This window comes from Corynebacterium sp. KPL1814 (assembly GCF_000478175.1).
GTDB lineage: Bacteria > Actinomycetota > Actinomycetes > Mycobacteriales > Mycobacteriaceae > Corynebacterium.
Map to the genome: position 1 here is coordinate 416,853 of NZ_KI515774.1, position 112,874 is coordinate 529,726.

The following is a 112,874-nucleotide window of genomic DNA, read 5'->3' on the forward strand; positions in this document are numbered from 1 at the left end:
GTACCCCTCCGGGAATCTCCGGCAATACCAACATGATTCAGTGCCACATTTTGGGAGAAACCATCAAGGACTAGCGCACTGAAAAAGCCGCCGCGCCCCCACACTCCAGTGAAGAGGGGACGCGGCGGATTTTTTATGTTGAGTTAAGCGCCCAGATACGCCAGCACCGCCGCATGGGCGGCCTGGGTAGAGGCCTTGACCGTGGGCTCGTAATCCGGCAGGAAGTTGGCCTGGTGGTTGACTGGGGGATCTGCCAACTCGGATTCCGGGGTGCACCCTACGTGCCAAAAGACGTACGGCACGCCCCATGCCTGCGGAAGGTAACAGAAGTCTTCAGAAGCGGTCGAGGGCGAGGCGGTAACGGATTCTTCCCCGAAGGTGGCCGTAAAGACCTCGTCGATGGGCGAATACGCGGCGGCGTCGTTATCGGTGACCTCGCCGTGCGCGTAGTACTCAAAGGTGGGGTCTTTTTCGCAGCCTGAGGCCATGCACTCGGCTTTCACCATGCGCTCGAGAGAGGCATAGACCTTTTCCGCCAAGGCTGGATCATAGAAGCGGGTATTGAGCACGAGCTCGGCGGAATCCGGGATGATGTTGTTTTTATCGCCGGAATGTAGCTCGCCTACGGAGATGACGAAGAACTCGTGCGGGGCTACCTCGCGGCCGACGATGGCCTGGAGCCGGGTGACGATCATCGCCGCGGTATAGGTCGGGTCGATGGAATTATGCGGCATGGAGGCGTGGGCGGACTTGCCAAAGATGCGAATGCGCAGGGAGTCGCAGCCCGCCATGATGGGGCCGGCCGTATGGCGAACGGTGCCGGCACGACCGGGCATGACGTGTTGGCCTAAGCAAATATCGGGGCGTGGCACGCGCTCGGTGAGGTTATCGGCGATCATGTATTTCGCACCCATGGATGATTCCTCCGCTGGCTGGAACAGGGCGAGGAAGGTGCCGGACCAGGTATCGCGGGAGGCATCGAGAAGCGCACAGGCACCGAGTAGGGCCGTGGTGTGCATATCGTGCCCGCAGGCGTGCATGTAGTCATTGGTCGAGGAATACTCCACGCCGGTGGCCTCCTTGACCGGCAGGGCATCGAAATCGGCGCGCATGAGCGCGGTGGGGCCATCGCCGTTGCGGAAAATGGCGACCATGCCATGCCCGCCAATGTTTTCTTCTACCTCGCAATCAAACTCCGCTAACTTGGCGCGGATGCGCGCCGCGGTGCGTTCCTCCTCGTGGGAAAGCTCGGGGTGGCGGTGCAGATCTTCGTAAAAATCCCGCTGCCACGCCAGGTCAGTATCCGCAGTGTGGACCACGGAAGCGATGTTTGTGGAATAAGACATAGTTTTCATCCCTTTGGTTAGGGTAGGGTCAGCTATATGCCGACTATTCAATTCGATGTATTGGTTCCAGATGAGCAAGCGGACCGCGTGGAGGAAATTTTTACCACTGCCACCGATAAGCTGGTAGCGGGCGGATCGCTTACCTCCGCCGAGGTTACTCGCCCAGCAGATCCCCGATTCCCTGAGGGGCTGGAGGAACAGCTGCAGCAAAATTACCGCGATGAACATGAAGAGCGCGATTTGGAAGGCGCACACGCACACCGCTATAACATCGCGGTGGAGGGGGCGACCGGATCCGTGAACCAGCTGGCTATGGTGTTGTCGCGTTTGCTCACGCCGCACGCCGTATTGCCCAAGGATCACGTGCTATTAGAAGATGAATTAGCGCATGAGCGCCCCGCCATCTTTCCGTGGACGGTCGAGATTCGCCCTTAGCCCAGCTGCTTGACGATGTCCCGGGCGGCCCTAGCCAGCTGCTCCGGCATTCCACCTTCTTGGTCTAGCTCCGCGGTGAAGTGCTCGGTGTCCCGGTTGATGGCCCCGGCAATGATGCCGACGGGGGTAGAGGTCTCCGCCGCCAAGTCCGCAACGGTGCCGGCGACCTTGCCGGTTAAGGATTGCTCATCAAAGGCGCCTTCGCCGGTGATGACGAGGTCCGCCTGAGAAATGGCTTCTGGGAGGCCGAGGGCCTTCGCCACATGGGCCCCGCCAGAAACGACGCGGGCGTGCTCATCGGTGCCCCACAGAGTACGCGAAAGCCAAGTAAGGCCGATGGGAATGCCGCCGGCGGCACCGGTAAATTCCGTTTCCGGATCCGTGCCGGTGACCTTGCACATTTGGAGAAGTGCCCCGGCAAGCAGGGCTACTTGTTCGCCTTCCGCGCCCTTTTGGGGTCCGTACATGGTGGCAGCCTGCATGGCCATAGCCCGGGTATCGGCCAAGAGCGTGAAATCAACCATGCCCGCTTTGATATTTAATTGCGCGGTATCGATGGAATCGAGCTGCACCAGCGGGGCACCGCCCTTGGGTAGGGCATAGCCGCGTTTGTCGTGGGCGGCGGCGCCAAGGGCTGCAAGGATGCCCATGCCGCCGTCGATGCTGGCCGTGCCGCCAAGGCCGAGCACGATGGAGGTGGCGCCGCGGGATTGGGCATCGGCAAGCAGCACGCCCGTGCCATAAGAATCCGCGTGGAGGGGATCGAGGGCGTCGCGGACCGCGGGCAGCCCGGTGGCGGCGGCGACGTCGATGAATGCCGTGTGCCCAGCAAGGAAATACTGCGCCTCGGTCAAGCGCCCCACCGCATCCGTCGTGGGCAGGGTAATGGTTTGAGTTTCTTGCCCGCCCGCCGCGGCGGCCTGGGCCAGCACCTGGGCGGTGCCTTCGCCGCCATCGGCCATGGGCAAGGTGGTGACGGTGGCGTTGGGGTAGTGCTGGCGGATCCCGTTGGCGATTCCGGCTGCGGCTTCCGTGGCGGAAGCGGTACCTTTAAAAGAGTCTGGCGCGACAACAATATGCATGCCCGCGATTATAAAGCCCGCGACCCGTGCGGCGGCTTTTTACTAGGAATCCGAACGTTCTACAGAAAATATTTACCTTTATCGTCGCAGGTAAAAGCGGATAAGCGGGGGAGTGAGAAATAATTGTACTTGCATTATCGGTAGATTGATAGGAAACTGGTTCCTGCTAGTCAAACTCCACGAGAATGGGATTTATACACTATGTCTGTTGATAGCCAGATTTCTGAGTACTACGACAAGCTACTCAAGCGTAACGCCGGCGAGCCGGAATTCCACCAGGCGGTGTCCGAGGTGCTGGATTCCCTCAAGATCGTCCTGGATAAGGACCCACACTACGCAGACTACGGTCTGGTTGAGCGCCTGTGCGAGCCGGAGCGCCAGCTCATCTTCCGCGTCCCATGGGTTGATGACAACGGCGAGGTGCAGGTCAACCGCGGCTTCCGTGTGCAGTTCAACTCCGCGCTCGGCCCGTACAAGGGTGGTCTGCGTTTCCACCCCTCGGTAAACCTGGGTATTATTAAGTTCTTGGGCTTTGAGCAGATCTTTAAGAACTCCCTGACCGGCCTGCCCATCGGTGGCGGCAAGGGTGGCTCCGACTTTGACCCGAAGGGCAAGTCTGAGCAGGAAGTTATGCGCTTCTGCCAGTCCTTCATGACCGAGCTGCACCGCCACATCGGCGAGTACCGCGATGTTCCTGCCGGCGATATTGGCGTCGGCGGCCGCGAAATCGGCTTCCTCTTCGGCCAGTTCCGCCGCCTGACCACCCAGCACGAGTCCGGCGTCCTGACCGGCAAGGGTCTGACCTGGGGCGGTTCCTTGGTGCGTACCGAGGCCACCGGTTTCGGTGCCGTCTACATCACCGAAGAAATGATGAAGACCCACGGCGAGTCCTTCGACGGCGCCAAGGTTATCGTGTCCGGCTCCGGTAACGTTGCCATCTACGCCGCCGCAAAGGCACAGGAACTCGGCGCTACCGTGGTTGCCATGTCTGACTCCTCCGGCTACATCACCACCCCGAACGGCGTGGATGTTGACCTGCTTCGCGATGTCAAGGAAGTGCGCCGCGAGCGCATCTCCACCTACGCCAAGGAAGCTGGCAACGGCGTGGAGTTCCACGAGGGTGGCAACATCTGGGATGTGCAGGCTGACGTTGCACTGCCGTGTGCAACCCAGAACGAGCTCGATGGCGAATCCGCTAAGAAGCTCGTCGAGGGCGGCGTTCGCTACGTTGCAGAGGGCGCTAACATGCCGTCTACCCCGGATGCAGTACACGTATTCCAGGACTCCAAGATCAACTTCGCCCCCGGCAAGGCTGCCAACGCCGGTGGTGTGGCAACCTCCGCACTGGAGATGCAGCAGAACGCTTCCCGCGACTCTTGGTCCTTCGAGTACACCGATGACCGCCTGCGTGGCATCATGAGCAACATCTTCAAGAACATCGACAACACGGCCAAGGAATACGACCGTGAAGGCGATTACGTGGCTGGCTCCAATATCGCCGGCTTCAAGAAGGTGGCTGACGCCATGCTGGCACAGGGCGTTATCTAAACTCCCATAAACCACGGCTCCCCATTTCTCCGTACTCGCGGAGAGGTGGGGAGTTTCTGCATTGCTGCGAGGATACGGCGGCCGTGTGCGCCAGTGCCGCGGGTATGTGGAGGGAAAATAGGTTAAACGAACACGGGAAGCGAATCGAACTCGGAGAGCTTTAGCCTTCCTTGCCCCGGCCTGAGAACCCAAGGCGCGCCCTCCACACAATGGAGGTCCTGCGTTGTAGAATTCCCAGCATGTACCGTGTCTTTGAATCCCTTGATGAATTAGTTCAGCATTTGGAGCAGGCTTCTGGCTTTCCCATGACCTCCAATTGCTTGGTCCCCCGCCATGAGATGCTGGCGCTTCTCGATGACCTACGCAACGCGCTACCTGTAGAAATCGACGATGCGCAGGACGTTTTAGACAAGCAAGACGAGATTATCCGCGGCGCCGAAGAGCGCGCGGATAACACCATTAATGAGGCGTCTGCGGAGGCCACCGACATGGTGAATCAGGCGCGCCAAGAGGCCGATACCACGGTCGCGCAGGCAGAAGAACATGCCCAGCGGCTGGTGGCCGATGCTGAGGCGCGCGCTCAAAACACCGTGGAGCAAGCCCGGGCAGATGCAGACCGCACCATTGCTCAGGCCAACGAGGAATATGAACGCTCGGTGGCGGAAGGCCGCCAGGAACAAGAGCGGTTGGTCTCCGAGTCTGAAGTCGTCCGCCGCGCCAATGAAGAAGCCAACCGGATCGTGGAAACCGCATACACCGAATCTAACCGGCTGCGCACGGAATGCGATGACTTTGTAGATAGCAAGCTCAGCGAATTTGAAAGCTCTCTTAGCGGACTGCTGCGCACCGTAAACTCCGATCGTTCCGCCCTGCGCGGTGGGGCTGGCGTGCGCTCTCGCGGCGGCGATTACTTGCCTTCCCCTAACGCTGGGTCCTCCCGCGGTGGTGCTACCGGTGGTACCGGTGCTGCACGTTATGGCGCAGACGACGGCTACGATCGCCGTTATACCGAGCGCTAAAGGCTCAAGTTACAAGGCACGACGCTTAAAAAGTCCTGCTGCACGGGATATTCGCGAAAATCGCGTCACCGTGTAGCAGGACTTATTGTGCCTGTCGGAGGCTAGACCGAGCTGCGCGAGTTGGAGTAGCGCGGGGCGGGGGATGATGAGGGGGCATCGGCAAGCGTGGCCTCAGCAGCATTCGTAGCAGGGTGAGGGCGCTGGCTCTGGACCGCCACGAAGGCGACGATTCCCGCGCTGACCAAGCCGGGGAAGAGGAAGGTGACCAAGGCCGTAGTGAAGTAGGACGAGAGCGAGGTCACCGAACCGTTCATAAAGTCTTGAGGGAAGAACATCGCGCTAAGACTAATGACCGCGCCGGTGGTAAGGAACATGGCGCCGACGCTAAGCAACGCGCAGGCAAGGGCTTCGCGCGAGAGCCACGTGATGGCGGCGGCGCTGGCAGAAAATACAAGGGCGCCGGTAAGCACCGTGAGGTCGAGGCCGGAGGGGATGACCAAAATCGCGCCGGCGATAAGCCCGGCGCACATGCTGAGGATGAGGGCGGAGGAAAGGCGCAGGCCCTTGTCGCCGTAGATGCCAGAGTGGTTAGCCTTGGGCAGGCGATGGAGGACTGCCCCAGAGATGACTAAGAAGGTGGCGGGAAGGCAGCACAACACTCCGAATCTAGGAGCGATAGCGCTCAAATCTCCTGAGGCCGCGGCCAAGTTGTAAGTCATGCCTTCAGGCTAAGGCCGCCGCGGCCTGCAGGAAAGGGAAAACCGGCAAGCCATAGCGCTTTATGCCCGAACCTTCAGTTTCTTGCCAGAAAATGCGGTCGTGCCAGCAACTACGCGGAGTTTGCGAGGCAGGGTAGACTACCAACTGTTATGACATCTCCATTGAAGTTCGAAGTGGGCGAATTATTAAACGCCCAAGGCGCTGACGCAATGCCGGAACAACGCACCCAGACGGGCCCTGCACCGGAAAGGATCGGCGTGGAAATGATCGCCATCCCCAAGGGCGAAGATCTCACCGTTGCCGCGACCCTGACCCCGTTGGGCTCAGGAGTGCTGGTTGATGCGGATATCTCCGGTGTCCTCACGGGCGAATGTGCGCGCTGCTTAAAAGAGCTCCACCCGCAGCTAGACCTGCACGTGACCCAGGTCTTCGCCGCCGATGAGTCCTTTGTCAGCGGCGACGAAGCCGAATCCGACGATGCCGGTTCGGGCGATGAAATCCCCGAAATCCAGGACGATGAACTGGATCTACTCCAGGCGGTTATCGATGAAGCAGGCCTGAATCTTCCCTTCGCCCCCGTCTGCGAAGACGGCTGCGATATCCAGACCCCCGAGGGCGTGACCACCGGAATCTCCGGGGAAGAAGAGGAAGAGGAAAAGATAGACCCGCGCTGGGCAGGTCTGGAGAAATTCCTATGAGCCGCAAGAAGAAGCTAACCGGGCAAGAGGCATGGGAGGCCACCTTTGCGGCGGTCGATCACACCCCGCTTTTGGAATCGCTCGGTGTTTCCCTTGAACCGGAAAACCTGCGCTTGGCGCTGACGCACCGTTCTTTTGCTAATGAAAACGGGCACCTGCCTAATAATGAGCGCCTCGAGTTCTTGGGCGATGCCGTCTTGGGTCTATCGGTGGCGGCGAAGCTATACGTGACGTATCCATCGCGCCCCGAATCCGATATCTCGAAGATGCGTGCGTCCATCGTCTCGCGCTATGGGCTTTCCGATATCGCGCGTGAAATCAACCTGGGCCCGCATATTCTGCTGGGCAAGGGCGAACAGTCCACCGGTGGGCGCGATAAGGATTCCATCCTTGCGGATACCACCGAGGCGATTTTCGGTGCCATTTATCGCGAGCACGGCTTTGAAACCGCCCGCGATGTGATCTTGCGCCTATTCGCGGAAAAGATCGATAATGCCTCCGTTAGTGGCCGCCACTTGGACTGGAAGACCACCTTGCAAGAGCTGTGCGCCGAGCTGAAGGCGCCCATGCCGGTCTATTCGGCTACCGCTACCGGCCCAGAACACGATCAAACCTTCAGCGCGGTTGCCACCGTCGCTGGGCTGACCGTGGGCCATGGGCAGGGCCATAATAAGAAATTAGCGGAGCAGCAGGCCGCGCAAGAGGCATGCCAAACCCTGCGCGAAACCCCGTTGCTGGTGCAAGGGACCGCCCATAAAGAAGTCTAACTAATGCCAGAATTGCCCGAAGTAGAATCGGTGCGCCGCGGGGTGGAAAGCTACGTCGTGGGCAAAGAGATTACGGCGGTAGACATTGCGCATCCGCGGGCGAACCGCGGCCAAGATGAACCGCTAGCGGGCCTTGTAGTGGGTAAGGAAATCGCAGCGGTCGCCCGTCGCGGCAAATTCATGTGGCTGGAATTCGTGGGGGAGGACCCGATGGATAGCCACCGCGACGTGCTTTTTATTCACTTAGGCATGTCGGGCCAACTGCGCATCGGCCCTACCGATTCGCCGCATCGCCGCATCACGGTAGGGCTCAGCGATGGCACCGAGCTGCACTTTGTGGATCAGCGCACCTTTGGATACTGGCTGTATGCGCCGTGGTCCACGATCTCGCATATCGGTTTGGACCCTCTGGAACCCGATTTTGATATCGCCAGCGCCGCGCGCCGCCTGCGGCAGAAGAAAACCGCGGTAAAGACGGCGCTATTGGATCAAACGTTGGTATCTGGCATTGGCAATATCTACGCCGATGAAGCGCTGTGGGCAGCGCGCATTTCACCGCGCAAGAAGGCTTCGGCACTGCGGCAGAAAGATGCCGTGGCGCTATTGGCCGCGGCACAGACCGTGATGTCTGCCGCCCTCAAAGCGGGGGGAACGAGCTTTGATTCTTTGTACGTCAACGTCAACGGTGAATCCGGCTATTTTGCGCGCTCGCTTGCGGCCTATGGCCGTGCTGGCCAGCCATGTTCCCGCTGCGGCTCGCTCATTGCGCGCTCCGTCATCGGGGGCCGCTCGAGCCATTATTGCCCCCACTGCCAATAGTGCTTTACCTGTGAGGTTCACGTTGTAGACCTTCAGGCAGTAAATTAATCCGCATGGAATTTCTCGAAAATGTCGTCACGACATTTAACGATGGCGTGTGGACATACATCCTGCCCTGGCTGCTCATTGGAGCGGGCCTTCTATTCGGTGCGCGCACCGCAGTGGTGCAGATCCGCAAGGTGCCCGATATGCTGCGCGCTGTGGTCGAGCGCCCCAAAACCGACGATGAGGATGAGGGCGCAGGAAGCGGGGGAATCTCCGCATTTAAGGCATTTACCATCTCTGCTGCCTCGCGCGTGGGCACCGGCAACGTGGCCGGCGTCGCGGTGGCCATTTCGCTGGGCGGTCCTGGTGCCGTCTTCTGGATGTGGATCATCGCCCTCCTCGGCGGCGCTACCGCCTTTGTGGAATCCACCTTGGCGCAGCTGTGGAAGGTCCGCAATGGCGATACGTACCGCGGCGGGCCGGCCTACTACATGAAGCGCGGGCTGGGCTGGGGCCCGCTCGGCGTTCTTTTCTCTATCGCCATCGTCTTTACCTTCGGCTTGGTCTATAACTCCTTCCAGACCAACGCCATCGCTGAGGCCGTGGCCTTTTCCTTCGGCCGCGAAGACGATGCCACCTTTGGCTCCATCATTGGCATCATCATCGCGATTGCCGCGGGCCTCATCATTTTTGGCGGCGTAAAGCGCATTGCCAATATCACCCAGGTGGTCGTTCCGTTTATGGCCCTGGCGTACCTGCTCATCGGCGGCTTCGTGGTCATTACGAACTTTGACAAGGTCCCGGGCATGCTGGGCGATATCATCGGCCACGCGCTCGGCTTTAAGGAAATCGCCGGCGCGAGCATCGGCGCCGCGATGATGAAGGGCATCCAGCGCGGCCTGTTTTCCAATGAGGCCGGCGAGGGTTCTGCCCCTAACGCGGCGGCTACCGCCACCGTCTCCCACCCGGTAAAGCAGGGCTTGGTGCAGACCTTGGGCGTGTACTTCGACACCATCGTGGTCTGTACCATTACCGCCTTCCTGATCCTGCTCGGCCCGGAAGTTGCCTACGGCGAAGAGGCCGAGGGCGTTTCCCTTACCCAGGCGGCCTTGTCCGCCGAGGTTGGCCACTGGGGCATTCACTTCGTCAGCTTCATCTTGTTCTTCCTGGCCTTTTCTTCCATCTTGGGCAATTACTACTTGGCAGAAGCCAACCTGGAATACCTCACCACCAATAAAACGGTGCTGAATATCTTCCGCCTTGTGGTGCTGTTCTTCGTCTGGTTCGGTGCCGTCGGCTCCTTGCCCTTGGTCTTCGCCCTGGCGGATACCGGTGCCGCGACGATGGTGATCCTGAATATCATCGCTATCGTCCCGCTATCCGGCGTGGCCATCCAATTGCTGAAGAACTTCAACGAGCAGCGCAGTAAGGGAGTCGATCCGGTCTTCCACCGCGATATGCTTCCGGATGTGCCCGGTGTGGAGTGCTGGGACGGCTCCGACCCCGTGACCCGCCGCAGCGATGCTGACCGCAGAATCTTGCGCGATCGCGGCGAGGCCGATCGCTATTAATATCGCTATTAATGAGGAAGGTGCAGTGACATGGAAAGAATGACCGCCTTTGTGCACGGCAACGTGCAAGGAGTGGGCTTTCGCTGGTGGACGCGCTCGCGCGCCTTGGAACTAGGCCTCGCTGGGCATGCAACCAACCTGGCAGATGGCCGCGTGCAGGTTGTTGCTGAGGGACCGCGCACCGAGTGCGAGAAGCTTTTGGAACTGTTGCAAGAGGAACCAAGCACCACCCGCCGTCCGGGTAGCGTCGATCTCGTGGTTGAGCAGTGGGCGGCTGCGAAGGGCGAAAGCGGCTTTGTGGAGCGCTAATAGCCAACCCAATGCTGGCTGCAACTCGTGTCTTAATGGCTTGCTACACTATCCAAAATGCACCTGAAATCGCTGACGCTCAAAGGCTTTAAGTCATTCGCGTCGGCGACGTCTCTCAAATTTGAGCCGGGCATCTGCGCCGTCGTCGGACCGAATGGTTCCGGTAAGTCCAACGTGGTTGATGCCCTTGCGTGGGTCATGGGAGAGGCTAGCGCAAAGACCCTGCGCGGCGGCAAGATGCAAGACGTCATCTTTGCTGGGGCTGGCGACCGCAAGCAATTGGGCCGGGCCGAGGTCACACTCACCATCGATAATGCCGATGGTGCCCTGCCCATCGAGTACTCCGAGGTCTCTGTGACCCGCCGCATGTTCCGCGACGGCGCGAGCGAATACGAAATCAACGGGGCAAAGGCCCGGTTGATGGATATCCAGGAACTGCTTTCTGATTCCGGCATCGGCCGAGAGATGCACATCATCGTGGGGCAGGGCAAGCTTTCTGAAATCCTGGAGTCGCGCCCCGAGGATCGCCGCTCCTATATCGAGGAAGCCGCAGGTGTCCTCAAACACCGCCGCCGCAAAGAAAAGGCCCAGCGCAAGCTTACGGGCATGCAGGCTAATTTGGACCGCCTGCAGGATTTGACCGATGAGCTGGGAAAACAGCTAAAACCCCTGGCACGGCAGGCGGAGGCCGCCCAGCGCGCGGCTACGGTGCAGGCGGATGTGCGCGATGCGCGCCTGCGCCTGGCCGGAGACCGCATCGTCGGCTTGCGGCAGAAGCTTTCTGCTGCCGAGCAGACCGCGACGGTCCTATCTACCCAGGTGGAAGAGACCACGGCGCAGCTCGAAGCGGCGACCGAGCACCAAATGGAGCTGGAAACCCAGCTAGAGGAAGTCAACCCGCAGGCAGAAGCCGCCCAAAAACTGTGGTTTGATCTCTCCACCCTGTCCGAGCGCATTGCGGCGACCCAGCGAATCGCAGAGGAGCGGGCGGATAACGCCGGGTCCCAGGTCGCCTATGCCGGCCAGGATCCGGATGATCTTGAGGCCAAGGCGACGCGCGCGGACGAGGAGCACGAGGAGCTCCTGGTAGCGGCAGAAGAAGCCGCGGAGCGGTTAGAAAGCATCCGGGAGGAAGTGGCGGAGCGTCGGCAAGCATTTGAGGCCGCCGAGCACGAACATATGGCGCAGGTGCGCGCCATTGCGGACCGCCGCGAGGGCGTGGTGCGCCTTTTTGCCGCCGAGGAAAAGGCCGCGGGGCAGGTGGCCAGCGCAGAAGAGGAGTTGGCGCGGCAGGAAGAGGCCGTGGCTTCGCTGCAGCGACGCACCCAGAATGCGCAGGCAGAAGCCGCTGAGGTAGCGCAGAAGCTGGATAATTATGCTGCGGAGCGCCAGCCTTTGGAGGAGGCGCATACGCGGGCCGCCAGCGAGTCGGGCGCTGCCGATAAGCGCTTGGATCAGCTCCGCGATGCCCAGCGCGAGCGCGAGCGCACTGTCTATACGCTGCGGTCCCGCATCGATACGCTGTCCCAGACCATCCCCGAGTCGGTCGAGGTGGGCGAAGAATTCCAGCCATTGGCCGCGTATATTTCCACCACCTATGAATCGGCGGTTGCGGCCGCGTTGGGCACCTTTGCGGAGGCGCAGGCGGGGCAGTTGACCGAAGGGTTGATTGCGGATTTGGAAAAGGGCCCGCGCTCGGCGCTGTTGGATGCGGCGGCGACCGCGCCTGCGAGCTCGTGGCGCGTCGATGCCGATTTGCCGCCGCAGACCTCCTGGCTGCTGGACCACATATCGGTCCAACCTGCGGTGTCGGCGGCGTTGCACAGGCTGCTTGCCGATGTCGTCCTCGTCCCCGATTTTGCCCACGGCCGGCGCCTCGTCTCCGAGGATCCGCGCCTGCGCGCCGTGACCGCTTCGGGCGTCGTCATTGGCGAAGGGTGGGTCGAGGTCGGTACCGGGTCCTCGTCTACCGTGGAAGTCACCGCCCGCATCGCGGAGGCCGAAGAGGAGCTAGAGCAGGCCAATCAAGCACTACACGAACTCTCCGGCACCCTGGAGGGAGCGAGGATTGCTGCCGAAGATGCCCGCGTGACGGCCGCGTCTGCGAAGGCGGCATTGCGGGAGCACGATACCGAGGTTGATGCCTGGAAGCGCGATCACCACCGCTTGGAAAAGCAGTACGAGGCCAATAAAGCGGAGCTGGAAAAGTCCGCGCAGCGCGCCACCGAGATTGAGGTGCGGCTGCAGAAGGCTAACCAGGAGCTTGCCGATGCCCGCGATAGGCTCGCCCGCGTCGACGCCGACGATCAACCAGACGAGCCCTCGTCTGCCGATAGGGATGCCGCCTCGGCTGCGCTCGAAGAAGTAAAATCCATGGAAATGGAAGCCCAAGTTGCCGCCCGCTCGGCGCAAGAGCGCGTGGGCCAAGTTGCCGGCAAGGCCGATAATCTGCGGCGCCAGGCCCAGCACGAACGCCAAGCGAAGGCCCGCCATGAACAAGCCATGGCCCGCCGCAAGGCCCAGGGCCAATTGGCCGCTACAGTGGCGCGACACGCACAGGACTTGGCCGCGCGGGCCAACCAACTCTTAACCCGCGCCACCTCTGAGCGCGATGAGTTTTTGCATGAGCGCAACTCCTTAAATTCCCAATTGCAGCAAGCCAAGCAGGCGGTATCGGTCGCACGCCAAAATAGCGACCGGCTAACCGCACGGGCGCATGAAGCAGAACTGGCGCGCTCGCAGGCGCAGGTGCGCCTGGATGAAGCGGAGAAAAAGATTGGCGAGCAGCTGGGCATCGCCATCGCTGACCTGCTGCGCGATTTCACCCCGGGCGAAGACTTTGACCGCAGCGCGGAAAAGTCGCGGCTGCAGCAGGCGGAAAAGGATCTGAACTCGCTGGGCAAGGTTAACCCCTTGGCCCTTGAGGAATATAAGGCGCTGGAAGAGCGATACAGCTACCTGTCTACGCAGCTAGACGATGTCATCCAAGCCCGCCAGGATCTCGCCGGGGTGATTTCGGACGTGGATAAGCAGATCCTGCAGCTGTTTACCGATGCCTGGCGGGACGTCGAAGCAGAGTTTCCCAAGGTATTCAACACCCTCTTCCCAGGTGGAGAGGGCCGGCTGATCCTCACCGAGCCAGAAGACATGCTCACCACCGGCATCGAGGTAGAAGCACGCCCGCCCGGTAAGAAGGTCAAGCGCCTGTCGCTGCTTTCCGGCGGCGAGAAATCCCTTACCGCACTGGCCATGCTCGTGGCTATCTTCCGCGCACGCCCCAGCCCGTTCTACGTCATGGATGAGGTCGAGGCAGCGCTTGATGATGTCAACCTGCGCCGGCTCATCGCCTTATTCGAGGAGTTGCGGAAGGATTCCCAGCTCATTGTCATCACGCACCAAAAGCCCACCATGGATGTGGCCAACGTCCTCTATGGTGTGACCATGCGCGGTGACGGCATCACCCGGGTCATCTCCCAACGCATGAATCCAGCCGGACTCGCGCCGGGAGCCGAGCAAGCAAGCCAGGATGCGATGCGGCTTGGAGTTGATGCGCCGCAATCAGGTGATGGGCTGCAATCAACGGAATAGAAGATTTCGCCTCCCTTATGTGCCGCAAGCCCGAAAGGCTGGCACTATAGAGGCATGAATTCTTTATGGTTATGGATCGGCATAGCAATCGTTGTCATTGTGCTGATTGTCGTCTTTATTGCAATCGGCAAAAAGCGCGGTGAATCCAAGAAGGTTTCATTCGAGAAACCCAAGGAAGAAGAGCCCAAGCAGCTAACCCAAGAGCAAAAGTCCGGCAATTACCAGGCCAAGTCCGGCTTCAACTTTGCTCCTGCGGGCTCGAAAGAACCCGAGAAGGTAGCGCAGGAAAAGCCGCAGCAAGCTAAGCAGGAGCAGCAGCCGGCACTTTCGGAGCAGTCGGAGCCGAGTGCTACCGATATCGCGAATGCCCAGCTCAATGGTGAAGAGCCGCCGGCAACCAAGCGACCTAAGCCGGCTAAGGATAAAGACGCTGCCCCCGAAAAGGCAGCCAAGCAGGAAGAAACGCAGCGCCAAGAACCTGCGGCCGGTGAGCAGCCAAAGAAGCCCGCAGAAACCGAGCAGCCTGCAGACGCCGATGGCGCCGGTGATGAGGCTAAGGTCGAGTCTGCTTCCACTCCGGAACCGGAGTCCAAGCCTGCGGCGGATAAGCCTGCGGCGGATAAGCCTGCCGCAGATAAAGCTGAAGGTAAGGGCGCTGCCGGCACGGCCGCCGCCGCTGCGGCCGCAGCTGGGGGAGTCGGTGCCGCTGGTGCTGCAGCCTCTGTTGACAACAAGACAGCTGCCGCAGATGATGCGGATAAGGAACCTGCAGATCAGGCAGAGGACCAATCTAATAAACCGGATTCCGCGCAAGCTTCCGCACCTACTTCTGGCCAGGCGGAAGAAGAGGATAAAGAGGCAAAGGGCGGTGAGAACTCCGCCCCAGCTGCCGCCGAGAAACCTGCAGCAGAAGGCGCAGACCACCGCGGCGAGCCGGACCATGAAGATAAAGATCCAGAAGACGTTGTATCCGTCGAGGCCGCCGAGGTAGAAGACGAATCACCGGTCTTTGACGCGGTAGTAGATGATAAAGACGCAGACCACATCGAAGAACGAGTCGATAACCACGAGGAAGCCGAAGAAGCTGCGGCTGCAGCCGATGCACAAACGGATGCTGCAGAAGCTGCCAAGGAACAAACCCCAGTACCGGATGGTAAACCTGCTGCGGCGGGCCAGCCCACCGAGGACATCGCTCCTGCAGGAGGCCGTCTCGGCCGACTGCGCGGCCGCCTCTCTCGTTCCCAGAACGCCATCGGCCAAGGACTGATGGGAATCCTTTCCGCCGGCGATCTGGATGAAGACGCCTGGGAGGAAATCGAAGATACGCTCATCATGGCGGACCTTGGCACCAAGTCCACGATGAAGGTCACCGATTCCCTGCGTGACAAGATCGCTGAGCGTGGCGTGTCGAGCGAAGAAGAAGCGCGTGCGATGCTGCGCGAATGCCTCATCGAGGCCTGCCACCCAGAAATGGATCGTTCCATTCGGGCGATGCCTAACGACGGCAAGCCGGCCATCGTCATGGTCGTGGGCGTCAACGGCACTGGTAAGACCACCACCACCGGTAAGCTCGCCCGCGTCCTCGTATCTATGGATCACAGCGTCTTGCTGGGTGCGGCAGATACCTTCCGTGCCGCAGCAGCCGATCAGCTAGAAACGTGGGGTCGCCGCGTGGGCGCCGAAACCGTGCGCGGCAAGGAAGGCGCAGACCCTGCCTCCGTGGCCTTTGATGCCGTGGCTACTGGTGTGGAACAGCAGGTCGATGTCGTCTTGGTTGATACGGCCGGCCGCCTGCATACCTCGACCGACCTGATGGATCAGCTGGGCAAGGTCAAGCGCGTTGTAGAAAAGAAGACCGAGGTTGATGAGGTTCTCTTGGTTCTCGATGCCACAGTGGGCCAAAACGGCCTGGCACAAGCACGGATTTTCCGCGAGGTCGTTGACATCTCCGGCGTCGTACTAACCAAGCTGGACGGCACGGCTAAGGGCGGCATCGTATTCCAGGTACAAGAGGAGTTGGGTGTTCCAGTCAAGCTTGTGGGCTTGGGCGAGGGCGCCGATGATCTTGCTCCATTCGAAGTCGAAGGATTTGTTGATGCCTTGCTAGGTGAGAAATAGGGACTCCTTCAACCGCCTTAGATAACTCCCCAGTACCCCGGCTGCTGAAAAAGCGAGATAGCCACGGGTGCTGGGGAGTTTTCGCTCGCCTATGTGCCGTGCACGTATGCCCCGCGAGCATGGGGAGCCGTGGCTTACTGTGATCTGGATTGGGCTGGTGAGCAATGGTAATCTGGTAGGGCTGTATTTAGTGATTCGGTGCGAAATTCGCACCAATCCAAGACAAGGTTCGTGAGGCAAGTATTTCGTGACGCTACTTTTTGCTGTCCTCCTTGCGGCATTGGCAGTGATCTTGGCACCGGTAACCGTAAAGGTCATGGACCGACAGGCGGGCTATCCATTAGCTGGCCTTTTTCTCATCGCAGCGGTGCTCATTGCTAAGGATTTTTCTGCCATTGCAGCGGGGGAGGAACTCAGTTTCCAAGCCACCTGGGTACGCGATTTTATTGCACCGGGGGTTGACGTAAGTTTCGCTCTGCGTGGAGATGCATTGAGCATCTTCTTCGCCATGTTGGCTCTTGTCATTGGCGCTGTCGTGTTGACCTACTCGGCAGCCTATCTCCCTAAAAACGAGGGAAATACGAGCTTTTATACACTGATGACGGCGTTCACGCTGTCCATCTTGTTGCTGGTTCTGGCCAATGACGTTGTAGTCCTATTCCTCGCCTGGGAGCTTGTCTCCTTGGCTTCTTTCATGCTCATTGCGCGCTCTGGCTCTGGGGGAGAGGCAGGTTCCCAGCGCACCCTCATCCTGACGTTTATCGGTGGCCTTACGCTATTGACGGCATTGGGCATTGCCGCAGTGACCACCGGCTCGACCACCATTTCTGAGATTCTCGCATCCTCGGTATGGGACGATCGTCCGGGCGTGACCGCAAGCGTTGCCGTGCTTATCGCGGCTTCTGCCTTTACCAAGTCCGCTCAATTTCCATTCCACTTCTGGCTGCCAGAAGCCATGGCTGCCGCTACGCCAGTCTCGGCGTTCCTACACGCCGCGGCCGTGGTCAAGGCGGGCATCTACTTGCTCATTCGCTTCTCCACGATCTTTTACGATGTCGCGGTGTGGAACTGGGTGCTCATCGTCGTCGGTATGGGTACGGCGGTTATGTCCGCAGTATTCGCGGTGCAAAAGACGGACCTGAAGAAGCTGACCGCTTATTCCACCGTGTCTCACCTGGGTTGGATTGTCGCCACCATCGGTGTCGGCACTCCCTTCGCCATTGGGGCGGCACTGGTACATACCTTGGCACACGCGCTCTTCAAGTCCTCGCTGTTCATGCTCATCGGTGTCATTGACCATGAAGCAGGTTCGCGCGATATCCGTCGCCTTGGCCCGTTGTGGAACAAGATGCCGTGGACGTTTGGCTCTGTAGTCATCGGCGCCGCATCCATGGCCGCGGTACCACCGCTGCTGGGCTTTGTGTCCAAGGAAGGCATGCTCACCGCCTTCGAGGACGCCCCGATCGGCGGCGCAGGCCAAGCGATCTTGCTCATCGTGGCAGGTATCGGTGCCTTCTTTACCTTCACCTACTCTGCAAAGATCGTCTTCGGCGCATTCTTCGATGGGCCACGGTCCATGGACGATGTCCACGAAGCCCCAGTTTCCCTGTGGCTTCCTGCGGCGCTGCCGGGCTTTATGTCCCTGCCGCTCGTCTTTGTCCTGGGTATTTTCGAAAAACCCCTGGAGCATGCCGTTGGTGCCGTGGGCATGGAAACGCATGCTCACCTTTCGCTATGGCATGGAATCAACGTGCCATTCATCATCTCGATCCTCGTGCTGGTAGCCGGAATTGCGGGCATCTTTGTCCGCAAGAAGATGTGGCCGGCCTTCGAAGAGCGCAACTTTATGCCGCGCAGCGGCAACGAGCTCCTGCAAAGCCTGCAAGATGGCTGCGCCAAGCTCGGCCAAGTACTGGGCAAGATGTCCGATTCCCACAATCCGTCCCGTCACATTCTCCCGATTGTCATCGTGGTTATCGTTCTCGCCGGTACTACCTTGTTCGGCGAGGGAGTCGACGGTGTACCGCTGCAACCGCGTGTCGATGGGCTCGACAACCCGTGGGACCTGCTGCCTTTGGGAATCGTTGCGTTGTCCGTATTCGGGCTGGTTCGCACCAAGAACCGCCTTACCGGCGCCGTTATGATTGGTATCGCGGGTACGGGTGTTACCTTGCAGATGTTCCTCTTGGGCGCACCGGACGTGGCACTCACCCAGTTCATGGTGGAGGCCTTGTCTGTGGTCGTCATGATGATGGTGCTGCGCTACCTGCCGGAGACCTTCCAACCGGTTACGGATAAGTCCCGCAAGGTGGGCTCCATCGTTATCGCCGTATTGGCCGGTATTGCGGCCTTCCTCGGTGTCTGGGGCCTGATGGGCCGTCACGAACGCTCGGATCTGGCGCTGTGGTACCTCGACAAGGCACCGGATATCACGGGCGGCGATAACGTCGTGGCCACCATCATCGTGGAATTCCGTGCACTCGATACCTTGGGCGAGCTGTCCGTGCTGGGCATGGCCGCCGTCGTTATCGCAGCCATTACCACCACGCTGCCGCGCTTCCCGTTCAGCTCGGGCACGCGCCCAGCGCCATTCGGCCAGTCGCAGCTGAACTCCGTGCCGCTGCGCAAGGGAATCAATATTGTCATTCCTTTGCTCATCATCATGTCCGTCATCGTGTTCTTCCGCGGGCACAATTCCTCCGGCGGTGGATTCCCCGCTGCGCTCATCATGGGTGCGGCCATCGGGCTGACCTACCTTTCCCGTGGCTCCGATGAAATTGTCTTCGGCCGCATGACCCCAGTGCACCTGACCGGCATTGGCATTATTACGGCACTGTTAGCAGGCTTTATTGGCTACTGGCACGACGGCTTTGGCAATGGTGGTTTCCTCACCGCCTTGCACGGTGAGGCCTTTGGCCAGCACTGGACGACGTCCCTCATCTTCGACCTCGGTATTTACCTGGCAGTGTTGGGTATGCTCACGATGGCCATCAATGCCTTGGGCGGTTACCTCAGGCCTGGTACCGAGCGGGACTACCTTCCATGGATCCATGATGATGACTCGGCCCTGCCGGCGACGCCGCGCATTGCCGTTGAGGATGCGGACGATCCGTATCCAGACCCAATCAACCCGTCGACGGATCCGCTCGCTTTGCTTAGCCCCAAAGAGGCAAAGACAAAGAGAAAGCAACGTCGCCGTTCTAACGCCAACCGAGGAGGGGAGAAGTAATGATTCTCGCGTTAACTATCGCCATCCTCATCGGTGGCGCCGTCTACCTCATTCAACAACGCGGCTTGGTCCGCATTGTATTGGGCATGATGGCATTCGGCCACGGTGCCAACCTGACCTTGTTGGCCACTGGCGTGTATTCCTACCGAGGGGAGTCCTTTCCTTCGGAAGTCCCCCACGACCAGATGGCCGATCCGCTACCGCAGGCTTTCGTTCTGACGGCCGTTGTTATTTCCATGGCAACCTCGACCATCCTGTTGACCATGGCGGCAATGGGCAAAAACGATGACACCGATGTGGTGGAACCCGTCGATGACAACACCATCGACCACGCATTTTCTACCCTGGGCCGCGATGCCCAGAACCGAGCGATCTTGGAAGAATCCGCGAATGAGCTCGATCGCATTGGCCGGGTAGACCACGACACTCCCGTGGCTGAGCGCGGGGTAAATAGGAAGAAGGAGGATGAAAAATAATGGCTGATGTTGTAGCCCAACTTCTTCCGCTTTTCCCGGCAATTCCGCTCATTGCCGCGGCTTTTGCCTTGCTGGCGCCGTGGCGCGCTGTCCGCGATGCGATCATGCTCATCATCCCCGGAGTCGGTGTCTTTGCTGGTCTGGGGCTGTTGATCTACACCATGAATAATGGGGTAGTGGCGCATACCGTGGGCCTCTACGTAGGCAATGTGGGTATTCCTTTTGCAGCGGATGCCTTTTCCGCACTGATGATCATCACCACGATGATCGTGGCCTTTGGCGCTAACTGGTTCGCCATTGTGGGAGGGGAGACGAAATCTCGTTACTATCCTTCGCTCACCCTGATTCTTATTACCGGTGTGTGCGGTGCGCTGCTGACCGCTGATCTCTTTAACTTCTTCGTGTTCATCGAGGTCATGCTGCTGCCGTCCTACGGCCTTATCACCATGTCCGGCACGTGGTCACGCCTGGCGGCTGGTCGCGCGTTCGTCCTCGTCAACCTTTTCGCCTCCACGCTGCTGGTGGTTGGTGTCGGTTATATCTATTCCGTCACCGGCTCGGTTAACTTGGCTGCATTGCAGGGAGCTGCCGCCGGCAATGGCCCAGTGACCGTCGCCGCGGGGATTATTCTCATCGCGATTACCGCCAAGGCCGGTGTCTTCCCAGTGCAGTCCTGGCTGCCGCGTACCTACCCAGGAACGTCGGCTGCGGTGATGGGCCTTTTCTCCGGCCTGCACACGAAGGTTGCTGTGTACATGCTCTACCGGCTGTACGTGCAGCTTTTCGATCTTGAGCAGCGGTGGAACGTGCTCATCATCGTCCTCATGCTGATCTCTATGATGATCGGTGCGTTTGGCGGTCTGACCGAAAAGACCATTCGCCGCGTGCTGGGTTACCAGATGCTCAACGGCATGCCGTTCATCCTGGTGATGTTGGCCTTTACGTCGGAAGATCCGAGCCGCGCGCTGGCCGCCGGTATCATGTACACGATTCACCACATGGTGACCGTTGGCTCGTTGATCCTGGCTTCCGGTGCCATCGAAGAGACCTACGGCACGGGTGACTTGACCAAGCTATCGGGCCTCGCGCGCCGCGATACCATCATCGCCTGGATTTTTGCCGCTGGTGCTTTCTCCGTTGTGGGCTTCCCGCCATTCTCCGGCATGTGGGGCAAGCTCATGATTGTCTTCGAGGTCGCCCGCAACGGCGGCGCTTGGGCCTGGATTGCTATTGCCGCCATCATCATCGCTTCCTTCGCCGCATTCTTGGCGATGTTGCGCGTCTGGCGCGAAGCCTTCTGGGGACACGATTTGCCCTCGGACAAGGTTCCAGATGAGCTCATCATCCGCAAGAAGCTGATGGCGCCTTCCGCAGCGCTCATCTTGGTCTCGCTGGGCATGTTCATTTTCTCCGGCGTGGTTATTGATGCGGTGGAAACCGCAGCCGAGCAACTGCTGGACACGACGGCTTATACTGACACCATCTTGGGCGATGATTCAGCCGCACTACCTAATATCGATGACATTCAGGAGGGCCGATAAATGCATGCCGTAGCTTATGCACTCTGGCTCATCAAGGAGATTTTCGTTGCTGGGTTCACCCTGGCGATGTCAGCATTTAAGCCCGATAACGAATACCACCCGGTGATCATCCGGTATCCACTGCGCGTTACCAGCGCCTGGGAGATTTTCTGGTTCACCTCTTCCATTACCGCAACCCCTGGCACGCTGTCGTTGGGACTGCGCGAACCACCGCGCAAGGGCTTGCCCCGCATCGTGCTAGTACAAGCGGTACAGGGTTCCGATCCTGCGGCGATTGTGGCTGACTTGGCCGATATGGAAGAGCACTTGGCACCGCGCGTGAAGAGCATCGACTATGGCGTTCCTGGGCAAGGGGATACGACGGAGCTCGATGAGGCTTTCTACGAATTCCCCTTGGATACCCTGGGTCGCTATATGCGCTCGCCGGACCTCGCGCGGGCGGAGGACACTCCGCTTTCGGAGAGCCAGGCGGACGTCGAAAAGCCCAAGCACCTCGCCCGGAAAATTCAACGCAGGAAGGAGACCGACCGATGATTGATTTTGCAACATTGTCCCCATTCGGTTGGGTTGTACTAGTGTGCGTGTTCATCATGGGCGGGGCCGCCTGGTGCGGGGTGCTATTAGCGCTGCGCACCCGCGATGAACTCACCCGCGCGGTGATGTCAGACATCGTCTTTTACGGCATGATCTGCATGTACCTCGGCTGGTCAATGATCAACAATGCCCCCTTGGCCTATGACATTGCCTTGATTGGCGCCATCGCGGCCGGTATTTTGCCGACCTTGTCTATGGCCCGCATTATTTCGAAAGGTCGGCGATAAGTCATGGCTGTTTACGAGATTATTGCTTCGGTTCTGCTCATTGTGGCGACCATCCTTGTGGTGGCAACGGTGGTTTCCTTGTGGCGCGCACCGGATGCCTTGACCCGTGCCAACCTGATGGGCCCGACCGTGGGGCTGGCGGTGCCGCTTATCATCCTCGCCAAGCTAGTGGTGGATTTTGGGCAGGATGGCTTTTCACTAGGCCTCCTTATCAAGGGCCTCATCGCGTGCTTTGGTGTCTGGATTATCGGCTCGGTGGGTTCGTTCTACCTGGGGCGTTCCATCTACGGTGTTGCGGTTACTGACGTTAAACACGCCAAACACAATAATGAGAAAATTCAGACCGTCTACGCTGATGAAGACGAAATCTAGGGTTATCCTTCCCTAGTGTGCAGCGCGGGTTCGTACTTTCTCCATGGAGGATGTACGGCCCGCGTTTCTTTTGGGCAGATGCGGTGCGTACAGCAGCGGATCCAGCCTTAATTTACCGGCTGCAACTGTAATTCGGGCACATTCGGAAGTTGTGCGGGGTTAGACTAGAACGCAGCATATCCGCGCCGCGCCTGGCCGCCGACTTATACTTTTCTTCAGGAGGATTAAATGAAACTAATTACCGCCATCGTTAAGCCGTTTACTCTGCCGGATATCCGGGAGGCATTAAAACAGCAGGATGTACACGGCCTTACAGTGACCGAAAGCCAGGGCTTTGGGCAACAGAGTGGGCACAGCGAGGTCTACCGCGGCGCCGAATACGCGACGGACTTTGTACCCAAGGTGAAACTAGAAGTTTTGACCGCTGATGACCAGGTGGAAGAGCTCATTGACGCCATCGTGGATGCCGCTTATACCGGCAAGATTGGCGATGGCAAGATTTGGATTACCCCGGTAGAAGACGTCATCCGTATCCGCACCGGGGAGCGCGGCGAGACCGCCCTTTAAGCAAAAATGGTGGCAGCATCCGCTCTTCGCAGCGAGGCTTATGACGCGGCGGTGCGCCTGCTTCAGGATTTAGATCTGCCGCCGCACACGGCGCTAGCTGCAACTGGCTCTTTAGCCAGGCAGGAGATGACTCCCTATTCCGATATTGATGTCATCTTGATCTTTCCGGAGGATTACGAGCCAGATCCCCGCTTGGTAGAGGACTTATGGTATCCGGTGTGGGATGCCAAGTATCGGCTGGATTTCGCCCTGCGTACCCCGCAGGAGTGCGCCGAAATAGCCTTGCAGGACACCTCGGCTGGCTTCGCACAATTGGATCTGACGTATATCGCCGGCGAGAAGCCGCTTGTCGATGACGCCCGTCAACGCCTCCTACACGCGTGGCGTCGACAGCTGCAGCGGGGGTTTGACCGCTTCGTCGATACCGCCATCGCACGGTGGAACCGTTCTGGCGCCGTTGCCACCATGACTAACCCGGACTTAAAAAACGGGCGCGGGGGATTGCGCGATATTCAGCTCCTGCGCGCTTTAGCCCTAGGAAATCTGTGCGATCTTCCTGCGCTGGAAGAAGAGCGGCGGTTGTTACTCGATGCACGGACCCTGCTGCACGTCAAGGCTCGCCGGCACCGCGATATTTTGGATCCGGACTTTGCCGCAGATGTCGCTGATGAATTGGGCTTCAGCAGCCGCTACGAGCTCACGGCGGCATTGGTTACTGCGGCTTCTGCTGTCGATGAAGCGGTAGAGCGTAGCTTGGCCACTGCCCGCGGCGTTTTGGGTAGCCGGGGCGCTGGTCCGGCGCAGGGGCGCGACCGTGTGCGCAGGCCCCTTGACGTGGATGTCGTGGCCGATGGCGCCGTGATCTCCCTAGCCCGCACACCCAATCGTGGGGATCCATGGCTGTTGACCCGAGTTGCGGCGGCCGCAGCGCGGACGGGTTATTCCGTTTCTGCGATGACATGGAGGGCGCTGCAGGAGTTACCGCCCCCGCCGGAGCGGTGGCCGAGGGCGGCCGTGGATGACTTTTTCGCCATTTTGTCTTCGCCATCTCATACCCCACGGGTGATTGCCGAGTTGGATCGCTATGGGCTGTGGGAGCGCTTGGTCCCCGAATGGGGTCATGTGCGCGGATTACTTCCTAGGGAACGCAGCCACATGCATTCCGTGGACTACCACTTGGTTGCCACCGTGACGCGCTGCGCCGAGGTGCGCACATCGGTGGCCCGCCCAGATCTCCTCCTCTTGGCTGCGTTGTATCACGATTTGGGAAAGGGCCATGACCGCCCGCACGAGCAAGTAGGAGCAGAGATGGTGGCGCGGCAGGCCGCGCGCATGCGGTTTAACCTTGCAGATATCTCCCGCGTGCAAACCGTGGTGGCAGAGCATACGAGCCTGGCGCGATTGGCGGCGACGATGGATCCGCGCTCGGATGCCGCGCGCGATGCCCTATTAAACGTCTGCCATTATGACCAATTGACCATTTCGCTGCTTGCGACCTTGTCCAAGGCGGATGCCTTATCGACGGGCCCTGGGGTGTGGTCCGCCCGCACCGCGCAGGCGCAGGGCCTTATCGTGGCCCGCGCTTTGGAAGCGAATAAGCCTCGCATAGTCACCCACCCTTTAGTTCGCGTTCCCCAGGACGATTACGGGGTAGGCCTGGCGGTCGATTGGCAAGAGGAAGTGGTCACAGTGCCGTGGTCTGGTGCCAATAAGGCAGAGTTTAAGCGCATTTTTGCGCTGATTTCCGCCTTGGGGTGGACCATCGTGCGGGCCAATTTCGTGCGCGGTGATGCTGGTGACTATCAGGCGGAATTTGTCATCCGTACCGTGCAAAAGACGCTCACAGAGGCCGCGGAACCGGATAGGTTTATCCAGTCCTATAATTCGCGTACGTACACAGAGCTTCCCGATATCGCAGGTGAGCCCACGACGGCAGCCTTTAACGTAGGCGGAATCTTAGAGATTCGCACCGTGGAGAGAATAGGTGCATTGGGTTATTTGGTGGAGTCATTGCCGGAGTTTATGTGGCTGCGCCATGAGATTTTGGGCGCCACGATGATTGTGCACGTTTTCTTTGGCGCTTCGGTTTCTCGCGCCCAGGTGGTGGGGAATGTGACCAGGGCCCTGGCTAGGGACTAAGATTGGATAATTGAACTTTAGATCGATCTAATTTAAGGGAGCGCATCCGTAGTGTTTGACTCACTATCAGACCGCCTACAGTCAGCCCTGGCGGGCCTGCGCGGCAAGGGCAAATTAACTGAGGCGGATATCAACGCCACGACTCGTGAGATTCGTTTGGCATTGCTGGAAGCTGACGTTTCTCTGACGGTGGTGCGCGGGTTTATCAAGCGCATCAAGGAACGCGCCCGCGGCGCGGAAGTATCCGAGGCACTCAACCCCGCCCAACAAGTTGTCAAGATCGTCAATGAGGAGCTCATTGAGATCCTAGGCGGCGAAACCCGCCGGTTGAACCTGGCTAAGAACCCACCGACCGTGATCATGCTGGCCGGCCTGCAGGGTGCTGGTAAAACCACCCTGGCGGGTAAATTGGCCAAGCACCTCACGAAGCAGGGGCACACCCCCATGCTTGTGGCCTGTGACTTGCAGCGCCCAGGAGCGGTGCAGCAGCTGCAGATCGTCGGCGAGCGCGCGGAAGTTCCGACCTTCGCTCCAGACCCAGGTACCTCCCTGGACTCCAATGACCACGAGATGGGCACCTCGCACGGGGACCCGGTGGACGTCGCCAAGCGCGGTATTGCTGAAGCAAAGCAAAAGCAGCACGATGTGGTCATTATCGATACCGCCGGCCGCCTGGGCATTGATGAAACCCTGATGACGCAGGCGCGCAATATTCGCGATGCCGTAAACCCGGATGAAGTCCTGTTCGTCATCGACTCCATGATTGGTCAAGACGCCGTGCAAACGGCGGAGGCCTTCCGCGATGGCGTGGACTTTACCGGCGTGGTTCTCACGAAGCTGGATGGCGACGCCCGCGGTGGTGCAGCGCTATCCATTCGTGAGGTGACCGGCAAGCCGATTTTGTATGCCTCTACTGGTGAGAAACTCGATGATTTCGATGTCTTCCACCCAGAGCGTATGTCTAGCCGCATCCTGGGCATGGGTGACCTGCTCTCCCTCATTGAGCAGGCAGAAGCCACCCTGGATCACCAGAAGGCCGAAGAAGCAGCCTCCAAGCTGGGCTCTGGCGAGCTCACGCTGAATGACTTCTTGGACCAGATGCTGATGATCCGCAAGATGGGTCCGATTGGCAACCTGCTGAAGATGATGCCTGGCGGCAAGCAGATGAATGAAATGGCCGCCATGGTGGATGAAAAGCAGCTGGATCGCATCCAGGCCATCATCCGCGGTATGACCCCAGAAGAGCGCGAGAGCCCGAAGATTTTGAACGCGTCACGCCGCAAGCGCATCGCCAATGGTTCCGGTGTGAGCGTTTCCGAGGTCAACCAGCTCATTGAGCGCTTCAATCAGGCCAAGAAGATGATGTCCAAGATGGCCGGCCAATTTGGCATGGGCGGTGGCGGACGTTCTGCCACCAAGAAAAAGCCAAAAGGCCGCAAGGGCAAAAACGGCAAGCGCAAGAAGGGTAAGGGTGGCGGCGGCAACCGCGGGCCCAAGATGCCAGGCGGAATGCCAGGAATGGGCGGCGGTATGCCGTCGATGGAAGAGCTACAGCAGCTGCAACAGCAGATGGGAGGCGGCGGTGCAGGCGGCCTCGGCGGTGGAAAGATCCCCGGCATGCCCAAGATGCCCAAAGGCATGGAGAATATCGACCTCGATAACCTCAACTTTGGCAAGGGCAAGAAGTAGCCGCGCAGAGACATAAATAAAAGGTGGCCCATTGCTTACAGGTAATGGGCCACCTTTGTGCGTGCCGTCGCGGGGAGCGTTTACACCGGATCGTTTTCCAAGGTATTGGGGTACGGCACTGGGGTGGCGCGCCGCGCGCCACCGGTGGTGGGGGCAGCTGGCGATTCCTCTAGTGCTGCCTCCGCCTCTTCAGGGGAGATTTCTGGCGCCTCTTGTTGGACCTTTTCGCCATTCAAGAAGGGCGTGAGGGCTTCTCGGATCATCGGCATCGCGGAATCCGCAAAGGCATTGGTGATGTGGTGCATATCGCGGTAGACCATGGTGTTTCCGATGATGACCGGGCAATCGCCATTAGCATCGCAGAACCACGGCGCGGTATCGAGGGACAGCATGTTTTCGTACTGCGATAGAACAACGGCACCTGGATCGTAAGGTTGGTAAACCTCCTCAAACCGCATGCCGCAGCCCACAGCGTCTTCAGTGGCAACGTAGCACTCATCGAATTCGCGCGGCTCCCCGTCCTCATCGAATCCCCACGGGTTATCGCGGAAACCCAGGAAGGGGATATCGCGCTTGGATAGTTCTTCCCAGAAGGCTTGGTAGCCGGCGGGGACCGCATCGGGCCCATGCCCGAATTCGTTTTGCGGGCGGGTGGTATTGGAGATAACCAACTCTGGCTGGGCTTCGGCGATGCGGTCCATGACCAGTTCACCCCACTCGGCGCATTCGGGGCTGACCGTGACGTCATCGCCAAGCTCGATGGGGCAACCTTGGCGCAAGAGGGGAACCAGCTTGAAACCCATCTCTCGGCCGAGGCGGTCGAGGGCAGAAGAATATTGTTCTGCGTGGGATCCTCCCACCAGATAGACTTCTTTTTCCGCGGTAGTATCGCCGAAAATGCAAGGGGTCTTGCCGTCCCTGCGCGTCTCAAAGAAGAAATCAGCGGGCTGAGTATCGGGCACGAAGCACCAGTTTGCAGCAACCGGCGGCTCAATGCCCCCGGCTACGATGGGATCTGGTTTGATTTCTACTCCGTCCGGCGGGGTGATGTCATTAATGAATGTCGTGGCTCCGGGATATTGCTGGGGATTGAGCATTTCCGCGTCAGCATTATTAATGGTGCGCAGCCACAGCGGCTGAATGAGAAGCAGCGCCGCGACGCAGCTGGCCACTACGACACCGCCGATGGCTCGACCGGCACCGGCACGGGTGGACAGACTAGAGACCGCCTTGTGGGCCGGAAGGTCCTCTGCCAAGGGTCGCTTGCGGTGCTGGCGCAGGGGGCGTTCGATGAAGCGATGCGTGATATCTGCAAGCAGCAGGGAGATGGCAATAATAATGATGCCCAGCCACCACGACGGGGTCTGCTGACCCAAGTACGAGGTGGACAGAATAAGCAGCGGCCAGTGCCAAAGGTACAGCGGATAGGCGACATCGCCTAGCCAGCGCGCCTTCTTAGAGGCCATGGCCTTGGAGATCTTGCCGCCACCGCCCAAAATGATGAGCACGGCACCGCCCAAAGGCAAAAGCGAGAGCGGTCCTGGGTAGGCGGTGGTCTCTGCGATGATGGCGCCGGTAAAGACCAGCATGAAAAGGCCAAGGCCGGTAAACAGGTCATAAAAACGTGCAGGGATTTTCCATGCGGAACCGTAGATGGCTAGAACCGCACCGAGGGTCAACTCCCAGGCACGCGACCACGTGGAGTAGTAGTTTTCTGGCGTTCCGTGCAGCCCATGGCGCGAGGCATAGGCAAAGGACACGATGGTCACCACGATGAGAATGGGGCCGGCGATTTGGTTGACCGTGGGGAAGCGGCTGGTCCGCAGCGAAGATTGCTGCGGACGCCATTTCATAATCGCGGCCAGGATGAGGGCAAAGGCAATGCCCATCAGGTAGAACTGGCCCTGCACGGACATTGACCACATATGCTGCAGCGGGGAAGTATCGGCGGCGGCCGCAGTGTAGTCAGCGTTTTGGCGCGCCAGTTCCCAGTTCTGGTAGTACAGCATGGTTGCCGTAATTTGCTGGGTAAATTCAGTGCGCATGAGCTGCGGCGTGCAAAGGCGCACCAATATATACGTCACACCGATGACTAGGACGAGGCTTGGTACCAAGCGGCGCAACGTGCGCCAGATTGGCCACCATGGGTTCAAGGAGGCGTTGGGCTTGCCGGCATAGCGCAGCTGTGAGCCTAGGAAGAAATAACCGGAAAGCAGTAAGAAGACATCCACGCCGCCAGATACGCGACCGACAAAGACGTGGTAGATAACTACGAGGCCAATTGCGATACCGCGCAGACCATCGAGGTCATAGCGGTATCGAAAGTTGCGTGGAGAATCATTTGTCATAAAACGTCATTTCGTGCGCTTGTTCACGGGAAACAAACGCGGCGTATTTCAAAGCCTTCTGGGGCAAAGGTTTACATTCGGCTAATAAGGGTACTCTTTAAAGGTCTCGAAGGCATAACGGGGCAAGGTAAAACGCGGGAGACGCGGAGATTTTAAAATACTGCCTGCACACGCTAAAATGGTTCGGGTTATCGCAGTAGTGCGAACTGCTGATGATAATGAGACGTTTCATTCTGCGTAACACCGTTCCCGTCTACGGTCGGCCGGTACGTCACGCGCAGATAAAATCCAAGGGTTGAACCGGCGTGCTAAACAGCGCGTGTCTGAACTGCCCAGTGACTAGAAAAGGAGCCATCATGGCTGTCAAAATTAAACTGCAGCGCGTAGGTAAGATCCGCGCCGCTGAATACCGCGTAGTTATCGCTGATGCTCGTACCCGCCGCAGCGGCAAGGTCATCGAGAACATTGGCATCTACCACCCGAAGGAAGAGCCTTCCCTCATCAAGATCGACTCCGAGCGCGCACAGCACTGGCTGTCCGTTGGCGCACAGCCTACCGAGCCTGTCTTGGCACTACTGAAGGTCACCGGTGACTGGCAGAAGCACAAGGGCCTGCCGGGCGCAGAAGGCACCTTGAAGGTTGCCGAAGAGAAGAAGTCCAAGCTGGACATCTTCAACGAGGCATTGTCTGAGGCTAATAACGGCCCAACCATCGAGGCCATCACCGAGAAGAAGAAGGCCAAGGAAGAAGCTAAGAAGAAGAAGGAAGCTGAAGAGGCTGCTGCAGCTGAGGCTGCCGCTGCTGCTGCCGGCGAGGCAGACGCTGATGCAGAAGATGCTGAGGAGTCCGCAGAGTAATCTGCTCGTTCTCTAGCGCCCTTCACTAATTAGGGCCGCTGTGCATAAACTTCATCCCCCACCCGATATCGTTGCATTTATGCGCGATAACGAGTGGGGGATTTTGCGCGCTCGGCCAGCGCGCGTCCATCACCAAGGCTAGTGGCTAGCGCTATTCACTGCGTGGCCGCAATTCGGGGTAATTGGCGTATACATCGCCCGGATCTTTAAAATCCATCCCTCGCAAGCTGCCTGCGACGACGGGTTTGAACAGCTTATAGATTTCCTCACGCGGCAGTTTTGACAGGGGCCCGTCAATGGCAAGCACGGTAAACCCGTGGACGGCGGACCACGACAGCAAGCTATTGTGTAGGAAATATTCTTTATCAGGCGTTTGGCCTAGGGCCTGGGCATGGCGGACCAAGAGATCGAAGTAGCGCTGAATCAGATTCAGGTGTTCGCTTTTTGGATCATCGGGAGTCGAGGGGTCCACGCCGAGCATAAAGCGCAGTGCCTTCCATTCCAGCATACAACGGAAGAAATTCGTTTCATCTAGGGCAAAATCGAGGTAGGCATACCCGATCTGCACGAGGTGGACGGGGAAGGCGAGGTCGCCAACTTCATCGGTGGTGCGGTGAAGGCGGCGCACGAGCTCATCGGTAGCTAGCTCGGCTACCTTATCGTGCAGTTCCTCCTGATCCTTAAAGTGCCGGTAGGCCGAGGTAGGGGACACTCCTGCCGCGCGGGTGATGGCGCGGATGGTAATAGCCTCTGGGCCTTTTTCCTTGCCTAATTGCACGGCGATCCGTAGCAGCTCGTCGTGGAGGTTTCCGTGGTGATAGGGCTTGTTATGAGACTGCGTTGTATCCAAAATCTGTCTTAACGGTGTGTGTATTCCAATTAGCCTGTAAGCATCGTTAAAAGCATTAGTGCAGGTTGCCTGTCCGGCTGCTCTGTGGGTGAGTCCGAGTTCACATCCGGTAGGGGTGCGGCAACGCTATGCACTATATAGGCCGGTAAGTGCACAATGTTACCTGGGGCTAGTGTGACCGTCTTCTCCCCGCAGGTGAAATTTACTTCTCCGCGTATCGCCTGCACGGTTATCGGGTGGGCGGCTTTGTGATCCGGCAAGGTTTGACCGGGGGAGAAACTGAAAAGGATGAGGTTTGCGCGCTCTCCGTTCAAGACTCGCTTGACCCCAGGGCGCTCGCGTTCAGGATCGGTGGGAGGTGCCAAAGCCACCAGATCCAGGTCGATCAAAGGTGAGTGCGGTGCCTCCTGATGTGCACTGCGTGGATCGGAAGACGGGTGGGGAGAGTCGTTCATGCTTCAAGCGTAATGCCTAAGAGCGAGGTTGTGGGGAGTGTGGCAGGAAATAAGAGCAACTGGGTGTATGCGGTAAACTCTGCGCCATGGAATTGATGATTGGGCGCGTCATTAAGTCGCATGGGATCAAGGGAGAAGTGGTGGTAGAGCCCACCACCGATGAGCCCGAGGTGCGCTTTGCGGTGGGAGAAAAACTGCAGGGAAGGCAGGGCCGCAAGGAACACGAATTGACCATCTCTGCGGTGCGCAGCCACAAGGGCAGGCTTTTGGTGACGTGCAAGGAAATTGCCGATCGCACCCAGGCGGAAAGCCTGCGTGGCACACAATTTTTCGCTGCCCCATTAGAGGATGATGGCGAGGGCTTTTATGACCACGAGCTTGAAGGCCTGCGCGTAATCCACGATGGAGAAGATATCGGCGCTGTGGCTTCCGTCGTACACGGTCCTAGCCAAGACCTCCTGGAGGTTGAGTTGTCTTCGGGCAGCACCGCCCTGGTGCCCTTTGTTCATGCCATCGTCCCCGAAGTGGACTTGGAAGCCGGCTCGTGCACCATCCAACCCCCAGAAGGGCTGTTGGATCTATGAGGCTCGATGTGGTGACCATCTTTCCGGAATACCTGCAGCCGTTGCGCCATGCCCTTTTAGGCAAGGCCATCGAGCAGGGCCGCCTCGAGGTGGGCGTGCACGATCTGCGTCAGTGGGCCACGGATGCGCATAAATCGGTCGATGACTCGCCTTTTGGCGGCGGCCCAGGCATGGTCATGAAACCCGAGGTATGGGGGCCTGCGCTTGACGATGTCGCACTCGGGACCACCGCCCCCACCCTTGATTCCTCCCTGCCGCACCTCAACCGCCCTCGCCATGATGAATTAGAGGGTGTCGAAGCTCGGGCGTATGGCGCCGATGCGGCGCACGATGATCGAGGGAGCGACAGTGAAGATGGCGATCTCCCGCTGCTTCTCGTTCCCACCCCGGCTGGGGCGCCGTTTACCCAAGCGGATGCGCGGGCATGGTCCACCGAGGAACATATTGTTTTTGCCTGTGGGCGTTACGAGGGCATCGACCAGCGCGTGGTGGAAGATGCGAAGAAGCGCTACCGCGTTCGGGAAGTATCCATCGGGGACTATGTGCTCATTGGCGGGGAGGTTGCCGTATTGGTGATTGCAGAAGCCGTAGTCCGCCTCATCCCCGGGGTATTGGGCAATAAGCGCTCGCATGAAGAGGATTCCTTTTCTGATGGCCTATTGGAGGGGCCGAGCTATACCAAACCGCGCGAGTGGCGCGGGCTTGCGGTGCCGGAGGTATTGACCTCTGGAAATCATGGGCTGGTAGACCGGTGGCGCCGAGAACAAGCATTGGAGCGAACGTGGCAGCGCCGCCCAGAGTTATTGGACCAAGTGGAATTGAGCAAGGCGGATAGGGCTTTTTTAGCGCAATTGCGCGAGCGTGAATCTGAAGGCAAGGCACAGTAGTGCAGGTGAGTGTGGATCTTTCTGTGCTGATGCCCCGGGAAGAATGGGAAGAAAGCCAGGCAGGCATGCCAGAGAAATTGCGCGATGCAGGTTTTATGCCGGTAAATATTTTTGCCACAGTGGTTGCTCCGTCGCCGCCGGCAGATAGCCCGTTGGCCCAGGAATATGAACTCAGCAATGGAACCGCAGCGGATGGGACGCCGTTGTGGCGGGTTATCGTCAATGGCGATACTGCCGCGCCCCTGCCTTCCGTCGCACCCATGGTGGCTGAGTGCCTGCCACCCACAGCGTCGTGGTTGGGGAGTACAGAAATTGGGCATACCGAATTTGCGTGGTCGGTTGAGCCGGTATGGCGCGCAGATACCAGTGAAGAAAATTAAGGAAAATTTCCTGAAATACTTGTATTAGTGCTGGGTAGTGCTACTGTAAGGGCAGCACACACTCGCAGTTTTACTTGCTCTCCAAGGATTTCTCGCATGACTTCTCCCAATGGAAATGATTTTGGCGGATATAACCAACAGCCACAATATGGCCAGTACCCTGGGTATTCTCAGCCTGATCAGAGCCGCGGCGGGAATGGCGCCATGATTGCGGCGATCATTTTGGGAGTTGTGGCACTCCTTGCTATTGCCGCTGCGACCGTCTTTTTCGTGACCGGAAATAAGGATAATTCCAGCACTACCGCGCAGGAAACCCAATTCCAGCAAAAGGCTGATTCCTCAAAGGCTGATGACAAGGACGACGAGAAGTCGTCAGATAGTGAAGCTACCGTGACCAAGACCGAGCAGGCACCCGCGCCTGCCCCGGCACAGGCACCCGAAAGTAGTGGCAATGGGCACTCGTGGGGCGACTACACGAGTTATTACGCTACGGGCCCAACGTCAGCACCTTTTGCTAAAAACGTCTACAACGCTTTCATGAATAATTGGGTGGCCGGTGGCGGAACGGATGCCACCTTGAGCGTCTATTCACCGCAGACCGGCGGTACCTATACGATGTATTGCTCCGGTAATTCCTCGCGGGTGAGCTGCTCCGGTGGCGATAGAGCCCGGGTAGTCATCCACTAAATTGGGGCGTGTTTCATTCCTCTTCTTCCTGCTTTCAGCGTGCGGGAAGAAGAGGATTTTTATGTGTCCCGCACTGGCCGTCTGGGGCGGCGGAAAACGCATGCGGTAAATTGGGTGGGTCCCATACCAAGCTTTGAAATGGAAGTGTGAGGAACCTACGTGAATATTGCGGCTACCATCGCGGCGGAGATTGGCGCTCAAGAAACCCAGGTTTCGACGGCGCTAAGGCTTCTGGCGGAGGGAAATACGGTGCCTTTCATTGCGCGCTATCGCAAGGAGGCCACGGGTGGTTTGGATGACGCGCAACTGCGCACTATCGAAGAGCGGGCCACCTACCTGCGCGAGCTGGAAGAGCGTAAAGAGACGATCCTTGCCGCCATTGAAGAGCAGGGCAAGCTTAGCGATGACCTGCGTAGCCAGATCCTCGCCTGCGATACCAAGGCGCGGCTTGAGGATTTGTATCTGCCGTATAAGAAGCGGCGCAAGACAAAGGCGGATATCGCGCGGGAAGCCGGCTTGGAGGAGCTGACCGACACATTGATTGCGCAGCCGAAAGCCCAGCCGGAGGAACTGGCGCTAGGTTATCTCACGGAAGGTTTCGCGGATACCAAGAAGGCACTGGAGGGTGCGCGCTCCATTCTCATCGATCGGTTCGCGCTCGATGCGGACTTGGTCGGTGGCGTGCGCGAGCGCATGTTTAACCAGGGTGCCATGCAAGCGCAGGTGGTGGAAGGAAAGGAAGCCGAGGGCGCGAAGTTCAAGGATTACTTCGACTTCAACGAGCCTTTTTCTTCGCTTCCTTCCCACCGCATTTTGGCGCTCCTGCGCGGGGAGAACGAGGGAGTGCTGCAGTTGCACCTCGATGCGGGTGACGATGCCGACTACGAGGACCTGATTGCGGATCGGTTCGAGCTAGATCGCAGCTCCGCGTGGCTGGATAATGCCGTGCACTGGGGATGGCGCACCAAGTTGTATGTTTCCTCCAGCCTGGATGTGCGCATGCGCCTGAAAGAGGTAGCAGAAGAAGGCGCGCTTAAGGTCTTTGCCACGAACCTGCGCGATGTGCTGCTTGCCGCACCAGCGGGCCAGCGCGCCACCATCGGCCTCGATCCGGGCTACCGCAACGGCACCAAATGCGCCGTGGTGGATAAAACAGGCAAGGTACTCGATACCACCATCGTCTATCCTCACCAGCCGCAAAACCAGTGGTCGCAGGCGGTACAGACCCTGTCCACGCTGTGCGCGCGGCACTCGGTTGACCTCATGGCCATCGGCAATGGCACTGCCTCCAGGGAAACAGAAAAGCTCGCGCACGAGATTGCTGACTTGCTCAAACAAGCTGGCGGCCAGCGGCCGACGCCCGTCGTGGTCTCCGAATCCGGTGCATCGGTCTACTCTGCTTCGCAACTGGCGGCGGAGGAATTTCCCGATATGGACGTCTCGCTGCGCGGCGCGGTCTCCATTGCCCGACGCCTGCAGGATCCGCTGGCAGAGCTGGTGAAAATCGATCCTAAGGCCATCGGTGTGGGCCAGTATCAGCACGATGTGAACCAGACGTCGCTGGCGCGCACGCTGGATGGCGTGGTGGAAAGCGCCGTCAATGGCGTCGGCGTTGATCTCAATACGGCCTCGGCGCCGCTGTTGGAGCGCGTGGCGGGTGTTAATCCCACCATTGCCGCCAATATCGTGGCCTACCGCAATGACAACGGTTCTTTTGCTACCCGCAAGGAGCTGAAGAAGGTGCCGCGCTTGGGGCCGAAGGCCTTTGAACAGTCTGCGGGCTTCCTGCGCATTAATGGGGGAGCGGACCCGCTCGATGCGTCCGCAGTTCACCCGGAGGCCTATCCCATCGTGACGCGGATAGCGGAGCAGACGGGGCTGGGCATCGGCGAGCTCATTGGCAATACCCGGGTACTGGACAAGCTGGATCCCGCCGATTTTGCCGACGAGACCTTCGGTATTCCTACCGTGAGCGATATTATCGCCGAATTGGATAAACCCGGCCGCGATCCGCGCCCTGAGTTTAAGACCGCCACCTTTAAAGAAGGCGTACATAAGGTCTCTGACCTTAACCCCGGCATGGTTTTGGAGGGAACGGTCACCAACGTGGCGGCCTTTGGTGCGTTTGTCGATGTCGGCGTGCATCAAGACGGCCTTGTCCATGTCTCTGCCATGAGCCATCAGTTTGTTTCTGATCCCCATGAAGTCGTGCGCTCTGGCCAGGTGGTCAAGGTTAAGGTGATGGAGGTTGACGTCGATCGCCAGCGCATCGGCCTGTCGCTGCGGCTGGATGATGAACCAGGCCAGCCTGCGCCGAAGCGTCGCGGCGGCGATTCGCCGCGCGGATCCGGCAAGCGCGGCGGTCAAAAGCCCTCGCGCGCAGCAGGGAAGAAGGGGGGCCGCAACTCCGATCGTGGAGGCTCCCGCGGGCGCCCGGCAGCCAAGGGGACCATGGCCGATGCCCTGAAGAAGGCCGGCTTCTAACTTCTCGGTGCAGCGGCCTACCAGCACCGCAAGGTGGGCAGTTGCTTGAGGCGACGGTGGGGAAATTTCCCCGCCAACCGCGCACGCGCCGAAAAATATGACCGCCACGTCGCAGTCGATGCGGACTCCCGCGCCTATTAATGGTAAGTTTGGCAAAACTAAGTAAATGGCGTCCTTCTTCTCCTATTTCAGCGAGGCACTCCTGAGCAGATGGGCAAGGGGAGACGCTGAACTACTGCCATAAGGAGACAACTATGAGTCGTGCGGCCGATAGCGGTCAAGGCGCTGGGGACACTGCAGAGATGCCTTCGATAAGCGGCGAGGAACACAAGGGCCGGGGAGTGCTGGGCTGGCACCGCCTTCTGGATTGGCGCCCGCGCAGCGCTTTGTCGCGGGTGCTTATCGTATTCTTCCTCGTTGCGCCCATCATCGTGGCCGGAACCATGATGTGGGCCATGTGGGATCCGTCCAAGTACATGCGCAATATTGACCTCGCAGTGGTCAATGAAGACGCGGGCGTGGATAAGCAGGGCAAGCACACCAACTATGGCGACCAAGTGGTCGAGGGCCTGCTGGATACCGATTACCTCAACTTTTCTGAGGTCAAAAAGAACGAAGGCGATGAGGGCCTGGTCAAGGGCAAATACTTGATGGTGGTGACGATTCCGAAGAACTTTTCCGAGCAGGCCGTGACCATCATCAGCGATAAGCCCGAAAAGCCGGATATTAACTTCGCTACCAATGACTACTATGGCACCAATGGCTCAGTGATTTCCTCCAGCCTCATTCCGCAGGTACAGACGAGTGTTGAAAACGCCATTTCCAAAAAGTACGCTGACCAGGTCATCGAGGGGCTTACTAAGTTGAGCGACGGCCTGAACAATGCCGCGGACGGCGCGGGACGCCTCGATGAGGGCGTCGGCAAGCTGCAAGAGGGCGGCGGGCGCGCGATTGACGGAATCAATAAGCTCGACAATGGTGCGGGAACGCTTAATAACGGCACGGCCGAGCTCCTCAACGGAACGACGCGGCTCAATGATGGCGTCGGCCAGTTGAATGATGGTGCAGGCCGGCTGAGCGATGGCGCCGCGCGCCTCGATGACGGCGCCTCTCAGCTTGCCGATGGCTCCGACAAGCTCCTTGCCGGCACCGGCCGCCTCGCCGATGGTGCGGGCCAAATCGATGCCGGTGTCAATCAGCTCACGGGCATGCTCATCCCCGTGCTGAAACAAGCCCAAGCCGTGGTGCCCGGTCTTAACCAGCTGGTAGACGTTCTGCGCGGGCTTGGCATGAACCAACAAGCAGACCAGCTTTATTCCCTCGTATCCAAGCTCGATCCCGCATCCAGTGAAAATATGGTGGGGCAACTGGAAAAACTGTCCGCAGGTACCGGCCAGCTGCACTACAACCTGTCCGATCCGCAATCGGAATATCTGGGTGGCCTTACCACGCTGAACGGCGGGGCACACCGCCTGTCCGATGGCATTAAGGAATTGCGCGGTGGAGTCGGAACGCTAAGCAGCGGTACCGCACAGCTGCAGGACGGTGCGACCCGCCTGCAGGATGGCGCATCTCGCCTCCACGATGGCACGGGCTCGCTTAAGGAGGGCACTGGCCGGCTGGCAGAAGGCGGAGCTGAGTTGACGGGCGGCATGGATCGCCTCAAGGAAGGTTCCGGCGAACTATCCACAAAACTTGCCGATGGCGCCGCCAAAGCCCCCACCGTTTCCCGTCCAGAGGATTCGGCGCAAAATATGGCGGTGCCCATCAATTTCACCGCATCTAATGTCCACCCCGTGCAAACGGTGGTCAACCCAGCGGATCCGACCGAGAAGAATATTACCGGCGGTGCCTCCATGCTCTTCGTGCTTGTATTCGGCTTCCTCGTGATGCTGCTGCTGGCGATGACGCTGCCGTACTACATGGCGCGTAGGGGAGCACGGGTAACTAGCCCTGCCCGCAGCGTATTCGGCGCTTTTGCCGCGCTAACCGGGCTGAACTTCCTCGTGCTGGCGTTTATGGCCTTGATGTCTTCTACCCTGGGATGGCAGCCGGCAAGCTGGTCCATGATCGCCCTCGTACTCGCTGCGATATCCGCCGTAGGTGCTGCGACCTACCAGTTCTTCCTAGTTACTTTTGGGCGCAAGATTGGTTCGGTCTTTGCCGCCGGCGCCTTCGCCCTGGGCGTGATGGTCTTTGGCGGGGTATGGCCAGTCGTGGCGATTCCGCGCGCGCTGAGCCTGCTGCACCCCTTCCACCCGATGTCTTATGCCAAGGATGCGTTTACCCGCGCCACCGATGGCATTCATGATGGAACGTTCTGGAGTGGGATTATCATCCTCTTTAGCATCACGGTGATTGCCGTGGGGGCCTCGTACCTTGTTTTCCGCGCGCGGCACCTGGGCACGGCGAAGATCCTCGATGAGCACCATTCCCGTTTCCGCTCGCCCATGCCCGCCTAGGGTGCCCCCCGGCCCGTTCGCCCCAGGTAGGGTAGTAAATCTGCGAAGCGGAGGAATTTGGAATTGGCCGGTTCCTATGGAAAAATAGTCCATTGTTCTATGTAACGGGCACGAACCGGTCAGGCTATGCGCCGCTAGGGTCCTCTGTCCCAAACTGAAAAGGAATATTGGTATGACCAACATTATCGACAAGGTCGATGCAGCACAGCTGCGCGACGACATCCCGTCCTTCCGCCCCGGCGATACCCTCGACGTCAACGTCAAGGTTATTGAGGGTAACAACGAGCGTGCACAGCTCTTCAAGGGCATCTGCATCCGCCGCCAGGGCTCCGGTATTCGCGAGACCTTCACCGTGCGTAAGGTTTCCTTCGGTATCGGTGTAGAGCGTACTTTCCCGGTTCACTCCCCGAACCTCGAGTCCATTAAGGTCTCCCGCCGCGGCCGCGTCCGTCGTGCGAAGCTGTACTACCTGCGCGATCTGCGCGGCAAGAAGGCTCGCATCAAGGAGCGTCGCTAGTTCTAGCGCCGCCCTGGGCGCCGCCTATCTCCCTTCCTTTCCTGCATGCACAGTGCCGGAAAGGGAGGGAGATTTTTATTGTGCACCCCTCGAATCATTTCGATTTCCTGTGAATCGCCCCGCAGGCACGGGAGCCAATCCGGATCGCGGGCACGCAGTTGCTAGGATCTGACGGGTGAACAACGAAAGCATCTCGCAGGGCAAAGAAGCGGCCACGGAGAAGGCATCCACGGAGAAAAAACAAATGCCGTGGTGGCTGGAGACTCTCGTGGTCGTCCTTTCCGTGCTGGTGGTCGTGGGGCTATTCCAAAACTTCATTGGCCGCCAATACGTGATTCCCTCAGGATCCATGGAGCCGACGCTGCACGGTTGTGAGGGATGCACCAATGACCGCATCTTTACAGAAAAAGTCTCCTACTACGGCGATAAGGGCCCAGAGCCAGGAGACGTCGTGGTCTTTAAAGGCACGGACGACTGGAACTCGAGTTACGTGTCACCGCGCTCATCCAATTCCGTCATTCATGGCATCCAGGATGTGTTGAGCTTTATTTCCCTGGCGCCGCCAGATGAAAATACCCTGGTCAAGCGCGTTATCGCTACCGGTGGACAGACAGTGTCGTGCCAAGAGGGTGATCCCGCGGTCATGGTGGATGGCAAGCCCATCAATCAAGACTACGTACAGGACCCGCCGACTTACCCGGTGGATGAGTCGACCGGATCGGAAGCCTGCGGCGGCCCGTACTTCGGCCCGGTAAAGGTGCCCGAAGACAATATCTGGGTCATGGGGGATAACCGCACCGCGTCTGCCGATTCGCGCTACCACATGAGCGATAATTTCCACGGCACGATTCCCGTAGATAATGTGCGCGGAAAGGTGCAGTTCGTATTCTGGCCGTTCAACCGCATTGGTGGGGTCGATGACCCAGACATCCAAAGCTAAGCCGCAACAACAGCGCCTGCGCACCCGCGATTTCCTCGCGCCGGTCATAGGCGGCTTCGTGCTCTTGGTCCTATTGCAGGCCTTCGTCGGCCGGATGTATGTCATTCCCTCCGCATCGATGGAACCCACACTGCATGGCTGTACTGGCTGCGATAATGACCGCATCGCGGTGCAGAAGATGAGCTATTACTTCCACGACCCAGACCCGGGCGATGTCGTGGTATTTGAAGGACCAGAATCCTGGAATACCGAATTTGAAGTCCAGCGCTCCGAAAACGTGCTGGTGCGCGGTGCCCAAAATGCCCTTGCATCCGTGGGGCTTTTGCCCAATGGGGAAAATATCTTGGTCAAGCGCGTTATCGCCACCGAGGGCCAGACGGTCAAGTGCGAAGAGGGCGATTCCGCGGTGATGGTGGACGGTGAACCAATAGATCAGAGCTTCACGTTGGATCCTCCCGAGATTCCGGTGGATCCCGGCTCTGGCTCGCAGGCTTGTGGCGGCGAGTACTTTGGCCCCGTGACCGTCCCGGAAGGCAATATGTGGGTCATGGGGGATAACCGCACCAATTCTCTTGATTCCCGCGCGCACATCGGCGACCACCTGCAAGGCACCGTGCCGGTAGACAATGTGCGCGGCAAGGTAGAAGCCGTGGTCCTGCCCGTATCGCGCTTTGGTGGTATCGACGATCCGGATATCCAGGATGCGGCAGCTTAAGCAGCAGCGCACCTTTGAGGTAGCGCTGGCCCGGGCGGGGCTCGGCCCCGTCGCTGGGGTGGATGAAGCCGGCCGCGGTGCGTGCTGCGGCCCCATCACCATCGCCGCCTGCATCCTGCCCGAGCGCATCGTGGGTGAATTGGATACCTTAACCGATTCCAAAAAGCTCACGCCCCGCCAACGTGAGAAGCTCTTTCCCATCATTAAAGACAAGGCTGTGGACTGGTCTGTGGTGCATATTGAGGCAGGGGACATCGACAAGCGCGGCATCCAGCACGCGAATACCTCAGGCATGCGCAGGGCGGTAGCGCGCCTGGACAAGCGCCCGGGCTATGTGCTTTCCGATGCCCTCTTTATCCCCGGCCTTACTCAACCTCACCTGCCCATCATCGGCGGGGATGCGGCGGCGCGCTGTATCGCGGCGGCAAGCGTGTTGGCCAAGGTAAGCCGGGATCACCTCATGCGGGATCTGGATGAGCGCTTTCCGGGCTATGGATTGGTTGGGCATAAGGGCTATGGCACTAAGGCGCACGAGGCCGCGATTGCCGCTTTGGGGGCGAGCCCGGAACACCGCATGAGCTACAGCAATGTGCAGCGCGCCCATGCCCAATTCACTGCGCGTGCCTAGCGAAATTTGTGGTTTCTGCGCGCTAAGCTAGGGCGAGCTATCCCATCTTTTGGAGGTCCAAGTGAGTGCAGAGGAACTCGAAAACTACGAGGCAGAGGTAGAGCTGTCCCTTTACCGCGAATATCGCGATGTTGTCAGCCAGTTTTCTTATGTCGTAGAAACCGAGCGCCGTTTCTACCTGGCCAATGCCGTAGAACTGATTCCCCATACCGCCGGGCCCGATGTGTACTACGAGGTGCGCATGTCCGATGCCTGGGTATGGGATATGTATCGTTCCGCGCGCTTTGTGCGCTACGTCCGCGTCATTACCTACAAGGACGTCAATATCGAGGAACTGGATAAGCCGGATTTCATCATGCCGGACTAGGGCACTGGGCGCCTGTCAACTCGGCGCCCACTTCATCCCGCCGCAGCTGTGGATAACTCTTCGTCATGCCGAAGTTATTCACATCCGCGGCGGTTTTCTGGTTTTCGGGCTTGTAGCCGGCCCGCATCCTGCGGTGTTCTGTGCGTGCAGCACAAACAGCACGAAAGAAAAGGAGGCCGCACATGCAATTTGCATCCGATAAACACCTCGCTACGAAGCGCCCCCGGCACAGGCAAGAACTAGGCAAGCGGGGAGAATCATTCGCCGCGCGCTACCTCCGCGAGCGTGGATCCGATATTATCGCCGCCAACGTTTCCTACCGAGTGGGAGAAATCGACCTTATCGCCCGCGAGCCCGATGGCACGATCGTCTTCGTGGAGGTGAAAACCCGCTCTACCGCGAGCTTTGGCACAGCCGAGGCCGTGACTCCACACAAGCTTTCCCGCATGCGCAGGGCCGCCGTCCAGTGGCTAGACGGCAAGCCACTGGCCACCGTGCGCTTCGATGTCATTGCTCTCGTCGTCAAAGGCGAGGGTTTTGAACTAGAGCACTTTACGGGGGTCGACGATGGCCCTCGGTAAATGCTTAGCAGTCTCCCTGCACGGCGTGCTCGCCCGCGTCATCAATGTCGAAGCCAACGTAGGGCACGGCCTGCCCGGAATCCATGTGGTGGGGCATGCGGATACCGCGATATCTGAATCCCGCGACCGCATCAAGACCGCCGCCGCGAACTCCCGCCTGCCATGGCCGAAAACCAAGGTGATTGTCTCTATGTCGCCGGCCTCGCTCCCAAAATCAGGCTCCCACTTTGATCTGCCCATGGCCCTTGCGATTCTTGCCGCCCACGTAGAACAGCACGGCGCTGACTACGCGCGCTCCGTGCAATCACCCAGTCAGGTTCTCGAAGAAACCCTGGTGCTTGGGGAACTAGGCCTGGACGGCACGGTTAGGGCAGTACCCGGCATCATCCCAGCGCTTCTTGCCGCCCGCGAGGAGGGCATTTCTACGCTGGTCATTCCGCCAGGCAATGCGGCCGAGGCCACCCTCGTTCCCGATATGAATGTGCTGGTTGCAGCCACGCTCTTTGATGCCTTTGCCTGGGCGCTAGGAGAGCGTGACCTGCCTCGCGCGGCCGAGTGTCGCTCTGATCAACCCGCACCGACGCCCGCACAGGAACGCCTCGACTATTGCGATATAGCCGGACAACACCATGCCAAGTGGGCTGCGGAAGTCGCCGCCGCCGGTGGGCACCACCTGTTGATGATTGGCCCACCAGGTTCGGGAAAATCCATGATCGCCTCGCGCCTGCCCAGCATTCTTCCGGCGCTAAGCCTGGACCAAATGGTAGAAACCACCGCGGTCCACTCGCTCACGGGGACCCCCGGTGAAGTGGTCTCCCACGCGCCCTTCATCGCCCCGCACTCCTCGGTTACCCGCGCAGCGCTCCTTGGTGGTGGAAGCGGTCATCCTCGCCCAGGGGCGGTAAGCCTGGCCCATAATGGGGTGCTCTTCCTCGATGAAGTCAGCGAGGTAAGCGCCCCGGTCCTCGACGGAATGCGCGCGCCTTTGGAAGAAGGCCATGTCCGCCTGGCACGCGCGCAGCAGGAGATTGACTACCCGGCGCGATTCCAACTGATTATGGCCGCCAACCCCTGTCGGTGCGCCGCCGAAGATCCCTCTAAATGCACCTGCAATCCGCATGACCGGCTTAATTATCTATCGAATCTGTCGGGGCCGTTGCGCGACCGCTTGGACATGGTGGTCACCCTCTCCGGACAGTCAGCCACCATCAATGCGGAGGGCGAAGAGTCATCTGCCGCCATTGCCGAGCGGGTCGCTGCGGCTCGCGACCGTGCCCGGGCGCGGTGGGCAGCCGACGGCATTCCGGCACGCGTTAACGGTGCCGTGCCCTCGTCCTATTTGCGCCGGCACCGCCCGGCTTCCGAGTCCGCGATGATCATGTTGTCTGCCTACCTTGCCGAGGGCGAGATTTCACAGCGCGGCATCGACCGCGTCCTGCGCGTGTCGTGGACCTTGGCAGATTTGCACGGCAGCTCCACACCCGATCTCGCGGAAGTGGGCCAAGCCCTCGACCTTCGTTCGAGCCAAACGGTAGGGAGGATTTCGGCATGAGCGATCTTGATTTATCGACGCCGCTTGCCACATGGGTATATCTCAATCGCGTGGTAGAGGGCCCGTCTGCCTCCTTGCAGGCCTTGCTGGAACATCGTTCGGCAGAAGAGATTGCCCACGGGATTTATCACCGAGCCGATTGGATCGGGCCTCTTTTAGCACGCACCGCCTCGCGGTTTGATTGGGTGCGGCAAAAAGAAGATCTCGCTGCGGCAGAGCGCGTTGGGGCGCGCTTGATTACGGCCGATAGCCCGGAGTGGCCAGCAGAGGCGTTTTCTTCTGCCTTTGGCTTTTACCAGAATGGCGCGGACGCGCCGGCCACGTTCGATGAGCAAGCGGTGCCTCCGCATAGCTTGTGGGTACGCGGCTCAGCGCTGAAACCCGAGGTAGGGCAGGCCGTTGGAATCGTGGGCACGCGCGCCATTTCGCGCTACGGGTGGCAAGCAACCCAAAGCGTGGTCTCGGGCCTAGTGAATCATGAATGGACTATCGTCTCCGGCGGCGCCTTGGGCGTAGATACCGTGGCGCATGAGACCGCCTTGCACAACGCGGGTCGCACTATTGCTGTCGCCGCATGCGGGATCGATAAGAATTATCCGGCCCGCAACGGCGGACTCTTTGACCAGATAGCCGATAATGGCTGCATCGTTTCCGAATTCGCCCCCGAGACAGCACCCAAGCGGCATCGCTTCCTCATTCGCAACCGCCTTGTTGCGGCGCTGAGCCAAGGAATCGTGGTCATGGAAGCGGCATATCGCTCGGGCGCGCTTAATACCCTCAACTGGGCAGAAGCCTTGGGGCGCGTTGCCATGGCGGTGCCGGGACCAATTACGACGAGCGGTTCGCTCGGGTGCCACCAGCGCATCCAGGACGGGCGGGCCCAGTTGGTCGCCAGCGCCGACGAAGTTCGCGCCCTGGTCAGCCGCGCCGGGACGGTCGATCCGGAGGCGCAATACGAGATGAATTTTGCGGCGTCCTTAACGCAGCGATTATCGCGGAATGAGCTGCGGGTCTTTGACGCGACCCCGCCGCCGGGCAGCCCTGCGGCCACCGCTGAAGAAATTGCACGGGACGCGGGATTCCGCCTGCCCCTTACTATCCACTTATTGCTTGCCCTAGAGAAAATGTGCGTAATCGTGAGGGAAGGAAATAACTGGGTTCGCTTAGAGATGGGCTGAAAAGCAAGTAAACTCGTGGGGTATGAGTGATAAACGGAAGACCGCAGTAACCCATGGCCCGGTCAGGCAAATGGACGAGGCAATCGAGGACTTTGCGGACTTCCAACTCCATGTCAAAGGCCGTGCGGAGGCCACGGTGCGTGGCTACCGCGCGGACTTAAAAAACCTGGCCCAAGACATCGATACATTTGCGGATTTTAACCTCAATAACCTGCGCCAGTGGCTAGGAAACGCGGTCGCAGAAGGAAAGGCGCGCGCAACGCTGGCGCGCAGGACTGCCTCAGTTAAAGCCTTTTCTACCTGGGCGGAAAGGGAAGGCTACCTCACCCGCGATGTTGCGGCACGATTGGTAACACCGAAGGTGGGCCAGCATCTCCCGACGGTGATGGCACCGCAGCAGGCGGGAGAGCTTGTGGGCAATGCGGTTTCTGTCGATGAAGCGCATTTTCAGCGCGATAGCGCCATTTTGGAGTTGCTCTATGCCACCGGAATGCGCGTGGCGGAATTGGTCCGCCTCGATATAGAAGACGTGGACTTAAAGCGGTCCACCGCACGTGTAACCGGTAAGGGAAATAAGCAAAGGGTCGTGCCCTTCGGCGCTGCCGCAACCGATGCCCTGCAGCAGTGGTTAGACGGCGGGCGCAAAGAAATGGCGCGAGGAGATACCCGCGCCATCTTTGTAGGCAGCAGGGGAGCGCGCATTGACCAGCGCCAGGTGCGGCGCATCGTGGACAAAGCTGCCACGATTACCGGCACAAGCGGCCTAACACCTCACGGGGTGCGCCACCTTGCGGCTACACACCTCTTAGAAGGCGGCGCGGATTTGCGCGTGGTCCAAGAGTTACTGGGTCACTCGTCTTTGAGTACCACACAGATTTATACGCATGTTTCCGCAAAGCGGCTAAAGCAGGTCTATTCCCAGGCCCACCCGCGGGCCTGAGTGATTCTTATAAAGGCTTGAGCCGGATGACCGGCATATCCAGCAGGCTTAAGGGGTCGATGTAGCTGTCTTTGGCAATCCGCGCGCCCCAATGCAGCCCTGGTGTGCCGTCTACTGGGTGGCCGAGTTTGCCTATGGTTTGGCCCTCGTGCACCGCTTGGCCTTGGGTAACGCTCGCGTGCACGGGTTGATACGTGGTGCGAATGCCATCGGCATGGTCAATCGACACCACCGGAGTTCCTGCAACGGTGCCGACAAAAGCCACGGTGCCGGATTCGGCGGCGACGACTGGGCTGCCAATTCTTAGGGCCATATCGACGCCTCGGTGGCCCGTGCTCCACTTATGCTCGGGCTTATCAAACCCGCGCAGCACTCGCACCGGGCGCGGTTTACCCGAGGCGGGATCGACGTATGCGGCAGCGGGCGCCGCGCACAGTAGAACCAGCGCACCAGTGAGGATGGTGGCGAGGGTGGGGATAAGGGGGCATCGGCAAGCGGCGGTGTTTCGTGGTCGTGGCAATAGGTGCATGGGGCACAGTGTGGAGCGCTGCGGTCAATAATGCCCGGCGAAGGGTGGACCGGCTGTGGATAAACTAGCAGCGGTGGGGCGGAAGAAACTCGAGTGACAATCGAGGTGAAACGCCCAGAGAAACTTGTGGAAAAGTGCTCGTTCGGTTTGGAAATTCCAGCTGGCTGGGATTATTGTCTTCTATAGCAGTGTGTCCGCTGGGTGGTAATCATCACGGAGGCATTGACTACGCGCGACGAAGTTGTTGCATCCTGCGTCAAGGGTGTGGCGGTCCGGTAGCTGACGTGGTCCTTGGAAACAAGGTGTTAGCAGGGCCTTCGTTGCTAGGGTGCGGAATAAAACACCGCACATTTGGAAAACCGAAAGACAATTAAAAGAAAGCGAGCGAATCATGGCAGTTGTAACCATGCGCGAGCTCCTCGACGCTGGTGTGCACTTTGGCCACCAGACCCGTCGCTGGAACCCGAAGATGCGTCGTTTCATCTTCACCGACCGTAACGGCATCTACATCATCGACCTGCAGCAGACGCTGACCTACATCGATGAGGCATACGAATTCGTTAAGGAAACCGTCGCTCACGGTGGCACCATCCTTTTCGTTGGCACCAAGAAGCAGGCGCAGGAAGCAGTTGCTGAAGAGGCAACCCGCGTCGGCATGCCTTATGTCAACCACCGTTGGTTGGGCGGCATGCTCACCAACTTCCAGACCGTGTCCAAGCGTCTGAAGCGCATGAAGGAGCTTCAGGCTATGGATGAGCGCGAGGACGGCTACAAGGGCCGTACCAAGAAGGAAGTTCTGATGCTCAACCGCGAGCGCGCCAAGCTTGAGCGCGTTCTGGGCGGCATCTCCGAGATGGCCAAGACCCCATCCGCACTGTGGATTGTTGACACCAACAAGGAGCACATCGCGGTTAAGGAAGCTCACAAGCTGAACATCCCGGTTGTTGCCATCTTGGACACCAACTGCGACCCGGATGACGTTGACTTCCCGATTCCGGGCAACGATGACGCAATCCGTTCCACCAAGCTGCTGTCCGGCATCGTGGCTTCTGCCGTCGAAGAGGGCAAGAAGGCTCGCGAGGAGCGCCAGCTTGCAGCCGCTAAGGAAGCTGCCGGCGATTCCGCAGAGAAGGAACAGCGCGATGCTGAGGCTGCTGCAGCCGCATCCGATCCTGCTTCTGCAGAAAAGGCTGAGGAAGCACCCGCAGACAAGCCTGCACAGTAGGCCTGCCTCTTGTGAGGATTCTTTCTTAACTGCACTTAATTGAATACCCCACGCACATCTTGGTGTGGGGCAGCTAGGGAATAATTCCTGTACAAGGCTGTTTACCTAACCCCTACCACCGTGTGCTACGGCGGTGGGGGTTACTTTTATCTATGCTGGAGGCGGCTAAAACTAGCCTCCGTACAATCGCATTGATGAAGGAAACTGGGGTAGATACCCCCACCCAAAGACGGCGCGAGACCGCTTCTTCGGCTACGCTGTCTCAACGAACACTGACTGATTTTCAAGGAGGATCGCCCTAACTATGGCGAACTACACTGCTGCAGACGTGAAGGCACTGCGCGAAGCAACTGGCTCCGGCATGCTCGATTGCAAGAAGGCCCTAGAAGAAAACGGCGGCGACTACGACAAGGCCGTTGAATTCCTGCGCATCAAGGGCGCGAAGAACGTGTCCAAGCGCGCTGACCGCGAGGCTACCGAGGGCCTCGTTGCCGTATCCGGCAACACCATGGTTGAGATCAACTGCGAGACCGACTTCGTGGCAAAGAACGAGGGCTTCCAGTCCTTCGCCAAGAAGATTGTCGAAGCTGCAGCCGCAGCCAAGGCTAACTCCCCGGAAGAACTCAACAACGTAGAGATCGACGGCCAGAAGGTCTCCGAGTTCGTTGACCAGGAGTCCGCAAAGACCGGTGAGAAGCTGCAGGCACGCCGTGCAGTCACCGTCGATGGCGACAACGTTGCTGTCTACCTGCACCAGCGCTCCGCTGACCTGCCTCCTGCAGTCGGTGTCTTGGTTTCCTACGAAGGCAACAAGGAAGGCGCACACGCTGCCGCTCTGCAGATTGCAGCTATGAACGCTGAGTACCTGAAGCGCGAAGACGTTCCTGCAGAGATCGTCGAGAAGGAGCGCTCCATCGCTGAGGCCACCACTCGCGAGGAGGGCAAGCCTGAGGCTGCGCTTCCAAAGATCGTGGAAGGCCGCCTGAACGGCTTCTACAAGTCCGTTGTTCTGCTGGAGCAGGCTTCCTTGTCCGATAACAAAAAGACCGTTAAGCAGGTCGCAGAAGAGGCCGGCACCACCATCACCGGCTTCGTCCGCTACGAGGTTGGCGCTTAAGCCTCAACCGCTTTTTAGCCTTTAAAGCCCACGGGAGGTACACCCTCTCGGTGGGCTTTTCTGCTGTCTAGGGGCGATGGGGAAGGGGTGGCTACTGGCCTGCGGTGCGGTGTGGGGAAGCGGGGGCAGTGTAGGTAAGATAGAAAAGAAATAAATCAGCCCCCGCAAAAGGAGACGATGAAGGCGTGACTTCTGCAGACGAGAAGCGAACCGGATACAAACGAGTAATGCTGAAACTCGGCGGCGAAATGTTTGGCGGCGGCAAGGTTGGCATCGACCCGGACGTTGTCGATAACGTTGCTCGCCAAATCGCTGAAGTGGCCGAGCAGGGCATCGAAATCGCCGTGGTGATCGGCGGCGGCAACTTCTTCCGCGGTGCAGAGCTTTCACAGCGCGGCATGGACCGCGCCCGCTCTGACTACATGGGAATGCTGGGCACGGTCATGAACTCGTTGGCCCTGCAGGACTTCCTGAAGCAAAAGGGCGTTGATTGCCGCGTGCAAACGTCTATCAACATGGCGCAAATCGCCGAGCCGTACCTGCCACTGCGCGCTGACCGCCACCTGGAGAAGGGCCGCGTCGTTATCTTCGGTGCCGGCATGGGCATGCCGTACTTCTCCACGGATACTACGGCCGCGCAGCGCGCACTAGAAATTGGCGCCGATGTCCTCTTCTTGGCCAAGGGCGTTGATGGCGTGTACTCCGACGACCCACGCACGAACCCCGATGCGGAGCTCTACACCCAAATCACTCCGCGCGAGGTCATTGAAAAGGGCCTCAAGGTCGCCGATGCAACCGCCTTCAGCCTGTGCATGGACAATGACATGCCGATCTTGGTCTTCAACCTCTTGGAAGAGGGGAATATCGCCCGCGCGGCCAGCGGTCAGGTTATCGGCACGCTGGTGCAGTCCTAATTCTAAAACGGCACAGAACCTGCTACCTTTTATACAGCTACCCCTCAACGTTGAAGGATGATTCAGCCTCATGATCGATGACATTCAGCTCGAAGCAGAAGAGCACATGACCGCTTCCGTCGAGCACACCCGCGAGCAGCTGGTGACCATTCGTACCGGACGCGCGAACCCGGCGATGTTCAACGGGCTCATCGCGGAGTACTACGGTGCGCCGACCCCGATTACTCAGATGGCTACTATCTCTGTTCCAGAACCGCGCATGTTGCTCATCAAGCCATACGAGCAGTCCATGATCCAAGAGATTGAAAACTCCATCCGCAACTCGGACCTGGGCGTTAACCCCACCAACGATGGCCACGTACTGCGTGTGACCGTTCCGCAGTTGACCGAGGAGCGCCGTAAGGAAATGGTCAAGCTGGCCAAGAGCAAGGGCGAAGACGGCAAGATTGCCATCCGTAATATCCGCCGCAAGGCCATGGAGCAGCTGAAGAAGCTCCAAAAGGATGGCGAAGAGGGCGAGGATGAGGTCCTTGCCGCAGAAAAGGAAATGGAAAAGATTACCGCTGGTTACGTCGATCAGGTTGACAAGCTAGTGGAAAACAAGGAATCCGAATTGATGGAGGTCTAGGCCTTTTCCGCTGCCGCCGCGCCCACATCGGCCGGCGGCGCTTTTCTATACGTAGTATTTTTGTATAGGAAATAGATAAGCCCCGCGACGCGCATACAACGCCAAGTGAAAGGAGCCGGTCACGGTGAGTGACGCCTTGAACCGCCGATTGCCGCAGCCGAAAAATGGTCCCGGCCGTGACTTGCCGGCGGCTATTGGAGTAGGCGTGGGACTTGGCGCCCTCGTCGTCCTCGCCGTCTGGGCTGGCCCCTTGGCCTGGTATGCGGTGGTAGCCGTCGCGGTCGGCGGGGCAATGTGGGAAGTCCTTACCCGCTTGCGGGAGAACTCGTACTATATCCCGCGCACCCTGTTAATCATTTTGGGCCAAGCCATGGTGTGGATTTCTTGGCCGCTCGGCGCGCCCGGCCTCGTGGCCGTCTACGTCACCGCCGTGCTCATTTTGATGTTCGGCAGACTTTTTCATAACGGGCGGCATCGCCCACCCATCAATTACCTGCGGGACATGTCCGTCGGTATCTTCGTGCTGACGTGGATTCCACTGTTTGCGACCTTTGCAGCGATGCTGTCGCTGATTTCTTCCCCGGTGGCCAGCGGCGCCGCTTCCATCATGGTCTTTATGTTGTGCGTGGTCGCCTCCGATACGGGCGGCTATGTCGTCGGCGTCATGTTTGGTTCCCACCCCATGGCACCGGCCGTGAGCCCGAAGAAATCCTGGGAGGGATTTTGCGGCTCCATCGCCTTCGGCATCATCGTTGGGGCGCTTTCCGTCCACTTCCTCTTGCACCACTCGGCGTGGGTAGGTGCCTTGATGGGCCTTGGCCTTGTTATTTGCGCCTCGCTGGGTGACTTGGTGGAATCGCAATTTAAACGAGAGCTGGGCATTAAAGACATGTCCCACATTCTCCCTGGACACGGCGGCCTTATGGACCGCCTTGATGGCATGCTTCCCTCTGCCATGGTTACTTGGGTGGCCATGAGTTTTATGGCAAACATTGCGGTCTAATCCGAGCTGGGGCCACCGCGTGTCAGAGGGTGCTGAATATAAAACCGCCGCTTCCCGCTGCGTCACCGAAATAACATTTCGGGGGGCAGGGAGGAGAGCGGCGGTAGGGCTATTTAGCCTTGGGCCTGCTTGCGCAATTGGCGGCGCAATTCGAGCATGCGCCACACACCCACAAGCGCCATGATGAGAGCGCCGCCAATGGTAAACATCAGGTAGGCAATGCCTGCTGGGAACTGACCCGACCAGCCGAGGAAGTTCATAGGAACTTCTTGCTGGTTTTGCAGAATGAAGATGATCAACACGATCAGCAAGAGGAAGCCTACGATGAGAGCTGCCCAGGTGCTAGCGGCGAACGAGCCTTGGGCTTTTTGTGGTGCGGCAGCGGGTTCGGTGGTGCCGGCGCCGGTGGAGACTTCCTTGCTTCCAGATTCGGCCAGAGCAGCTTGATCTTCTGCCGCGGTGGCCTCATCATCGGAGGTGGAAAAGTCATCTTCGGGGTATTTCGGATTGGTCATATATCCATTATTTCTGTAAACCCTTCCAAAATTCCACTTGGCTATAAATTGAGGCGTTCCCAATTGGAAAAGTACCGGTAAACCGTGGAAAGATGGGCATCATTATGGCTCAACCAGTAAAACTTAACTTCTCCGCGCCGCGGCGCGGTCTGCCACCCAAGCACTTTGCGGATCTCTCTGAAAGCGAGCGCATCGATAAGCTCGCAGACATCGGCCTACCTAAATTCCGTGCTAAGCAAATTGCCAAGCACTACTACGAGCATCTTACTGACGACGTCGAAGAGATGACGGATATCCCCGCCGGCAAGCGCGAGGAGGTGAAGGAGGCATTCTTCCCTGAGCTCATGAAGCCTATTCGTACGACTTCTACTGATGATGGGGAGACCACTAAGTCCCTGTGGCGCTTGCACGACGGCACCCTATTGGAGTCCGTCCTGATGCGGTACCCCGGCCGTGCTACCTTGTGCATTTCTTCCCAGGCTGGCTGCGGAATGGCCTGCCCGTTCTGTGCTACCGGCCAGGGCGGACTAGACCGCAACCTTTCTACAGGCGAAATCGTCGAACAGTTCCGCCACGCAGCCGCAGCAATGGCGGCCGAAGGCGGACGCTTGTCCAATGTGGTCTTCATGGGCATGGGAGAGCCGCTGGCAAACTACAAGCGCGTGGTCCAGGCGGTGCGCCAGATTACCGGCCAGGATGGAACGGGCTTTGGGCTTTCGCAGCGCAATGTGACCGTATCCACCGTGGGTTTGGCACCTGCCATCCGCAAGCTCGCGGACGAAGACCTTGCCTGCACGCTTGCGGTGTCGCTGCACACGCCGGATGATGAGCTGCGCGATAGCTTGGTTCCGGTAAATAACCGCTGGTCCGTTGATGAGGTCCTCGATGCCGCACGGTACTACGCCGATAAATCCGCCCGCCGCGTGTCAATCGAATACGCCCTTATTCGGGATAAGAATGACCAGGATTTCCGCGCCGATATGCTAGGCCGCAAGTTGCACCAGAAGCTCGGCTCCAAGGTGCACGTTAACGTGATCCCTCTTAACCCGACCCCTGGCTCGGAGTGGGACGCAGCTCCTAAGACGCGGCTTGACGAATTCGTGCGCCGCGTCCAAGCACAAGGAGTGCCGTGCACTGTGCGCGATACTAAGGGCGATGAAATCGCGGCAGCCTGTGGCCAACTTGCCGCCGATGAACGAGAAGACATGTCGGCCTAAGAGCCCGCTGTCACAGCCACCTAGGCATTTTTGGATAAGTGCTTAGGTGGTTTTCTCGTTGTATTCTGCGTTTACACGTGCGGTGCAGTCAAACGCAGTACGGCTACGTACCCGGTAAAACCACAAAACCGCCGAGCTCCTCGCATTAAGGCGGCCCGGCGGTTTTCCGTAGCTAGGATTACAGCGCGTGCTTGCCGGAGCTTACCTCGGCAGCGTCGGACGCGGAGTCAACACGCAGGTGGGCTACGCGGGAAGGCTCGATATTCAACGCGCGCAGCTGGGAGTCGGTCAACTCGGTGTAGGCACCGGATACGGTCTTCTGGTCATAAGTCCAGTCCCGTTCTTGGTGGTCGGCCGGCTTATTATTAGAGGTGATGGTGCGCACCTGGTTGAGCTTCGGCTCGAAGGTGAAGATGAGCAGGCCCACAACCAAAAGGACGGTCAGGGCGACGAGCCAGACGGTCTCCACGTGGCCCTTGTGGTTACCAAAGTTGAAACCAATCATGAAAATCACGGAGATCCAACCCGCGATTTGCACACCAGAGCGGCTGATGCGGGACCAACCGAAGCCTGCGGATGGAACATCTTCGGTAGAAACACCGTCATAAACCTGCGGTACCGGCTTGTGGGAAGACACTTGCTCTCCTTCGCTATCGCGTGTGTCCTTTTATCGAGGGCACACCAATGCCATTTGACTGCCTACTATTTTAAAACATCGTGGCTGCAAAGGCGATTAAACACCCCCGCCTTCTTGCCCGGATCCACCCCATAGCCGGGCGGCGTAAATGACCGCTAGGGTAGAGGGGTGACTACTCAGCGAATACTTATTCTCGGCTCCACCGGCTCTATTGGCACGCAAGCATTAGAAGTGATTGCAGATAACCCCGATAAGTTTGAGGTCGTGGGCATTGCTGCGGGCGGTTCTAACCCGCAGCAGATCATTGAGCAGGCCCGCGCCTTCAACCTTTCGTTTGACCACATTGCGGTGGCACAGACTGCGGCGGCTGCGGAGGTTTCTGCTGATTTAGGCGGCACAGTACTTTCCGGCGCCGGTGCAGCCGAAGAGCTGGTGCGCTCGGTTCCCGCCGATACCGTGCTCAATGCCTTAGTGGGCTCCCTCGGGCTCAAGGCCACGCTGGCTACGCTGGAAATCGGCGAGTACCTTGCGCTAGCGAATAAGGAGTCCTTGGTTGCCGGCGGCACGCTGGTCACGAAATCCGCGCGGCCAGGCCAGATCATCCCCGTGGATTCGGAGCACTCTGCGATGGCGCAATGCCTGCGCGCGGGCGAAGAGGGCGAGCTAGCCAAGCTCGTTCTCACGGCCTCGGGCGGCCCCTTCCGCGGTCAGACGCGTGAGCAGATGTGGGACGTTACCCCGCAGCAAGCCGCGCAGCACCCTACATGGTCCATGGGACAGATGAATACGCTGAATTCAGCCACCTTGATCAATAAGGGGCTCGAGCTCATTGAGGCCAAGCTGCTTTTTGATATCGAGCCAGAGCGCATCGATGTCACGGTTCACCCGCAGTCGGTCATTCACTCGATGGCCACTTTTAAAGATGGCTGCACTATCGCCCAGGCCTCTCCGCCATCGATGAAGCTGCCCATCTCCCTGGCGCTGAATTGGCCCCAGCGTGTGCCGGGGGCGCAGCCGGCGCTCGATTTTTCACAAGCGCATACGTGGCATTTTGAGCCGCTTGATGATGTCTCTTTTCCCGCCGTATCCCTCGCCCGCGAGGCTGCGGCGCAGGGAACTGGAGTGATTTATAACGCTGCCAATGAAGAGGCCGCGGCGGCCTTTTTGGCTGGGCGTATCCACTTCCCAGAGATTGTTGATGTTGTAGGCGAGATCCTCGGGGAGTCTTCCCAGTTTGCTGGTGTAGTCTCTACCCTCGATGAAATCCTCGCCGTAGAGGGTGAGGCTCGCAGGCGCGCGAATGCGCGCATTGACCGTTTAGCTGACTAGAAAGCTTTCTTTAATGGCAAATTTGCTGGGCATAGTGTTTTTCGCCCTTGGCATCGGGCTGACCGTGGCACTCCATGAGGCAGGGCATATGTTTACTGCCCGCGCCTTTGGCATGCGGGTGCGGCGGTATTTCATTGGCTTTGGCCCGCGCGTTTTCTCATTCCGCAAGGGGCATACCGAATACGGCCTGGCCGCGTTCCCGGTGGGTGGATTTTGCGATATCGCCGGGATGACCGCGCAGGATGAATTCCTTACGGAGGAAGAAAAGCCCTATGCAATGTATAAAAAGCCATGGTGGCAACGCATCATCGTTCTTGCAGGCGGTATTGGGGTTAACCTCATCCTCGGCTTTGTCATCTTGTATTTCGTGGCGATGACGGCGGGGTTGCCCAACCCCGATGCCGATGTGCGCCCGCGGGTGGGGGAGGTAACCTGCACCGCTGACCAAAAAGAAAACCAGGAGCTGGAATCGTGCACTGGGAACGGGCCCGCTGGTAAGGCCGGTGTCCAGGAAGGCGATATCATTCTCGCGCTCGATGGCGAGCACCTTGATTCCTTTACGCAATTGCGCGATGAGGTCATGCAGCGCCCCGGCGAGACCGTGACGCTTACCGTAGAGCGAGACGGTGAGGAAAAAGACTTCTCCATCGAATTGGAAACGGTCAAGCGCCTGAATCAACAGGGCGACTTGGTCGACGCCGGTTCGATCGGGCTGAGCAATGAGGTCCTCGACATCGTCGAGAAGTATTCAGCAACGCAGGCGGTTCCCGCAACATGGCATTTCACCACCTATTCGCTCGAGGCCACGGTGGAGGGAATCAAACAATTCCCCGCTAAAGTACCGGGCGTGGTGGCCTCCATCTTTGGCCACGAGCGGGATGTCAACGGGCCGATGTCTGTCGTCGGTGCATCGCGGGTTGGTGGCGAACTCGTGGAGCGTTCCCTGTGGGCATCGTTCTTCATGATGCTGGCGACGCTAAACTTCTTCCTTGCCCTGTTTAATCTCATTCCGCTGCCGCCCTTTGACGGCGGCCATATCGCGGTCATCTTGTATGAGAAGATCCGCGATGGCATTCGGAAACTGATGGGCAAGCAGCCGCTGGGTCCGGCCGATTACACCAGGCTTATGCCCATCACCTATGTCATGGCGGCCTTACTTATGGCGCTGGGGGTAGTGATAATCATCGCGGATGTGGTCAATCCGATCAGGCTATTTGGCTAGGTTCGTTAGCCCCTGTGCCCGCCGCGCGGCGTGAGTAGAGCGCCCAACGCTTAGCGCACGTGTGCAGCGCGAGCGCGCACTTTAGCGCTTAACCATCTAGTGCTAGAGTGGGGACGTTCAACACTTATTGTGCAATAACATTTAGCAACGAGCCACGAGCTAGAAATAAGGAGCATTCATGTCTAGTCCTATTGGTCTAGGAATTCCTGACGGGCCTCCGCCAGTATTGCACCCGCGCCGGAAAACGCGGCAATTGCACGTAGGCCCAGTGGGCGTTGGTTCTGACTACCCAATTTCGGTGCAGTCGATGACTAATACCAAGACCCATGACATCAACGGCACCCTGCAGCAAATCGCACAGCTTACTGCCTCCGGCTGCGATATCGTGCGCGTGGCCTGCCCAAAGCCGGTGGATGCGGAGGCGCTGCCGGCCATCGCCAAGAAATCCCCGATCCCGGTCATCGCGGATATCCACTTCCAGCCCAAGTACATCTTCCAGGCTATCGATGCTGGCTGCGCGGCAATTCGCGTCAACCCCGGCAACATTCGTGAATTTGATGGCCGCGTTAAGGAAGTGGCGAAGGCCGCTGGCGATGCGGGAATCCCCATCCGCATCGGCGTCAATGGCGGTTCGCTGGATAAGCGCCTGTTGGAAAAGTACGGCAAAGCCACCCCAGAGGCGCTCGTGGAGTCCGCTATCTGGGAGGCGGGCCTGTTCGAGGAGCACGGCTTTGGCGATATCGCCATCTCCGTTAAGCACTCTGACCCAGTCCTGATGGTGGAGGCCTACCGCCAGCTGGCTGCGCAGACCGATTACCCACTGCACTTGGGTGTGACGGAAGCGGGCCCGAAGTTCATGGGCACCATTAAGTCCTCCGTCGCTTTCGGCGCCCTTTTGGCAGAAGGCATCGGCGATACGATTCGCGTCTCGCTGTCCGCCCCGCCGGAAGAAGAGGTCAAGGTGGGCGATCAAATTCTGCAGTCCTTCAACTTGCGCCCGCGCAAGCTGGAAATCGTGTCTTGCCCGTCGTGTGGCCGCGCACAGGTGGACGTGTACAAGCTGGCGGAAGAAGTTACCGCCGGCCTCGAGGGCATGGAATTTCCCATCCGCGTTGCTGTCATGGGTTGCGTTGTCAACGGACCCGGTGAGGCCCGTGACGCAGACCTGGGCGTGGCGTCCGGTAACGGAAAGGGCCAGATCTTCGTCAAGGGCGAAGTGGTGCGCACAGTGCCGGAAGACAAGATCGTCGAAACCCTCATTGAAGAGGCAATGCGCATTGCAGATGAGCAAGGTCTCGAAGCCGTGGACGGCGCCAAGGCCGATGTCCGCGTGACGCAGTAAGAAGCGGAATCCTTCCACGCGCTAATTTTTATGGACTGCCCTGCACTTCGGTGTGGGGCAGTCCTTTTTGCTGCGTGCGCTGCTAATGTGCCAAAGCATGAAGAAGTTATTCGCACTGGTTGCTACGGTCTCGCTTGCTGCAACTGGTGTGGTTGCTTGCACCCCTAAGCCCGTATCTGCAGAGCCGGTGGCAGAAGAGTTCATTGAAGGCATGGAGAGCCGAAATAACGAGGGCCTAGAGGAGCTGACAGATTCCCCCGATGATGCCACGCAGGCCCTCGATGCTACGTACTCGGGCTTGCAGGCAGAGGGTCTCGATATTGAGCTCGAGGGGGTAAAGCAGGACGAAACCGTGGCTACGGCGGATTATAAGGTCACCTGGGATCTGCCCAAGGATCGCAGTTTGAGCTATACCACGCAGATGACCTTGACCAAGGCCGAAGATGAGTGGACGGTGCGGTGGAAGCCCAGCATTATTCACCCGGACTTGGGCGCGCACCAGCACTTGGAGCTGCGCGCATTGGAAGCCACGCGTGCCAGCGTCGTCTCCTCCAATGGGGTGGAGCTGATGAGTCCCGGGCTGAATTACCGCGTCGTCGTGGATACTAGCTCGCTTTCCGATGTCCGCCCCACGGCCTCCAAACTCAGCAGCGCCCTGGCTGCGGCTCACCGCGAGGACGATTCGATTGCGGAAATTGACGCCAAGGAGCTCGCCGAAAAGCTAGAAAAGGCAGATTCTTCCTATTCGGTGGGGCTTTATACAGAAGAGCAAGAGCCTGTTATCCGCGCCAAAATGGAAGGGATGGACGGTATCCGCATTAATGAGGAACCCGCTCTGGTGACCCGGGATCGAGGCCTCGCGCCCGATCTCTTATCTCGCGTGCGCTCGGCCGTTAATGACGAGCTCGACGGCGAGACAGGTTGGTCCATCGCCGTCGTCAATGAAAATGGTGCGGCGCTTTCCGATGTCGAAAAGCATGCGCCCGAGGCCGCCCCCTCGATCAAGGTCGGCTTGGATTATGACGTCCAACGCGCGGCACAAGAGGCGGTGGATCAGCGTTCGGACGCCCAAGCCATGCTGGTGGCAATCCGGCCTTCCAATGGCGATATTCTGGCGGTGGCGCAGACCGAGAAGGCGGACGAAGACGGCGATGTCGCCCTGCAAGGCCAATACCCGCCGGGCTCGGTTTTCAAGATCCTTACCGCCGCTGCGGGTGTGGACAAGCAAGACTTGACCACGGATACCATCGTTCCGTGCCCCGGTACGATGAATATCTATGGCCGCGTGGTGACCAACTACAACGCGTTTTCGCTTGGCAATGTGCCGTTAAGCCAGGCCTTCGCTCAATCGTGCAACACCACCTTCGCCGATATTTCTACCAAGCTGACCCCCGGTGAGTTGAAGGAAACCGGCAAGAAGTTTGGCTTCGGGGTGGATTATGAAATCCCCGGGCTGACCACCACGACCGGCTCGATTCCGGAGGGCAAGGAAGTACTGGAGCGTACCGAGGCAGGTTATGGGCAGGGCTACGACCTCGCTAGCCCATTCGGCATGGCTATGGTTTCTGCCTCTGTGGCAGCGGGGAAGACGCCAACGCCGAAGCTTATTGAGGGCCGCGAGACCAAGGCATCGGACAAGCCGGCGCAGATCTCCGAGGACGTGTTGAATAACGTGCGCGGCATGATGCGACAGGTGGTTACCAGCGGTACCGCCCGCGGAATGCAAGCAGGCGGAACCATCTACGGTAAGACTGGTGAGGCCGAGATCAATGAAGGCTCGCACGCGTGGTTTACGGGCTACCGGGAAGAAGACGATATCGCCTTCGCCACGCTCGTCGTGTTGGGCGGCGGCTCTGAATCTTCGGTAGCCATTACGGATAATTTCCTGCAGAAGTTGGATGATTACCGCTCGCGCCCCAATGATGGCCCAGCCCCCATGGTCGAGTAAGTCGCGGCCTTGGGCGCGGTACCCGGATACTGCGCTACGCGGTATGAGGACTACCATGGGCAATTATGAGTACTCGTGGAAAATTGAAGCCAGGTAAACCAACCCCCATCCGGCCCGTGCCAGATGACATCGAACGCCCGGAATACGTATGGAAAGATGAGGTACAAGAGGCCATTGGTGAGCCTTTTGTACAGTCTCCCGAAGTGATTGAGAAGATGCGGGAGGCCTGCAAGATCGCGGCCAACGCGCTGAAGGAAGCCGGCAAGGCCGTAAAGCCTGGCGTAACGACGGACGAGGTCGACCGCGTGGCGCACGAGTATATGTGTGACCACGGTGCGTACCCGTCCACCTTGGGATACCGGGGCTTTACCAAGGGCACCTGTGTATCACTCAATGAAATCGTCTGCCACGGCATTCCGGATACCACCGTGATTGAAGAAGGTGACATCGTCAATATCGATGTCACCGCTTATAAGAACGGCGTGCACGGCGATAATAACGCCACCTTCTTGGCCGGTGACGTATCAGAGGAGCACCGCCTCTTAGTAGAGCGCACCAAAGAGGCCACGATGCGCGGCATTAAGGCCGCAAAGCCTGGCCGCGAGATCAACGTTATCGGCCGCGTTATCGAGTCTTATGCAAAGCGCTTTGGCTACAACGTGGTGCGCGATTTCACCGGTCACGGCGTAGGACCCACCTTCCACAACGGGCTGGTGGTCTTGCACCACGATTCCACCACGTACCGCGATATCTTGGAACCGGGCATGACCTTGACGGTAGAGCCGATGATTAACCTGGGTTCGCTGGATTACGATATTTGGGACGATGACTGGACCGTGCAGAACCGGGACGGTAAGTTCACCGCCCAGTTTGAGCACACCTTGGTCATCACTGATGATGGCAATGAAATCCTGACCATCCCAGATGAGGATTAATCGCTAGGGCCTTTCTTAAAAGGCTCTAGGCACGGCGAAAGCCGCCTCCCTAACCACTCGCGTGAATGAATACTCCGCGTGGTCGGGGAGGCGGTTTTAGCTATGGGGCTAAGGAAGCCTTAGTCCCATTCGAGGCCCAAGATGGCGTTTTCTACAACCTCGGGAAGGGCTGGGTGGATCCAGTACTGCTTGCGGGCAAAGTCGCGCAGGTCGATCTTATAGGTCAGCACGGTAATCAGCTGCTGGATCAGGGTGGAAGACTGCGGGCCCATCAAGTGGGCGCCGAGGAGCTGGCCCGTCTTGCGATCCGCAATCAGCTTGCAAATACCCGTGGTATCTTCCATGGCCCAGCCGTAGGCCACGTCGCCGAAGTTTTGAATCTTCACGGTGACATCGAAGCCCTGCTCCCGGGCTTCTTCTTCCTTCAAGCCCACCGTGGCGATCTGCGGGTGGGTGAAGATGGCAGCAGGAACGTTGTCGTGCGGAAGCTCCTGCAGATCCTCTGGGTGGAGCAGGTTGTGCTGGATGGTGCGGGCTTCGGCGTTGGCGACGTGCTTGAGCATGTAGGGCGAAGAGACATCGCCAAGCGCCCAGACGCCTTCTGCATCCGTGAGGCCATGAGCATCGGTGGAAATGCGGCCATTGTCTAGCAGCTTGATGCCGGCCTTGTCCACATCCATGAGATCGCCATTCGGCTTGCGGCCGGTGGCAACCAGGATTGCGTCTGCCTCGAGGGTCTCGCCATTGTCGAGCTCGAGCTTCACGCCCTGGTCGGTTTCTTCCAGCTTGGTGCCGTTAGCAATCCGCACATCAAAACGCTCGCGGGCAATGTCGTTAAAGCGCGAGGAGAGATCGGAATCGAGGTGGCGGAGCAACGTCTCGCTGCGGTTGACCACGGTGACCTTGGTACCGAGGCCATCGAAGACGTGGGCAAATTCCATGGCGATATAGCCGCCGCCCACGATGATCAGGCTTTCTGGTTGGCGGTCCATCCGCATGATGTCTTCGTTGGTGTAGTACTTCACGCCGGAATTGGCGTAGACCTCAGGGATTACCGGGCGGGAGCCAGTAGCGACGACGATCTGATCGGCGCTGACGACGTGATCGCCGGTCTGGATGGTCTTAGGGCCAACGAAGCGAGCGTGCTCGTCGTAGACGGTGATATTTGGGGTCTTGTCGCCGCGGCGGTAGTCCTCACCGCTTTGGGCGATCTGGTCGATGCGGTTGTGGAAGACGCGCTCCACAATGGAGCTCCACTCCACGTTGTTGACTTGGGCATCAATGCCAAGACGCTCGCCTTCGCGAGCGGCGAGGGCGACATCGGCGGCGTAGACGTACATCTTGGTGGGGATGCAGCCGACGTTCAAGCAGGTGCCACCGAAACGGCCCTTTTCGATGATGGCAATCTTCTTATCGTGAAAGTCGCGGTTAGCAATGGAGTTGCCGGAACCGGTGCCGATGATGATGAGGTCGTAGTGTTCCTCTGCGGCAGGAGTATTTGCTGTATCAATTGTGGTCATATCTGTACCTTAATCTATGTGTCCAATTCGGATATTTATGCTGGTGTAGGGGCATCCACGATGGTGGGAAGCCAGGCATCGCACGCTGCGAAGGCCTCTTCTAAGGGTTGGGGGAGGGACAAAAAGACATCGTGGCGCGCGCCTTCGATGGAATGCAGCGTGTAGTGGGCATTGAGCTCTTTCGCCCACCGCCGGGTCTGGGCGACATCGATGATGCAATCGGCGTGATTAACCGCATCGCAGTACGGAGTTCCCAATAGGGAGCGGGTAGATTGCAGCGTCAATACGGGGACCCCAGCATTAATGCGGCCGCTGTGTATGGCATCGAAACCGTGGAATACGGCGGCTAGCCATCCGATATATTTCTTATGCCCGGCTAGGGGCTTCATGCTGAGGTCGTAGTCCCATTCGCCGTAGAAGTCCCTGTGCACCGATTCGCCATAGGCAGTGAGGTTGCCCCCAGGTAAGGCGGTCTTGGGTGCGATTTTGGCGGCGGAATATATGACAGGCTTCAGCGCGGAGACCGCCCAACCGGGAACGCCCATCATGTCGAGCCAAGGGCTATTGAGGATTAGTCCTTTCAGGCGGGAGAAGCGCTCCGCATCATGGCGGCGTAAAAAATCCATCCACAGCGGCGCAATCAGGCCTCCGGTGGAGTGGGCCATAACGATTACCTTGTCGTTTGCAATGGCATCGAGGGCCGCGGAAAGATCCGCGTAATATAAGGCCAAATCCGAAACGTAGTGCCAAGACTGGCCTGGCCGATGCGAGCGGCCGCATTTGCGCAGGTCAACCGCGTAAAAGTCATAGCCTTGCGCCGCAAAGTGTTCTGCAACGTGTGAGTGAAAGAAGTGGTCAGTCATCCCGTGCAGCCACACCAAGGCCGGGCGGGAAGGCGATGAAGAATCGGCAGAGCCCGCCGCCGCGGAGCCTTCAGCCGAGCCTGGCATATAGCGGACGAGGGTGGTGACAACTTCCCCCTCGCCATCGGGATCGGGACCAAGGTCGAGGGTGGCTGATTGAAAATCGGGGCCGAGCATATCGGGCCCCCATGACGGAGTTGCTGTAGCCATGACACGAGTCTAGTCAACTCTAGGGGCTCGCTACGGGAGCTGCGTGACCTGCCATTATTTCCGCACAATGTGAAGTGTATTACACGACGTCCTATATTGTGGTGACCAGGGTGGGGGAGAAAAACCAATCGAGAAAAGAAAAGCGTAAGGTAAGGCGTTAATGCGTGACACATCGGCAGGTTGTCTGTGCAAAACAGTCGCGGTGTGGGGCGCAAAGCGCTTAAAATATATGGTGCAGAATGCGCCGATGTATATAAATTTTCAATCCGAAGAGGTTATAACACAGTGTCCTCAGCAAAGAAGACAGCACAAGTTGTAGATGAGGTTGATGTCGCACTGGTCGGTGCCGGCATCATGAGCGCCACCTTGGGCGCTATGCTCCGCGAGCTGGAGCCGAGCTGGACCCAGATGATCTTTGAGCGCCTTGATGGCCCCGCCCTGGAATCCTCCTCCCCATGGAATAACGCCGGTACCGGTCACTCCGCTCTGTGCGAGCTCAACTACACGCCAGAGAAGAACGGCCGCATCGATATCTCTAAGGCGATTGCAACTAACGAGAAGTTCCAGAAGTCGCGCCAGTTCTGGTCCCACCAGCTCAACAATGGCATCCTGACTGAACCCAGCGAGTTCATCAACCCAGTCCCGCACGTGTCCTTCGCGCAAGGTGAAATCCAGGCGGACTACTTGAAGCGCCGCTACGAGGTGCTGAGTGAAAAGCACATGTTCCCCGGCATGCAGTTCTCTGATGATGAATCCACCTTTGCGGAGAAGCTGCCGCTCATGGCAGAGGGCCGCGACTTTTCCAATAAGGTCGCTATCTCTTGGACCGAAGTTGGCACCGACGTGAACTTCGGCGCCCTGGCCAAGCAGTTCCTGACCGCGGCGCGCGCATCTGGCACGGAGATCCGTTACGGCCACGAGGTCTTCGATATCGACCGCGACGGAAATGACTGGAAGGTTTATTCCAAGAATAAGCACACCGGCGATATCACCGTGGTGAAGGCGAAGTTCGTCTTCGTCGGTGCCGGCGGCTACGCCCTGGACTTGCTCCGCAAGGCAAAGGTGAAGGAAGTCGCAGGCTACGCCGGATTCCCCATTTCCGGTCTGTGGTTGCGTGCCAAGAACCCGGAGCTCATTGAGCAGCATCAAGCCAAGGTTTACGGTAAGGCTGCGGTGGGTGCTCCTCCGATGTCCGTGCCGCACTTGGATACTCGCGTTATCGACGGCGAGAAGGGCCTGCTCTTTGGCCCGTACGGCGGCTGGAGCCCGAAGTTCTTGAAGAAGGGTTCCTACCTGGATCTCTTCAAGTCCATCCGCCCGGATAACATCACCTCCTACCTGGGCGTTGCCGTGCAGGAATTCGGCCTGACAAAGTACCTCATTGATGAGGTGCGCAAGGACTTCTCTGACCGCGTTGATTCCCTCCGCGAATACGTTCCGAATGCGAAGGAAAGCGACTGGGAGACCGTGATTGCCGGCCAGCGCGTACAGGTCATCAAGCCTGCAGGTGCACCGCGTTTCGGTTCCCTCGAGTTTGGTACCGCATTGGTCAATAACCAGGAAGGCAATATTGCCGGTCTGCTCGGTGCCTCTCCGGGTGCTTCCATTGCCCCAGCCGTCATGCTGGAGCTGCTGGAGCGTTGCTTTGGCGAGCGCATGATTGACTGGAGCGATAAGATTCGCGAGATGGTCCCGTCCTATGGCATGAAGCTAGCCAATGATGAGGACTTCTACAACGAGATGTGGGAATACACCCAGAAGACGCTGAAGCTGGAGCGCTAAAACGCCTTCGGCTTGAGGCTAAGTCCTCGGCCGTGCCCTCCACGCAGAACGTATTGCGCGGAGGGCTTTGTGCTGCGCACCCCCTGAATTCGGGGTACCAGAAAATTAGGTACCGCAGTAGGTGAGAAAACCTGCAAGCCCATTCGGGTCGGGCTGTTCGTAGGGCGGATGCGGCTCCCACGGGTGGGTCACGGCGTAAAGGAGCTCAGTAAAGGGCTTAATATCGCCAGCCTCGGCGGCGCGCAGCGCGGCTTCGACGGCCATGTTGCGGGAAATAACCCGGGGCATGGCAGCATCCACGGCATCCGGGGCGGGGTGAGTGGCTAGGTAGCTATCCAGGAAGTCCGTACCTGTGAAGAGCTCTTGGGCAGGAAGGGTGTGGCCGCGGGCGGCATCGGCAAGCGCACGGTGCGCCAACGTGATATCCGGGCGAGATAGCTGCATCGCCGTAAGGTAGGCTGAGGCGACCTCGGTGGTGGTATCGAGGGCCGCGGCTATATCGCTGCGGCGTTGGGTGGCGAATTTCGCCTGGAACCCATTGATGGCCTCTTGCGCGAAGTCGACCCCGGCATTGATATCGGCATCGAAAAGCGGCACCAGCGATTCCGCGAGCCGGGCAAGGTTCCAGCCCAGGATGGCTGGTTGATTGCCAAAGGCATAGCGTCCCTGCTGGTCAATGCTGGAAAATACCGTATCGGGAGAGTAGGACTCCATAAAGGCACAAGGGCCATAATCAATGGTTTCGCCGGAGATGGTGGTGTTATCCGTATTCATCACCCCGTGGATAAAACCCAAGCGCATCCACGAAGACACGGTGGCTATCTGGCGGTCCATCACCCCCCTGGAAGAATTTCCGGTAATCTGCCCCAGGATAGTGGCGCGCGATGGCGTAGTCCGCGAGATCCCGGAGGTGGCCGGACTGAGCAGCATAGTGAAAAGTACCGACCCGGATATGGCTGGCCGCCACGCGGACCAGGACACCCGCCGGCTGCACATGGCCGCGCTGGATGGGCCGGCCGGTAGAAATCACGGCGAGGGAACGCGTGGTGGGCACGCCGAGAGCATGCATGGCCTCAGAAATCAGGTATTCGCGCAGCATGGACGAGAGGGTGCCGCGGCCATCAGCACCCAGGCGGGAATAGGGGGTTAGCCCCGTGCCCTTGGCGTGGAGATCCCACAGTGTGCCGTCTTTTTCCACCTCGCCCAAGAGCATGGCCCGGCCATCGCCCATCTGCGGGTTGAAGGAGCCGAATTGGAAACCGGAATAAGCCATGGCATGCCCGCCGCCGCGGCCCAAGAGGAAATCCAGGCCGTCTGCAGAGCGCAGCCAGTCCGTATCGAGGCCCAGCTGTCGGGCCAGCTCCTCATTGAGGACTACGAGCTTAGGATCCGGTTGTTGCTCGCCCTGCGTTGCCGCCACTAAGTCCGGCAGGTGCTTTGCATAGTCGTGGTGTAGGTTCATTTTAGACCTCCAATTGTCCTTGCACGCGGATGTGGATGCGGCCGCCAACCCAGATATCGGCGCCGTCATCGTGGATAAAGACCTCACCGTCTCTTCCCAGCTGGCTGCCCTGGCGGGCGGTGTAGCGGGTAGGGACCAACCCGCGCGAGCGCATGAATTGTGCGGCACCGCCGTTGAAGGAACCGGTGACCGGATCCTCGAATTCTGCGGTAAACGCGCGCACTTCATAAGCAGCGGAATCAGTACCCGCGCCGCTATTACACGTGCCCACCACGCCCACCTTGGGGCGGGTTGCGGCGGGCTGAACCGCGCGCACGGCCGCCGCATCGCGCAGCTGTATAAGCCGCCAACCGGGCCCATTATCCACCCAAGCGGAATCGATGACATCTGCTTCTGCGATATTCAATCCCGCGCAAGCCTCTGCAAGTTCGGCACTGCTCAGCGGCCCGCTCGCACGCAGGGGAGGTGTGGCAAAAGAATAAATTACTGCGCTTTCGCGCACGGAGACCATTCCCACCCCGCATTCCTGCACTATGGTGCCCTCCTTCTGCGGTTCATTGCCGAGCGCCCGCCAGACGGCGGCGCTACCCAAGGTGGGGTGGCCGGCGAAATCAAATTCTTCGTGCGGGGTAAAAATGCGCACGCGATAGTCCGCCGCGGGATCGGTGGGCTCGAGCAAGAACGTAGTTTCAGAAAAATTGGTCCAGTGCGCGATGGCTTGCATCTGCTGCGTCGAGAGCCCATCGGCATGGGCCACGACGGCGAGCGGGTTACCGGAAAACGCCGAGGTGGCAAAGACATCGACTTCAAAGAACTGGAGCTGCATGCCCGCCAGTCTAGTCAGCCCGGGGGATGACGCCGGCTGGTTAGTTTCTGCGCTAGCCTTGCCCTTATGTCTAAGCTTTGGCCGGATCGTGTGCGCGACTGGATTGGCCCGCCGTGGCGAATCATCATTCCCGTGTTCTTTGGCGTACTTTTGCCCAATGCCGCGAACTTTTTACACACCGATTCGCCCTTCCAGGCCATCGTCGCGGTCTTGTACACCGTCGGCATCCCGCTGGCGCTGTGGCTGCATCCCAAGCTGCAAGAAAAGTCCATTTTCTTCGTTGCCGGCACCATGACGCTGTGCATTTTCACGCCCTTGGCCTCCCTGGCAAACTTTCACGCCCCGATTTTTGCCTACACGGCATTTCTCATCGGCACGCACTCGCGCAAGCGCTTGCGCTATATCTGGCTTGCCTGGATTGCCCTCGGCTCCTTGGCCGGAACGACCGCAAGCCTATTTGGGGAAAAGTTCTTCGCGGGTAGCGACATCGGCCTGGGCGATGCGACCATGAGCCCGCTGCTTGCCTATGCCGGCACGGTCCTGCTCGGCTGGCCGGTCTTGGGCTTTTTCTACCTGCTCGGCACCAATAATCGGAAGCGCCGGGAGGGCCAACAGCTGCTCATCGAGCGCGCGGAGATGGCCGGTGCCGTCGAGCGCAACCGCATCGCCCGCGAGATGCATGACATCGTCGCCCACAACCTCGCTGGCGTCATTGCGCTTGCCGATGGCGCCCGGTTCGCCGCCGCCAAAGATCCCACCGTAGCAACGGAGGCGCTCGATACCATCGCCTCTTCTTCCCGCGAATCCTTAAAACAGATGCGCAGCCTGCTATCCGTCTTGCGCGAAGAAGACGCGCGCGGGGAAACCAAGGCCCCAGGCACCTCAGACATTGCCGGACTGTTCTCGGAAGCCCGGCGCGCGGGCTTTGATATCACCGTCTACGGCATGGAAAAGCTACCTACCGATAGCGATGAGCTCTATCAATTCACCATCTACCGCATCGTGCAGGAGATGCTGACGAATATGCTCAAATACTCCAGCCAAAATAGGGGAACCCTGCGCTTTCGCAGCGATAAGTCGGCGCTTACTATCGAAGGGCACAACCCCATGGCACAGCCTGACGAGGACCACAGCCCAGGCTATGGGCTCATCGGGATGAAAGAGCGCGTAAAGGCCTATGGTGGCAGTGTGTCCACCAAGACCGAGGATGGAACGTTTGCAATCACCGTGGAGGTACCGCATGTCTAATCCGGGGCAGGAACCTGAGCCCATTCGCATTGCGCTTGTCGATGACCAACCGCTCCTGCGCGCCGGGTTCGCCATGCTGATCGGCTCGCAGGAGGATATGAGCGTGGTCTGGCAGGCCTCCGATGGCGATGAGGTACTGGGCCTTGCGCGGCAAGAGCCCGTCGATATCATCCTCATGGACGTGCAGATGGCGCGGGTCAACGGCATTGCGGCCACGGAGGAAGTTCTCCCGGAATGTCCCGATACCAAGGTCATCATGCTGACCACCTTTGATGACCAAAACTTTGTCCACGGTGCAATCTCTGCCGGGGCTTCTGGATTCTTGCTCAAAGACGTCGAACCCGAGGAGCTGCTCTCAGCCATTCGCACCGTGCACTCAGGCGAGGCCGTGCTCTCACCGCGCATTACCGCTCAGGTGCTCCAACAAGTCCGCAGCGAGGATAGCGGGGAGGAGCACCCGGCTTCGCATACCGCCGCGGACGCACAGTCCGGCTCTGATCCCGCAACGACCCCGCCTTCAGCGGAGCTTACCCCGCGCGAAATGGATATTTTAAGGCTTATGGCATTGGGGTATTCCAATACCGAAATATCCGAAGAGGAATTTGTCTCCATGGCAACGGTTAAGACCCACGTGCGCCACGTGCTGACCAAGACCGAGTCCCGCGACCGTGTCCAGGCCGTGCTGTATGCCTATACCCATGGGGTGGTCACCGTGGAAGAACTGCTCTCTCATCCCCAGGGATGAACCGCTAAATCCGCCTCGAGGATGGTTACTTCGCGCCGGGAAAGCGCCAAGATAAAACCATGCTCACAGTTACACAGCTTTCCAAGAAGTACGGTTCCTTTACAGCAGTAGACAACCTCTCCTTCGAGGTTCCCGATGGCCAAGTCACCGGGTTCCTAGGGCCCAATGGCTCCGGCAAGTCCACCACGATGCGCATGTGCGTGGGGCTAGAAAATCCCACCTCCGGCACCGCCACATTCGATGGCACCCCGTTCCGCGAACTACCCGATCCCGCCTCCACGGTGGGCACCTTGCTTGATGCCAACTGGTTCCACCCCGGCCGCAGCGCCCGCGCGCACTTGGGCTATATGGCGGCACTGCAGGGCGTATCGATGGACCACGTCGATGACACCCTGGAGCGAGTTGGGCTCGGGAAGGTCGCGAAAAAGCGCATCGGGGGTTATTCGCTTGGCATGAAGCAGCGCCTCGGACTTGCCTGCGCCATGATGGGCCAGCCTAAGCACTTGCTTCTCGATGAACCCGTTAACGGCCTTGACCCTGAGGGCGTGCACTGGATGCGCGACCGCATCCGCGAATTCGCCGCTGGGGGATGCTCCGTGCTTGTTTCTTCCCACCTGTTGTCAGAAATGCAGCTGACGGCAGACCGCCTAGTGGTCATCGGCAAGGGCAAGCTCGTTGGCGAAGGAACAGTAGAAGAATTCGTCAATGCCTCCGGTGCCACCACCGTGGAGGTCGTGGTGGATCAGCCAGAAGAATTGGCCCGCTTGCTGCACGATTCGCAGGCGGAAACTTCCTTTGATGGGGAAGTGCTGCGCATTACCGGCTTGGACCGCGACGAGGTCGGCCAATTGTGCTTTGACCACCGCATCCGCATCAGCAGCCTTGAAGTCAAGCACCCCTCCTTGGAAGACGCCTTCCTCGGCGCTACCGCAGACCACCTGGATTACCGCTCCGCATAACTCGCTTAAGAAAGGCAGATGACGAGCCATGAATACCATCGTTTCCGAATCCCGCAAGATATTTTCCCTGCGCTCTACTTGGGTCTACCTCGCAATCATCACCGTTGGGCTGACAGCGGCCAACGTGCTGATGGGAGCTATCCGCAATGACGACAGCGCCCTTCAATCTTCCGACGTGGCCATTGGTGCCATCTTTGCCGTCGTCATCATGATCTTTTCCTCGGCCACGTTGGTCGGCGGCGATCTACAAAAAGGCACCGTAGCCTGGAGCTACCTATCCACCAATCGGCGCTTGCAGGTGCTCTCGAGCCAAATACTCGTGATCACCGTAGCTAACGTGGCGGCCGCAGCCTTGGCCGGCATCCTTGGAATGCTGCTCAACAGCGCGCTCGGCGGGTCTTATGACTTCTCCAGCTTCGTGCACTACCCAGATAACGCAGTATTCCTCTTCACCTTTGTGGAATACATCGTCTACACCCTGCTGGCCACAGGCCTAGCATATATCCTGCGCAGCGGTACTTTTGCGGCGATGCTGCTCATTATCGAATACTTCGTCATCGAAAGCGTGCTGACCTCGATGGACATGGGCTGGGCCAAATTCATCCTGCAGATTTTGCCCGATGCCAACCTGCGCACCTTCTTCCAAGGCCAAGACACTTTCGGGCTCATGGCCCCGCAGTGGGTATCCGGTGTCATCGTCCTGGCCATGGTGGTAGCTGTCCTCGGCGGGGCCGCAGCCGTCCAGCGCCGTCGCGCCGTGGTCTAAGCTCCTAGCAGGCACTCACACCCTACGGGGATACGATGAGTGTAAGCTCCTGCGAGCCGTGCGGTGGTTCCTCCACCGTCATGCCAGCAGCGCGCGCGATCGCGGCGACATCGGCGGCGCTGAAGGCATCGGCAGGCGAAAGCGCCAGTTCCCGGGCCAATAGGCCCTTATAGTGCTTATTAAAGTGGCTGACCACCTTGCGCGAGCCATCCGGCTGCACGCTTTCTACCCGCACCGTCACGGCCGAAGGCAGCCTACCCAGCTGCTGGTAGGTGCCCGAGCGCAGATCCACAACCAGCTCATCGATGTTTTCTAACGCCTGCGTTACCTGCTTGCCCCAATAAGACTTCATCGTGCGACCGCCCAGCTTGGAACCGCCCGATAAGCGGTAATGCGGGATAGGGTCGCCCGCGCGCAGGAGCCCGAAGAGGGCATCGCCAATAGCAAGGCGCCGCCAAGAAGGAAGGGTGGATGCCGAAAGGGCATCAAACAGCACCCCTGTATAACGCTGCACCGCCGGCATGGTGGGGGTGGTATAAAGCTGGCTATTCGATTCGGCCTCACCGCGCAGCTTCTCCGAGAGCTTAAGCACGACCATTGCCTCATCTATAGGAAGAGACTGCAGCTCAGCGGCGATTTCGCGCCGCGTATCGCTTAGCTCTGGAAAAGATAGGTTGGCAAAATCAAGCGGCTTTCCTGTGCCGCCATGAGCCTTGGTTTCTGAAGGAGGGAGGACAATGAGCATATAGATAGGGTAGCGATGTATATTTTGACCATGATTACCCGCCTTTCTGAACTATTTCTCCGCACCCTTCGTGAGGACCCAGCCGATGCCGAGGTCCCTAGCCACAAGCTGTTGGTGCGTGCCGGCTACGTGCGCCGCGTCGCGCCGGGCATTTATACCTGGTTGCCGTTGGGGCTGCGTACCCTGCGCAAGATTGAAGACGTAGTACGCCAAGAAATGGACGCCATTGGCGGGCAAGAGATGCTTTTCCCGGCGCTATTGCCGCGCGAGCCCTATGAAAAGACCAACCGATGGGTGGAATATGGTCCCAATCTATTCCGGCTGCAGGACCGCAAGAATGCGGACCTGCTGCTTGGGCCCACGCACGAGGAAATGTTTGCCAATGCCGTAAAAGACATGTACTCCTCATACAAGGATTTCCCGGTCACCTTGTATCAAATTCAGACGAAGTATCGCGATGAGGAACGCCCCCGCGCCGGGGTGCTGCGCGGGCGCGAGTTCGTGATGAAGGACTCCTACTCCTTCGATATGAACGATGAGGGCCTCGATTCCTCCTACGCCCGCCACCGCAAGGCGTATCAAAATGTTTTTGACCGCTTGGAAATCGATTACGCCATTTGTAAGGCCACTTCTGGGGCGATGGGCGGCTCCGCCTCCGAGGAGTTCTTGGCGCTATCTGAGGCGGGCGAAGACCTCTTTGTCCGCTCCACCGAGGGCGATTATGCGGCCAATGTAGAGGCAGTCGTGACCCAAGCGCCCCCAGAAAAGGACATTGCGGGTCAGCCCGCAGCAAAGGAATATCGGACCCCGGATGCCGCCACCATTGAAGCGCTTGTGCACTGGGCTAAGGCCGAGGACATTGCGGTTGATGGCCATGAGGTTCGGGCTGCGGATATCCTCAAGTGCGTCATGGTGGAGGTAACCTACCCGGCGTTAGAGGATTCTGAAGAGAAGAAGGAACTGGCGGCCGTGCTGATCCCGGGCGACCGCGAACTGGATACCAAGCGCCTTGAAGCGGCCTTGGAACCGGCAGAGTTCACCCTGGCAAGCGATAAGATTTATGCGCAATACGATTTCTTGGAGCAGGGCTTTGTGGGCCCGCGCGCGCTGAATTCCAATGGGGTGAAGGTCTTTGCCGATCCCCGCGTGGTCAAAGGTTCTTCCTGGATCACGGGCGCGGATGCGCAAAACTGCTACGTCGTGGGTTGCGTGGCCGGCCGCGATTTCCACGTCGATGAGTTTGTGGAAGCGGCCGAGGTCAAAGAGGGTGATCCCGCACCAGATAACCAGGGCACCTTGGCTTTGCAGCGTGGCATCGAGTTGGGCCACATCTTCCAGCTGGGCCGGAAGTACACCGAGGCCTTCGACGTGCAAATTCTCGATGAAAACGGCAAGCGGGCCATCCCTACGATGGGCTCTTACGGCATCGGCATCTCCCGTATGCTTGCCGTGCTGGCAGAGCAACGCCACGATGAGAAGGGCCTGAATTGGCCGGTTGCAGTGGCGCCGTACCAGGTGCACGTGGCGGTGGCGAATAAGGACGCAGCGGCCATGGAGGCCGGCGATAAGTTGGTAGAAGAGCTGTCCCAGGCGGGCCTTGAGGTGCTTTTCGATGACCGCCCGAAGGTTTCCCCAGGCGTGAAGTTCAAGGATGCAGAGCTGCTCGGCATGCCGTTTGTGGCCATCGTGGGACGCGCCTTCAAAGACGGCATCATCGAGCTGCGCATCCGCGGGCAGGAAACCCTGGAAGTTCCGGCGGATGACATCGTGGATAAACTCCTCGAGTTGGTGCGGGCCTAGCTTAAAGCACCGCCTCAAGGCCCCGTGCCAATAAGTAGTGGCAGGGTAGCGTGGGGAGGCATGAGACTAAATAAAAAGGTGCTTCCCACGGCTCTTATCACCATGGGAGCCCTGCATTTCCTGCGCGCGAAAACCTTCGAATCCATCGTGCCACCGCAGCTGCCGGGCTCGCCGCGGTTGTATAACTTTGCCTCCGGCGCCTGGGAAATAGCTACGGGCTTTTTGCTCACCGATCGCGCCACCCGCGAATCCGGTGGCGCGTCAGCCGCGGCGCTATTTCTTGCCGTGTGGCCGGCGAATATGTACCACGCCTGGATCGAACGCGATGTGGGATGGCCGAAAAAGCTTTATCACATCATCCGTCTACCACTGCAGATTCCGTTGATTCGCTACGCATGGAAGATTGCGCAGGGTAGGGCATAAAACCCAAAAAGAACCGACCCCCAATTTTCCACGGTAAATACCATGAAGAAACGCGGGGAGTCGGTTGCTTGCGTGATGCTGCGTTAGCGTCGGCATCACGAGACCGCCACTGTGGGCGGAAGCGTATTAGCCAGCCACGGGGCCGCCGCAATTAGGCCATGCGCCAGCTCCCTGGTTTGCAAGAACGTTTTCAGCGATTTCAATCTGCTGTTGCTTGGTGGCTTGGTCAGCGGTAGCCGCGTACTGGGTGCCGCCGCTACCAGCCCAGGTTTGCTGCGAGAACTGCAGCCCGCCGTGGTAGCCATTGCCGGTGTTGATGTGCCAGTCACCGCCGGACTCGCACGCGGCGACTTGGTCCCACGCGTTTTCTGGGGCGGCGTTGGCGGCTGGTGCGGCAATGCCGGCGATGCCCAACGTAGCTGCGGCCATAGTGAGCAAGGTCTTCTTAGTACGCATTGAGAAAGCACTCCTTCTCATTGTGTTGTAGGGCTTGTGGAATCTCCAGCAAGCACGTAGTCCACCAAATTACGTATGGTTTGGAGGCATTAGCAATGAAAAGCGGCCTATAAATCGCTGATTTTTCGCTGACTGCCGGACAGTGAATATTCAGGTAGGCGCGGCGGGGCAAAACCGGGAGCTATGCGGCCTGGGCTTCGGCGGCGATGCCGATTAACCAGTTCAGCCACTCCTGGTTTGGGCTTTCTTGTTGTGCGGCGGCCACCGCGGCCGCGTGCCACTTGTCTGCGTCTTGTTCAACCAACGTATCGAGGAAGGCTGCAGCGGAGTCCGCATCGCTGGGAAGCGTGGTTGCGCCGGAGGAATAGGCAGGCTCTGGCTGGGGAACCTTGCCGTTATGGCCAAGTGCTTCTTGCAGTTGGTCGATGCGGCGGTGATGGACTCTTAAGAGCTTATCGATGCGCTCTTCGGCAGCAGGAGCGCTATAAGCCCGCGCGAAATCCAGGCCAAAGACCAGCTCGTATTCCCACTGCAACAAATCAGCGGCGCTTTCGCGCTGGGGTTGGGAGAGTGTGGGGATATCGGGGGCATCGCCAGGCAGCCAGGCATTGAGCGTAATGGCCTGTTGGGTAACTATCGGCCGCGACTCAGAACTGACCTCATCGGCGGCTTCCGTGGTGGCAGAGGCGGCTTCTTCTAGCACCTGGGAAGAATCTGTGGCCGGTGGTGCCTGCGTGGGCCGTTCCACCTCACAGCTGTGTGGGACGTTACCTTGGTCATCGGTGCCGCAGAGGCGCGCAATCTCCTTATACAGTGCATCAGCCTGGGAGCTGCGCATATCCGCGGCCGCATCATCAACCCCTTGAAGGGCGAGGCCATCGCTCGCGGCAGCCACGGCTAGGCGCTCGAGCGCGTCTTCTGGGCGCGGGCCAAAATAGTCGACGACGGAGTCGACTGCGGAACAGCCCGCGAGGGCGGGCAGGGCGGCAGTCGAGGCTACACAGGTTAAAGCAATACGTCGGCGGTTCACCCAAAAGACTGTACCTTGAAGGACGTAGGCTAGTGGGCATGGCTTTCCCAGATGCACAACAATTAACTGATTTGCTCCAACCTCGCTTAGAAGCCCGCGGGCTGGACGTGGAGGATATTAAAACCACCAAGGCGGGAAAGAAATCACAGGTCATCATCCGTATCGATGGCGATATGCGTCCCAGCTCGGATGTATTGGAGGAAGTCTCCGACGATATTTCAGCCTTCTTTGATGAAAAAGAGGCGGCGGGTGAGCTGAATTTCGGTGCCGGATATACCTTGGAGGTCTCTACCCCCGGTGTGGATTTGCCGCTCACCGCACCGCGCCACTGGCGCCGCAATAAGGGGCGGAAGGTGACGTTTAACCGCGGCGACGACAAGAGCCACACCGCGCGTATCGGCGCGCTTAATGCGGCCGAAGATGCCGTTGTCCTTATTACTTCCCAGAAAAACGAGGTGCATACAGAAGTGGAGCGATTGGAAAACATTGCCCACGCAGTGGTAGAAATTGAGTTTGCACAGCCATCACAAAGTGAGCTAGACGCCGTGCACCAGCCATTTGCAGAAGCCGAGAGCTAACCGGCGATCGAGAGGATAGACAAGTGAATATTGATCTTGAGGCACTTCGCACCATCGAATCCGAACGGCAGGTCCCCGTCAATGACCTGTTGGAGTCGATTGCAAGTGCCTTGTTGTATTCCTACCTGGATTACCGCGAATCCACCGCGGAGGGCAAGGCCGAAGGCGCCAAGTCCCGGGTAGACATCGATACCACCACCGGTGCCGTCAGCGTCATCGTTACCGAGCGAGACCCCGAAACCGGGGAAGTTACCAGTGAGTACGATGACACCCCGGATAACTTTGGCCGCGTGGGCGCACGCGCCGTGCGCGAAGCCATCTTGCGCAAGCTGCGCGAGGCTGAAGCCGAGCGCACTTTTGATTCCTATTCGGAGCTTAGCGGGCGCGTTGTCAGTGGCATCGTCCAGCGCGATGCGCGTGCCAATGCCCGCGGCATCGTTGTAGTCCAGCTCGGTTCCGAACTGGAATCGCAAGACGGAATCTTGCTTCCCGCAGAACAAATCCCCGGGGAAAAGCTGCAGCACGGTGACCGCATCAAGGCCTATGTGGTGGGGGTCAATCGCAATGGCGCCAATGTGCAGATCAATTTGTCAAGGACCCACCCAGAGCTGGTGCGCGGGCTTTTTGAACTGGAAGTTCCGGAAGTTGCGGATGGCAGCGTGGAAATGATCGCCATCGCCCGCGAAGCCGGGCACCGCTCGAAGGTCGCCGTTATTGGTCACGCTAAGGGCTTGAACGCCAAGGGCGCGTGCATCGGCCCGCGCGGGCAGCGCGTGAATAACATCATGCGCCAGCTCGGTGGGGAAAAGATCGACATCATTGATTACAGCGAGGATCCCACCGTGTATGTGGGCAATGCATTGGCGCCCTCCAAGGTGATTAAGGTGACCGTGCTCGATAGCGAAGAGCAAGTGGCGCGAGTCATCGTCCCTGACTACCAGCTGTCCCTTGCCATTGGTAAGGAAGGCCAGAACGCGCGCCTAGCCGCCCGTTTGACTGGGTGGAAGATCGATATTCATTCAGACGCGGACGCGAATTAAGGAAATGCGGATAAATAGCGTAGGCTAGTAAACGGCCCAGATGCAGAAAGGGACATGCAGACGCAGCGAAAGTTAAGGAGTTCGATGTCGCAGACTCAACGGCTTCGTACTTGCATCGCTACGCGTCGCCGCATGCCCGATACGGAGCTGCTGCGAGTGGTCATTGATGCCAATGACCCTCAAGGCAGCCGTGCGGTGGCGGATCCATTCCGGCGGCTTCCAGGCCGTGGCGCATGGATTAGCCCCACGCTTTCTGCACTCGAGCTAGCTGAGCGCAAACATGCTTTTAAGCGCGCGCTCCGCACGTCCGCATCCGTGGACACAGGTCAGGTACGTAGGTACTTGGAAGCACAGTGCGAAAATGTACAGGGCGAAAAAGTACCGTGTGCGGAACAAGCTGCACAAGATTCGTACACACCAGAGTTAAAAAGGAAGACCGAACACTGATGAGCGCACAACGATGAAGCATCAGCGATGAAAGTCCAGAACGTTTAACTAGGAGTCAGGCCAGTTTTTCGCGGCCTTGGCTCCTAGGCGATACCAAGAGGAGACAAGTGCCCGGAAAGCTACGTGTTCACGAGTTGGCAAAACAGCTCGGAGTAACCAGCAAGGAACTGCTCGCCACCCTGAAGGAACAAGGTGAGTTCGTGAAGACCGCATCCTCGACCATCGAACCACCGGTGGTCAAAAAGATGCGTGCTCACTATGAAGCACAGTCCGGTGGCGATGCCACCGAAGCTAAGGCTGAGAAGACTGCCAAGCCCGCTAAGCCCGGACAAGGCAGCGCCAAGAAGCAGGCATCGCCTGCGCCAAAGCCAGGCGCTGGCGCACAGGGTGGGGCGAAATCCAAATCCGCTGCGCCTAAGCCCGGCGCACCGAAGCCATCCGACGCTGCACCGAAGCCAGGCGCAGGGGCCGCTAAGGCTGCCCCCAAGCCTGGCCAGGCAGCACCAAAGCCGGGCGCTGCCGCTGGAAAGCCGGCACCGAAGCCTGGCCAGGGTGCACCGAAGCCAGGTCAGAACGCAGGCCAAGGCGATGCCAAGAAGTCGGGCGAGCGTCCGAACCCAGGCAACGCCATGCCGCGTCCGATGCCTAAGCCCGGCGGATCCCGCCGTGTGGCCAATAACCCATTTTCCACGGGTGGCGGCGACAACCGCCCAGGCCCACGCCCGGGTGGCTCCAAGGGCCAGCGCGGCGGCAACCGTCCCGGCGATAACCGCGGTGGAAAGCGCGGCGGCCGCAATGAGGGCGGCGCTAACCGTCAGGGCCAGGATCAGAACCAAGGCCAGGGTGGCGGCGGTGGACGTCGTCCGTCGCCAGCCATGATGCCTTCGCATCCGAACCCTGCCTCGATGCCGTCCAAGGCACCGAGCGGTGGCGGACGCGGCGGCCGCGGTCGCGGCGGCCGCGGCGGACCTGGTGGTCCAGGTGGCCCAGGCGGCGGTCGTCCCGGCGGTTTCCGCGGTGGACGCGGTGGGCGTCGTGGCGGTACCGCTGGTGCATTCGGCCGTCCAGGTGGCGCACCACGCAAGGGCAAGAAGTCGAAGCGGCAAAAGCGCCATGAGTTTGAAGAGCAGCAGAAGCACGTTGTAGGCGGCGTCCGCTTGCCAGATGGCAAGGGACAGACCGTCCGTCTGCGCCGCGGCGCTTCGCTGTCTGACTTCGCGGAGAAGATCGGTGCCGATCCAGCAGCATTGGTGCAGGCACTGTTCAACCTTGGTGAAATGGTCACCGCAACCGCATCCGTATCGGAAGATACGCTGCAGCTGCTCGGTGACGAGATCAACTACAAGGTAGAAGTCGTCTCCCCAGAAGACGAGGATCGCGAGCTGCTCGAGTCCTTCGACCTGCAATTCGGTGAGGACGAAGGTGGCGAAGAGGCCCTCGAACACCGCCCTCCAGTCGTCTCCGTCATGGGCCACGTTGACCACGGTAAGACCCGCCTGTTGGATACCATCCGTAAGACCAATGAGGCAGCCGGCGAGGCCGGCGGTATTACCCAGGGAATCGGTGCTTACCAGACCACGGTTGACGTGGATGGCGAGCGCACCATTACCTTCCTGGATACCCCTGGTCACGAGGCCTTTACCGCCATGCGTGCCCGCGGTGCGAAGTCCACCGACTTGGCCATCTTGGTTGTCGCCGCCGATGACGGCGTCATGCCACAGACGGTTGAGGCCATCAACCACGCCAAGGCTGCCGATATCCCGGTTGTCGTGGCCGTGAACAAGGTGGATAAGCCGGAGGCCCAGCCGGAAAAGATCCGTGGCCAGCTCACGGAGTATGGCTTGGTGCCTGAAGAGTACGGCGGCGACACGATGTTCGTGGATATCTCTGCTAAGCAGGGCCAGAACATCGACCAGCTGCTGGAGTCTGTCATCCTGACTGCCGATGCCGCCCTCGAGCTCACGGCTAACCCAGAGATGGATGCCCAGGGCGTGGCCATCGAGGCCCACTTGGACCGCGGTCGCGGCCCGGTGGCTACGGTCATCGTCCAGCGCGGTACGCTGCACGTCGGCGATTCCATCGTGGTAGGCGATGCGCATGGTCGCGTGCGCCGCATGCTCGATGAGTTTGGCGAGGACGTTAAGGAAGCCGGTCCTTCCCGCCCGGTACAGGTACAAGGCCTGTCCGGCGTCCCAGGTGCTGGCGATAACCTGCTCGTGGTCGATGATGACCGCGTGGCCCGCCAGATTGCCAACCAGCGCGATGCTCGTAAGCGTTCTGCTTTGCAGGCAAAGCAGCGCAAGCGCGTATCCCTGGAGGATCTGGACAAGGTATTGCAGGAGACTTCGACCCTCAACCTCATCCTCAAGGGCGACAACGCCGGCTCCGTCGAGGCGCTGGAAGATGCCCTGCTGGATATCAAGACCGAGGACGAAGTCGAGCTCAACATCATCGACCGCGGTGTTGGTGCCGTAACGGAGACCAATATTTCCTTGGCCGCCGCTTCCGATGCCGTCATCATTGCCTTCAACGTTCGCGCGGAAGGCAAGGCTACGGAGATCGCCACCCAAGAGGGCGTGGATATCCGTTACTACACGGTTATCTACAAGGCCATCGAGGAAGTCGAGGCCGCTCTCAAGGGTATGCTCAAGCCGATTTACGAGGAACGCGACACCGGTGCGGCCGAAATCCGCGCCCTGTTCAAGTCCTCCTCGGTGGGTACCATCGCAGGCTGTATGGTCACCGATGGCAAGGTTGTCCGCAACGGCAAGGTTCGCTTGCTTCGCGATAACAACGTCATTACTACCGATGCCAAGATTGAGTCCCTGCGTCACGAGAAGGACGACGCGACCGAGATCAAGGCCGGCTATGAGTGCGGTATGGTGCTGTCCTACCCGGATATCCAGATAGGCGATATCATCCAGGCTTATGAAGAAGTCGAGGTACCGCGCGACTAGTCGCTGCTAGTTTCGGCCCGCTGTGCGTGCCCACCTTGAGGGCCTTTCTCCACGGAGTTTGGCCATTAGGTGCGGCAGGTATCGCGGGCCGTTTCGTGTTTTCGCGTGCGGGATTTTCAAGCGGTTTCCATTGGGTGCGGTGAGTTACTAAACTGGTAGTTTCTGATACCGCGACACGGTAATTTAGGAATAAATTTTTCCCCTGTAGCTTGGAGGTTCTCATGGTCGATCACGCACGTGCGGCGCGGCTAGCAAAACGAATTCAGGAAATCGTGGCTAGCGCGATTGAGCTGCAGATTAAGGATCGCCGCCTGGAGATGGTCACCGTGACCGATGCCCGCGTCACCGGTGATTTGCACGACGCTACCGTCTTTTACACGGTGCGCGGCCACGATATCGAGGCAGAACCCGATTATGACCAGGCTGAGGAAGCACTCAAGCGCGCGAAGGGGCAGTTGCGCAAGATCGTTGGCGATCAGCTCTCCGTGCGCTTTACCCCAACCCTGACGTTTGAGCTCGATACCGTCCCAGAGGCCTCCGCGCACATGGAAGAGCTTTTGGCGCGCGCTCGGGCCCGCGATGAAGAGCTAGCGAAGCTGAAGGAAAATGCCCAGCCCGCGGGTGAGGCCAACCCATATAAGACCTCCGATGAAGACGAGGCTTAAGTGACCCGCAAGGAATATCAGGACGCAGTCGATGCCATCTCCGGCGCGCAAAGCATCTGTATTATCACCCACTTGCGCCCGGATGCCGATGCCATTGGTTCGGCCACGGCACTGCTCTTAGCCATGCAACAAAGCGGGAAGGATGCCTGCGCGGTCATCGGCCAGGATAAGGACTTTGCGCCTAACCTTTACTCCATTCCAGGAGCGGATCAGGTCAAGGTTACCCGAGAGCTACCGCAGGGCTATGACGTTTATGTCACCGTGGATTGCGGGTCGATCGACCGCACCGGCCTATTTTCCGCAGACATCGCCGAGCTGGCGGCGGCAGGGCGCGTGTTGTGCATCGATCACCACTCATCCAATCCTGGGTTTGGCTCCGTGAACTTGGTTGATTCAGAGTGCGAGTCCACCACGGTGGCCATCTTGACCATCCTGGACATGCTGTCGGTGCAGATAGAAAACACCATCGCGCATTGCCTGTACGCCGGCCTTTTGACCGATACGGGTAGTTTCCGGTGGGGCAGGCCCGCCATACACGATGTGGCCACCCGTTTGATGCACTATGGCCTGGACACCAAGCAGATCGCCACGGATTTACTCGATGCCACGACCCCTGATGATCTGCAGATGGTCGGCCGCGTGCTCGCGGGACTGCGCATTGAACATGCCGGTGAGCTGGGCATAGGTATCCTGATCGCGGGCCTGGCCGATATCGAAGGTCATTCGGACTCGGCAGTGGAATCCCTGGTGGATTTCGTGCGCGCCCTTGAGGGCACGCAGTTGGGCGTGGTCTTTAAGGAGCAGTCGCCCGGGATTTGGGCGGTATCGCTGCGTTCGACGGCGATCAACTGCGCAGCCCTAGCGGCTACTTTTGGCGGCGGCGGGCATGTTCCGGCTGCCGGGTACATGACACAGGGAAGCGAAGAAGCCATCGTTGCGGAGCTGGTGAGTGCCATCGATGAGCACTAGGCAGTCAACCCCCACGACAGTAAGCGCACGCGAGGTCTTTGGCCTCGCGTTTCCTGCGCTTGGCGTCCTGGCCGCGATGCCGCTCTACCTCCTGCTCGATACCGCAGTGGTGGGGCGCTTGGGTGCCCAGGAACTGGCTTCGCTCGCCGCGGCAACCACGATCCATACCGTGGTGACCACGCAGCTGACCTTCTTGTCCTACGGCACTACGGCCCGCTCGTCCCGCCTGTTTGGCGCTGGAAAGCGCGCCGAGGCTGTAGCGGAAGGCGTGCAAGCTACCTATGTGGCTTTAGGCGTCGGCGGGCTTTTGGCCATTATTATGTGGATCTTCGGCGGCGTATTTGCCCAGTGGCTTACCGGAGATCCCACTACGGCGGCCGGCACCGCGCTGTGGCTGCGGATTGCCGCGCTGGCCATTCCCGTAACACTGGTGGAAATGGCCGGAAATGGCTGGATGCGCGGCGTACAAAATACCAAGAAGCCGCTCTATTTCACCCTCGCCGGAATGATTCCCGGCGCCATTGCTGTACCCGCATTCGTGTACTGGTGGGGCCTTGCCGGTTCTGCCATCGCCACCGTAATGGGAATGAGCATTATCGCGAGCCTCTTCGTGCGCGAGCTGTATAAACAGCACGAAGGCTCGTGGGCATTTCGTTGGCACATCGTGCGCGAACAGCTCATCTTGGGCCGCGATCTGATCTTGCGCTCCGCCAGCTTCCAGGTGGCCTTTCTTACCGCCACGGCCGTGGTGTCCCGCGTGGGCACTGCGGCCTTGGGTGGCCACCAAATCATGATGCAGCTGTGGAATTTCATGTCGCTGATTTTGGACTCCCTGGCTATTGCCGCCCAAGCCTTGACCGGCGCAGCTTTGGGCGCTGGTTCGGCGCGCCACGCGCGCAGCGTGGGAAGCAAGGTAGTGATGTATTCCACCATCTTTTCCGCCTTCCTCGCCTTGGTTTTCGCCGCCGGGGCCGGGGTCATCCCGCGCGTGTTTACCTCCTCGCAGGAGGTCATTGATGCCATGAGCCAACCGTGGTGGATCCTCGTTGGCATGGTCATCGCCGGCGGCGTGGTCTTTGCCCTCGACGGTGTTTTGCTGGGAGCAGGGGACGCGGCATTCCTGCGCAGCCTGACTATCGCCTCGGTTCTTCTGGGATTTTTGCCCGGCGTGCTCCTCGCTCATGCCATGGGCACGGGCCTTACCGGTGTGTGGTGCGGCTTGGCCGCGTTCATTTCCTTCCGCCTGATTGGCGTGGTCTACCGCTTCTATTCTATGAAATGGGCTGTAATAGCAGAGTAGTACCTGCGCTACAGTGGCTGTAGCGAGTAATAACAGCACTTTAGAAGATGAATGAGGAAGGCGGGTGGGAGCGGCAATGCCAACGTTATGGGCAGTAGCAGACCTGCACGGCGCGATCAGTGACAACTTTGCGCGCATTGCAGAGCTAGCCCCACCAGATCCCGCAGATTGGCTCATTGTGGCAGGCGATGTTGCAGAGCGCAGCGAGCTTATCGTGCGCATCTTGCGGGACTTGGCCGCGCGCTATGACACCGTTATTTGGGCGCCGGGCAATCACGAGTTATTTTCCCGTTCCCAAGACCAGTACAAGGGGCGCGAAAAATACGATCACCTGGTTGCCGCCTGCCGGGAGATCGGCGTTATCACCCCGGAGGACCCTTACCCGGTCTTTAACGGAATAACGATCGTGCCACTTTTTACCCTGTATGACTACAGCTTCCGCCCACCGGGGACCTCGGTGGAAGAAGCGGTGCAGCAGGCGCGCGCCAAAAAGCTTGTCATGACCGATGAGGTAGCTATCGCCCCTTTTGTAGACGTGCGCGCGTGGTGTTGGGACCGCTTGGCGTATTCCATTAAGCGTTTATCCCGAGTGCAGGGCCCAACCATCTTGATCAACCACTGGCCATTGGTGCAAGAGCCCACGATGGTGCTGCGCTTCCCGGAAATCGCCCTGTGGAGCGGCTCGCGCCATACGCGTTCGTGGCCGCGACGATACAAGGCAGAGGCAGTCATTTACGGCCACCTGCACATGCCCTCAAAGATGAATGTGGATGGGGTAGACCATATCGAAGTCTCCCTAGGTTACCCGCGCGAATGGCGTAACCAGCCGCACCGTATTGCCTGGCCATACCCAGTTACCTCAACCTTTGGGGAGGTGAATTAATGCTTTATCCCGACCTATTCCCAGAAACTACCCGTTATTGCTATGTGCGTACGGATGCCCGCGAGTCCGACCTGCTCAACTATGAGCATCTTGACCCTAAAGAACAGTCCATAGTCTCGCACGCGGTTGATATCCGGAAATCCGAATTTGGCGATGCCCGCTGGTGTGCGCACCAGGCCCTGCGCGAGCTGGGCTTTACAGGCTCGAACCCGATCCTGCGCGGGGAGCGGGGCATGCCGCTGTGGCCCGAAGGATTCATTGGATCTATGACGCATACGGAGGGCCTGCGCGCAGCGGTGGTGGCCTCCACCACGGATTTTCGCTCCATTGGCCTTGATGCGGAGCCGGCGCAGCGCCTGCCCGATCACGTCTTGACCATGATCGCTCGGGCCGGGGAAATGCCGCAGCTGCCGCGCCTAGAAAAGGCGGGGGTGCACTGCCCAGACCGCCTGCTGTTTTGCGCCAAGGAGGCGACCTATAAGGCGTGGTTTCCCATGACACATCGGTGGCTCGATTTCGATCAAGCAGAGATCGATATCCGCGAGGATGGCACCTTCATTTCCTATATCCTAGCCCGCCCCACGCCAGTGCCGTTTATCACCGGGAAGTGGATTCTAGAGGGCGGTTATGTCGTGGTTTCTACGCTGGTTCCGGCCCTTGATTTTTCAGCCTGAACAGAAACCCGCTCAGATCTCCTCGAGCAATGCCCTCAGCCACCGACTTAGAGGGTGGACGGCCGCGCCACAAAGACCGTGGCCAGCCTTTTGCCCTTCTCCTTAATGAGCGCGATGGCCTGGCCATTGGGGGCTACCGCCGCATGAACCCCGGACAGCCCGCGCGGCTCTAACCATTTGCCCATCGCTAAAGCGGCGGCCTCGTCCTCGGTGACGGGCAGGACGGGGAAACTGCGCTTGAGCGCCTCATCGAGGCTCAAGGATAGGCTGGGGTTTTCGGCAAGATCGTCGAGCATGTGGGCATCGGCAAGCGCAAAGGGCCCCACCGTAGTGCGGCGCAGGGCGGTTAAATGCCCGCCGACGCCCAGGGCCTCGCCCATATCGCGCGCCAAGGAGCGGATATAGGTGCCGGAGGAACACTCCACGGATACATCGAGGTCAATAAAATCGCCCTCGGCGCGCAGGTCATGAATATCAAAGCTGTGGACGGTGACCGGGCGGGTCGGGATATCTACCTCTTTGCCCTCCCGCACCAATTCATGCGCCCTTTTGCCTTTGATCTTGATGGCGGACACCGCGGCGGGCTTTTGCATAATCTCGCCGGTCAATGCGGCAACTTCGGCCTCGATGGCGGAACGGTGCAGTGCGGCCGCAGGCTTGCCCCAGCGAAATTCGCCCTCGGCATCATCGGTGGTGGTAGAAGCGCCGAGGCGGATGGTAGCTGAATAAGACTTGGTGGAGGCGACCATGTGCGCGAGGAATTTGGTGCCGCGTTCGATGCCGAGGACCAGCACCCCTGTCGCCATGGGATCCAGGGTGCCGGCATGGCCGACCTTTTTAGTGTGAAAATACCTGCGTAGGCGGTTAACAACATCGTGAGAGGTCATGCCGGCAGGCTTATCAACGATGACAAGTCCGGAATGTGCGAGCGCATCAGTCATAGGGTACAAGTCTATGCTCTACGATGGATTTCGTGGATATTTGTTACGGAATCGATGACATCCCCGCGGATGTGGGGCCGACCTCGGTAACCATTGGCGTCTTCGATGGCTTGCACCGCGGCCACCAACAGCTCGTTTCTGCCTGCGTGGAGCATGCGCGGGCGAATAATCAGGTCCCCGTCATGGTGACCTTTGACCCGCACCCGGTCTCGGTTTTCTTGCCGGAGCGCGCCCCGGTGTCCGTGGTGAGCTTCGAGCGCAGGCTGGAGCTCGCGGAAGAAATGGGCATCGAGATGGTGCTTGTCATTGACTTCACCAAGGAGCTTGAGGGCGTGGAACCGCGGCCCTATGTGCGCGACCTCTTGGTGGGAAAACTCCATGCGCAGCACGTGGTGGTGGGGGAGAACTTTACCTTCGGCGCTGGTGCCAGCGGCACCGCGGAAGCCATGCGGCAGCTGGGCGAGGAGTTTGGATTCAGCGTCGATATCATCCCGCTGCTGGATGAAGACGGCGTTCAGATTTGTTCCACCTATATTCGCCAGAGCCTGTCCCGGGGCGCAATAGAATCGGCGAATTGGGCGCTTGGCCGGCACTTTACGGTGACCGGTCCCGTGGTGCGCGGCGCGGGGCGCGGCGGCAAGGAGCTGGGCTTTCCCACGGCCAACCAGTATTTCCCAGATACCGTAGCCATTCCCGCGGATGGGGTGTATGCGGGATGGTTCATTGTCCATTCCGAATCGCCCCTCGACGGGGACATGCAGCCCGAAGTGGCCTATGCCGCTGCGATTTCCGTGGGCACGAATCCCACCTTTGGTGATGAAGAGCGCTCCGTGGAGTCTTTCGTCTTGGACCGCGATGCCGATCTTTATGGCTATGAGGCAACCGTGAAATTCGTGGGCCACCTGCGCGATATGGTGAAGTTCCATTCCGTCGATGAGCTTTTGGAAGCCATGGCCCAAGACGTCGCTGCCGCCCGCACGGTGCTGGCTGCCGATGCCTGCGCGCAAGGCTGCAATAGCGAAGACTATTTCTTAAAGGAGAAGTAAATGAAGGCGATCCTCGATCTTGATACCGGCATTGATGATGCCCTGGCCCTGGCCTATGCCTTGGCCCACCCCGATCTTGAGCTCATCGGAGTGACGTGCACCTATGGCAATGTCACCGTTCCGCTGGCGGTGCGCAATACCCTGGCCCTGCTGGAATTGCTAGATAGGCCCGATATCCCGGTCTTTGCCGGCCCCAGCCCGGACGGTTTCCAGCCCAGCGAGATTTCCTCGTTCATTCACGGCCAGAATGGCGTGGGCGAGGTCGCGCTTACCTCGTCCGATAAGACCGAGGACGCCCAGTCGGCCACGGAGTTCTTCTTGCAGGCCGTGCGCGATTACGGCGATGACCTGGTCATTATCCCCACCGGTCCGTCGACGACCATCGCCCAGGCCATGCTTGCCGATGCCACCTTTGCCACCAACGCCCACATCGTCATGATGGGCGGGGCGCTGACCGTTCCCGGCAACGTATCCGCGTGGGCTGAGGCCAATATTTCCCAGGACCCGGATGCTACGGATTACCTCTTCCGCCACAGCAGCGATGTCACCATGGTGGGCCTTGATGTCACCCTGCGCACCCTCTTGACGGAAAAGGAAACCGCGCGGTGGCGGGCAACAGGAACGGCCGCGGGCGAGGCTTTCGCCGATATGGTGGATTACTATATCCGCGCTTATGCCACCACGGCGCCTCACTTGGGCGGCTGCGGCCTGCACGATCCGCTGGCCGTGGCGGTAGCCGCCGATCCGTCGTTGGTGGAGGTCATTGAGACCAATATGAAAACCGATACCGAAGGCCCCACCCGCGGGCGCACCATCGCGGACGAAACTAGGCTGAGCCAGGAACCGACCGCGAAGGTCGCCGTGGGCGTGGACAACGAGCGGTTTGTCAGTGAATTTGTAGACCGCCTCGAAGAACTTTTCCGCACGGTGGGCGCCAAGTAGTGCAGCGTTTTGATTTGCCACGCTAATTGGCTGTAAGATGACCAGTTGGCTTAGCGACTGTGGTTCACGACAGTTGCGGCACGCGGAGCTCGCCACGGCGGCGCTGCGCGTTGAAGAATAGTGTGGACTGAAATAAAGGAGAAATACTCATGGCATTGACCACTGAGAAGAAGGCCGAAATCCTCAAGGAGTACGGCCTGCACGAGACCGACACCGGTTCCCCCGAGGCACAGGTTGCCCTGCTGACCTCCCGCATCAACACTTTGACGGAGCACCTGAAGTTCCACAAGCACGATCACCACTCCCGTCGTGGTCTGCTGCTGATGGTTGGTCGTCGTCGTGGCCTGCTGAAGTACTTGGCAGAAAACAACGTGGATCGTTACCGTGATCTGATTTCCCGCCTGGGCCTGCGCCGCTAATTGCGACGCGGCTGCGGCCGAATTTTTCCCCTTGCCCTGCGGCAAGGGGAATTAGTGGTTTTATACCCTCTTAATCCTTGTAGGGAGCAGGGGCGTTTGTAATTGCCGTAGCTCAAAAGTGCGGAATCTCTGTTAGAATTTTCACCGTTGTCAAAAACAATGTGGAAAAGGCGGCACCGACGATCGCCTAAAACATTCAAGGAGAATTACTAGATGAGCGTTCAGAACTCCGTAGAGTTCAATATCGATGACGAATTCGGTATTACCGAAGCTATCGCCGTCCTCGACAACGGGGACTTTGGCACCCGCACGGTACGTTTCGAAACCGGCCAGTTGGCCCGCCAAGCAGATGGTTCCGTAACTACGTACCTCGATGATGACACGATGCTGCTGGCCACCACGACTGCCTCGAACCAGCCGCGCGAGAACTTTGACTTCTTCCCACTTACCGTGGACGTGGAAGAGCGCATGTACGCAGCCGGCAAGATCCCCGGCTCCTTCTTCCGCCGCGAGGGGCGTCCCTCCACCGAGGCCATCTTGGCCTGCCGCCTCATCGACCGCCCGCTGCGCCCCACCTTTGTCAAGGACCTGCGCAACGAAGTGCAGGTGGTCATCACCGTCCTGTCGCAGGACCCAGAAGAGTACTACGACGTCGTAGCCATCAACGGCGCGTCCGCAGCAACCCAGCTTTCCGGCCTGCCGGTCTCCGGCGCCGTCGGCGGCGTGCGCATGGCGCTCATCGCTGATGACAAGCACCCAGAAGGCCAGTGGGTGGCGTTCCCGAACCACGAGCAGCACGAGCGCGCGCTCTTTGAAATGGTGGTCGCAGGCCGCATCGTTACTAAGGGCCGTAAAGAAGACGTCGCCATCATGATGGTGGAAGCTGGCGCCGGCACCAACGTTGCTGAGCGCATTGCCGATGGCGCCCCGGCACCGCAAGAAGCCGCCGTCGCCGAGGGCCTCGAGGCAGCCAAGCCGTTCATCAAGACCCTGTGTGAGGCCCAGAACGGCCTGGCAGAGCGCACCGCCAAGGAGACCCAGGAGTTCCCGCTCTTCCCAGCGTATGAAGACGATGTCTTCGCCGCCGTGGAAAAGGCCGCTTCCAAGAAGCTGGAGAGCTTGCTGACGATCCCGGGCAAGCAGGAGCGCGACGAGGCCACGAACGAACACATGGAGCAGGTCGAACAAGACCTGCTGCCGCAGTTTGCTGACCTGGAAGAGGCAGTGGCCTCCAAGCAGATTCGCGCTGCTTATAACGAGGTCATGAAGAAGATCGTGCGCCGCAAGATCTTGACCGATGGCTTCCGCATCGATGGCCGCGGGCTAACCGATATCCGCGACCTGTCCGTTGAAGTTGACTTGGTACCACGCGCGCACGGTTCTTCCTTGTTCGAGCGCGGTGAGACGCAGATCCTCGGTGTCACCACCCTGGATATGTTGAAGATGGAGCAGCAGATCGACTCGCTTACTCCTATCGAGTCCAAGCGTTACATGCACCACTACAACTTCCCGCCATTTTCTACCGGTGAGACCGGCCGCGTGGGCTCACCCAAGCGCCGCGAAATCGGCCACGGTGCGCTCGCCGAGCGCGCCCTGCTTCCGGTCATCCCGTCGCGCGAGGATTTCCCGTATGCCATCCGCCAGGTCTCTGAGGCACTCGGCTCCAATGGTTCCACCTCCATGGGTTCAGTCTGCGCATCCACCCTGTCCCTCTACAACGCGGGTGTTCCGCTCAAGGCGCCGGTAGCCGGCATCGCCATGGGCTTGGTCTCCGGTGAGGTCAAGGGCAAGGAAAAGTTCGTGGCACTGACCGATATCCTCGGCGCCGAAGATGCCTTCGGCGACATGGACTTCAAGGTTGCAGGTACCTCCGAATTCATCACTGCGTTGCAGCTGGACACGAAGCTGGACGGCATTCCTTCTAAGGTCTTGGCCCAGGCGCTCGAACAGGCCCGCGATGCCCGCGCAACCATTCTGGAAACCATGGCTGAGGTCATCGATTCCCCAGATGAGATGTCTGGCCTAGCCCCGAAGATCACCTCGGTGAAAATTCCGGTCAACAAGATCGGTGAGCTCATCGGCCCTAAGGGCAAGACCATCAACCAGATCACCGAAGATACCGGTGCTGATGTCTCGATTGAGGACGACGGCACGGTCTACATCTCTGCAGTTACCGGCGAGGCCGCAGACGCTGCGATCGAAAAGGTTAACTCCATTGCCAACCCGCAGTTGCCCAAAGTGGGCGAGCGTTTCCTCGGCACGGTAGTCAAGACCGTTCCATTCGGCGCTTTCGTATCCTTGACCCCAGGCCGCGATGGATTGATCCACATCTCCAACCTGGGTGGGGACGAGCGCATCGAGAAGGTCGAAGATGTCGTAAACGTTGGCGATAAGGTACAGGTAGAAATCGCGGATATTGATAACCGCGGCAAGATCTCCTTGGTGCCAGTAGAGGACTAATCCCTCAGACGCTCTTTAGAGCAGTGGCCCTGTTTCCCGGATATGGTGGGAAACAGGGCCATTTTCTATGCCTGCGCCGTGATCACTTAGTTTTGGAAATCAAGCACGAGGCGTTTGGGGTTCTGCAAGAAGGTCACGGAATAAGGCGTTTGCTTCTTTAGCCCGATGACCAACTGCGTTTGCGCCTCGAAGGTGGTGGTGTAGTTGATCTCTTGCACAACACCGGCACCTGGGGTGATGCCAGAATCCATGAACCTTTGCTCTAACTCTGGTGTTGATGGCCACGGGGTGCCCTCGATACCAAGATTGAGGAATGTAGCGCCTTTGACCTCGACCGGAAGTCCCGAGGCCTGGTGGGCGGGCTGATCAGTATAAGTGGTAAACCACCCGGCTTCGCCGTCACCTTCGAGGTCAATCACCACGCGGGTAAAAGAATCATGCGCGGCTACCCGAATCCCAGTGGGAACGAGGCCACCCAGGCCAGGAGGAAGGTGGCGCTGATCCTCGAGGGAGGGCGTGCCCATGCCGCCAAAAGCAGGTTTTGGATCATTGCCCTGCGCGTGTTGCTGATGGTGGCTTAACGGGGCGGTGTCTTCTACCGTTTTGGTTGGGTCATCGGCAGTGGTTGTGGTAGAAGGCTCCGATTTCTCTGCCGCAGACGTGGTCGATTCCGCCGTGGAGCTGGTGGATTCCTGCTGCGTAGCGAATGAGGCATCGGCGGCCTCGTCATCGCTGGGGTTAGCGCAAGCAGCCAGCGAGAGCATGCAGCTCATGCCGGCGCCAGCAGCGATAACGCGGGTGAGAGTAGATCGAGACATTGTGACCACTTCCTAGGTTGTCTACCTTGTTGTCTCTTTCAATTCTACCGGTACACAAGTGGCCCAACTGGGGAAGTGATGCAATTGTTGTACAAGGGAAACTAGCGAAGGTGTGGCCTAACGCTTCAATTGGACGAGCTGGATGAGGTTACCCACGGTATCGTCAAAGACTGCGATAATGGAGGGGCCAACGTCGGTGGGCTCCATGGTAAAGTCCACGCCCTTGTCCTTTAGCTCAGCGTATTCTTTTTCCACATCCTGCGATAAGAATTGGGTGACCGGGATATTATCCGCCTTCAGCGCCTCGGTGTACGTCTTAGCGGCAGGGTGGCCCTTGGGCTCAAGGAGCAGTTCAACGCTGCCATCGCCGTCCGCGTTGGTGACCGTAAGCCACCGGAAATCGCCGTGTGTGACGTCATCTTTTACCCGGAAACCTAGGACATCGACATAAAAATCGTGGGCGCGAGCAACGTCATCTACTGGAACGGACGCAATATAAATCTGCATGACGCCCAGTTTAGCAGTGGTATTTTTGCCGTTCGGACGCCCGCCCGCCCCGGATGGGCGAGCGCGATAGGATGGGAAAGAAACAAAGGATTTACTCAAAGTCGTTAAGAAAGTGAGACCCGCAATGGCGATCAAAGTAGGAGTCTTGGGAGCGCAAGGGCGCGTCGGCAAGGCGATTGTTGAAGGCGTTAATGCCGAAGATGACTTAGAGCTCGTAGCGGAAATTAGCCGCGGGGATGACCTGCAGCAATTGGTTGATAATCACGCAGAGGTCATCGTAGATTTCACCCAGCCTGATTCAGTGATGGGGAACCTGGAGTTTTGCATCGCGAACGGCATTCACTGCGTGGTGGGCACCACTGGCTTTGATAAAGAGCGCTTGGACCAGGTGGAGCAGTGGACCCGCCAAGAGGGTGCTGGAAACGTGCTGATCGCACCGAATTTCGCCATCTCTGCCGTGATGACCATGGTGCTTGCCAAGCAGGCAGCGAAGTTCTTCGAGACCGCAGAGGTCGTGGAGTTTCACCACCCCACTAAGCTGGATGCGCCTTCCGGTACCGCCATCCACACCGCAGAGGCCATTGCTCAGGCGCGCCGCGATGCCGAATTGGGCGAGATGCCGGATGCGACGGAAAAGTCCCTCGAGGGCGCGCGTGGTGCGAATGTAGACGGAATCCCAGTACATGCCGTGCGTACCCGCGGCATGGTGGCCCACGAAGAGGTTATTTTCGGTGCGCAGGGGCAATCCCTGACCATCCGCCAGGATTCCTACGACCGTTCCTCCTTTACTCCTGGCGTTTTGGTCGGCGTGCGCGAGATTGCGCAGCACCCGGGATTGGTCGTCGGGCTAGACAAGTACCTGGGGCTGTAACGGTATGGCCACTGCGAGTGAGCTAAAAATCCAGCTCATTGCCGCCACCGAGTTTCACCCGCCGCAGGGAACGCAGTGGCGTGCCGATGAGACGGCGACCGATGGCGAGGCCCTCGTCGAATTCGCGGGACGGGCGTGTTATGAGTCTTTTGACAAACCCAACCCGCGGACCGCGACGAACTCCGCCTACCTGCACCACATCATGGAGGTAGGCCATACGGCGCTTCTGGAACACGCTACGGCCACGATGTACATTACGGGGCTCTCGCGCTCAGCCAGCCATGAATTGGTGCGCCACCGGCACTTTTCCTTTTCGCAGCTATCCCAGCGCTTTGTGCATCCCAATGAGATGCACGTAGCGCTGCCCAAGCTGGTGGAAGAAGATGAACAATTGCGCCGGTTGGTCATGCAGGCCGTGGATGACACCCGTTTTGTCTACGATGAGCTGCTCGAGGCCTTGGAAGAAAAGCTGGATGAGCCGAATGCGCTGCTGCGAAAGAAGCAGGCGCGGCAGGCGGCGCGCGCGGTTTTGCCCAATGCGACGGAAACGAGGCTCGTCGTTACCGGCAATTACCGCGCGTGGCGCCACTTCATTGGGGCGCGGGCGGCCGAGCACGCTGATACGGAATTGCGCGAAGTGGCGGTAGAGTGCTTGAAGCATTTGCAAGACCAAGCACCAGCGCTTTTCGATGACTTCCATATCACCACGTTGGCCGATGGAACGCAGATGGCCGCAAGCCCTTACGCTTAACACGCGCCACCCCGATGCGGCCAAAAGGTGCCCTAGCGGGTAACCTTGACGGCTATGAGCACAGGTATGACAGCAAAGACTGGCGTTGACACCTTCGGTCGCATTGGCGTCGCCATGGTCACTCCGTTTGATCGTGACGGTGCGCTGGATGTAGAAGCGGGTCGCCGCCTGGCAGCTCATCTCGTAGACAACGGCGTGGATTCACTCATCTTGGGTGGAACGACGGGCGAGTCTCCTACCACGTCCTTGGACGAAAAGTTGGAGCTGCTCAAGGCCGTAAAAGAGGAAGTGGGAGACCGCGTCCGGATCTGTGCGGGCGCCGGAACGAATAACACCGCAACCTCGATCGAGGTTGCCCAAGCTTCCGCCGCCGCAGGAGCCGATAGCCTGCTCGTGGTGACTCCGTATTACTCCAAGCCCTCCCAAAAGGGCGTCTATGAGCATTTTGCCGCAGTTGCTGATTCTACGGATCTGCCGATTTGCGTCTATGACATCCCTGGCCGCTCGGGCATCCCAGTGGCGTCGGATACGCTCCGCCGCCTTGCGGAATTGCCGACTATCCAAGCCGTGAAAGACGCCAAGGGCGATCTTTCCGCGGCCGCAGAACTCATCCAAGAAACCGACTTGGCGTGGTACTCCGGTGACGATCCGATTAACCTGCCGTGGCTATCCCTCGGCGCTTCGGGTTTCATCTCCGTCATCGGCCACGCTGCACCGCGTGCCTTGGTAGAACTCTATGAAGCTTTCGATGCGGGCGATTTGGCCCGCGCGCAAGAAATAAATTACTCAACGCTTCTTCCACTGACCCGCGCTCAGGCGCGGTTGGGCGGAGCGACATTTGCAAAGGAAGCTCTGCGCCTGCAGGGCTTTGAAGTTGGCGATCCCCGCCTTCCTGTTACCGCCGCGAGCGAGGAGGAACGCGAGGTACTTCGCCGTGATTTGGAACAATCTGGAGTCCTTTAAGAATGACTGAACCCCGTAACCGTTCCCGTAAGGTCACCCGCAAGGCGGGTCCACCTTCGGAAACTGAGACCGCCTCCAATGAGGCGGCTTCGCCCGTATTTCAGGCCCCTGCCAATAACGCCGGCACTGCCGGAAATGAGGAACAGGGCAACTCTGGCAAGAATAACTCTGCCGATAACAAGAACGACGGCGATAACAACGGCCGCCGCTCGCGTTCCCGTGGCGGCCGCGGCCGTGGTCGTGGCGGAAACGGCAATAATGGCAATGGCCAAGGTGGCAATAACCACGGCGGCAATAACAAGAACAACAACGGTGGCAACGGAAAGAACGGCAATGGCAAGGGCCGTGGCCGCAATAACAATAACCGCGGCCGCCGCAACGTGCCGAAGTCCATGCAGGGTGCTGATTTGACCAAGCGCCTGCCGGAACCGCCAAAGCAGGCGAAGGATACCCTGCGCATCTACGCCTTGGGCGGTATCTCCGAAATCGGCCGCAACATGACCGTCTTTGAGTACGGCGATGAGCTGCTCATCATTGACTGCGGCGTGCTCTTCCCATCGTCTGGCGAGCCTGGCGTGGACCTCATCCTGCCGGACTTCGGGCCGATTGAAAAAAAGATCGACAAGGTCAAGGCCCTCGTGGTCACCCACGCCCACGAAGACCACATCGGTGCCATCCCGTGGCTGCTGAAGCTGCGCCCGGATATCCCCATCGTGGCCTCCCGTTTCACCATCGCGCTCATTGCGGCCAAGTGTAAGGAACACCGCCAGAAGCCGAAGTTCGTTGAGGTCAACGAAAAGTCTGACGTGACCTACGGCTGCTTCCGCGTTCGCTTCTGGGCGGTTAACCACTCCGTGCCGGATGCGCTCGGCATCATGCTAGGCACCCCGGCCGGGAATATCATCCACACCGGTGATATCAAGCTGGACCAAACCCCGTTGGATAACCGTCCGACCGACCTTCCGGCGCTGTCTCGTTACGGCGACGAGGGCGTTGACCTCATGCTGTGCGATTCCACCAACGCCACCGTGCCGGGCGTATCCGCCTCCGAGGGCGATATCCCAGCCAACTTCAAGCGCTTGGTGGCTAATGCGAAGCAGCGCGTCATCTTGGCCTCCTTCGCCTCGAACGTCTACCGCGTGCAGGCTGCCATCGATGCTGCCGTGGCCAATGGCCGCAAGGTGGCCTTCAATGGCCGTTCGATGATGCGCAATATGGAGATCGCGGAAAAGATGGGCTTTTTGAAGGTCCCGCGCGGCACCATCATCCCCATCGATGAGGCCGCGAAGATGGCCCCGCACAAGACGATGCTCATCACCACCGGTACGCAGGGTGAGCCGATGGCCGCGCTGTCCCGCATGGCCCGCCGCGAGCACCGCCAGATCACGGTGCGCGATGGCGATACCATCATCTTCTCTTCCTCGCTCATCCCGGGCAACGAAGAGGCCGTCTTCGGCGTTATCAATATGCTGTCCCAGATTGGTGCCAACGTCATCACCAACCAGGACGTCAAGGTCCACGCATCTGGCCACGGCTACTCCGGCGAGCTGCTCTTCCTGTACAATGCGGCGCGCCCGCGCAATGCCATGCCCGTCCACGGTGAGTGGCGCCACCTGCGCGCCAATAAGGAATTGGCGATTTCCACCGGCGTGGCCCGCGACCGGACGGTCTTGGCACAAAACGGCGTCGTGGTGGATCTGCGCAAGGGCCGCGCGGAGGTCGTCGGCCAGCTGCAGGTTGGCCACCTCTACGTCGATGGCGTGTCCATGGGCGATGTCGATGCCGATACCTTGGCAGACCGCACCAACTTGGGCGCCGGCGGCGTGGTATCCATTACCTGCGTGATTGATAACCGCACCTCCCGCCTGCTCGAGCACCCAACCGTGGCAACCACCGGTTTCTCCGATGATGACCGGGGTGTTGTGCCCGAGGTTGCGGAGATGGTGGAAAACACCATGAATGATCTCGCCGCAGAGGGCGAGAATGACACCTACCGGATGGTGCAAAAGCTGCGCCGCAAGGTCTCCAAGCTCATGGATTCCAAGTACAAGCGCGAGCCGGTCATTTTGCCCACCATCGTGCCGACGAATTCAGGCACGCTGCTTGCCGATGACGCCGATGTCGACGCCAGCCGCGAGTCCCTGTAGGTTCTCCTACAAAAGGATTTAATTACAAAAGGATTTAATTCCGGCATAGTTTCTGTGCCCCAGTATTTCGATGACCTCGGTATGCTGGGGCACATGTCGTTTTCATCTTCCGAACGCGCCAAGATGGTCGCGCTTCTGCATCAGCTAGGTCCAGACGCCCCCACGCTGTGTGAGGGCTGGACCACGCGCGACTTAGTTGCCCACCTGTGGGTGCGCGAAAACCGTCCCGATGCCGCAGCGGGCATGTTCCTTTCGGTCCTGCAGCCCCACCTAGAAAAGGAATCCGCTAAGGTCGCCCGCCGCGATTTCGATGAGCTTGTCGATGCCTGGGGGAGGGGACCGGCAAAGTTCAACCCCGCACGTTTTCTCGATGCCCAGCAAAATTTGGGCGAACATTTCATCCACCACGAGGATATCCGCCGCGCCAATGGCCAGACCGAACCCCGCGATTTTTCTGTGGCCGTGCAGAAGAAGCTGCACCGTTTTTTGAAGATCTGGGCCAAATTGAGCCTGCGTAAATCCACCCAGCCGGTGATCCTGCAGCCGGACGGGATGCAGCGCATCGTCGTGGCAGACAAGCACGGGGTAGCCGATCGCGGCGATCGCGTGGTCCGCGTAAGCGGAGAGGTTGGCGAACTCCTGCTGTGGGCGTACGGGCGCGATGTCGTGCAGGTCGCCATCAATGGCGACGAGTCAGCCATCAAGATGTCAACCCTGTAGGCTAGAAAAAGCCGCTTTTGTGGCCCGTGCTGCACCTTTTTAGCCCGAACTCGGGACATTTCTCGGTTAACTAGCTCTGCCACGCGTGTGGCGTATGTGATTTGTGGGGTTTTCCGGTTAAGGTAAATGACATGTCTGTCAAAAATGCCTCCTCTCGCGGATCGCGCCGGAACCAGACGCGAGCATCAAAAAGCGCGCCTGGCCGGAAAGCGAACCGGTCGCGGCCGTCTGGCCGCAGCCAGTCCAGCGCCGGTGTGCCAGAGACGCTGGAGATGACCTCGTCTGGGCGCGCGGCAGGAACGACGCAAGAGCGTACGGGGAGCGCATTTCGGGCCGTCGGCAAGGGGCTTGGCTCTGCATTTGGTGCCACCGCGCGCGGAATGGGCAATGTTGCCCGCGGCCTAGGCAATGGCCTTGCAGGCCTGAAGCCGAGCCAGGATGTAACTGCTGACGGCACGGAGGATTTCGAGAGAACAAGGGAGCCACAGGAAATTTCTGATAGCGCCGGGAAAAAGAAGAAAAGTAAGGTAACTCGCGCGCGCGATATCGCAGCAGAGGAGGAAGCACAGGCTGCCGAGGAGGCAGCGGCTTCCTCGCAGGGCGGGTTGCGAGTCAAGAATCCGGATGCGGTTGCCCTAGTGCTCATCGGCGTAGCCATCGTCCTCGCCGCCACCGTATGGTTTGGGGTCGCCGGCCAGGTGGGCGTCTGGGTAGGAAACCTGGTGCGCTACGTCATCGGCGCCGGCGCGTGGGTGCTTCCCATTGCACTCGTCGCGCTGGCCATTTCGCTCATGATGGAAATGGATGGTCCATCCGGGCGCATCAATCCGCGCATTGCGGGTGGCACGTCGATCATCGTGCTGGCGATGCTGAGCCTCATCCACATCTTTGCCGGTAATCCGCCGCTCGGCTTTACCACCGATACAGCGGGCGGGGCCGGCGGTGTCGTCGGCTTTGCAATCGGCGGGATTCTGGATGCCGCGTTTACCTCGTATGTTGCGGTGCCGCTGCTCTTCCTTGTCATCATTTACGGCGCGCTGCTGGTTACGGGAATCACCATCCGCGAGGCCTACGAGCTCGTGGCGGATTCGCTGCGCTCGGCCTTGTCCCGCTTTGGCGGCAGCGAGGCGGACTACGACGATGCCGACGAAGACGATCTTTACGGCCACGTATCTGGCGATATCGACGATATTGCGCACGGCCGCGAGCGATCCGAGCGTCCTGCGCCGAAACGTCGCCGCCCGTCCACCCCGCGCAAGACCGGTAGCTCCTATCCGGTGGAGCCGCTTGCCGATGCCCCCGCAGACGACCACACCGTCGCCTTCAACACCCCGGTCCGTGCGGGTTATGAGCCGGTGGACCGCAGTGACGAAGAACTGGGCTACGGCACGGACTCCCGCATGGGGGATACCGATGCCTTCCCAGCAGTAGACGATGCTGATTACGCAGACGACGGGGAATCCACCCAATCGGCGCTGCCAGAAAGCGAGCCCACCCGCGTCTTGGGTTCTGCCACTGGCGGGGCTTCTGCCGGTCGCAACGCGGGTAATGTAGCTTCGCGTGCTGGTCGCGCCGCGGGTGCCGCTGGTGCTGCTGCATCCGGGGCGGCCGGCGCTGTTGGTGCTGCTGGTGCCGCTGGCAAGGCCAAGGGCGCTGCAGCCGGTGCCGCTGCCGCAGGTGCTGCTGGAGCCGCCGCGGGCGCGGCAGCCGCAGGTGCTGCCAAGGCCGGATCCGATGCCGTGTCTTCGGCGCACGAGGAGGCTCGGCGCCTGTTCCGTGAGCGCTCTGGTCGCGATGCCGCCACCGGCGCACAGGTAGAATCCGCCGCGGCGGAGCAGCCTGCCGCGCAACCCCAAGCGCCCGCCCCAGCGCAGTTTGGCAACGACAACTATGCGGTGCCCTCTACCGATCTCCTAACCCCTGGCACGCCTGCGAAGGAACGCACCGAGATCAATGACCGCATCATTGAGGCCATTACTGATGTCTTCGAAGAGTTCAACGTCAATGCTCAGGTAACGGGCTTTAGCCGTGGCCCCACGGTAACCCGCTATGAGATTGAACTTGGACCAGGCGTGAAGGTCTCAAAGATTACGAACCTGCAGTCCAACCTGGCCTATGCCGTAGCGACCGATAACCTGCGTTTGCTTACGCCGATTCCAGGCAAGTCCGCGGTGGGCATTGAGGTGCCTAACCCGGACCGCGAAATGGTTCACCTGCGTGAGGTCTTGGACGCGCCTAGCATGACTTCGTCCCCGGATCCAATGTTGATTGGCCTGGGCAAGGACATCGAGGGTGAATACACGTCCTTTTCCGTGCAGAAGATGCCGCACTTGCTGGTTGCCGGTGCCACCGGTTCCGGTAAGTCTGCATTCGTGAACTCCATGCTGGTTTCGCTGCTGACCCGCGCCACCCCGGAGCAGGTGCGCCTGATCCTCGTCGATCCAAAGATGGTCGAGCTCACGCCGTATGAAGGCATCCCGCACCTGATTACGCCCATCATTACTCAGCCGAAAAAGGCCGCTGCGGCCCTCCAGTGGCTAGTGGAAGAGATGGAGCAGCGCTACATGGATATGAAGGCCGCGCGCGTGCGCAAGATCGAGGACTATAACCGCAAGGTAGTCTCCGGCGAGTACCAGGCACCGGCCGGTTCCGAGCGCGAGGTTCGTCCTTATCCTTATATCGTCTGCGTCGTAGACGAGCTGGCGGATTTGATGATGACCGCCCCGAAGGAAATCGAGGACTCCATCGTCCGCATCACCCAGAAGGCCCGCGCTGCCGGCATCCACTTGGTGCTTGCTACCCAGCGCCCGTCCGTCGATGTGGTCACCGGTCTGATCAAAACCAACGTGCCTTCCCGCTTGGCGTTTGCCACCTCGTCCTTGACCGACTCCCGCGTCATCTTGGACCAAGGCGGTGCGGAAAAGCTCATCGGCATGGGCGATGGCCTATTCATTCCGCAGGGCAAGCGCCCAGTGCGAATGCAGGGTGCATTCGTTTCCGATGACGAGGTCATGGATGTCGTCGAAGCCGCCAAGTCCCAGGCTGCCCCGAACTACACCGAGGGCGTGACCGAGGAAAAGCAGTCCGAGGCGAAGAAGGAAATCGACGATGACATCGGCAAGGACATGGATGACCTCCTCGAGGCCGTCGAACTTGTGGTGACCGCCCAGTTGGGCTCCACCTCAATGCTGCAGCGCAAGCTGCGCATCGGCTTTGCCAAGGCGGGCCGCCTGATGGATCTGATGGAATCGCGCGGTGTCGTGGGGCCATCGGAAGGCTCCAAGGCCCGCGAGGTGCTGGTCAAACCGGAAGAGCTCGATACCATCCTGTGGATGATTAAAGGCGCCGATCCTGCCGATGCCCCCAAAGAAATCCAGGACGAGATGAACCAAGAAGAAGCAGACGGTGATGCGGGCGATTCCGCAGAGTCTGCTACTTCCGATGCCCCCGATGCGCCCAATTCCGATACGCGGACGGTGCAAGCAACCTATAACCCATCGTCTGGAGCATTCTAAGTAGTGTAAGATAGTTACGGTCTTGGAGGGGAGTACCCCACATTCGGCATAGATCGTCAACACGGTAGCCTGGCGCTCCCGGTCGTGTCGGCCTAGCGAGGGATAGCCGCTGGGCGGGGGAGACCTCCGGTCACTTTCTTAAAGTAAATTCGACCGGAGGGATCTCGCGATGAACGTTCCATTGTGGGTGTGGCTGGTCACCGGTGCGGTGATTCTAGCCTTTTTTATATTCGACTTTTATTCTCACGTGCGCAGTCCACATGAGCCCACCTTGAAAGAGTCGGGCCTGTGGACCCTTTTCTATATCGCTGTCGCTGTAGTTTTTGGCGGCGTCGTTTGGGCCGTGTGGGGCCATGAGCACGGCATCCAATTCTTTACCGGCTATGTCACCGAGCAAGCGCTGTCTGTGGATAACCTTTTCGTATTCGCGCTTATCATGGGCTCCTTTAAAATCCCGCGCAAATATCAGCAGAAGGTGCTGCTCATCGGTATCATCATTGCCCTCGTTTTTCGCTTGGTATTCATCTTGCTGGGCGCGGCGGTTATCGCGGCGTGGTCCGATATCTTCTACCTCTTCGCCATCTTCTTGCTGTATACCGCCATCAAGTTGGTCATTGATGAGATTCGGGACGCCCCGGAGACCAACCCGAACGATATGGCCATCATCAAGCTCGTACGCAAGGCCGTAGACGTTACCCCGCAGTACCACGGGGATAAGCTCACCCATCGCATGGATGATGGCTCAAAGAAGGGCAAGTTTGCCTTTACGCCGCTATTTGTGGCGCTGGTGTCCATTGGGCTTATCGATGTCATGTTTGCCTTCGATTCCATTCCAGCAATCTACGGCATTACCTCAGAGGCGTTTTTGGTCTTTACCACCAACGCATTCGCACTGATGGGCCTGCGCCAAATGTACTTTCTTATCGATGGCCTCTTGGACCGCCTCGTCTACCTGCCCTACGGCCTGGGCATCATCCTGGGCTTCATCGGTGTCAAGCTGCTTTTCCACGCATTGCACGAGAATAACCTGCCGTTTATCAATGGCGGCGACAATATCGAATCCGTGCCGGAAATCTCCACCATCGGCTCGCTGGTGGTCATCGTTGGAGTCCTGGTCATCACGGTTCTTGCATCGGTTATTAAGAACATGCGCGATAAGCCCCAAGGCGTAGTGGCCGTATCCCACAATCACTACGACTGGGATGAGGAAGGAAATAAAATCGTGCGCAATACCCGCGGCGATTACTTGGGCAGGGCCGAGGATCTGTCCAAGGAAGACCTACCCAACTAGGGACCTAAAAGCGGGCCTTGACCGGATTCCACTCGCGGAAGCTTCGGCCCCGGAGGCAGCCTTGTTGATAGAAGGGGTCGTCGTTCATTAGCTGGATGACATCGGCAACCTGGGTGTCATCACCGTCAAAGCGCACAACGATGAGCGCGCCTCCCTGGGAATCCGTTAACGGTCCGGAGGCCACGATGGTGCCCTCATCAAATAGCTTCCCGGTGAACTCGCGGTGGGCGGGGCGCACTTTCGCTATCTCGGGGTTGGCCGGGTTGTAGTCATAACTCACTGCAAAATACTTCATACCGGCCAGTATAAAATCTCGGGGGAGTGTGCCGCGAGACCAGAACCCAAGCAGGTAGTATGTATAGGGTGAATCAACCCGGAGCACAGTCAGCGCAGTCCTCGGATGTGAATCCGCAGGTCTCTAATTGGAATCTGCCAAATATCCTTACCTGCCTGCGTATCGTTTTCATTCCGGTCTTTGCATGGCTGGTCATCGGCGGCCACCAGTGGTGGTCTTTCGGCGTCTTCGCCGCATTAATGCTCACGGATAAGCTCGATGGCGATATTGCCCGCGCTCGCGGATTGATTACTGATTTTGGCAAGATCGCCGACCCCATTGCTGATAAAGCGCTCATGACCACAGCGCTTGTCTGCCTCAATATTGTCGATCAGCTTTCGGTTTGGATCACCGTCATTATTCTGATCCGCGAATTCGGCATCACCATCTGGCGTATGGCCCTGCTGCGTCGCGGAAAGGTCGTCCCAGCCTCTAAAGGCGGTAAGCTAAAGACCGTCCTGCAGTCCTTCGCCGTGGGCCTATACTTGTGGCCGCTTCCTTCGTGGATGGATATTCCTACCGACTTCATCATGTGGATGGCCGTCGTGGTTACGGTCGTTACCGGCGTGCAGTATCTCATCGATGGACAAAAGCAAAATAGCTAAACGCGATGACCTTCACAGAATCTGACCTCGTTGCCTTATTGACAGAGCGCCACGAGACCGTGGCTTTGTGTGAATCGCTGACTGCCGGCTTAGCCAGCGCGACCATGGCTTCGGTACCAGGAGCATCTGCCGTATTGCGCGGCGGCCTTATCACCTATGCCACCGAGGTAAAATCCTACTTTCTAGACAAACCAGTCGCAGAGATCGAGCGCGTAGGCGTCGTATCTGGCGAAACCGCAGTCGATATGGCCCGCGCCGCTGCTGTGAAAACTGGGGCCGATTGGGGGATAGGGCTTACAGGTGTTGCAGGACCGGATAAACAAGAAGGAAAAGAACCCGGGACGGTATTTTTAGGAATCTATTCCGCTGACCGCGTAGCGCAGTCTTATTGCTTGCACGACTTGGGCACGGAACGCAATGAAATTAGAAGGGCCACGGTAGGAGCTGCGATCGACCAACTTGGTGCGATCATCAAAAATTTTCCTACCAGTGGGGAACAAATTTCATCGAAGGAGCGTTAAAACTTACGATGAACATTTCTACAGCAGTCCTTGAACACTCGGCGCAGACTGCCGCGGAACCTGCGGCAGCGGCACCATCGGCGCCACAACCTGCCCGCACCCCAGAGCCACTTCTGCGTGAAGCATTGGGTTTGACCCTGCGCGCATTCCGCGCGGATAAGTCAGTTACCCTGCGCGAATTGGCTAGCGTTGCCCGCGTGTCACCGGGCTACTTGTCGGAGCTCGAGCGGGGCCGCAAGGAAGTTTCTTCTGAGCTATTGGCCTCCGTGTGCCATGCGCTCGACGCGTCTGTATCGGACGTGCTGATCGAGGCTGCCGGCTATATGGCGCTGCCCTCGATGGATGAAGAGCTCGCGCATACCGCGCCGGCTGCTTCTGAGCTTTAACGCGTGCGCGACTCTTAAGAGAGAGTAGACGCGGTGGATACCTGCGATTAGTGGCGGCAGAGCCCTAGGCGTTGGGTTACTATGAACACGACAACGCGACGCATTCCCACATTCCTTAGAAAGGTCTAGAGCATAATGGCGAATCCATTTGTTAAGGGTTGGAAGTACCTCATGGCACTGTTCGATAATAAAATCGAAGAGAATGCCGATCCGAAAGTGCAGATTGAGCAGGCCATCGAAGATGCCCAACGTCAGCATCAAGAGCTTTCGCAGCAAGCTGCGGCGGTTATTGGCAATCAACGCCAGCTGGAGATGCAACTTAACCGACGCCTAGCCGAGGTCGAAAAGCTGCAGGGCAATACCCGCCAGGCGCTGGAGCTTGCCGATAAGGCACGCGCCAATGGTGATGAGAGCAAGGCCGTGGAGTATGAGAACGCCGCCGAGGCCTTTGCCGCTCAGTTGGTGACTGCAGAAGAGTCTGTAGAGGACACGAAGAAGCTCCATGACCAGGCATTGCAACAGGCTGAGCAGGCAAAGCGCGCTGTAGAACGTAATAATGCTGCCCTGCGCCAAAAGGTTGACGAGCGTTCGAAGCTGCTATCGCAGCTGGAGCAGGCAAAGATGCAGGAAAAGGTTTCCGAGTCTTTGAACTCCATGAACGAGCTATCGGCCGGCGGAAACACGCCTTCGCTTGATTCCGTGCGCGATAAAATCGAGCGCCGTTACTCCAAGGCTCTGGGGCAGGCGGAATTGGCGGAAAACTCCGTCGAAAACCGGATGGCTGAGGTGCAGCAGGCAGGCGTTCAGATGGCCGGCCATTCTCGCTTGGAGCAAATCCGTAGTGAGATGAACTCGACGAAGTCGGTGGAAGGAAACCGAACTGAGGCCATCGAGGGAAATAAGGGCTCTGGCTCCGCTGCGGATCAGGCCGCACAGCCGACGTCGAATGACGATGCAGTCCAGGCCCGTCTGCGCGAGCTGCGCGGAGAGTAACACCCTGATTCCGCGTTCGTCGTCATAGCACTAACCGCACAATAGCCTTCGATCCTTCCTTATCCGCTCTGAGCGGTGGGGAAGGCGGAGGCTTTTGTGCTAGTCGGGCAAATGCCTTAGTTGACTTAGTCGCCGACGCCGCGGGCTTGGAGGGCTTCGCCAATAGCCTGAGCGCGTCGGATGGAGCGGATGATGACGGGTGTGACAAACGCCGAGGGGGAGAACCCAGCCCCGCGCGCCTTCCGGGCATCGAGAACCTCATAGACCGTTTCGAACATGAGGGGGATGAGGCGGATTGTCAGGGACATCGCCAAGCTGATGTTTTCTACTGGGACGCCGAAACGATTTAGCGGCTGGAGGGATTCTTCCAGGGATTCCATGATCGCGTCGACCGTCGAGGTAAGCGTTAATAAGAAGGCCAGGATCATGGCGGCCAAGATGTTGAGGAACATCACGGCGGCGTAGTCAAAGTCCTTCGCCCACCACTGGAATCCAGCTAGGGGAATGAGGATGATTAGGGGCGGCCAGAGTTGGCTCCAGGCAATCCGTGGGGGAATGCGGGCGATGATGTACGTCAATGCCGCAGCGATCACCGCACCGCCAGCCCACGGCAAAGAGTTGAAAAAGATGTTGGTAACCAGGATGAATACCAGCAGTATGAGTATCTTCCAGCTCGGTTTCATCCGGTGGATTACCGTCGTGCCCGGAACGTACACGGAAAGCGGAATATTGGTTCTGCGTCGAGTCATTGGTTGGGCTTTCTAGAGCGGACGCTGTGCCATGAGGTCTCGGTAAAAATTGATGACCTCCTGGGGAGCGCCATCGGCGGCAACCTCGTGGTCATCGATGCAAATGACGCGATCGAAGTCCAAAAGAAATTCCAGATCGTGAGTAACCACGATGAGCTGCTGGTCGAGCTGTGCGAACTCGCGCTTTATGCGGTCACGATTGCGGAGGTCAAGCAGCGTCGTTGGCTCATCTGCGATGATGAGCACTGGGTCGATGACCAGCACGGCGGCCAGGGCGAGCAATTGTTTCTGTCCACCAGATAGGGTGTGAGGGGAGCGCTCGGCAAAGTCTAGAAGCCCGAACCGCTCTAGGGCGGCGTCGACTCGCGCAGTGCGCTCGGTCTTAGGCAGCTTGAAACGGCGCAGGGAAAAAGCGATGTCATCGCGCACGTTGGGCATGACAATCTGATTTTCGGCATCAGAAAATACGAACCCCACCTTTTCGCGCACCTTTTTGCCCTGTTCGCTGGGATTTATGCCGTCGACGGTTACGGTGCCCGCAGTGGGCTCACCCAGGCCATTGATAAGCCGGGTCAGCGTGGACTTTCCGCCGCCATTTTGACCGATGACGCCGATCCGCTGCTCGCTTAAAGTCAGGTTGATGTCATCAAGGACCACCGTCTCATCGAAAGCTACCGTTACCGAGGAAAAGTCGATGGTGGGCACTAGGAGGCCTTCTTACCCATCAGGTCGGGGAATGCGGAGTGAACACCAACGGCGATGATGACGGCCACGATGAGCTTTGCGGTGTCAACGAGGACGAACGGGCCTTGCGCCGCGATGGCCGGGCCTACATCCAGCCCGGAGCGAAGCATCAGGCCGATGGCGCCACAGGTGTACTGCACCAAGAGGCCAACGATGGCTGCGATAGCGAGAACCACGGTCATGCCGCCCTTTCCGCGTGGAGCGCGGTAAGCAATGGCGCCGGCGGCGATAGGGGAGAGCACGTATCCGATGATGTATCCCACGGTAGGGCCGGCAAGCGCCCGGAGCGTGGTGCCACCGCCTGCCAAAATGGGCAATGCCAAACCAATAAAGAGGAATAGGAGTCCAACGTAGCCGCCGCGTTTTCCGCCCAAGATGAGGCCGGCCAAAATGAGTGCGGCGTTTTGCAAGACGATGGGGACGCCGGCGGTGCCTACGGGGATAGAAACGAAGGCTAAAACGATAACGAGGGCGGTAAATACCGCAACATAAGCAATGGTGGTTGCCACGGAGTTCTTCTGCATGGAAAAAGATTAGCATCTTGGATAAAGACGCTGTAGACATGCGTATTTGAACGTTGTTCAAGGAGGGCATTTTTGGAGTTCTGGTAAAGGTTTTGGAAAAATTTCCATGGTGGTGGGTAGGATTGCGCGCATGCGATTGACGGAGTACCACCAATTGGTTGTGGATGAATTTGGCGAATCAAAAGGGGCGTGGATTAGCCATTCGCATGTTTTATCTATGCTCAATGGAACGCCGGATGAGCTTATCGAACGTGGCATCGATCCCCGCCGTGTCTGGATAGGGCTGTGCGATGACTTCGATGTCCCCCAAGAGCGCCGTCTCGGCGTAGATTACCCAACCTTATAGGGTTTAGAGAAGCCGAAAAGGCGTGTCCATTTACGATATTCGAACAGATGTATGTACTCTAGTTGGGGTGTCGGTGTGGGCGACTACAGTGGGATTGCATTGAGGGCGGAACCATTTAGGGCTCTGCAGCAGTCTAATTTAAGTGTTCACGTAGCGTCGTACGAGATAAGGATTTATAACAATGGCAACGAAAAAGAAATCATCCTCAGCCGCAACCAAGGGAGATGACCGCCAGAAGGCGCTAGATGCCGCTATGGCCATGATCGAAAAGGATTATGGCAAAGGCGCCGTTATGCGCTTGGGTGATGATAACCGGCCGCCCATCAAGGCCATTTCTTCCGGCAACACGGCAATCGACGTGGCGCTGGGCATCGGCGGCTTTCCCCGCGGGCGAATTGTGGAAATTTATGGCCCAGAGTCCTCCGGTAAGACGACGGTGGCATTGCACGCAATTGCCTCGGCGCAAAAAGACGGCGGCATTGCAGCGTTTATCGATGCCGAGCACGCCCTCGACCCCCAATATGCGCGCCTGCTAGGCGTCGACACCGATAATCTCCTCGTATCCCAGCCCGATACCGGTGAGCAGGCCTTAGAAATCGCGGATATGCTGGTGCGCTCCGGCGCTATCGACATCATCGTGGTGGACTCCGTGGCGGCGCTGACCCCGAAGGCGGAAATCGAAGGCGAGATGGGCGATAGCCACGTGGGCCTGCAAGCCCGCCTTATGTCCCAGGCCTTGCGTAAAATGACCGGTGCGCTATACAACTCCGGTACCACCGCAATCTTCATCAACCAGCTGCGCGAAAAGATTGGTGTGATGTTCGGTTCCCCGGAAACCACCACCGGTGGTAAAGCGCTGAAGTTCTATTCCTCCGTGCGCTGCGATATCCGCCGTATCCAAACGCTGAAGGATGGCCAAGACGCCATTGGCAACCGCACGAAGCTCAAGGTCGTAAAGAATAAGGTGTCCCCACCATTCAAGATCGCCGAGTTCGACATCATGTATGGCGAGGGTATCTCTCGGGAGTCCTCCATCATTGATCTCGGCGTAGAAAACGGCTTCATCCGCAAGTCTGGCTCCTGGTTTACCTATGAAGGCGATCAGTTAGGCCAAGGTAAGGAGAAGGCCCGCTCCTTCTTGAAGAACAACCCTGACCTTGCCAATGAGATCGAAAAGAAGATATTCCAGAAGCTCGGCATTGGGGAAGAGGCGGCAAATGGTGAAGAAGCTACCGCCATGGATGTCCCGGGCTCCGATGACCCATTGACGGATGAGTCCGTAGATTTGGTCCCGAACGTCGACTTCGATGACGACTAATCCTGTCCACCTGCAATCCCACCGCTTATAACCCACACTATGAATCAACCCGCCTCTGAAAAACTAGAGCAACTCCGCCAGGCCCTTGTCGCCTATGAAAAAGGAGAAGCCGGGGGCGGGCTTTTTGATCGGGAGGCCGAAGAGGCAAAATCCAAGGTTCGCTCCCGCGCCTTGGGTTTGCTCGACCAGCGTTCGCGGTCCCGTCAGGAATTGTATGACCGTCTAGTACAAGTCGAATTCGCCCCCGAGGTGGTGGAAGATGTCCTCGATGACCTAGCCCATGCGGGCCTCATCAATGATGCCGCCTTTGCCGCCGAATGGGTGCGGCAGCGGCATAAGCGGAGGGGGAAATCGCGCAGCGTCCTCGACCGCGAGCTCCGGGAAAAGGGCGTAAGCCAAGCGGATAGAGACGAAGCCCTCGAGCAAATAGATGCCGCCGATGAAGAAGCTATGGCCCGAGCCTTGGCGGAAAAGAAAGCGCGCAGCGTGAAATCCGTTCCTGCGGATAAGAAGGAACGGGATAAGGCGCTGCGCAGGATCGTAGGCGTATTGGCGCGCCGTGGGTTCAACGAGGGAATGTCTTTGAACATTGCCATTAGCGCCCTCGAGGAGCGTTGCGAGGAGCTTTCTTCACCTTAAAAACCCGCGATGGGGTTTAGCACCGTGTGGACTCCAACCTAGGTACTCGCGCACGCGCCCCAAGCACCGCACCACGCACTCGAACCCACTTGGCTGCCTTCACGGGCGCCCAGCAGCGACGGTTATGAGTTGTTCTGGGTGATGGCTAGACTATGCCGACGTGGAGCAGACAATTCCTGAAACTCGTACCTATGAAGTCCGAACCTTCGGCTGCCAGATGAATGTGCACGATTCTGAGCGCATCTCTGGCCTGCTGGAGGAAGCTGGCTACGCGGCCGCAGACGAGGCCACGGAGCCGGATCTCGTCGTCTTTAACACGTGCGCAGTCCGCGAAAACGCCGACAAGCGCCTGTACGGCACGCTGGGCGCATTGAAAAAGACGAAGGAGAACCACCCAGGCATGCAAATTGCCGTGGGCGGGTGCCTTGCGCAAAAGGATAAGGACACCGTCCTTGACAATGCACCGTGGGTGGATGCCGTTTTCGGCACCCACAATATGGCAGCATTGCCGACCCTCCTCGAGCGCGCCCGCCATAACGCGGAAGCCCAAGTAGAGATCGTCGATTCGCTAGAGGCGTTCCCCTCGGTATTGCCCGCTAAGCGCGAATCCGCCTACGCGGGTTTGGTATCGGTGTCCGTGGGCTGTAATAACACCTGCACGTTCTGCATCGTTCCCTCCCTGCGCGGAAAGGAAGAGGACCGCCGGCCGGGCGATATCCTAGCCGAGGTACAAGCGCTAGTGGATCAGGGCGTCTCTGAGGTCACCCTCTTGGGCCAAAACGTCAACGCCTACGGCGTGAATTTCGCCGATCCAGAATTGCCGCGCGACCGCTTCGCTTTCTCGAAGCTGCTGCGCGAGGTGGGAAAGATCGACGGCCTCGAGCGCCTGCGGTTTACCTCTCCGCACCCGGCAGAATTTACCTCGGATGTCATCGACGCCATGGCGGAAACCCCGGCCGTGTGCCCGCAGCTGCACATGCCGCTGCAGTCCGGATCGGATAAGGTCTTGAAGGACATGCGCCGCTCTTACCGCACGAAGAAGTTCTTGCGCATCCTCGATGAGGTTCGCGAGAAGATTCCAAACGCGGCGATTACTACCGATATCATCGTCGGCTTCCCAGGCGAGACCGAGGAAGATTTCCAGGACACCATGGAGTTGGTTCGCCGCGCCCGCTTCGCTTCGGCGTTTACCTTCCAGTATTCCCCGCGCCCTGGCACCCCTGCGGCAGAGATGGAAAACCAGGTGCCTAAGGAAGTCGTCCAGGATCGCTTCGAGCGGCTCGTTGCGCTGCAGGATAGCATCCAGGCAGAGGAGAACCAGAAGCTCGTGGGCACTGAGGTGGAGCTTTTGGTCCAGGCAGAAGGCGGGCGCAAGAACGACGAGACTCACCGCATGTCGGGTCGCGCTCGCGATGGGCGCCTTGTGCACTTTAGCCCTATCGACGACAACGGCGCGGATATCTCCGCCGAGATTCGCCCCGGCGACGTCGTGCGCACCAAGGTCACCGGTGCAGGCTCGTTCTTCTTGCTTGCCGATGCCGCAGTAGCCACCCACACCCGCACCAAGGCCGGCGACATGTCGGCGGCGGGCCAAACCCCCACTACCGCTCCCATTGGGGTGGGGCTGGGATTGCCGGGCATCGGCAAGCCTGCTGGTGCTGCCGCAGCGGATTCCTGCGGCTGCTAACCGGGGGAGTAGGCTAGGGTTCCATGAGAGAGCGAAATACCACCACCGCCGCCCAGGAGGCGGCACAGGCGGAGCGCCGAGCAGCACAAACCATGGATTTGCGTGGGCAGAAGCTGACGCTGTGGATCGCTGTGGCGGCCTATATTGTCTACCTCATCGTTCCTTATGCCGGTTCTGCCCACGGGTGGCAGGTTCTCAGTTTTGGCACCACCGACGGCGGGGTAAAGATCTCGCTGATGGAAACCGTCTCCGCGTGGCTCGCGCTTCTCGGCGTGGGCGTGCTGACGACGGCGACCCTGCTGACCCGCCGCGCCACACTCGGGCTGATTGCGTGGATGATGGTGACGGTTTCATTCTTCGTTAACCTGTGGGGCTTTTGGTACCGCGGTTCCACCGCGGATGCCCCGGCCATCGGCATGTGGGTGGGCATGCTCGCCACTTTTTTGGCCTTCTTGGGCTTTAGCCTCGTCGCCCTGCGCCGCAGCCCGGAGCAACGCGCTGCCGAGGAAAAGGTCCGTGCATCGGCGGGCCAGCTGGATGAGGTAGGCAAAATCCAGTCCGATATTGCGTCCCCGCAGCCGCAAGAGATGCTTGTCGATGACCGCCGGAAAAAGGCCGCCGAGCGCCACCGCCACCAGCACGAAGGCTAAAGGTGCAGCTCCCAGGCTGAGGATTGGGAGATTTCCCGCGCCCCGAGCCGCGCGTATAGCGCGTTCATAGCACCATCGCCAGCAGCGACTGAGCAATAGCAGCGGCGCACCTGTGGCCACGCTCCGTTGACCTCGTGCAGGGCAGTGAGCTTAGCTAATTGCGCCAAGCCTTGCCGGCGGTGGTCACGGTCGGTGACGGTAAGAGTCCATTCGCAGACCTCCGGATCCGCCGCCTCGTGCCGCGCCAGTTCCGTGAGCGCCACGATGTCGCCGGCGTCATCAATGAGCGCAACGAGCAGCGTATGCCCGCGCCGCGAACGCAGGCGTTGGTGCGCCTCTTCCAACCGCTGCCTGGACCACACGATGGGCTCGGTGGACAGGGTGCCGGTATCGGCATCCGCGGACGCGACAGTTAAAAGGCGCATGACATCGTCGATATGCTCTTCCGGTATGGCATAGTCCTGCCATACCGCGGCCGAAAGCCCGGGCGGAAAGAGGGCAGCAGCCGGTTGTTCTGGAATATCGATGGCTAGTTGTCGCTCGCTATGGCGCTGCGTAAAGCCTAAGGATTGATAGACCTCCGCCATCGCGTCGTACTCCGGCGAAGTCTCCGGCGGGTGCAGCAGGCCCGCGTGCGCCACGCTACGGCCGAGCTGCTGGGTGATTTTTAAGGCTGTATCTCCCATCCAGGTAGCCACCTTCTGCCTCTTGGCATCAAGGGGTTCTCCGGGCAGTGGCAGATCGCAGAGGACGCACTCGATTTCCGCGGCATTCCGCTCCTCTAAAAGCGGGAGGCTGATGTGGATAAATCCCACGTAGTCCAGCTC

General features: G+C 59.1%; 106 protein-coding genes and 1 pseudogene (2 of these 107 cut by a window edge). 83 read left to right on the forward strand and 24 right to left on the reverse strand.

All coding sequences use genetic code 11. The features are described 5' to 3' along the window. Positions 1-74: the 3' portion of a pyruvate kinase gene (pyk, locus tag HMPREF1257_RS01935; protein ID WP_198010487.1), read on the forward strand. Its footprint begins 1,345 nt before the window's first position; only the last 74 of its 1,419 coding nucleotides appear in the window; its start codon lies beyond the left edge, outside the window; the stop codon is at positions 72-74. A 69-nt stretch (positions 75-143) separates the two neighbouring features. On the opposite strand, the gene HMPREF1257_RS01940 is transcribed toward pyk, so the two are convergent. After that, entirely contained in the window at positions 144-1,346 is a 1,203-nt protein-coding gene (locus HMPREF1257_RS01940; RefSeq protein ID WP_023022963.1) for an amidohydrolase, read from the reverse strand. A gap of 36 nt (positions 1,347-1,382) precedes the next feature. Here HMPREF1257_RS01940 and HMPREF1257_RS01945 point away from each other — a divergent pair, with 36 nt between their 5' ends. Then, positions 1,383-1,781: a hypothetical protein gene (locus HMPREF1257_RS01945; protein WP_023022961.1), complete on the forward strand. Its 399-nt coding sequence runs from the start codon at positions 1,383-1,385 to the stop codon at positions 1,779-1,781. Here HMPREF1257_RS01945 and HMPREF1257_RS01950 read toward each other — a convergent pair. Continuing rightward, on the reverse strand, positions 1,778-2,863 hold the full coding sequence (locus HMPREF1257_RS01950) for a glycerate kinase (protein WP_023022960.1): 1,086 nt from the start codon (positions 2,861-2,863) through the stop codon (positions 1,778-1,780). The genes HMPREF1257_RS01945 and HMPREF1257_RS01950 overlap by 4 nt on opposite strands. A 201-nt stretch (positions 2,864-3,064) precedes the next feature. Between HMPREF1257_RS01950 and gdhA the strand changes: the two genes are divergently transcribed. Together gdhA and HMPREF1257_RS01960 are read left to right on the forward strand one after the other, a co-directional pair. After that, positions 3,065-4,411 carry an NADP-specific glutamate dehydrogenase gene (gene gdhA / locus HMPREF1257_RS01955; RefSeq protein WP_023022958.1) on the forward strand — a complete coding sequence of 449 codons (1,347 nt, stop codon included), beginning with the start codon at positions 3,065-3,067 and terminating at the stop codon, positions 4,409-4,411. Positions 4,412-4,650: 239 nt separating this feature from the next. Then, a complete protein-coding gene (locus tag HMPREF1257_RS01960; protein ID WP_034659126.1) occupies positions 4,651-5,430 on the forward strand; it encodes a DivIVA domain-containing protein in 780 nt (259 codons plus the stop codon). 101 nt (positions 5,431-5,531) lie between these two features. Here HMPREF1257_RS01960 and HMPREF1257_RS01965 read toward each other — a convergent pair whose 3' ends face one another. Next, positions 5,532-6,149, reverse strand: a complete 618-nt coding sequence (locus HMPREF1257_RS01965; RefSeq protein WP_023022954.1) for a hypothetical protein — start codon at positions 6,147-6,149, stop codon at positions 5,532-5,534. A gap of 150 nt (positions 6,150-6,299) precedes the next feature. On the opposite strand from HMPREF1257_RS01965, the gene HMPREF1257_RS01970 reads away from it, so the two are divergent. From HMPREF1257_RS01970 to ffh, 16 genes are all read left to right on the forward strand, one after another. Then, positions 6,300-6,848, forward strand: coding sequence for a DUF177 domain-containing protein (locus tag HMPREF1257_RS01970; RefSeq protein ID WP_023022952.1), 549 nt, complete (start codon positions 6,300-6,302; stop codon positions 6,846-6,848). Further along, positions 6,845-7,615, forward strand: a complete 771-nt coding sequence (gene rnc / locus HMPREF1257_RS01975; protein WP_023022950.1) for a ribonuclease III — start codon at positions 6,845-6,847, stop codon at positions 7,613-7,615. The genes HMPREF1257_RS01970 and rnc overlap by 4 nt, the downstream gene beginning before the upstream one ends. Before the next feature lie 3 nt (positions 7,616-7,618). Beyond that, the gene (gene mutM / locus HMPREF1257_RS01980) at positions 7,619-8,434 is read left to right on the forward strand and encodes a bifunctional DNA-formamidopyrimidine glycosylase/DNA-(apurinic or apyrimidinic site) lyase (protein ID WP_023022948.1); all 816 of its coding nucleotides are present in this window, start codon (positions 7,619-7,621) and stop codon (positions 8,432-8,434) included. A 53-nt stretch (positions 8,435-8,487) separates the two neighbouring features. After that, positions 8,488-9,990, forward strand: a complete 1,503-nt coding sequence (locus HMPREF1257_RS01985) for a sodium:alanine symporter family protein (RefSeq protein WP_023022946.1) — start codon at positions 8,488-8,490, stop codon at positions 9,988-9,990. A 30-nt stretch (positions 9,991-10,020) separates the two neighbouring features. Continuing rightward, complete coding sequence (locus HMPREF1257_RS01990) at positions 10,021-10,299, forward strand: acylphosphatase (RefSeq protein ID WP_023022945.1); 279 nt, start codon at positions 10,021-10,023, stop codon at positions 10,297-10,299. Between the two features lie 57 nt (positions 10,300-10,356). Next, the gene (gene smc / locus HMPREF1257_RS01995) at positions 10,357-13,887 is read left to right on the forward strand and encodes a chromosome segregation protein SMC (protein WP_023022943.1); all 3,531 of its coding nucleotides are present in this window, start codon (positions 10,357-10,359) and stop codon (positions 13,885-13,887) included. 54 nt (positions 13,888-13,941) lie between these two features. After that, on the forward strand, positions 13,942-16,005 hold the full coding sequence (gene ftsY, locus HMPREF1257_RS02000) for a signal recognition particle-docking protein FtsY (RefSeq protein WP_023022941.1): 2,064 nt from the start codon (positions 13,942-13,944) through the stop codon (positions 16,003-16,005). A gap of 247 nt (positions 16,006-16,252) precedes the next feature. Beyond that, entirely contained in the window at positions 16,253-19,234 is a 2,982-nt protein-coding gene (locus HMPREF1257_RS02005) for a DUF4040 family protein (RefSeq protein ID WP_023022939.1), read from the forward strand. Continuing rightward, a complete protein-coding gene (locus HMPREF1257_RS02010; protein WP_023022937.1) occupies positions 19,234-19,710 on the forward strand; it encodes a sodium:proton antiporter in 477 nt (158 codons plus the stop codon). Before HMPREF1257_RS02005 ends, HMPREF1257_RS02010 begins: the two co-directional genes overlap by 1 nt. Next, a complete protein-coding gene (locus tag HMPREF1257_RS02015) occupies positions 19,710-21,251 on the forward strand; it encodes a monovalent cation/H+ antiporter subunit D family protein (protein WP_023022935.1) in 1,542 nt (513 codons plus the stop codon). Before HMPREF1257_RS02010 ends, HMPREF1257_RS02015 begins: the two co-directional genes overlap by 1 nt. Continuing rightward, positions 21,252-21,785 (forward strand): monovalent cation/H+ antiporter subunit E, encoded by a 534-nt coding sequence (locus HMPREF1257_RS02020; RefSeq protein ID WP_005278609.1) that lies wholly within the window; start codon positions 21,252-21,254, stop codon positions 21,783-21,785. Then, positions 21,782-22,072, forward strand: a complete 291-nt coding sequence (locus tag HMPREF1257_RS02025; protein ID WP_005278611.1) for a cation:proton antiporter — start codon at positions 21,782-21,784, stop codon at positions 22,070-22,072. Before HMPREF1257_RS02020 ends, HMPREF1257_RS02025 begins: the two co-directional genes overlap by 4 nt. A 3-nt stretch (positions 22,073-22,075) precedes the next feature. Next, a complete protein-coding gene (locus HMPREF1257_RS02030; protein ID WP_005283678.1) occupies positions 22,076-22,444 on the forward strand; it encodes a Na+/H+ antiporter subunit G in 369 nt (122 codons plus the stop codon). Between the two features lie 228 nt (positions 22,445-22,672). After that, complete coding sequence (locus HMPREF1257_RS02035; RefSeq protein WP_023022932.1) at positions 22,673-23,011, forward strand: P-II family nitrogen regulator; 339 nt, start codon at positions 22,673-22,675, stop codon at positions 23,009-23,011. 6 nt (positions 23,012-23,017) lie between these two features. Continuing rightward, the gene (locus tag HMPREF1257_RS02040) at positions 23,018-25,150 is read left to right on the forward strand and encodes a [protein-PII] uridylyltransferase (protein ID WP_023022931.1); all 2,133 of its coding nucleotides are present in this window, start codon (positions 23,018-23,020) and stop codon (positions 25,148-25,150) included. Between the two features lie 51 nt (positions 25,151-25,201). After that, positions 25,202-26,839: a signal recognition particle protein gene (gene ffh, locus HMPREF1257_RS02045; protein WP_023022929.1), complete on the forward strand. Its 1,638-nt coding sequence runs from the start codon at positions 25,202-25,204 to the stop codon at positions 26,837-26,839. Positions 26,840-26,919: 80 nt separating this feature from the next. On the opposite strand, the gene HMPREF1257_RS02050 is transcribed toward ffh, so the two are convergent. Continuing rightward, positions 26,920-29,187 carry an acyltransferase family protein gene (locus HMPREF1257_RS02050; RefSeq protein WP_023022928.1) on the reverse strand — a complete coding sequence of 756 codons (2,268 nt, stop codon included), beginning with the start codon at positions 29,185-29,187 and terminating at the stop codon, positions 26,920-26,922. Positions 29,188-29,543: 356 nt separating this feature from the next. On the opposite strand from HMPREF1257_RS02050, the gene rpsP reads away from it, so the two are divergent. Next, complete coding sequence (rpsP, locus tag HMPREF1257_RS02055) at positions 29,544-30,044, forward strand: 30S ribosomal protein S16 (protein ID WP_023022926.1); 501 nt, start codon at positions 29,544-29,546, stop codon at positions 30,042-30,044. Positions 30,045-30,195: 151 nt separating this feature from the next. Here rpsP and HMPREF1257_RS02060 read toward each other — a convergent pair whose 3' ends face one another. Together HMPREF1257_RS02060 and HMPREF1257_RS12455 are read right to left on the reverse strand one after the other, a co-directional pair. Further along, positions 30,196-30,894 carry a TetR/AcrR family transcriptional regulator gene (locus HMPREF1257_RS02060; protein WP_034659129.1) on the reverse strand — a complete coding sequence of 233 codons (699 nt, stop codon included), beginning with the start codon at positions 30,892-30,894 and terminating at the stop codon, positions 30,196-30,198. A 29-nt stretch (positions 30,895-30,923) separates the two neighbouring features. Beyond that, on the reverse strand, positions 30,924-31,349 hold the full coding sequence (locus HMPREF1257_RS12455) for a cupin domain-containing protein (RefSeq protein WP_051138367.1): 426 nt from the start codon (positions 31,347-31,349) through the stop codon (positions 30,924-30,926). Positions 31,350-31,435: 86 nt separating this feature from the next. On the opposite strand from HMPREF1257_RS12455, the gene rimM reads away from it, so the two are divergent. The 15 genes from rimM (at position 31,436) to HMPREF1257_RS02140 (ending at position 46,251) form a co-directional block, all read left to right on the forward strand. Then, a complete protein-coding gene (rimM, locus tag HMPREF1257_RS02070; RefSeq protein WP_023022920.1) occupies positions 31,436-31,933 on the forward strand; it encodes a ribosome maturation factor RimM in 498 nt (165 codons plus the stop codon). Further along, the gene (trmD, locus tag HMPREF1257_RS02075; protein ID WP_023022918.1) at positions 31,930-32,820 is read left to right on the forward strand and encodes a tRNA (guanosine(37)-N1)-methyltransferase TrmD; all 891 of its coding nucleotides are present in this window, start codon (positions 31,930-31,932) and stop codon (positions 32,818-32,820) included. Before rimM ends, trmD begins: the two co-directional genes overlap by 4 nt. Before the next feature lie 5 nt (positions 32,821-32,825). Beyond that, positions 32,826-33,200, forward strand: a complete 375-nt coding sequence (locus tag HMPREF1257_RS02080; protein ID WP_232208506.1) for a hypothetical protein — start codon at positions 32,826-32,828, stop codon at positions 33,198-33,200. A gap of 96 nt (positions 33,201-33,296) precedes the next feature. Further along, complete coding sequence (locus tag HMPREF1257_RS02085) at positions 33,297-33,887, forward strand: hypothetical protein (protein WP_023022915.1); 591 nt, start codon at positions 33,297-33,299, stop codon at positions 33,885-33,887. 159 nt (positions 33,888-34,046) lie between these two features. Beyond that, positions 34,047-36,371, forward strand: a complete 2,325-nt coding sequence (locus HMPREF1257_RS02090) for a Tex family protein (RefSeq protein WP_023022913.1) — start codon at positions 34,047-34,049, stop codon at positions 36,369-36,371. Between the two features lie 254 nt (positions 36,372-36,625). Beyond that, positions 36,626-38,833 carry a YhgE/Pip domain-containing protein gene (locus HMPREF1257_RS02095; protein WP_023022912.1) on the forward strand — a complete coding sequence of 736 codons (2,208 nt, stop codon included), beginning with the start codon at positions 36,626-36,628 and terminating at the stop codon, positions 38,831-38,833. Positions 38,834-39,005: 172 nt separating this feature from the next. Then, positions 39,006-39,350, forward strand: a complete 345-nt coding sequence (gene rplS, locus HMPREF1257_RS02100; protein WP_005278655.1) for a 50S ribosomal protein L19 — start codon at positions 39,006-39,008, stop codon at positions 39,348-39,350. Between the two features lie 244 nt (positions 39,351-39,594). After that, the gene (lepB, locus tag HMPREF1257_RS02105) at positions 39,595-40,290 is read left to right on the forward strand and encodes a signal peptidase I (protein WP_369707576.1); all 696 of its coding nucleotides are present in this window, start codon (positions 39,595-39,597) and stop codon (positions 40,288-40,290) included. Then, on the forward strand, positions 40,268-41,005 hold the full coding sequence (gene lepB, locus HMPREF1257_RS02110) for a signal peptidase I (RefSeq protein ID WP_023022907.1): 738 nt from the start codon (positions 40,268-40,270) through the stop codon (positions 41,003-41,005). Before lepB (HMPREF1257_RS02105) ends, lepB (HMPREF1257_RS02110) begins: the two co-directional genes overlap by 23 nt. Next, complete coding sequence (locus tag HMPREF1257_RS02115; RefSeq protein ID WP_198010488.1) at positions 40,983-41,633, forward strand: ribonuclease HII; 651 nt, start codon at positions 40,983-40,985, stop codon at positions 41,631-41,633. Before lepB (HMPREF1257_RS02110) ends, HMPREF1257_RS02115 begins: the two co-directional genes overlap by 23 nt. A gap of 61 nt (positions 41,634-41,694) precedes the next feature. Continuing rightward, positions 41,695-42,000, forward strand: a complete 306-nt coding sequence (locus tag HMPREF1257_RS02120; protein ID WP_005278666.1) for a DUF2469 domain-containing protein — start codon at positions 41,695-41,697, stop codon at positions 41,998-42,000. Between the two features lie 182 nt (positions 42,001-42,182). Further along, a complete protein-coding gene (locus tag HMPREF1257_RS02125; protein WP_023022903.1) occupies positions 42,183-42,581 on the forward strand; it encodes a YraN family protein in 399 nt (132 codons plus the stop codon). After that, positions 42,568-44,133 carry a YifB family Mg chelatase-like AAA ATPase gene (locus HMPREF1257_RS02130; protein WP_023022901.1) on the forward strand — a complete coding sequence of 522 codons (1,566 nt, stop codon included), beginning with the start codon at positions 42,568-42,570 and terminating at the stop codon, positions 44,131-44,133. The genes HMPREF1257_RS02125 and HMPREF1257_RS02130 overlap by 14 nt, the downstream gene beginning before the upstream one ends. Further along, the gene (dprA, locus tag HMPREF1257_RS02135; RefSeq protein WP_023022899.1) at positions 44,130-45,311 is read left to right on the forward strand and encodes a DNA-processing protein DprA; all 1,182 of its coding nucleotides are present in this window, start codon (positions 44,130-44,132) and stop codon (positions 45,309-45,311) included. Before HMPREF1257_RS02130 ends, dprA begins: the two co-directional genes overlap by 4 nt. 22 nt (positions 45,312-45,333) lie before the next feature. Continuing rightward, the gene (locus tag HMPREF1257_RS02140; protein WP_023022897.1) at positions 45,334-46,251 is read left to right on the forward strand and encodes a tyrosine recombinase XerC; all 918 of its coding nucleotides are present in this window, start codon (positions 45,334-45,336) and stop codon (positions 46,249-46,251) included. 7 nt (positions 46,252-46,258) lie between these two features. Here the strand turns inward: HMPREF1257_RS02140 and HMPREF1257_RS02145 are convergent, their stop codons facing one another. Then, positions 46,259-46,780: a M23 family metallopeptidase gene (locus HMPREF1257_RS02145; protein WP_023022894.1), complete on the reverse strand. Its 522-nt coding sequence runs from the start codon at positions 46,778-46,780 to the stop codon at positions 46,259-46,261. A gap of 391 nt (positions 46,781-47,171) precedes the next feature. Between HMPREF1257_RS02145 and rpsB the strand changes: the two genes are divergently transcribed. From rpsB to HMPREF1257_RS02170, 5 genes are all read left to right on the forward strand, one after another. Further along, on the forward strand, positions 47,172-48,005 hold the full coding sequence (rpsB, locus tag HMPREF1257_RS02150; protein ID WP_005278684.1) for a 30S ribosomal protein S2: 834 nt from the start codon (positions 47,172-47,174) through the stop codon (positions 48,003-48,005). Positions 48,006-48,309: 304 nt separating this feature from the next. Continuing rightward, positions 48,310-49,122 (forward strand): translation elongation factor Ts, encoded by an 813-nt coding sequence (tsf, locus tag HMPREF1257_RS02155; RefSeq protein WP_023022892.1) that lies wholly within the window; start codon positions 48,310-48,312, stop codon positions 49,120-49,122. Positions 49,123-49,349: 227 nt separating this feature from the next. Beyond that, positions 49,350-50,036, forward strand: coding sequence for a UMP kinase (gene pyrH / locus HMPREF1257_RS02160; RefSeq protein ID WP_051138368.1), 687 nt, complete (start codon positions 49,350-49,352; stop codon positions 50,034-50,036). 70 nt (positions 50,037-50,106) lie between these two features. After that, the gene (frr, locus tag HMPREF1257_RS02165; RefSeq protein ID WP_023022888.1) at positions 50,107-50,664 is read left to right on the forward strand and encodes a ribosome recycling factor; all 558 of its coding nucleotides are present in this window, start codon (positions 50,107-50,109) and stop codon (positions 50,662-50,664) included. A gap of 124 nt (positions 50,665-50,788) precedes the next feature. Further along, entirely contained in the window at positions 50,789-51,667 is an 879-nt protein-coding gene (locus tag HMPREF1257_RS02170) for a phosphatidate cytidylyltransferase (RefSeq protein WP_023022886.1), read from the forward strand. Positions 51,668-51,780: 113 nt separating this feature from the next. Here HMPREF1257_RS02170 and HMPREF1257_RS02175 read toward each other — a convergent pair whose 3' ends face one another. Continuing rightward, on the reverse strand, positions 51,781-52,182 hold the full coding sequence (locus HMPREF1257_RS02175; protein ID WP_023022884.1) for a lipopolysaccharide assembly LapA domain-containing protein: 402 nt from the start codon (positions 52,180-52,182) through the stop codon (positions 51,781-51,783). Between the two features lie 104 nt (positions 52,183-52,286). Here HMPREF1257_RS02175 and rlmN point away from each other — a divergent pair, with 104 nt between their 5' ends. Next, complete coding sequence (gene rlmN / locus HMPREF1257_RS02180; RefSeq protein ID WP_023022882.1) at positions 52,287-53,399, forward strand: 23S rRNA (adenine(2503)-C(2))-methyltransferase RlmN; 1,113 nt, start codon at positions 52,287-52,289, stop codon at positions 53,397-53,399. A 178-nt stretch (positions 53,400-53,577) separates the two neighbouring features. Here the strand turns inward: rlmN and HMPREF1257_RS02185 are convergent, their stop codons facing one another. Next, positions 53,578-54,036 carry a DUF2631 domain-containing protein gene (locus HMPREF1257_RS02185; protein WP_023027917.1) on the reverse strand — a complete coding sequence of 153 codons (459 nt, stop codon included), beginning with the start codon at positions 54,034-54,036 and terminating at the stop codon, positions 53,578-53,580. Between the two features lie 168 nt (positions 54,037-54,204). Here HMPREF1257_RS02185 and dxr point away from each other — a divergent pair, with 168 nt between their 5' ends. From dxr to map, 5 genes are all read left to right on the forward strand, one after another. Then, a complete protein-coding gene (dxr, locus tag HMPREF1257_RS02190; RefSeq protein WP_023022879.1) occupies positions 54,205-55,365 on the forward strand; it encodes a 1-deoxy-D-xylulose-5-phosphate reductoisomerase in 1,161 nt (386 codons plus the stop codon). Positions 55,366-55,378: 13 nt separating this feature from the next. Continuing rightward, positions 55,379-56,587 (forward strand): RIP metalloprotease, encoded by a 1,209-nt coding sequence (locus HMPREF1257_RS02195; protein WP_023022877.1) that lies wholly within the window; start codon positions 55,379-55,381, stop codon positions 56,585-56,587. 178 nt (positions 56,588-56,765) lie between these two features. Beyond that, positions 56,766-57,929 carry a flavodoxin-dependent (E)-4-hydroxy-3-methylbut-2-enyl-diphosphate synthase gene (gene ispG / locus HMPREF1257_RS02200; RefSeq protein WP_023022875.1) on the forward strand — a complete coding sequence of 388 codons (1,164 nt, stop codon included), beginning with the start codon at positions 56,766-56,768 and terminating at the stop codon, positions 57,927-57,929. Between the two features lie 97 nt (positions 57,930-58,026). Next, on the forward strand, positions 58,027-59,877 hold the full coding sequence (locus tag HMPREF1257_RS02205; RefSeq protein WP_034659201.1) for a penicillin-binding transpeptidase domain-containing protein: 1,851 nt from the start codon (positions 58,027-58,029) through the stop codon (positions 59,875-59,877). 65 nt (positions 59,878-59,942) lie between these two features. Beyond that, positions 59,943-60,812 (forward strand): type I methionyl aminopeptidase, encoded by an 870-nt coding sequence (map, locus tag HMPREF1257_RS02210; RefSeq protein WP_023022871.1) that lies wholly within the window; start codon positions 59,943-59,945, stop codon positions 60,810-60,812. Positions 60,813-60,931: 119 nt separating this feature from the next. Here map and mtr read toward each other — a convergent pair whose 3' ends face one another. Beyond that, a complete protein-coding gene (mtr, locus tag HMPREF1257_RS02215; RefSeq protein ID WP_023022869.1) occupies positions 60,932-62,332 on the reverse strand; it encodes a mycothione reductase in 1,401 nt (466 codons plus the stop codon). A 35-nt stretch (positions 62,333-62,367) separates the two neighbouring features. Then, positions 62,368-63,405: an alpha/beta hydrolase gene (locus HMPREF1257_RS02220; protein WP_034659133.1), complete on the reverse strand. Its 1,038-nt coding sequence runs from the start codon at positions 63,403-63,405 to the stop codon at positions 62,368-62,370. Positions 63,406-63,690: 285 nt separating this feature from the next. On the opposite strand from HMPREF1257_RS02220, the gene mqo reads away from it, so the two are divergent. Next, positions 63,691-65,187 (forward strand): malate dehydrogenase (quinone), encoded by a 1,497-nt coding sequence (gene mqo, locus HMPREF1257_RS02225; RefSeq protein ID WP_023022865.1) that lies wholly within the window; start codon positions 63,691-63,693, stop codon positions 65,185-65,187. A 105-nt stretch (positions 65,188-65,292) separates the two neighbouring features. On the opposite strand, the pseudogene HMPREF1257_RS02230 reads toward mqo, so the two are convergent. Both HMPREF1257_RS02230 and HMPREF1257_RS02235 read right to left on the reverse strand, forming a co-directional pair. Then, positions 65,293-66,649, reverse strand: a pseudogene (locus HMPREF1257_RS02230) (YdiU family protein). A 1-nt stretch (position 66,650) separates the two neighbouring features. Further along, positions 66,651-67,475 (reverse strand): PhzF family phenazine biosynthesis protein, encoded by an 825-nt coding sequence (locus HMPREF1257_RS02235; protein ID WP_023022860.1) that lies wholly within the window; start codon positions 67,473-67,475, stop codon positions 66,651-66,653. A gap of 66 nt (positions 67,476-67,541) precedes the next feature. Between HMPREF1257_RS02235 and HMPREF1257_RS02240 the strand changes: the two genes are divergently transcribed. The 4 genes from HMPREF1257_RS02240 to HMPREF1257_RS02255 are packed head-to-tail and all read left to right on the forward strand — an operon-like array spanning position 67,542 to position 71,193. After that, entirely contained in the window at positions 67,542-68,723 is a 1,182-nt protein-coding gene (locus HMPREF1257_RS02240; RefSeq protein ID WP_023022858.1) for a sensor histidine kinase, read from the forward strand. Further along, positions 68,716-69,468 carry a response regulator transcription factor gene (locus HMPREF1257_RS02245; RefSeq protein WP_023022856.1) on the forward strand — a complete coding sequence of 251 codons (753 nt, stop codon included), beginning with the start codon at positions 68,716-68,718 and terminating at the stop codon, positions 69,466-69,468. The genes HMPREF1257_RS02240 and HMPREF1257_RS02245 overlap by 8 nt, the downstream gene beginning before the upstream one ends. A gap of 59 nt (positions 69,469-69,527) precedes the next feature. Beyond that, complete coding sequence (locus tag HMPREF1257_RS02250; protein WP_023022854.1) at positions 69,528-70,427, forward strand: ABC transporter ATP-binding protein; 900 nt, start codon at positions 69,528-69,530, stop codon at positions 70,425-70,427. 28 nt (positions 70,428-70,455) lie between these two features. After that, positions 70,456-71,193 (forward strand): ABC transporter permease, encoded by a 738-nt coding sequence (locus tag HMPREF1257_RS02255; protein WP_023022852.1) that lies wholly within the window; start codon positions 70,456-70,458, stop codon positions 71,191-71,193. Positions 71,194-71,215: 22 nt separating this feature from the next. Here HMPREF1257_RS02255 and yaaA read toward each other — a convergent pair whose 3' ends face one another. After that, complete coding sequence (yaaA, locus tag HMPREF1257_RS02260; protein WP_023022850.1) at positions 71,216-71,938, reverse strand: peroxide stress protein YaaA; 723 nt, start codon at positions 71,936-71,938, stop codon at positions 71,216-71,218. A gap of 30 nt (positions 71,939-71,968) precedes the next feature. Here yaaA and HMPREF1257_RS02265 point away from each other — a divergent pair, with 30 nt between their 5' ends. Together HMPREF1257_RS02265 and HMPREF1257_RS02270 are read left to right on the forward strand one after the other, a co-directional pair. After that, the gene (locus HMPREF1257_RS02265; protein WP_034659203.1) at positions 71,969-73,738 is read left to right on the forward strand and encodes a proline--tRNA ligase; all 1,770 of its coding nucleotides are present in this window, start codon (positions 71,969-71,971) and stop codon (positions 73,736-73,738) included. Positions 73,739-73,798: 60 nt separating this feature from the next. Beyond that, positions 73,799-74,161, forward strand: a complete 363-nt coding sequence (locus HMPREF1257_RS02270) for a hypothetical protein (protein ID WP_023022845.1) — start codon at positions 73,799-73,801, stop codon at positions 74,159-74,161. Between the two features lie 126 nt (positions 74,162-74,287). Here the strand turns inward: HMPREF1257_RS02270 and HMPREF1257_RS02275 are convergent, their stop codons facing one another. After that, positions 74,288-74,617, reverse strand: a complete 330-nt coding sequence (locus HMPREF1257_RS02275; protein ID WP_023022843.1) for a transglycosylase family protein — start codon at positions 74,615-74,617, stop codon at positions 74,288-74,290. A gap of 181 nt (positions 74,618-74,798) precedes the next feature. Then, entirely contained in the window at positions 74,799-75,647 is an 849-nt protein-coding gene (locus HMPREF1257_RS02280) for a DUF4439 domain-containing protein (protein ID WP_023022841.1), read from the reverse strand. 38 nt (positions 75,648-75,685) lie between these two features. Between HMPREF1257_RS02280 and rimP the strand changes: the two genes are divergently transcribed. From rimP to HMPREF1257_RS02320, 9 genes are all read left to right on the forward strand, one after another. Beyond that, positions 75,686-76,225: a ribosome maturation factor RimP gene (rimP, locus tag HMPREF1257_RS02285; protein ID WP_034659205.1), complete on the forward strand. Its 540-nt coding sequence runs from the start codon at positions 75,686-75,688 to the stop codon at positions 76,223-76,225. A 23-nt stretch (positions 76,226-76,248) separates the two neighbouring features. Further along, the gene (gene nusA / locus HMPREF1257_RS02290) at positions 76,249-77,265 is read left to right on the forward strand and encodes a transcription termination factor NusA (protein ID WP_023022837.1); all 1,017 of its coding nucleotides are present in this window, start codon (positions 76,249-76,251) and stop codon (positions 77,263-77,265) included. Between the two features lie 84 nt (positions 77,266-77,349). Then, positions 77,350-77,712: a YlxR family protein gene (locus HMPREF1257_RS11760; RefSeq protein ID WP_023022835.1), complete on the forward strand. Its 363-nt coding sequence runs from the start codon at positions 77,350-77,352 to the stop codon at positions 77,710-77,712. 107 nt (positions 77,713-77,819) lie between these two features. Beyond that, positions 77,820-80,669, forward strand: a complete 2,850-nt coding sequence (infB, locus tag HMPREF1257_RS02295) for a translation initiation factor IF-2 (protein ID WP_023022833.1) — start codon at positions 77,820-77,822, stop codon at positions 80,667-80,669. A 221-nt stretch (positions 80,670-80,890) separates the two neighbouring features. Further along, on the forward strand, positions 80,891-81,334 hold the full coding sequence (rbfA, locus tag HMPREF1257_RS02300) for a 30S ribosome-binding factor RbfA (protein ID WP_005278773.1): 444 nt from the start codon (positions 80,891-80,893) through the stop codon (positions 81,332-81,334). After that, positions 81,335-82,303 (forward strand): bifunctional oligoribonuclease/PAP phosphatase NrnA, encoded by a 969-nt coding sequence (locus HMPREF1257_RS02305; RefSeq protein ID WP_023022831.1) that lies wholly within the window; start codon positions 81,335-81,337, stop codon positions 82,301-82,303. Then, a complete protein-coding gene (locus HMPREF1257_RS02310; RefSeq protein ID WP_023017326.1) occupies positions 82,293-83,603 on the forward strand; it encodes an MATE family efflux transporter in 1,311 nt (436 codons plus the stop codon). The genes HMPREF1257_RS02305 and HMPREF1257_RS02310 overlap by 11 nt, the downstream gene beginning before the upstream one ends. A gap of 76 nt (positions 83,604-83,679) precedes the next feature. Next, entirely contained in the window at positions 83,680-84,486 is an 807-nt protein-coding gene (locus tag HMPREF1257_RS02315; RefSeq protein ID WP_005278781.1) for a metallophosphoesterase, read from the forward strand. Then, the gene (locus HMPREF1257_RS02320) at positions 84,486-85,160 is read left to right on the forward strand and encodes a 4'-phosphopantetheinyl transferase (protein ID WP_005278783.1); all 675 of its coding nucleotides are present in this window, start codon (positions 84,486-84,488) and stop codon (positions 85,158-85,160) included. Before HMPREF1257_RS02315 ends, HMPREF1257_RS02320 begins: the two co-directional genes overlap by 1 nt. A gap of 47 nt (positions 85,161-85,207) precedes the next feature. On the opposite strand, the gene truB is transcribed toward HMPREF1257_RS02320, so the two are convergent. Continuing rightward, complete coding sequence (gene truB / locus HMPREF1257_RS02325; protein WP_023022829.1) at positions 85,208-86,101, reverse strand: tRNA pseudouridine(55) synthase TruB; 894 nt, start codon at positions 86,099-86,101, stop codon at positions 85,208-85,210. 23 nt (positions 86,102-86,124) lie between these two features. Between truB and HMPREF1257_RS02330 the strand changes: the two genes are divergently transcribed. From HMPREF1257_RS02330 to HMPREF1257_RS02345, 4 genes are all read left to right on the forward strand, one after another. Next, on the forward strand, positions 86,125-87,147 hold the full coding sequence (locus HMPREF1257_RS02330; protein WP_023022827.1) for a bifunctional riboflavin kinase/FAD synthetase: 1,023 nt from the start codon (positions 86,125-86,127) through the stop codon (positions 87,145-87,147). Beyond that, positions 87,148-88,089, forward strand: a complete 942-nt coding sequence (locus HMPREF1257_RS02335) for a nucleoside hydrolase (RefSeq protein WP_023022825.1) — start codon at positions 87,148-87,150, stop codon at positions 88,087-88,089. It begins immediately after the preceding gene. 149 nt (positions 88,090-88,238) lie between these two features. Continuing rightward, positions 88,239-88,508, forward strand: a complete 270-nt coding sequence (gene rpsO, locus HMPREF1257_RS02340; RefSeq protein WP_005278802.1) for a 30S ribosomal protein S15 — start codon at positions 88,239-88,241, stop codon at positions 88,506-88,508. Between the two features lie 213 nt (positions 88,509-88,721). Continuing rightward, positions 88,722-90,968 carry a polyribonucleotide nucleotidyltransferase gene (locus tag HMPREF1257_RS02345; protein ID WP_023022822.1) on the forward strand — a complete coding sequence of 749 codons (2,247 nt, stop codon included), beginning with the start codon at positions 88,722-88,724 and terminating at the stop codon, positions 90,966-90,968. 86 nt (positions 90,969-91,054) lie between these two features. On the opposite strand, the gene HMPREF1257_RS02350 is transcribed toward HMPREF1257_RS02345, so the two are convergent. Both HMPREF1257_RS02350 and HMPREF1257_RS02355 read right to left on the reverse strand, forming a co-directional pair. Further along, complete coding sequence (locus tag HMPREF1257_RS02350) at positions 91,055-91,786, reverse strand: AMIN domain-containing protein (protein ID WP_023022820.1); 732 nt, start codon at positions 91,784-91,786, stop codon at positions 91,055-91,057. A gap of 117 nt (positions 91,787-91,903) precedes the next feature. Continuing rightward, positions 91,904-92,293, reverse strand: coding sequence for a VOC family protein (locus tag HMPREF1257_RS02355; RefSeq protein ID WP_005278808.1), 390 nt, complete (start codon positions 92,291-92,293; stop codon positions 91,904-91,906). Positions 92,294-92,417: 124 nt separating this feature from the next. Here HMPREF1257_RS02355 and dapB point away from each other — a divergent pair, with 124 nt between their 5' ends. The 7 genes from dapB (at position 92,418) to HMPREF1257_RS02390 (ending at position 102,551) form a co-directional block, all read left to right on the forward strand. Continuing rightward, entirely contained in the window at positions 92,418-93,164 is a 747-nt protein-coding gene (dapB, locus tag HMPREF1257_RS02360; protein WP_005283518.1) for a 4-hydroxy-tetrahydrodipicolinate reductase, read from the forward strand. Positions 93,165-93,168: 4 nt separating this feature from the next. Continuing rightward, positions 93,169-93,915: an FAD-dependent thymidylate synthase gene (gene thyX, locus HMPREF1257_RS02365; RefSeq protein ID WP_023022818.1), complete on the forward strand. Its 747-nt coding sequence runs from the start codon at positions 93,169-93,171 to the stop codon at positions 93,913-93,915. A gap of 54 nt (positions 93,916-93,969) precedes the next feature. Continuing rightward, entirely contained in the window at positions 93,970-94,878 is a 909-nt protein-coding gene (gene dapA / locus HMPREF1257_RS02370) for a 4-hydroxy-tetrahydrodipicolinate synthase (RefSeq protein WP_034654087.1), read from the forward strand. A gap of 2 nt (positions 94,879-94,880) precedes the next feature. After that, the gene (locus tag HMPREF1257_RS02375) at positions 94,881-97,025 is read left to right on the forward strand and encodes a ribonuclease J (RefSeq protein WP_023022816.1); all 2,145 of its coding nucleotides are present in this window, start codon (positions 94,881-94,883) and stop codon (positions 97,023-97,025) included. Positions 97,026-97,106: 81 nt separating this feature from the next. Next, positions 97,107-97,745, forward strand: a complete 639-nt coding sequence (locus HMPREF1257_RS02380) for a TIGR03085 family metal-binding protein (protein WP_034659207.1) — start codon at positions 97,107-97,109, stop codon at positions 97,743-97,745. 272 nt (positions 97,746-98,017) lie between these two features. Next, positions 98,018-101,260, forward strand: coding sequence for a DNA translocase FtsK 4TM domain-containing protein (locus tag HMPREF1257_RS02385; protein ID WP_369707577.1), 3,243 nt, complete (start codon positions 98,018-98,020; stop codon positions 101,258-101,260). A 169-nt stretch (positions 101,261-101,429) separates the two neighbouring features. Continuing rightward, positions 101,430-102,551 carry a TerC/Alx family metal homeostasis membrane protein gene (locus HMPREF1257_RS02390; protein ID WP_023027918.1) on the forward strand — a complete coding sequence of 374 codons (1,122 nt, stop codon included), beginning with the start codon at positions 101,430-101,432 and terminating at the stop codon, positions 102,549-102,551. 4 nt (positions 102,552-102,555) lie between these two features. Here HMPREF1257_RS02390 and HMPREF1257_RS02395 read toward each other — a convergent pair whose 3' ends face one another. Then, a complete protein-coding gene (locus HMPREF1257_RS02395; RefSeq protein WP_023022809.1) occupies positions 102,556-102,846 on the reverse strand; it encodes a YciI family protein in 291 nt (96 codons plus the stop codon). A gap of 59 nt (positions 102,847-102,905) precedes the next feature. Here HMPREF1257_RS02395 and pgsA point away from each other — a divergent pair, with 59 nt between their 5' ends. The 4 genes from pgsA to HMPREF1257_RS02415 all read left to right on the forward strand — a co-directional run bounded on the left by pgsA (position 102,906) and on the right by HMPREF1257_RS02415 (position 105,390). Then, a complete protein-coding gene (gene pgsA, locus HMPREF1257_RS02400) occupies positions 102,906-103,490 on the forward strand; it encodes a CDP-diacylglycerol--glycerol-3-phosphate 3-phosphatidyltransferase (RefSeq protein ID WP_023022807.1) in 585 nt (194 codons plus the stop codon). Between the two features lie 5 nt (positions 103,491-103,495). Next, positions 103,496-104,011, forward strand: coding sequence for a CinA family protein (locus HMPREF1257_RS02405; RefSeq protein ID WP_023022805.1), 516 nt, complete (start codon positions 103,496-103,498; stop codon positions 104,009-104,011). A gap of 8 nt (positions 104,012-104,019) precedes the next feature. After that, positions 104,020-104,397: a helix-turn-helix domain-containing protein gene (locus tag HMPREF1257_RS02410; protein ID WP_023022803.1), complete on the forward strand. Its 378-nt coding sequence runs from the start codon at positions 104,020-104,022 to the stop codon at positions 104,395-104,397. A gap of 135 nt (positions 104,398-104,532) precedes the next feature. Further along, positions 104,533-105,390, forward strand: a complete 858-nt coding sequence (locus HMPREF1257_RS02415; protein ID WP_023022801.1) for a PspA/IM30 family protein — start codon at positions 104,533-104,535, stop codon at positions 105,388-105,390. A gap of 125 nt (positions 105,391-105,515) precedes the next feature. Here HMPREF1257_RS02415 and HMPREF1257_RS02420 read toward each other — a convergent pair whose 3' ends face one another. Genes HMPREF1257_RS02420 through HMPREF1257_RS02430 form a run of 3 tightly spaced genes read right to left on the reverse strand, consistent with a single transcriptional unit; the run spans position 105,516 to position 107,407 of the window. Further along, positions 105,516-106,139 carry an energy-coupling factor transporter transmembrane protein EcfT gene (locus HMPREF1257_RS02420; protein WP_023022799.1) on the reverse strand — a complete coding sequence of 208 codons (624 nt, stop codon included), beginning with the start codon at positions 106,137-106,139 and terminating at the stop codon, positions 105,516-105,518. Between the two features lie 12 nt (positions 106,140-106,151). After that, positions 106,152-106,844 (reverse strand): energy-coupling factor ABC transporter ATP-binding protein, encoded by a 693-nt coding sequence (locus tag HMPREF1257_RS02425; RefSeq protein WP_023022797.1) that lies wholly within the window; start codon positions 106,842-106,844, stop codon positions 106,152-106,154. Further along, entirely contained in the window at positions 106,844-107,407 is a 564-nt protein-coding gene (locus HMPREF1257_RS02430) for a biotin transporter BioY (RefSeq protein ID WP_023022795.1), read from the reverse strand. The genes HMPREF1257_RS02425 and HMPREF1257_RS02430 overlap by 1 nt, the downstream gene beginning before the upstream one ends. 130 nt (positions 107,408-107,537) lie before the next feature. On the opposite strand from HMPREF1257_RS02430, the gene HMPREF1257_RS02435 reads away from it, so the two are divergent. The 5 genes from HMPREF1257_RS02435 to HMPREF1257_RS02455 all read left to right on the forward strand — a co-directional run bounded on the left by HMPREF1257_RS02435 (position 107,538) and on the right by HMPREF1257_RS02455 (position 112,047). Next, positions 107,538-107,753: a DUF3046 domain-containing protein gene (locus HMPREF1257_RS02435; RefSeq protein WP_023022793.1), complete on the forward strand. Its 216-nt coding sequence runs from the start codon at positions 107,538-107,540 to the stop codon at positions 107,751-107,753. A gap of 181 nt (positions 107,754-107,934) precedes the next feature. Then, positions 107,935-109,071 carry a recombinase RecA gene (recA, locus tag HMPREF1257_RS02440; protein ID WP_023022791.1) on the forward strand — a complete coding sequence of 379 codons (1,137 nt, stop codon included), beginning with the start codon at positions 107,935-107,937 and terminating at the stop codon, positions 109,069-109,071. 39 nt (positions 109,072-109,110) lie between these two features. Continuing rightward, positions 109,111-109,710 carry a recombination regulator RecX gene (recX, locus tag HMPREF1257_RS02445; protein WP_023022789.1) on the forward strand — a complete coding sequence of 200 codons (600 nt, stop codon included), beginning with the start codon at positions 109,111-109,113 and terminating at the stop codon, positions 109,708-109,710. A gap of 160 nt (positions 109,711-109,870) precedes the next feature. After that, positions 109,871-111,397, forward strand: coding sequence for a tRNA (N6-isopentenyl adenosine(37)-C2)-methylthiotransferase MiaB (miaB, locus tag HMPREF1257_RS02450; protein ID WP_084529570.1), 1,527 nt, complete (start codon positions 109,871-109,873; stop codon positions 111,395-111,397). Positions 111,398-111,420: 23 nt separating this feature from the next. Next, the gene (locus HMPREF1257_RS02455) at positions 111,421-112,047 is read left to right on the forward strand and encodes a hypothetical protein (protein WP_023022786.1); all 627 of its coding nucleotides are present in this window, start codon (positions 111,421-111,423) and stop codon (positions 112,045-112,047) included. On the opposite strand, the gene HMPREF1257_RS02460 is transcribed toward HMPREF1257_RS02455, so the two are convergent. Further along, on the reverse strand, positions 112,044-112,874 hold the 3' portion of the coding sequence (locus HMPREF1257_RS02460) for a GNAT family N-acetyltransferase (protein WP_023022784.1). Its footprint extends 270 nt past the window's final position; only the last 831 of its 1,101 coding nucleotides appear in the window; its start codon lies off the right edge, out of view; its stop codon occupies positions 112,044-112,046. The two genes, HMPREF1257_RS02455 and HMPREF1257_RS02460, sit on opposite strands and share 4 nt — an antisense overlap.

What these genes read in the sequence shown, in the direction of transcription:
- lepB (WP_023022907.1), top strand. Translation starts at nt 40,268, where the DNA reads ATGACCCAGACATCCAAAGCTAAGCCGCAACAACAGCGCCTGCGCACC.
- truB (WP_023022829.1), bottom strand. Translation starts at nt 86,101, where the DNA reads ATGACTGATGCGCTCGCACATTCCGGACTTGTCATCGTTGATAAGCCT.
- HMPREF1257_RS02035 (WP_023022932.1), top strand. Translation starts at nt 22,673, where the DNA reads ATGAAACTAATTACCGCCATCGTTAAGCCGTTTACTCTGCCGGATATC.
- HMPREF1257_RS02275 (WP_023022843.1), bottom strand. Translation starts at nt 74,617, where the DNA reads ATGCGTACTAAGAAGACCTTGCTCACTATGGCCGCAGCTACGTTGGGC.
- HMPREF1257_RS02395 (WP_023022809.1), bottom strand. Translation starts at nt 102,846, where the DNA reads ATGAAGTATTTTGCAGTGAGTTATGACTACAACCCGGCCAACCCCGAG.
- tsf (WP_023022892.1), top strand. Translation starts at nt 48,310, where the DNA reads ATGGCGAACTACACTGCTGCAGACGTGAAGGCACTGCGCGAAGCAACT.
- HMPREF1257_RS02255 (WP_023022852.1), top strand. Translation starts at nt 70,456, where the DNA reads ATGAATACCATCGTTTCCGAATCCCGCAAGATATTTTCCCTGCGCTCT.
- HMPREF1257_RS02390 (WP_023027918.1), top strand. Translation starts at nt 101,430, where the DNA reads ATGAACGTTCCATTGTGGGTGTGGCTGGTCACCGGTGCGGTGATTCTA.
- HMPREF1257_RS02420 (WP_023022799.1), bottom strand. Translation starts at nt 106,139, where the DNA reads ATGACTCGACGCAGAACCAATATTCCGCTTTCCGTGTACGTTCCGGGC.
- recA (WP_023022791.1), top strand. Translation starts at nt 107,935, where the DNA reads ATGGCAACGAAAAAGAAATCATCCTCAGCCGCAACCAAGGGAGATGAC.
- HMPREF1257_RS02145 (WP_023022894.1), bottom strand. Translation starts at nt 46,780, where the DNA reads ATGCACCTATTGCCACGACCACGAAACACCGCCGCTTGCCGATGCCCC.
- frr (WP_023022888.1), top strand. Translation starts at nt 50,107, where the DNA reads ATGATCGATGACATTCAGCTCGAAGCAGAAGAGCACATGACCGCTTCC.
- yaaA (WP_023022850.1), bottom strand. Translation starts at nt 71,938, where the DNA reads ATGCTCATTGTCCTCCCTCCTTCAGAAACCAAGGCTCATGGCGGCACA.
- dprA (WP_023022899.1), top strand. Translation starts at nt 44,130, where the DNA reads ATGAGCGATCTTGATTTATCGACGCCGCTTGCCACATGGGTATATCTC.
- pyrH (WP_051138368.1), top strand. Translation starts at nt 49,350, where the DNA reads ATGCTGAAACTCGGCGGCGAAATGTTTGGCGGCGGCAAGGTTGGCATC.
- rplS (WP_005278655.1), top strand. Translation starts at nt 39,006, where the DNA reads ATGACCAACATTATCGACAAGGTCGATGCAGCACAGCTGCGCGACGAC.
- HMPREF1257_RS02195 (WP_023022877.1), top strand. Translation starts at nt 55,379, where the DNA reads ATGGCAAATTTGCTGGGCATAGTGTTTTTCGCCCTTGGCATCGGGCTG.
- rpsO (WP_005278802.1), top strand. Translation starts at nt 88,239, where the DNA reads ATGGCATTGACCACTGAGAAGAAGGCCGAAATCCTCAAGGAGTACGGC.
- rpsB (WP_005278684.1), top strand. Translation starts at nt 47,172, where the DNA reads ATGGCAGTTGTAACCATGCGCGAGCTCCTCGACGCTGGTGTGCACTTT.
- recX (WP_023022789.1), top strand. Translation starts at nt 109,111, where the DNA reads ATGAATCAACCCGCCTCTGAAAAACTAGAGCAACTCCGCCAGGCCCTT.
- HMPREF1257_RS02410 (WP_023022803.1), top strand. Translation starts at nt 104,020, where the DNA reads ATGAACATTTCTACAGCAGTCCTTGAACACTCGGCGCAGACTGCCGCG.
- HMPREF1257_RS02095 (WP_023022912.1), top strand. Translation starts at nt 36,626, where the DNA reads ATGAGTCGTGCGGCCGATAGCGGTCAAGGCGCTGGGGACACTGCAGAG.
- HMPREF1257_RS02350 (WP_023022820.1), bottom strand. Translation starts at nt 91,786, where the DNA reads ATGTCTCGATCTACTCTCACCCGCGTTATCGCTGCTGGCGCCGGCATG.
- dapA (WP_034654087.1), top strand. Translation starts at nt 93,970, where the DNA reads ATGAGCACAGGTATGACAGCAAAGACTGGCGTTGACACCTTCGGTCGC.
- rimM (WP_023022920.1), top strand. Translation starts at nt 31,436, where the DNA reads ATGGAATTGATGATTGGGCGCGTCATTAAGTCGCATGGGATCAAGGGA.
- HMPREF1257_RS02265 (WP_034659203.1), top strand. Translation starts at nt 71,969, where the DNA reads ATGATTACCCGCCTTTCTGAACTATTTCTCCGCACCCTTCGTGAGGAC.
- HMPREF1257_RS02240 (WP_023022858.1), top strand. Translation starts at nt 67,542, where the DNA reads ATGTCTAAGCTTTGGCCGGATCGTGTGCGCGACTGGATTGGCCCGCCG.
- HMPREF1257_RS02040 (WP_023022931.1), top strand. Translation starts at nt 23,018, where the DNA reads ATGGTGGCAGCATCCGCTCTTCGCAGCGAGGCTTATGACGCGGCGGTG.
- thyX (WP_023022818.1), top strand. Translation starts at nt 93,169, where the DNA reads ATGGCCACTGCGAGTGAGCTAAAAATCCAGCTCATTGCCGCCACCGAG.
- trmD (WP_023022918.1), top strand. Translation starts at nt 31,930, where the DNA reads ATGAGGCTCGATGTGGTGACCATCTTTCCGGAATACCTGCAGCCGTTG.
- HMPREF1257_RS11760 (WP_023022835.1), top strand. Translation starts at nt 77,350, where the DNA reads ATGTCGCAGACTCAACGGCTTCGTACTTGCATCGCTACGCGTCGCCGC.
- HMPREF1257_RS02220 (WP_034659133.1), bottom strand. Translation starts at nt 63,405, where the DNA reads ATGGCTACAGCAACTCCGTCATGGGGGCCCGATATGCTCGGCCCCGAT.
- HMPREF1257_RS02010 (WP_023022937.1), top strand. Translation starts at nt 19,234, where the DNA reads ATGATTCTCGCGTTAACTATCGCCATCCTCATCGGTGGCGCCGTCTAC.
- HMPREF1257_RS02415 (WP_023022801.1), top strand. Translation starts at nt 104,533, where the DNA reads ATGGCGAATCCATTTGTTAAGGGTTGGAAGTACCTCATGGCACTGTTC.
- HMPREF1257_RS02235 (WP_023022860.1), bottom strand. Translation starts at nt 67,475, where the DNA reads ATGCAGCTCCAGTTCTTTGAAGTCGATGTCTTTGCCACCTCGGCGTTT.
- HMPREF1257_RS02125 (WP_023022903.1), top strand. Translation starts at nt 42,183, where the DNA reads ATGCAATTTGCATCCGATAAACACCTCGCTACGAAGCGCCCCCGGCAC.
- HMPREF1257_RS01950 (WP_023022960.1), bottom strand. Translation starts at nt 2,863, where the DNA reads ATGCATATTGTTGTCGCGCCAGACTCTTTTAAAGGTACCGCTTCCGCC.
- HMPREF1257_RS01945 (WP_023022961.1), top strand. Translation starts at nt 1,383, where the DNA reads ATGCCGACTATTCAATTCGATGTATTGGTTCCAGATGAGCAAGCGGAC.
- rimP (WP_034659205.1), top strand. Translation starts at nt 75,686, where the DNA reads ATGGCTTTCCCAGATGCACAACAATTAACTGATTTGCTCCAACCTCGC.
- HMPREF1257_RS02270 (WP_023022845.1), top strand. Translation starts at nt 73,799, where the DNA reads ATGAGACTAAATAAAAAGGTGCTTCCCACGGCTCTTATCACCATGGGA.
- rbfA (WP_005278773.1), top strand. Translation starts at nt 80,891, where the DNA reads ATGGTCGATCACGCACGTGCGGCGCGGCTAGCAAAACGAATTCAGGAA.
- HMPREF1257_RS02250 (WP_023022854.1), top strand. Translation starts at nt 69,528, where the DNA reads ATGCTCACAGTTACACAGCTTTCCAAGAAGTACGGTTCCTTTACAGCA.
- HMPREF1257_RS02175 (WP_023022884.1), bottom strand. Translation starts at nt 52,182, where the DNA reads ATGACCAATCCGAAATACCCCGAAGATGACTTTTCCACCTCCGATGAT.
- dapB (WP_005283518.1), top strand. Translation starts at nt 92,418, where the DNA reads ATGGCGATCAAAGTAGGAGTCTTGGGAGCGCAAGGGCGCGTCGGCAAG.
- HMPREF1257_RS02140 (WP_023022897.1), top strand. Translation starts at nt 45,334, where the DNA reads ATGAGTGATAAACGGAAGACCGCAGTAACCCATGGCCCGGTCAGGCAA.
- HMPREF1257_RS02310 (WP_023017326.1), top strand. Translation starts at nt 82,293, where the DNA reads ATGAGCACTAGGCAGTCAACCCCCACGACAGTAAGCGCACGCGAGGTC.
- HMPREF1257_RS02315 (WP_005278781.1), top strand. Translation starts at nt 83,680, where the DNA reads ATGCCAACGTTATGGGCAGTAGCAGACCTGCACGGCGCGATCAGTGAC.
- map (WP_023022871.1), top strand. Translation starts at nt 59,943, where the DNA reads ATGAGTACTCGTGGAAAATTGAAGCCAGGTAAACCAACCCCCATCCGG.
- smc (WP_023022943.1), top strand. Translation starts at nt 10,357, where the DNA reads ATGCACCTGAAATCGCTGACGCTCAAAGGCTTTAAGTCATTCGCGTCG.
- mutM (WP_023022948.1), top strand. Translation starts at nt 7,619, where the DNA reads ATGCCAGAATTGCCCGAAGTAGAATCGGTGCGCCGCGGGGTGGAAAGC.
- HMPREF1257_RS02085 (WP_023022915.1), top strand. Translation starts at nt 33,297, where the DNA reads ATGACTTCTCCCAATGGAAATGATTTTGGCGGATATAACCAACAGCCA.
- ftsY (WP_023022941.1), top strand. Translation starts at nt 13,942, where the DNA reads ATGAATTCTTTATGGTTATGGATCGGCATAGCAATCGTTGTCATTGTG.
- rlmN (WP_023022882.1), top strand. Translation starts at nt 52,287, where the DNA reads ATGGCTCAACCAGTAAAACTTAACTTCTCCGCGCCGCGGCGCGGTCTG.
- pgsA (WP_023022807.1), top strand. Translation starts at nt 102,906, where the DNA reads ATGTATAGGGTGAATCAACCCGGAGCACAGTCAGCGCAGTCCTCGGAT.
- HMPREF1257_RS02320 (WP_005278783.1), top strand. Translation starts at nt 84,486, where the DNA reads ATGCTTTATCCCGACCTATTCCCAGAAACTACCCGTTATTGCTATGTG.
- HMPREF1257_RS02375 (WP_023022816.1), top strand. Translation starts at nt 94,881, where the DNA reads ATGACTGAACCCCGTAACCGTTCCCGTAAGGTCACCCGCAAGGCGGGT.
- HMPREF1257_RS02330 (WP_023022827.1), top strand. Translation starts at nt 86,125, where the DNA reads ATGGATTTCGTGGATATTTGTTACGGAATCGATGACATCCCCGCGGAT.
- rnc (WP_023022950.1), top strand. Translation starts at nt 6,845, where the DNA reads ATGAGCCGCAAGAAGAAGCTAACCGGGCAAGAGGCATGGGAGGCCACC.
- HMPREF1257_RS02380 (WP_034659207.1), top strand. Translation starts at nt 97,107, where the DNA reads ATGCTGGGGCACATGTCGTTTTCATCTTCCGAACGCGCCAAGATGGTC.
- HMPREF1257_RS01940 (WP_023022963.1), bottom strand. Translation starts at nt 1,346, where the DNA reads ATGTCTTATTCCACAAACATCGCTTCCGTGGTCCACACTGCGGATACT.
- HMPREF1257_RS01960 (WP_034659126.1), top strand. Translation starts at nt 4,651, where the DNA reads ATGTACCGTGTCTTTGAATCCCTTGATGAATTAGTTCAGCATTTGGAG.
- HMPREF1257_RS02130 (WP_023022901.1), top strand. Translation starts at nt 42,568, where the DNA reads ATGGCCCTCGGTAAATGCTTAGCAGTCTCCCTGCACGGCGTGCTCGCC.
- HMPREF1257_RS02430 (WP_023022795.1), bottom strand. Translation starts at nt 107,407, where the DNA reads ATGCAGAAGAACTCCGTGGCAACCACCATTGCTTATGTTGCGGTATTT.
- ispG (WP_023022875.1), top strand. Translation starts at nt 56,766, where the DNA reads ATGTCTAGTCCTATTGGTCTAGGAATTCCTGACGGGCCTCCGCCAGTA.
- gdhA (WP_023022958.1), top strand. Translation starts at nt 3,065, where the DNA reads ATGTCTGTTGATAGCCAGATTTCTGAGTACTACGACAAGCTACTCAAG.
- HMPREF1257_RS02355 (WP_005278808.1), bottom strand. Translation starts at nt 92,293, where the DNA reads ATGCAGATTTATATTGCGTCCGTTCCAGTAGATGACGTTGCTCGCGCC.
- HMPREF1257_RS02245 (WP_023022856.1), top strand. Translation starts at nt 68,716, where the DNA reads ATGTCTAATCCGGGGCAGGAACCTGAGCCCATTCGCATTGCGCTTGTC.
- HMPREF1257_RS02050 (WP_023022928.1), bottom strand. Translation starts at nt 29,187, where the DNA reads ATGACAAATGATTCTCCACGCAACTTTCGATACCGCTATGACCTCGAT.
- HMPREF1257_RS02345 (WP_023022822.1), top strand. Translation starts at nt 88,722, where the DNA reads ATGAGCGTTCAGAACTCCGTAGAGTTCAATATCGATGACGAATTCGGT.
- lepB (WP_369707576.1), top strand. Translation starts at nt 39,595, where the DNA reads ATGCCGTGGTGGCTGGAGACTCTCGTGGTCGTCCTTTCCGTGCTGGTG.
- HMPREF1257_RS12455 (WP_051138367.1), bottom strand. Translation starts at nt 31,349, where the DNA reads ATGAACGACTCTCCCCACCCGTCTTCCGATCCACGCAGTGCACATCAG.
- HMPREF1257_RS02405 (WP_023022805.1), top strand. Translation starts at nt 103,496, where the DNA reads ATGACCTTCACAGAATCTGACCTCGTTGCCTTATTGACAGAGCGCCAC.
- HMPREF1257_RS02435 (WP_023022793.1), top strand. Translation starts at nt 107,538, where the DNA reads ATGCGATTGACGGAGTACCACCAATTGGTTGTGGATGAATTTGGCGAA.
- HMPREF1257_RS02385 (WP_369707577.1), top strand. Translation starts at nt 98,018, where the DNA reads ATGACCTCGTCTGGGCGCGCGGCAGGAACGACGCAAGAGCGTACGGGG.
- HMPREF1257_RS02020 (WP_005278609.1), top strand. Translation starts at nt 21,252, where the DNA reads ATGCATGCCGTAGCTTATGCACTCTGGCTCATCAAGGAGATTTTCGTT.
- HMPREF1257_RS02455 (WP_023022786.1), top strand. Translation starts at nt 111,421, where the DNA reads ATGAGAGAGCGAAATACCACCACCGCCGCCCAGGAGGCGGCACAGGCG.
- HMPREF1257_RS02015 (WP_023022935.1), top strand. Translation starts at nt 19,710, where the DNA reads ATGGCTGATGTTGTAGCCCAACTTCTTCCGCTTTTCCCGGCAATTCCG.
- HMPREF1257_RS02025 (WP_005278611.1), top strand. Translation starts at nt 21,782, where the DNA reads ATGATTGATTTTGCAACATTGTCCCCATTCGGTTGGGTTGTACTAGTG.
- mtr (WP_023022869.1), bottom strand. Translation starts at nt 62,332, where the DNA reads ATGACCACAATTGATACAGCAAATACTCCTGCCGCAGAGGAACACTAC.
- HMPREF1257_RS02205 (WP_034659201.1), top strand. Translation starts at nt 58,027, where the DNA reads ATGAAGAAGTTATTCGCACTGGTTGCTACGGTCTCGCTTGCTGCAACT.
- HMPREF1257_RS01965 (WP_023022954.1), bottom strand. Translation starts at nt 6,149, where the DNA reads ATGACTTACAACTTGGCCGCGGCCTCAGGAGATTTGAGCGCTATCGCT.
- HMPREF1257_RS02030 (WP_005283678.1), top strand. Translation starts at nt 22,076, where the DNA reads ATGGCTGTTTACGAGATTATTGCTTCGGTTCTGCTCATTGTGGCGACC.
- HMPREF1257_RS01970 (WP_023022952.1), top strand. Translation starts at nt 6,300, where the DNA reads ATGACATCTCCATTGAAGTTCGAAGTGGGCGAATTATTAAACGCCCAA.
- HMPREF1257_RS02335 (WP_023022825.1), top strand. Translation starts at nt 87,148, where the DNA reads ATGAAGGCGATCCTCGATCTTGATACCGGCATTGATGATGCCCTGGCC.
- HMPREF1257_RS01985 (WP_023022946.1), top strand. Translation starts at nt 8,488, where the DNA reads ATGGAATTTCTCGAAAATGTCGTCACGACATTTAACGATGGCGTGTGG.
- HMPREF1257_RS01990 (WP_023022945.1), top strand. Translation starts at nt 10,021, where the DNA reads ATGGAAAGAATGACCGCCTTTGTGCACGGCAACGTGCAAGGAGTGGGC.
- rpsP (WP_023022926.1), top strand. Translation starts at nt 29,544, where the DNA reads ATGGCTGTCAAAATTAAACTGCAGCGCGTAGGTAAGATCCGCGCCGCT.